The sequence below is a fragment of the Amycolatopsis sp. MJM2582 genome (assembly GCF_000754115.1).
Classification (GTDB): Bacteria; Actinomycetota; Actinomycetes; order Mycobacteriales; family Pseudonocardiaceae; genus Amycolatopsis; species Amycolatopsis japonica.
In genome coordinates this window covers 1-113,642 of record NZ_JPLW01000004.1, presented here as the reverse complement: position 1 = coordinate 113,642, position 113,642 = coordinate 1, and the positions used below count along the sequence as shown (strand labels likewise).

General features: G+C 69.4%; 111 protein-coding genes and 1 riboswitch (1 of these 112 running past the window's edge). Of the genes, 40 read left to right on the top strand and 71 right to left on the bottom strand.

What is annotated here, in order from left to right; all coding sequences use genetic code 11:
* The 4 genes from ED92_RS25855 to ED92_RS25840 form a co-directional block, all read right to left on the bottom strand.
* Positions 1-1,273 carry the 5' portion of a glycine--tRNA ligase gene (locus ED92_RS25855; protein WP_034316415.1) on the bottom strand. Its footprint begins 116 nt before the window's first position, so 1,273 of the gene's 1,389 nt are visible here — the first part of the coding sequence; its start codon is at positions 1,271-1,273; its stop codon lies off the left edge, out of view.
* 91 nt (positions 1,274-1,364) lie between these two features.
* The gene (locus ED92_RS25850; protein ID WP_037342861.1) at positions 1,365-2,027 is read right to left on the bottom strand and encodes a class F sortase; all 663 of its coding nucleotides are present in this window, start codon (positions 2,025-2,027) and stop codon (positions 1,365-1,367) included.
* Positions 2,028-2,184: 157 nt separating this feature from the next.
* Entirely contained in the window at positions 2,185-2,814 is a 630-nt protein-coding gene (locus tag ED92_RS25845) for a class F sortase (protein WP_037342859.1), read from the bottom strand.
* Positions 2,815-2,821: 7 nt separating this feature from the next.
* A complete protein-coding gene (locus ED92_RS25840) occupies positions 2,822-3,895 on the bottom strand; it encodes a hypothetical protein (RefSeq protein ID WP_037342856.1) in 1,074 nt (357 codons plus the stop codon).
* A 265-nt stretch (positions 3,896-4,160) separates the two neighbouring features.
* Between ED92_RS25840 and ED92_RS25835 the strand changes: the two genes are divergently transcribed.
* Positions 4,161-4,544: a helix-turn-helix transcriptional regulator gene (locus ED92_RS25835; protein ID WP_037343441.1), complete on the top strand. Its 384-nt coding sequence runs from the start codon at positions 4,161-4,163 to the stop codon at positions 4,542-4,544.
* 2 nt (positions 4,545-4,546) lie between these two features.
* Entirely contained in the window at positions 4,547-4,960 is a 414-nt protein-coding gene (locus ED92_RS25830) for a Fur family transcriptional regulator (RefSeq protein ID WP_020629376.1), read from the top strand.
* 64 nt (positions 4,961-5,024) lie between these two features.
* On the opposite strand, the gene ED92_RS43160 is transcribed toward ED92_RS25830, so the two are convergent.
* From ED92_RS43160 to ED92_RS25720, 22 genes are all read right to left on the bottom strand, one after another.
* A complete protein-coding gene (locus tag ED92_RS43160; protein WP_200882750.1) occupies positions 5,025-5,555 on the bottom strand; it encodes a hypothetical protein in 531 nt (176 codons plus the stop codon).
* A gap of 11 nt (positions 5,556-5,566) precedes the next feature.
* On the bottom strand, positions 5,567-6,292 hold the full coding sequence (locus tag ED92_RS25820; protein WP_037342851.1) for a TIGR03943 family protein: 726 nt from the start codon (positions 6,290-6,292) through the stop codon (positions 5,567-5,569).
* A complete protein-coding gene (locus ED92_RS25815; protein WP_016332474.1) occupies positions 6,289-7,305 on the bottom strand; it encodes a permease in 1,017 nt (338 codons plus the stop codon). Before ED92_RS25815 ends, ED92_RS25820 begins: the two co-directional genes overlap by 4 nt.
* 37 nt (positions 7,306-7,342) lie before the next feature.
* Complete coding sequence (locus tag ED92_RS25810; RefSeq protein ID WP_005158775.1) at positions 7,343-7,765, bottom strand: hypothetical protein; 423 nt, start codon at positions 7,763-7,765, stop codon at positions 7,343-7,345.
* Positions 7,762-8,583 carry an isoprenyl transferase gene (locus ED92_RS25805; RefSeq protein ID WP_037342848.1) on the bottom strand — a complete coding sequence of 274 codons (822 nt, stop codon included), beginning with the start codon at positions 8,581-8,583 and terminating at the stop codon, positions 7,762-7,764. The genes ED92_RS25810 and ED92_RS25805 overlap by 4 nt, the downstream gene beginning before the upstream one ends.
* Before the next feature lie 39 nt (positions 8,584-8,622).
* The gene (recO, locus tag ED92_RS25800) at positions 8,623-9,384 is read right to left on the bottom strand and encodes a DNA repair protein RecO (protein ID WP_037342846.1); all 762 of its coding nucleotides are present in this window, start codon (positions 9,382-9,384) and stop codon (positions 8,623-8,625) included.
* A gap of 49 nt (positions 9,385-9,433) precedes the next feature.
* Entirely contained in the window at positions 9,434-9,862 is a 429-nt protein-coding gene (locus ED92_RS25795) for a CD225/dispanin family protein (protein WP_037342843.1), read from the bottom strand.
* A 38-nt stretch (positions 9,863-9,900) separates the two neighbouring features.
* Positions 9,901-10,362, bottom strand: a complete 462-nt coding sequence (locus ED92_RS25790) for a CD225/dispanin family protein (RefSeq protein ID WP_037342840.1) — start codon at positions 10,360-10,362, stop codon at positions 9,901-9,903.
* Between the two features lie 55 nt (positions 10,363-10,417).
* Complete coding sequence (locus tag ED92_RS25785; RefSeq protein WP_037342837.1) at positions 10,418-11,494, bottom strand: RDD family protein; 1,077 nt, start codon at positions 11,492-11,494, stop codon at positions 10,418-10,420.
* Positions 11,495-11,640: 146 nt separating this feature from the next.
* Entirely contained in the window at positions 11,641-12,093 is a 453-nt protein-coding gene (locus ED92_RS25780; RefSeq protein WP_037342836.1) for a DUF2752 domain-containing protein, read from the bottom strand.
* Positions 12,090-12,440 (bottom strand): CD225/dispanin family protein, encoded by a 351-nt coding sequence (locus ED92_RS25775; RefSeq protein ID WP_016332466.1) that lies wholly within the window; start codon positions 12,438-12,440, stop codon positions 12,090-12,092. Before ED92_RS25775 ends, ED92_RS25780 begins: the two co-directional genes overlap by 4 nt.
* 25 nt (positions 12,441-12,465) lie before the next feature.
* A complete protein-coding gene (locus tag ED92_RS25770) occupies positions 12,466-12,807 on the bottom strand; it encodes a CD225/dispanin family protein (RefSeq protein WP_016332465.1) in 342 nt (113 codons plus the stop codon).
* A 156-nt stretch (positions 12,808-12,963) separates the two neighbouring features.
* Positions 12,964-13,863, bottom strand: a complete 900-nt coding sequence (gene era / locus ED92_RS25765; protein ID WP_016332464.1) for a GTPase Era — start codon at positions 13,861-13,863, stop codon at positions 12,964-12,966.
* Positions 13,863-14,189: a hypothetical protein gene (locus tag ED92_RS25760; protein WP_037342833.1), complete on the bottom strand. Its 327-nt coding sequence runs from the start codon at positions 14,187-14,189 to the stop codon at positions 13,863-13,865. The genes era and ED92_RS25760 overlap by 1 nt, the downstream gene beginning before the upstream one ends.
* On the bottom strand, positions 14,182-15,534 hold the full coding sequence (locus tag ED92_RS25755) for a hemolysin family protein (protein ID WP_037342830.1): 1,353 nt from the start codon (positions 15,532-15,534) through the stop codon (positions 14,182-14,184). Before ED92_RS25755 ends, ED92_RS25760 begins: the two co-directional genes overlap by 8 nt.
* 13 nt (positions 15,535-15,547) lie before the next feature.
* The gene (ybeY, locus tag ED92_RS25750) at positions 15,548-16,102 is read right to left on the bottom strand and encodes an rRNA maturation RNase YbeY (protein WP_016332461.1); all 555 of its coding nucleotides are present in this window, start codon (positions 16,100-16,102) and stop codon (positions 15,548-15,550) included.
* Positions 16,099-17,184, bottom strand: a complete 1,086-nt coding sequence (locus tag ED92_RS25745) for a PhoH family protein (protein ID WP_037342828.1) — start codon at positions 17,182-17,184, stop codon at positions 16,099-16,101. Before ED92_RS25745 ends, ybeY begins: the two co-directional genes overlap by 4 nt.
* Positions 17,185-17,298: 114 nt before the next feature.
* On the bottom strand, positions 17,299-17,649 hold the full coding sequence (locus tag ED92_RS25740) for a histidine triad nucleotide-binding protein (RefSeq protein ID WP_037342826.1): 351 nt from the start codon (positions 17,647-17,649) through the stop codon (positions 17,299-17,301).
* Between the two features lie 822 nt (positions 17,650-18,471).
* The gene (locus ED92_RS25735) at positions 18,472-19,224 is read right to left on the bottom strand and encodes a 16S rRNA (uracil(1498)-N(3))-methyltransferase (protein ID WP_037342824.1); all 753 of its coding nucleotides are present in this window, start codon (positions 19,222-19,224) and stop codon (positions 18,472-18,474) included.
* A 3-nt stretch (positions 19,225-19,227) separates the two neighbouring features.
* The gene (gene dnaJ, locus ED92_RS25730; protein WP_037342822.1) at positions 19,228-20,391 is read right to left on the bottom strand and encodes a molecular chaperone DnaJ; all 1,164 of its coding nucleotides are present in this window, start codon (positions 20,389-20,391) and stop codon (positions 19,228-19,230) included.
* A 42-nt stretch (positions 20,392-20,433) separates the two neighbouring features.
* Positions 20,434-21,459 carry a heat-inducible transcriptional repressor HrcA gene (gene hrcA, locus ED92_RS25725; protein ID WP_037343439.1) on the bottom strand — a complete coding sequence of 342 codons (1,026 nt, stop codon included), beginning with the start codon at positions 21,457-21,459 and terminating at the stop codon, positions 20,434-20,436.
* A gap of 80 nt (positions 21,460-21,539) precedes the next feature.
* On the bottom strand, positions 21,540-22,148 hold the full coding sequence (locus tag ED92_RS25720; protein ID WP_037342820.1) for a DUF1707 domain-containing protein: 609 nt from the start codon (positions 22,146-22,148) through the stop codon (positions 21,540-21,542).
* 189 nt (positions 22,149-22,337) lie between these two features.
* Here ED92_RS25720 and ED92_RS25715 point away from each other — a divergent pair, with 189 nt between their 5' ends.
* Positions 22,338-23,564, top strand: a complete 1,227-nt coding sequence (locus tag ED92_RS25715; protein ID WP_037342818.1) for a lipase family protein — start codon at positions 22,338-22,340, stop codon at positions 23,562-23,564.
* A gap of 354 nt (positions 23,565-23,918) precedes the next feature.
* On the opposite strand, the gene ED92_RS25710 is transcribed toward ED92_RS25715, so the two are convergent.
* Entirely contained in the window at positions 23,919-25,415 is a 1,497-nt protein-coding gene (locus ED92_RS25710; RefSeq protein ID WP_037342816.1) for a CoA-acylating methylmalonate-semialdehyde dehydrogenase, read from the bottom strand.
* Between the two features lie 143 nt (positions 25,416-25,558).
* Between ED92_RS25710 and ED92_RS25705 the strand changes: the two genes are divergently transcribed.
* Together ED92_RS25705 and ED92_RS25700 are read left to right on the top strand one after the other, a co-directional pair.
* Positions 25,559-27,181: a PucR family transcriptional regulator ligand-binding domain-containing protein gene (locus ED92_RS25705; protein WP_037342815.1), complete on the top strand. Its 1,623-nt coding sequence runs from the start codon at positions 25,559-25,561 to the stop codon at positions 27,179-27,181.
* Between the two features lie 59 nt (positions 27,182-27,240).
* Positions 27,241-27,606: an SSI family serine proteinase inhibitor gene (locus ED92_RS25700; RefSeq protein WP_037342814.1), complete on the top strand. Its 366-nt coding sequence runs from the start codon at positions 27,241-27,243 to the stop codon at positions 27,604-27,606.
* A 120-nt stretch (positions 27,607-27,726) separates the two neighbouring features.
* Here the strand turns inward: ED92_RS25700 and ED92_RS25695 are convergent, their stop codons facing one another.
* From ED92_RS25695 to ED92_RS25685, 3 genes are all read right to left on the bottom strand, one after another.
* Entirely contained in the window at positions 27,727-29,289 is a 1,563-nt protein-coding gene (locus ED92_RS25695) for a DUF4153 domain-containing protein (RefSeq protein ID WP_037343438.1), read from the bottom strand.
* A gap of 70 nt (positions 29,290-29,359) precedes the next feature.
* Positions 29,360-30,385, bottom strand: coding sequence for a HAMP domain-containing sensor histidine kinase (locus tag ED92_RS25690; RefSeq protein ID WP_037342812.1), 1,026 nt, complete (start codon positions 30,383-30,385; stop codon positions 29,360-29,362).
* On the bottom strand, positions 30,382-31,065 hold the full coding sequence (locus tag ED92_RS25685) for a response regulator transcription factor (protein ID WP_037343436.1): 684 nt from the start codon (positions 31,063-31,065) through the stop codon (positions 30,382-30,384). The genes ED92_RS25690 and ED92_RS25685 overlap by 4 nt, the downstream gene beginning before the upstream one ends.
* A 241-nt stretch (positions 31,066-31,306) precedes the next feature.
* Here ED92_RS25685 and ED92_RS25680 point away from each other — a divergent pair, with 241 nt between their 5' ends.
* Genes ED92_RS25680 through ED92_RS25665 form a run of 4 tightly spaced genes read left to right on the top strand, consistent with a single transcriptional unit; the run spans position 31,307 to position 36,056 of the window.
* Positions 31,307-32,878, top strand: coding sequence for an NCS1 family nucleobase:cation symporter-1 (locus ED92_RS25680; protein WP_037342810.1), 1,572 nt, complete (start codon positions 31,307-31,309; stop codon positions 32,876-32,878).
* Positions 32,829-33,671 (top strand): nitrilase-related carbon-nitrogen hydrolase, encoded by an 843-nt coding sequence (locus tag ED92_RS25675; RefSeq protein ID WP_037342809.1) that lies wholly within the window; start codon positions 32,829-32,831, stop codon positions 33,669-33,671. Before ED92_RS25680 ends, ED92_RS25675 begins: the two co-directional genes overlap by 50 nt.
* Positions 33,671-35,056 (top strand): dihydropyrimidinase, encoded by a 1,386-nt coding sequence (hydA, locus tag ED92_RS25670; protein WP_037342806.1) that lies wholly within the window; start codon positions 33,671-33,673, stop codon positions 35,054-35,056. Before ED92_RS25675 ends, hydA begins: the two co-directional genes overlap by 1 nt.
* A gap of 10 nt (positions 35,057-35,066) precedes the next feature.
* The gene (locus ED92_RS25665; protein WP_037342805.1) at positions 35,067-36,056 is read left to right on the top strand and encodes a TIGR03842 family LLM class F420-dependent oxidoreductase; all 990 of its coding nucleotides are present in this window, start codon (positions 35,067-35,069) and stop codon (positions 36,054-36,056) included.
* Positions 36,057-36,116: 60 nt separating this feature from the next.
* On the opposite strand, the gene ED92_RS25660 is transcribed toward ED92_RS25665, so the two are convergent.
* The gene (locus ED92_RS25660) at positions 36,117-37,607 is read right to left on the bottom strand and encodes an FAD-dependent monooxygenase (protein WP_037342802.1); all 1,491 of its coding nucleotides are present in this window, start codon (positions 37,605-37,607) and stop codon (positions 36,117-36,119) included.
* A gap of 174 nt (positions 37,608-37,781) precedes the next feature.
* Here ED92_RS25660 and ED92_RS25655 point away from each other — a divergent pair, with 174 nt between their 5' ends.
* Positions 37,782-39,245, top strand: coding sequence for an alpha/beta hydrolase (locus tag ED92_RS25655; RefSeq protein WP_037342801.1), 1,464 nt, complete (start codon positions 37,782-37,784; stop codon positions 39,243-39,245).
* 12 nt (positions 39,246-39,257) lie between these two features.
* Here ED92_RS25655 and ED92_RS25650 read toward each other — a convergent pair whose 3' ends face one another.
* Genes ED92_RS25650 through ED92_RS25640 form a run of 3 tightly spaced genes read right to left on the bottom strand, consistent with a single transcriptional unit; the run spans position 39,258 to position 41,775 of the window.
* Positions 39,258-40,493 (bottom strand): serine hydrolase, encoded by a 1,236-nt coding sequence (locus ED92_RS25650; protein WP_037342800.1) that lies wholly within the window; start codon positions 40,491-40,493, stop codon positions 39,258-39,260.
* 10 nt (positions 40,494-40,503) lie between these two features.
* A complete protein-coding gene (locus ED92_RS25645; protein WP_037342799.1) occupies positions 40,504-41,304 on the bottom strand; it encodes a siderophore-interacting protein in 801 nt (266 codons plus the stop codon).
* A gap of 30 nt (positions 41,305-41,334) precedes the next feature.
* Positions 41,335-41,775, bottom strand: a complete 441-nt coding sequence (locus ED92_RS25640) for an SgcJ/EcaC family oxidoreductase (RefSeq protein ID WP_037342797.1) — start codon at positions 41,773-41,775, stop codon at positions 41,335-41,337.
* A 112-nt stretch (positions 41,776-41,887) separates the two neighbouring features.
* On the opposite strand from ED92_RS25640, the gene ED92_RS25635 reads away from it, so the two are divergent.
* A complete protein-coding gene (locus ED92_RS25635) occupies positions 41,888-42,562 on the top strand; it encodes a TetR/AcrR family transcriptional regulator (protein ID WP_125737406.1) in 675 nt (224 codons plus the stop codon).
* A 3-nt stretch (positions 42,563-42,565) separates the two neighbouring features.
* Here ED92_RS25635 and ED92_RS25630 read toward each other — a convergent pair whose 3' ends face one another.
* Genes ED92_RS25630 through ED92_RS25610 form a run of 5 tightly spaced genes read right to left on the bottom strand, consistent with a single transcriptional unit; the run spans position 42,566 to position 47,478 of the window.
* Positions 42,566-43,588 (bottom strand): GNAT family N-acetyltransferase, encoded by a 1,023-nt coding sequence (locus ED92_RS25630; RefSeq protein WP_152611010.1) that lies wholly within the window; start codon positions 43,586-43,588, stop codon positions 42,566-42,568.
* Entirely contained in the window at positions 43,582-44,625 is a 1,044-nt protein-coding gene (locus ED92_RS25625) for a hypothetical protein (RefSeq protein WP_037342796.1), read from the bottom strand. The genes ED92_RS25630 and ED92_RS25625 overlap by 7 nt, the downstream gene beginning before the upstream one ends.
* Positions 44,622-45,725, bottom strand: coding sequence for a hypothetical protein (locus tag ED92_RS25620; RefSeq protein ID WP_037342795.1), 1,104 nt, complete (start codon positions 45,723-45,725; stop codon positions 44,622-44,624). The genes ED92_RS25625 and ED92_RS25620 overlap by 4 nt, the downstream gene beginning before the upstream one ends.
* Positions 45,719-46,756, bottom strand: a complete 1,038-nt coding sequence (locus tag ED92_RS25615) for a GNAT family N-acetyltransferase (RefSeq protein ID WP_037342794.1) — start codon at positions 46,754-46,756, stop codon at positions 45,719-45,721. Before ED92_RS25615 ends, ED92_RS25620 begins: the two co-directional genes overlap by 7 nt.
* Positions 46,753-47,478, bottom strand: coding sequence for a hypothetical protein (locus ED92_RS25610; protein WP_037342793.1), 726 nt, complete (start codon positions 47,476-47,478; stop codon positions 46,753-46,755). Before ED92_RS25610 ends, ED92_RS25615 begins: the two co-directional genes overlap by 4 nt.
* Positions 47,479-47,800: 322 nt before the next feature.
* On the opposite strand from ED92_RS25610, the gene ED92_RS43835 reads away from it, so the two are divergent.
* The 4 genes from ED92_RS43835 to ED92_RS25590 are packed head-to-tail and all read left to right on the top strand — an operon-like array spanning position 47,801 to position 53,822.
* Positions 47,801-50,035, top strand: coding sequence for a glycosyltransferase (locus tag ED92_RS43835; protein WP_037342792.1), 2,235 nt, complete (start codon positions 47,801-47,803; stop codon positions 50,033-50,035).
* Complete coding sequence (locus tag ED92_RS25600; protein WP_037342789.1) at positions 50,032-51,309, top strand: hypothetical protein; 1,278 nt, start codon at positions 50,032-50,034, stop codon at positions 51,307-51,309. The genes ED92_RS43835 and ED92_RS25600 overlap by 4 nt, the downstream gene beginning before the upstream one ends.
* A 21-nt stretch (positions 51,310-51,330) precedes the next feature.
* Positions 51,331-53,133, top strand: coding sequence for a carbamoyltransferase C-terminal domain-containing protein (locus tag ED92_RS25595; protein WP_037342786.1), 1,803 nt, complete (start codon positions 51,331-51,333; stop codon positions 53,131-53,133).
* Positions 53,130-53,822, top strand: a complete 693-nt coding sequence (locus tag ED92_RS25590; RefSeq protein ID WP_037342785.1) for a hypothetical protein — start codon at positions 53,130-53,132, stop codon at positions 53,820-53,822. Before ED92_RS25595 ends, ED92_RS25590 begins: the two co-directional genes overlap by 4 nt.
* Here ED92_RS25590 and hemW read toward each other — a convergent pair.
* From hemW to ED92_RS25575, 3 genes are all read right to left on the bottom strand, one after another.
* Positions 53,815-55,029: a radical SAM family heme chaperone HemW gene (gene hemW / locus ED92_RS25585; RefSeq protein WP_037342782.1), complete on the bottom strand. Its 1,215-nt coding sequence runs from the start codon at positions 55,027-55,029 to the stop codon at positions 53,815-53,817. The genes ED92_RS25590 and hemW overlap by 8 nt on opposite strands.
* A gap of 64 nt (positions 55,030-55,093) precedes the next feature.
* Complete coding sequence (locus ED92_RS25580; RefSeq protein ID WP_037342780.1) at positions 55,094-55,450, bottom strand: hypothetical protein; 357 nt, start codon at positions 55,448-55,450, stop codon at positions 55,094-55,096.
* 85 nt (positions 55,451-55,535) lie between these two features.
* The gene (locus ED92_RS25575) at positions 55,536-55,949 is read right to left on the bottom strand and encodes a VOC family protein (protein ID WP_037342777.1); all 414 of its coding nucleotides are present in this window, start codon (positions 55,947-55,949) and stop codon (positions 55,536-55,538) included.
* Between the two features lie 81 nt (positions 55,950-56,030).
* On the opposite strand from ED92_RS25575, the gene ED92_RS25570 reads away from it, so the two are divergent.
* The 10 genes from ED92_RS25570 to ED92_RS25530 all read left to right on the top strand — a co-directional run bounded on the left by ED92_RS25570 (position 56,031) and on the right by ED92_RS25530 (position 64,010).
* Positions 56,031-56,603, top strand: coding sequence for a TetR/AcrR family transcriptional regulator (locus tag ED92_RS25570; protein WP_037342775.1), 573 nt, complete (start codon positions 56,031-56,033; stop codon positions 56,601-56,603).
* 153 nt (positions 56,604-56,756) lie between these two features.
* Complete coding sequence (locus ED92_RS43830; RefSeq protein ID WP_350573702.1) at positions 56,757-56,843, top strand: putative leader peptide; 87 nt, start codon at positions 56,757-56,759, stop codon at positions 56,841-56,843.
* Between the two features lie 36 nt (positions 56,844-56,879).
* The gene (locus ED92_RS25565) at positions 56,880-58,574 is read left to right on the top strand and encodes a nitrite/sulfite reductase (protein WP_037342772.1); all 1,695 of its coding nucleotides are present in this window, start codon (positions 56,880-56,882) and stop codon (positions 58,572-58,574) included.
* Positions 58,571-58,723: a hypothetical protein gene (locus ED92_RS25560; RefSeq protein ID WP_016332424.1), complete on the top strand. Its 153-nt coding sequence runs from the start codon at positions 58,571-58,573 to the stop codon at positions 58,721-58,723. Before ED92_RS25565 ends, ED92_RS25560 begins: the two co-directional genes overlap by 4 nt.
* The gene (locus ED92_RS25555) at positions 58,720-59,415 is read left to right on the top strand and encodes a phosphoadenylyl-sulfate reductase (protein WP_016332423.1); all 696 of its coding nucleotides are present in this window, start codon (positions 58,720-58,722) and stop codon (positions 59,413-59,415) included. Before ED92_RS25560 ends, ED92_RS25555 begins: the two co-directional genes overlap by 4 nt.
* Before the next feature lie 11 nt (positions 59,416-59,426).
* Positions 59,427-60,347, top strand: coding sequence for a sulfate adenylyltransferase subunit CysD (gene cysD / locus ED92_RS25550; protein WP_037342770.1), 921 nt, complete (start codon positions 59,427-59,429; stop codon positions 60,345-60,347).
* Complete coding sequence (locus ED92_RS25545; protein WP_037342768.1) at positions 60,347-61,609, top strand: sulfate adenylyltransferase subunit 1; 1,263 nt, start codon at positions 60,347-60,349, stop codon at positions 61,607-61,609. The genes cysD and ED92_RS25545 overlap by 1 nt, the downstream gene beginning before the upstream one ends.
* Positions 61,606-62,355, top strand: a complete 750-nt coding sequence (locus tag ED92_RS25540) for a sirohydrochlorin chelatase (protein ID WP_037342766.1) — start codon at positions 61,606-61,608, stop codon at positions 62,353-62,355. Before ED92_RS25545 ends, ED92_RS25540 begins: the two co-directional genes overlap by 4 nt.
* 179 nt (positions 62,356-62,534) lie before the next feature.
* Positions 62,535-63,158: a hypothetical protein gene (locus ED92_RS25535; RefSeq protein ID WP_037342765.1), complete on the top strand. Its 624-nt coding sequence runs from the start codon at positions 62,535-62,537 to the stop codon at positions 63,156-63,158.
* Positions 63,159-63,236: 78 nt separating this feature from the next.
* Positions 63,237-64,010, top strand: coding sequence for an enoyl-CoA hydratase family protein (locus ED92_RS25530; RefSeq protein WP_016332418.1), 774 nt, complete (start codon positions 63,237-63,239; stop codon positions 64,008-64,010).
* A gap of 160 nt (positions 64,011-64,170) precedes the next feature.
* Here the strand turns inward: ED92_RS25530 and ED92_RS25525 are convergent, their stop codons facing one another.
* The 3 genes from ED92_RS25525 to ED92_RS25515 are packed head-to-tail and all read right to left on the bottom strand — an operon-like array spanning position 64,171 to position 65,218.
* Positions 64,171-64,527: a barstar family protein gene (locus ED92_RS25525; RefSeq protein ID WP_037342763.1), complete on the bottom strand. Its 357-nt coding sequence runs from the start codon at positions 64,525-64,527 to the stop codon at positions 64,171-64,173.
* Positions 64,524-65,003, bottom strand: a complete 480-nt coding sequence (locus ED92_RS25520; RefSeq protein ID WP_037342761.1) for a ribonuclease domain-containing protein — start codon at positions 65,001-65,003, stop codon at positions 64,524-64,526. The genes ED92_RS25525 and ED92_RS25520 overlap by 4 nt, the downstream gene beginning before the upstream one ends.
* A gap of 11 nt (positions 65,004-65,014) precedes the next feature.
* On the bottom strand, positions 65,015-65,218 hold the full coding sequence (locus ED92_RS25515) for a CDP-alcohol phosphatidyltransferase family protein (protein ID WP_037342760.1): 204 nt from the start codon (positions 65,216-65,218) through the stop codon (positions 65,015-65,017).
* 59 nt (positions 65,219-65,277) lie between these two features.
* Between ED92_RS25515 and ED92_RS25510 the strand changes: the two genes are divergently transcribed.
* The 3 genes from ED92_RS25510 (at position 65,278) to ED92_RS25500 (ending at position 69,025) form a co-directional block, all read left to right on the top strand.
* A complete protein-coding gene (locus ED92_RS25510; protein WP_037342758.1) occupies positions 65,278-66,243 on the top strand; it encodes a quinone oxidoreductase in 966 nt (321 codons plus the stop codon).
* Between the two features lie 183 nt (positions 66,244-66,426).
* Positions 66,427-67,470, top strand: a complete 1,044-nt coding sequence (locus ED92_RS25505; protein WP_037342756.1) for an alpha/beta hydrolase — start codon at positions 66,427-66,429, stop codon at positions 67,468-67,470.
* Positions 67,471-67,549: 79 nt separating this feature from the next.
* Entirely contained in the window at positions 67,550-69,025 is a 1,476-nt protein-coding gene (locus tag ED92_RS25500; RefSeq protein WP_037342754.1) for an amino acid permease, read from the top strand.
* Here ED92_RS25500 and ED92_RS25495 read toward each other — a convergent pair.
* The gene (locus tag ED92_RS25495; protein WP_037342753.1) at positions 69,000-70,052 is read right to left on the bottom strand and encodes a nitronate monooxygenase; all 1,053 of its coding nucleotides are present in this window, start codon (positions 70,050-70,052) and stop codon (positions 69,000-69,002) included. The genes ED92_RS25500 and ED92_RS25495 overlap by 26 nt on opposite strands.
* Before the next feature lie 152 nt (positions 70,053-70,204).
* On the opposite strand from ED92_RS25495, the gene ED92_RS25490 reads away from it, so the two are divergent.
* Both ED92_RS25490 and ED92_RS25485 read left to right on the top strand, forming a co-directional pair.
* Positions 70,205-71,968: a family 20 glycosylhydrolase gene (locus tag ED92_RS25490; protein WP_037342751.1), complete on the top strand. Its 1,764-nt coding sequence runs from the start codon at positions 70,205-70,207 to the stop codon at positions 71,966-71,968.
* Positions 71,969-72,026: 58 nt separating this feature from the next.
* Positions 72,027-72,473: a pyridoxamine 5'-phosphate oxidase gene (locus ED92_RS25485; RefSeq protein WP_037342749.1), complete on the top strand. Its 447-nt coding sequence runs from the start codon at positions 72,027-72,029 to the stop codon at positions 72,471-72,473.
* A gap of 50 nt (positions 72,474-72,523) precedes the next feature.
* Here the strand turns inward: ED92_RS25485 and lepA are convergent, their stop codons facing one another.
* Positions 72,524-74,365, bottom strand: coding sequence for a translation elongation factor 4 (gene lepA / locus ED92_RS25480; protein ID WP_037342747.1), 1,842 nt, complete (start codon positions 74,363-74,365; stop codon positions 72,524-72,526).
* A gap of 113 nt (positions 74,366-74,478) precedes the next feature.
* Between lepA and ED92_RS25475 the strand changes: the two genes are divergently transcribed.
* Positions 74,479-75,066 carry a class I SAM-dependent methyltransferase gene (locus ED92_RS25475; protein WP_052120860.1) on the top strand — a complete coding sequence of 196 codons (588 nt, stop codon included), beginning with the start codon at positions 74,479-74,481 and terminating at the stop codon, positions 75,064-75,066.
* Here ED92_RS25475 and ED92_RS25470 read toward each other — a convergent pair.
* Entirely contained in the window at positions 75,063-75,437 is a 375-nt protein-coding gene (locus ED92_RS25470; RefSeq protein WP_037342745.1) for a VOC family protein, read from the bottom strand. The genes ED92_RS25475 and ED92_RS25470 overlap by 4 nt on opposite strands.
* Positions 75,438-75,460: 23 nt before the next feature.
* Positions 75,461-76,366 (bottom strand): EamA family transporter, encoded by a 906-nt coding sequence (locus ED92_RS25465; RefSeq protein ID WP_037342744.1) that lies wholly within the window; start codon positions 76,364-76,366, stop codon positions 75,461-75,463.
* A gap of 332 nt (positions 76,367-76,698) precedes the next feature.
* Here ED92_RS25465 and rpsT point away from each other — a divergent pair, with 332 nt between their 5' ends.
* Entirely contained in the window at positions 76,699-76,959 is a 261-nt protein-coding gene (gene rpsT, locus ED92_RS25460; RefSeq protein WP_005158599.1) for a 30S ribosomal protein S20, read from the top strand.
* A gap of 52 nt (positions 76,960-77,011) precedes the next feature.
* On the opposite strand, the gene holA is transcribed toward rpsT, so the two are convergent.
* Positions 77,012-77,995 (bottom strand): DNA polymerase III subunit delta, encoded by a 984-nt coding sequence (holA, locus tag ED92_RS25455; RefSeq protein ID WP_016332404.1) that lies wholly within the window; start codon positions 77,993-77,995, stop codon positions 77,012-77,014.
* A 135-nt stretch (positions 77,996-78,130) separates the two neighbouring features.
* Positions 78,131-78,264: riboswitch (SAM riboswitch) on the top strand.
* Positions 78,265-78,277: 13 nt separating this feature from the next.
* Here holA and thrC point away from each other — a divergent pair.
* Positions 78,278-79,543: a threonine synthase gene (gene thrC, locus ED92_RS25450; RefSeq protein ID WP_005158594.1), complete on the top strand. Its 1,266-nt coding sequence runs from the start codon at positions 78,278-78,280 to the stop codon at positions 79,541-79,543.
* A 30-nt stretch (positions 79,544-79,573) separates the two neighbouring features.
* Here thrC and ED92_RS25445 read toward each other — a convergent pair whose 3' ends face one another.
* The 7 genes from ED92_RS25445 to nadD all read right to left on the bottom strand — a co-directional run bounded on the left by ED92_RS25445 (position 79,574) and on the right by nadD (position 86,102).
* On the bottom strand, positions 79,574-81,979 hold the full coding sequence (locus tag ED92_RS25445) for a ComEC/Rec2 family competence protein (RefSeq protein ID WP_037342739.1): 2,406 nt from the start codon (positions 81,977-81,979) through the stop codon (positions 79,574-79,576).
* Positions 81,976-82,698 (bottom strand): ComEA family DNA-binding protein, encoded by a 723-nt coding sequence (locus ED92_RS25440; protein ID WP_037342737.1) that lies wholly within the window; start codon positions 82,696-82,698, stop codon positions 81,976-81,978. The genes ED92_RS25445 and ED92_RS25440 overlap by 4 nt, the downstream gene beginning before the upstream one ends.
* Before the next feature lie 145 nt (positions 82,699-82,843).
* Positions 82,844-83,689: a DegV family protein gene (locus tag ED92_RS25435; protein WP_037342736.1), complete on the bottom strand. Its 846-nt coding sequence runs from the start codon at positions 83,687-83,689 to the stop codon at positions 82,844-82,846.
* 10 nt (positions 83,690-83,699) lie between these two features.
* Entirely contained in the window at positions 83,700-84,428 is a 729-nt protein-coding gene (gene octT / locus ED92_RS25430; protein WP_037342735.1) for a diglucosylglycerate octanoyltransferase, read from the bottom strand.
* 3 nt (positions 84,429-84,431) lie between these two features.
* Positions 84,432-85,046: a histidine phosphatase family protein gene (locus tag ED92_RS25425; RefSeq protein WP_037342734.1), complete on the bottom strand. Its 615-nt coding sequence runs from the start codon at positions 85,044-85,046 to the stop codon at positions 84,432-84,434.
* On the bottom strand, positions 85,043-85,447 hold the full coding sequence (gene rsfS / locus ED92_RS25420; RefSeq protein ID WP_037342733.1) for a ribosome silencing factor: 405 nt from the start codon (positions 85,445-85,447) through the stop codon (positions 85,043-85,045). Before rsfS ends, ED92_RS25425 begins: the two co-directional genes overlap by 4 nt.
* Positions 85,448-85,469: 22 nt before the next feature.
* Positions 85,470-86,102, bottom strand: a complete 633-nt coding sequence (gene nadD, locus ED92_RS25415) for a nicotinate-nucleotide adenylyltransferase (RefSeq protein WP_081975916.1) — start codon at positions 86,100-86,102, stop codon at positions 85,470-85,472.
* A gap of 161 nt (positions 86,103-86,263) precedes the next feature.
* Between nadD and ED92_RS25410 the strand changes: the two genes are divergently transcribed.
* The 3 genes from ED92_RS25410 to argS all read left to right on the top strand — a co-directional run bounded on the left by ED92_RS25410 (position 86,264) and on the right by argS (position 91,541).
* Positions 86,264-88,369: a RecQ family ATP-dependent DNA helicase gene (locus ED92_RS25410; protein ID WP_037342730.1), complete on the top strand. Its 2,106-nt coding sequence runs from the start codon at positions 86,264-86,266 to the stop codon at positions 88,367-88,369.
* A 90-nt stretch (positions 88,370-88,459) separates the two neighbouring features.
* Entirely contained in the window at positions 88,460-89,746 is a 1,287-nt protein-coding gene (locus ED92_RS25405; RefSeq protein WP_037342729.1) for an MFS transporter, read from the top strand.
* A gap of 70 nt (positions 89,747-89,816) precedes the next feature.
* Entirely contained in the window at positions 89,817-91,541 is a 1,725-nt protein-coding gene (argS, locus tag ED92_RS25400) for an arginine--tRNA ligase (RefSeq protein WP_037342728.1), read from the top strand.
* Here the strand turns inward: argS and ED92_RS25395 are convergent.
* The gene (locus ED92_RS25395) at positions 91,536-92,810 is read right to left on the bottom strand and encodes an NAD(P)/FAD-dependent oxidoreductase (RefSeq protein WP_037342727.1); all 1,275 of its coding nucleotides are present in this window, start codon (positions 92,808-92,810) and stop codon (positions 91,536-91,538) included. The two genes, argS and ED92_RS25395, sit on opposite strands and share 6 nt — an antisense overlap.
* Positions 92,811-92,901: 91 nt before the next feature.
* Between ED92_RS25395 and ED92_RS25390 the strand changes: the two genes are divergently transcribed.
* The gene (locus tag ED92_RS25390) at positions 92,902-93,531 is read left to right on the top strand and encodes a TetR/AcrR family transcriptional regulator (protein ID WP_037342726.1); all 630 of its coding nucleotides are present in this window, start codon (positions 92,902-92,904) and stop codon (positions 93,529-93,531) included.
* A gap of 15 nt (positions 93,532-93,546) precedes the next feature.
* Here the strand turns inward: ED92_RS25390 and proB are convergent, their stop codons facing one another.
* From proB to ED92_RS25365, 5 genes are all read right to left on the bottom strand, one after another.
* The gene (gene proB / locus ED92_RS25385; protein ID WP_037342725.1) at positions 93,547-94,656 is read right to left on the bottom strand and encodes a glutamate 5-kinase; all 1,110 of its coding nucleotides are present in this window, start codon (positions 94,654-94,656) and stop codon (positions 93,547-93,549) included.
* Complete coding sequence (obgE, locus tag ED92_RS25380; RefSeq protein ID WP_037342724.1) at positions 94,653-96,116, bottom strand: GTPase ObgE; 1,464 nt, start codon at positions 96,114-96,116, stop codon at positions 94,653-94,655. The genes proB and obgE overlap by 4 nt, the downstream gene beginning before the upstream one ends.
* Before the next feature lie 113 nt (positions 96,117-96,229).
* On the bottom strand, positions 96,230-96,487 hold the full coding sequence (gene rpmA / locus ED92_RS25375) for a 50S ribosomal protein L27 (RefSeq protein ID WP_007034782.1): 258 nt from the start codon (positions 96,485-96,487) through the stop codon (positions 96,230-96,232).
* Positions 96,488-96,525: 38 nt separating this feature from the next.
* Positions 96,526-96,840, bottom strand: coding sequence for a 50S ribosomal protein L21 (rplU, locus tag ED92_RS25370; protein WP_005158538.1), 315 nt, complete (start codon positions 96,838-96,840; stop codon positions 96,526-96,528).
* Positions 96,841-97,013: 173 nt separating this feature from the next.
* Positions 97,014-100,058 (bottom strand): translation initiation factor IF-2 N-terminal domain-containing protein, encoded by a 3,045-nt coding sequence (locus tag ED92_RS25365; protein ID WP_037342722.1) that lies wholly within the window; start codon positions 100,056-100,058, stop codon positions 97,014-97,016.
* A gap of 524 nt (positions 100,059-100,582) precedes the next feature.
* Between ED92_RS25365 and ED92_RS25360 the strand changes: the two genes are divergently transcribed.
* Entirely contained in the window at positions 100,583-102,013 is a 1,431-nt protein-coding gene (locus tag ED92_RS25360) for a S8 family serine peptidase (RefSeq protein ID WP_037342721.1), read from the top strand.
* Between the two features lie 6 nt (positions 102,014-102,019).
* Here ED92_RS25360 and ED92_RS25355 read toward each other — a convergent pair whose 3' ends face one another.
* From ED92_RS25355 to ED92_RS25345, 3 genes are read right to left on the bottom strand one after another with little or no spacing between them, the layout of a single operon-like run.
* Positions 102,020-102,847, bottom strand: coding sequence for an ABC transporter permease (locus tag ED92_RS25355; protein ID WP_037342719.1), 828 nt, complete (start codon positions 102,845-102,847; stop codon positions 102,020-102,022).
* A gap of 1 nt (position 102,848) precedes the next feature.
* A complete protein-coding gene (locus tag ED92_RS25350; protein ID WP_037342717.1) occupies positions 102,849-103,664 on the bottom strand; it encodes an ABC transporter permease in 816 nt (271 codons plus the stop codon).
* On the bottom strand, positions 103,664-104,578 hold the full coding sequence (locus tag ED92_RS25345) for an ABC transporter ATP-binding protein (RefSeq protein WP_051972852.1): 915 nt from the start codon (positions 104,576-104,578) through the stop codon (positions 103,664-103,666). The genes ED92_RS25350 and ED92_RS25345 overlap by 1 nt, the downstream gene beginning before the upstream one ends.
* A gap of 118 nt (positions 104,579-104,696) precedes the next feature.
* On the opposite strand from ED92_RS25345, the gene ED92_RS25340 reads away from it, so the two are divergent.
* Complete coding sequence (locus ED92_RS25340; RefSeq protein WP_037342711.1) at positions 104,697-105,707, top strand: M14 family zinc carboxypeptidase; 1,011 nt, start codon at positions 104,697-104,699, stop codon at positions 105,705-105,707.
* A gap of 59 nt (positions 105,708-105,766) precedes the next feature.
* On the opposite strand, the gene ED92_RS25335 is transcribed toward ED92_RS25340, so the two are convergent.
* The 4 genes from ED92_RS25335 to ED92_RS25320 form a co-directional block, all read right to left on the bottom strand.
* Positions 105,767-109,111, bottom strand: a complete 3,345-nt coding sequence (locus ED92_RS25335) for a phosphodiester glycosidase family protein (protein WP_037342708.1) — start codon at positions 109,109-109,111, stop codon at positions 105,767-105,769.
* 127 nt (positions 109,112-109,238) lie between these two features.
* Positions 109,239-109,982 carry a maleylpyruvate isomerase family mycothiol-dependent enzyme gene (locus tag ED92_RS25330; RefSeq protein ID WP_037342705.1) on the bottom strand — a complete coding sequence of 248 codons (744 nt, stop codon included), beginning with the start codon at positions 109,980-109,982 and terminating at the stop codon, positions 109,239-109,241.
* Positions 109,983-110,037: 55 nt separating this feature from the next.
* Positions 110,038-110,448: a nucleoside-diphosphate kinase gene (gene ndk / locus ED92_RS25325; RefSeq protein WP_005158515.1), complete on the bottom strand. Its 411-nt coding sequence runs from the start codon at positions 110,446-110,448 to the stop codon at positions 110,038-110,040.
* Positions 110,449-110,512: 64 nt separating this feature from the next.
* Entirely contained in the window at positions 110,513-110,860 is a 348-nt protein-coding gene (locus ED92_RS25320; RefSeq protein WP_037342702.1) for a helix-turn-helix domain-containing protein, read from the bottom strand.
* A gap of 112 nt (positions 110,861-110,972) precedes the next feature.
* Here ED92_RS25320 and ED92_RS25315 point away from each other — a divergent pair, with 112 nt between their 5' ends.
* The gene (locus ED92_RS25315) at positions 110,973-111,866 is read left to right on the top strand and encodes an NAD(P)-dependent oxidoreductase (RefSeq protein ID WP_037342699.1); all 894 of its coding nucleotides are present in this window, start codon (positions 110,973-110,975) and stop codon (positions 111,864-111,866) included.
* On the opposite strand, the gene ED92_RS25310 is transcribed toward ED92_RS25315, so the two are convergent.
* Complete coding sequence (locus ED92_RS25310) at positions 111,820-113,376, bottom strand: alkaline phosphatase (protein ID WP_037342697.1); 1,557 nt, start codon at positions 113,374-113,376, stop codon at positions 111,820-111,822. The two genes, ED92_RS25315 and ED92_RS25310, sit on opposite strands and share 47 nt — an antisense overlap.
* Between the last annotated feature and the right edge of the window lie 266 nt (positions 113,377-113,642).

Sequence of the window (113,642 nt, the reverse complement as noted above, 5' to 3'; positions counted from 1 at the left end):
AGTCGACGGTCACGCAGTACGGCGTCCCGATCTCGTCCTGGCGCCGGTAGCGGCGGCCGATCGCGCCGGCGTCGTCGAAGTCGACGTTCCAGTGCTTGCGCAGCGCAGCCGCGACGTCGCGCGCCTTCGGCGTGAGATCGGCGTTGCGGGACAACGGGAGGACGGCGACCTTGAACGGCGCGAGCCGGTAGTCCAGCTTGAGCACCGCGCGGGTGTCGGTGCTGCCCTTGGCGTTCGGCACCTCTTCCTCGTGGTACGCGTCCACGAGGAACGCCATCATCGACCGGCCGACACCGGCCGCGGGCTCGATGACGAACGGGCGGAACCGCTGCTTCGTGGCCTGGTCGAAGAACGACAGGTCCACACCGGAGTGGTTCGAGTGCGTCGTGAGGTCGAAGTCGGTGCGGTTCGCGATACCTTCGAGCTCGCCCCATTCCTGGCCCGCGTTGAACGCGAAGCGGTACTCGATGTCGACGGTGCGCTTCGAGTAGTGGGAGAGCTTTTCCTTCGGGTGCTCGTAAAGGCGGAGGTTGTCCGCCTTGATGCCGAGGTCCTTGTACCACTCGGTGCGCGCGTCGATCCAGTACTGGTGCCAGGTCTCGTCCTCGCCCGGCTCGACGAAGAACTCCATCTCCATCTGCTCGAACTCGCGCGTGCGGAAGATGAAGTTGCCCGGCGTGATCTCGTTGCGGAACGACTTGCCGATCTGGCCGATGCCGAACGGCGGCTTCTTGCGCGCCGCGGTCTGCACGTTGAGGAAGTTGATGAAGATGCCCTGCGCGGTCTCCGGGCGGAGGTAGTGCACGCCTTCCTCGGACTCGACCGGGCCGAGGTAGGTCTTGAGCATCATGTTGAAGTCACGCGGCGCGGTGTACTGCCCGCGGGTGCCGCAGTTCGGGCACGGCACCTCGGACAGGTCGTCCTCGGACACCTCCTTGCCCGAGCGGGCGGAGAAGTCCTCGGCCAGCTGGTCGGCGCGGAACCGCTTGTGGCAGGAGAGACATTCGATCAGCGGGTCGGTGAAGACGTCCAGGTGACCCGACGCGACCCACACCTGACGGGGCAGGATCACCGACGAGTCGAGGCCGACGACGTCGTCGCGGCTCTGCACAACGGTCTTCCACCACTGGCGCTTGATGTTGTCCTTGAGTTCGACACCGAGGGGCCCGTAGTCCCACGCCGACTTGGTACCGCCGTAGATCTCTCCACACGGGAAAACGAAGCCTCGACGCTTGCACAGGCTGACGACGGTCTCAATGGTGTTGGCGGGCACTCCACGCTCCGAAGCATGCGGGGACGGGTATGGGCTAGAAGGACAAGACTAACCGCCCGTCCCCGCGCGACCTCCGGCGAGGTCGGACCGCTCAGGGCCTGCTGACCAACGAGGCGGTGACGATGCGGTTGTCTTCGTAACCGTCGGTCCCGCCGACGTACTCGCCACCGCAGGTGACCAGCACCAGCCGATGCGGCCCGTCCGGCCCGAACAGCTTCTCCGACTGTTCGGCGAGCTTCGTCTTGTGCACGGTGACGATCTCGCCGATCTTGTACACCCACTTACCACCGTCGGTGTCGACGACGTTGACCTCCTGGCCGGTCTTGAGCCGCCACAATTCGTCGAACGGGCCCTTCTTCCCCTTCCAGTTCACATGGCCGGAAAGCAGGGAAGCGCCCTGGTCGGCGCCCAGTTTCGCGCCCCACCAGGTGGCTTCGTCGAGACCCTCGGGGATGGGCAGGGTCCCGTCCGCGGTCAGTTCCTTGCGGATCAGTTTCGCCGTGCCGCCGCCGGGGAGTTTGACCGTGCCGGGCGCCTGTCCCAGGTCGGCCGGGCTCTGGGGTGGCTGAGCCGCCGACGTGGTCGCCTGGCCCTGGGTGGCCGCGACGACAGGATCACTCGTTCCGGTGAACACGAACACCGCGACCACGGCCGCCACCACGAAGATCGCGGCACCGATGAGGATCAACCCCAGGCTGGAGCGCTTCTTCGGCTGCTCCTCGCTCGCCGTACCGTCGTCGAACTGTCCCACCATCGGGTATTACTCCTTGCTCGCGTGTGGCCGCCGGAGCGGCCGGTGTCGCTAGACACGCGACGCGAGCCGAGAGAGGTTGCACCGACTTCCCGCGTTTCGTCCTCTGAATGCGGTCCTTGCGCGTGCAACTACCGCATTCAGAGGACGAAACGCGGGGTCAGGCGGGCGGGCCGGAAACGGGGGTCGCGACGATCACCCGGTTGTCCCGGTAGCCGTCGGTCCCGCCCAGGTAGTCGCCGCCGCAGGTGACCAGGACCAGCCGATGTGGCCCGCTCTGTGCGAACAGCTTCGCCGCCTGCGCGGGCAGGTCGTTCTTGTGCACCGTGACGACCTCCCGCACGCGATAGACCCAGATGCCGCCCGCCGCGTCGCTGACGGCCACCTCCTGGCCCTCGTGCATCCGCCACAACTCGTCGAACGGCCCTTTGACGCCGCCCCAGTTGACGTGCCCGGAGATCAGCGACGTACCCGCTTCGGCACCGAGCCGCGAGCCCCACCAGGCCGCGTCGCCGAGCCCTCGCGGGATCGGGAGGACGCCAGTGGAGTTGACCTCGGAACGCACGAGCCTCGCCGATCCGCCTTCGGGCAGGCGGATGGTGCCGGGCCGCTGCCCGCGTTTCGAACTGTCGGCGGGCAACGCCAGCGGGGCGCCGTCCTCACCCGGCAAGACCGCGGGTTCCGCGAGCGACACCGGCTGTTCCGGCGGGATCCAGGTCAGCACGATCACGCCCGCGGAGATGGCGAGCGCCGAGACGACGGCGGACAGTGCCGCCAGCCAAGGCCGCACGAGGTCGCTACTTCTCCCGCACCGGAACGGGTTTGCGACGACGCAAGAGCAGCATGGCCGCGGCGCCGATCACGATGCCGCCGCCCAGCAGCCCGAGCCCGACCACGGTCCGCGTCGAGTCGGCGGCCTGCGGCGGGATACCGCCCGCGGGCACCGTCCCCGGTACCGCGGGCTGTTCGGGCGCCGCGCCCGGGCCGGTACCGCCGGCGGGCTTCGCGACGAAGTTCTTCGGGATCGAGCAGCTCACGCCGCCGAGCACGAGCGTCGTGCGGGCCTCGCGCAGATCCTTGCCCGCGCCGTCGCGCACGTGCGTGACGATGTCCACCTTCCAGCCTGCCACCGCGGTCACGTCGCCGTCGCGCCAGCCGTCCTGCCGGATCAGCTGGTCGAAGGCGGTCACGCGGGACACGGTCAGGTCGGAGGTGGTCTTGTCCTTGCTGGCCGTTTTGTCGATTTCGCCGGTCGAGGGCGGACCGAGCTTGAGCCCCTTGACATCGACGCCCGAAGCGCCGGACGGCTTGAGCGCGCCGGTTTCGTCCCGCACCCAGATCTTGCCCACGCTCGTCGACGACGTCGCCTTGCTCGGCGACGAGCAGTCGACGGCGCTCTTCGCGCCTTCGAGGACCAGCACGGTGTTGTCGGCGGGCTTCGCGCCACCGCGCCCGTTGTCGAGCAGGGCGTAGTTGCTCTCCGCGACCGCCGTCGGGACCGTGGTCTGCTGCAGCGCGGCGAGCACGTTGTGGTCGCGGCTGGCGATACCGGGAGGGAACGGGCTCTGGGCGCCGAAGCGGCCCAGGTTGACGGCCCATTTGTCGCCGAAGGTGTTCTTCTCGCCGTTGTCACGCGGGACGACGGTGCGGTCCGGGGAGAGTTTCGACTGGCCGGGCGTCAGCGGTGAGCGCTGGGTTTCGGTGATCAACGATCCCGGGTTCCCGATGCGCACCGACGCCACATTCGCGAACGACACGGGGCCGGTCTTCTCATCGACGGCCTGCGTCGTCTGCGCCGAGGCGAGCCCCGGGACCGACGCCAAAGCGACGGCCGCCGTCGCGGCGGCCAGCTTCGTCACGAAACGAGTCATGTCTCCCCACTGCCTCTCCGGGCCCTCAGAGCGCGGTCGTCGGCATACGAGAAGCGACGAAACGCTCCGCGACAACCTTGCACCGTTGGCGACCACATGCGAAGTGGAATGGTCATTTCTTTGCGAAGTCACCCGAATGGAGCAGTAACATCGCCGCCAAGTGGTCGCCCGGTCGGCGAACAGACCACCGGGGACGGGAACACTAAGATGGGCTGGACTGTTACTGGCAATGACTTCGGAAATCATGATGGACATGGAGGCGGCGATGGCTACGGTGACCCCGGACTCTGCCGCCCCGGGTCTCGCGGAAGACCCTGGACCGCATTCGTCGGCCCGTCCCCCCGCCGAACCGGCGACGTCGGCCTCACCCGCCGTCCTCGCGGACGCCGGTGACCTGCTCCGGGCGCTCGCCGCGCCCGTGCGCATCGCCATCGTCCTGCAGTTGCGTAACGCGGACAGGTGCGTGCACGAACTGGTGGACACACTCGATGTCGCGCAGCCGCTGATCAGCCAGCACCTGCGGGTGCTGAAGACCGCGGGTGTCGTACAGGGTGAGCGACGCGGCCGTGAGGTGGTGTACCGGCTGGTCGACGATCACCTTGCGCATATCGTGGTGGACGCCGTAGCCCACGTTCAGGAGGGGAAGTGAGCATGAGTCCGACGACGGCCAACAGTTCCGCGCCGGTGCCGGGACGCCGGTCGACGAAACAGCGGGCCGCCGTGGTCGAGCTGCTCAAGGAGATCGACGACTTCCGTTCCGCCCAGGAACTGCACGACGAGCTGCGCAAACGCGGCGACGGCATCGGGCTCACCACGGTGTACCGGACGCTGCAGTCGCTGTCGGAGGCCGGCGAGATCGACGTCCTGCGCACCGACACCGGCGAGGCCATCTACCGGCGTTGCTCGTCGCACCACCACCATCACCTGGTGTGCCGCCTCTGCGGCAGCACGGTCGAGGTCGAGGGCCCCGCGGTGGAGCGGTGGGCCGAGAAGATCGCTTCGGAGCACGGGTTCTCCGACATCAGCCACACCGTGGAGATCGTCGGGACCTGCTCGAACCACTGACGAGCGCTATGAACGGTCCGTTCCTTGCAAATTTTGCAAGGAACGGACCGTTCATGGCATCGGGTCAGCCCACGATGAACCCGCCGTGGCCGGAAGTCTCGCGGAGCCAGGCGAGCCAATCCCGCCACAGTTCGTCGGCCTCCAGTTCGGAGCGCAGCACCGCGGGCGCCGTTGCGTAGCGTTCGAGCGCTTGTCCGATCTCCTGGTCGCCGACGATCCACGGCCCGTTGCTCATCAGCTTGAACTCCGGGATCCCCACCATGCCCGCGACGGTCTGCGCCGAAGCGGCGCGCTCGGCGCTGTCATACTCGTCGCGACGGTCCTGCGCCGCGGACAGCCAGTCCTCGGTGTCGGCAAAAGGCCAGGCGGGAAACGGACGATATTCCGCTTCGTAGGTCATCGCCGTGCGCCGCATCCCCTCGCGGCACGCTGCCATCCCCATGACGTTCAGGTGGAACTGGAACGGCGCGGCCAGTTCGAAATACGAGCTCGCGCAGTGGGGGACGTGCACACAGCGGACAAGGCAGGCCTCGAAACGATCCCGGGCGGCCGCGGCCGGCTCCGGTAGGTCCACCCACTCCAGGTCGTAACCCATGACGTCCGGGCTCAGTACTCGTAGGGGTCCTTCGGCGCCGGCACCTGCCGCACCGAAGTGAGCGTCAGGTCCGGCATGTAGCTGTTCTCCCGCACCGCGGTCCCCGGCACGACCGTCCCGGTGACCTCCAGCCAGGTGTCGTTCCCGAAACCCGACACGCCCTCGCCCACCATCCGCACGGTGATCGGGAAGGCGTCGGCCGCGCAGCAGCCGATGACCATCCGCGCCAGCATCGTGTTGCCCTCGTTGTGCACGACGAAGCCGGACAGCCGCACCGTGCGCCCGTTCAGCGAGCCACTGGAATCCCACCCCGCCCGGCTGACGAACTCGTTGACCTCCAGCGGGACCACGTCCCCGGCGGGCAGGGGCGGGAAGGCGGCCGCGTTGCTCGCCGAGGCGCTCTGTGGCGCCCTGGCCTCGGTGCGGGTCACCGAATCGGCGCCCAGCGCGGGCGGCGCGACCAGGAACACGGCCAGCACCGGCACCATCAGCAGCCACGCCGACCGGGTGTTGTGGTCGTGCGCGTGGACGTCCCCGGACACGACGGCGGCGGCCCGCGCGGCCAGCAGGTCGCGGACGATCGCGACCGCGCCCAGCGCCACCATCACCGCGCCGCCCGCGATGATCCACGGTTGCTGCGCGGGTTTGACGTAGCGCAGGTAGTCGCCGTTGATCGCGATCTTCAGCAACGCGCCGCCGAGCAGGATCAACAGGATGTTCTGGGTCTCGCGTTTCACGCGCCACCTCCGAGGATCAGCACACCCGACACGACGGCGCACGAGAGCGCGACCACGAACGTCACCGGCGCGAACCGGAGCGCGAAGGACTTGCCGAAGGTGCCCGTCTGCAGGGCGAACAGCTTCACGTCGATCGCGGGCCCGACCACCAGGAACACCAGTTTCGGCAGCAGCGGCATCGCGGTCAGCGACGCGGCGACGAAGGCGTCGGCCTCACTGCACAGGGCCAGCACGACGGCGAGCACGGCCATCACCAGCACCCCGAGCACGATCTGCTCCCCCAGCACCCCGAACCACTTGGCGGGAACCAGCACGTTCATCGCGGCGGCGATCATCGCGCCGAGCACGAGGAAACCGCCCGCCTCGACCAGATCCGCCCGCGCGGTCTCGGCGAAGGTCTTCCACCGCGAACCGTGCTGAACCTCCGGAAGCCGCCGCAAAGCCCGCTCCGCGATCCAGTCGAGCTTGCCCCACTTCGCCCACAGCCAGCCCATCACCATCGCGGTGGCGAGCGAACCGGCGAACCGGGCGAACACCATTTCCGGGTTTCCGGGGAACGCCACCGCCGTGGCGACCAGCACCACCGGGTTCACCGCGGGCGCGGCGAGCAGGAAGGTCAGCGCGGCCGCGGGCGCGACGCCCTGGCCGATCAGCCGCCGCGCGACCGGCACCGACGCGCATTCACAACCCGGCAGGGCGACCCCGGCCAGCCCCGCGACACCGACCGCGGCACCGGCCCGGCGAGGGAGCACCTTCTCCAGCACCCGCGCGGGCACGAACGCCGCGATCGCGCCGCTGATCAGCACCCCGAGCACCAGGAACGGCAGCGCCTGCACGCAGACGGCGACGAACACCGTCGAGCCGGTCCGCAGCGCGGGCACGTCGAACACCTGCTGGAGCCAGCTCTGCCCGAGGATCGCGATCAGCAGGATCGCGCAGAGCACCTCGATCGAGGTGATCTTGAACCGCCGGGCCGGCTTCTTCTCCGGGGCGCTTCTGGAAATGGTTTCCATGCGCGCGATGATGCCAGGTGACCCTGCGTTCTGGCGGTCACTCCCCGGGAGCGGTGCCCAGCAGGTCCGAACGCAGCTGCGACGCGGTCGAGACGACCAGCATGAGCAGCGTCCCGAGCGGCGAGGGGTCCATGCCCTCGGCCGGGAACGCGTACCTCAGCGTGATGTCGATGCCCTTCTCCGAACGCACGACCCCGAGCGTGCCGAACAGGCCCTGTCCGGCGCGTTCCGCCGCCGAGGCCGCGATCGCCGGGTCGTCCGGCAGATCCCAGGCCACGACGCAGGTCAGGCTCAGCACGGTCAGCCCTTCGGCCAGCCGGGTCGCCTGGATGACGCACGGGACGTCCGCGTGCGAGAAGGTCAGCGCGCCGTCGTCGTCGACGTGGACTTCGAGATAGCGCTCGAGGGCTTCCCGCGCGGAGGTGAGCAGGGCCGCCGTGTCCGCCGCCTCGGTGGTCATGAGGTTCCTTCCGAAGCCTTGTCGACGGCCCCGCCGAAGCGGCGGTCCCGTTTCGCGAATTCGAGGCACGCCCGCCACAGGTGGGTGCGGTCGAAGTCGGGGAAGAGCGTGTCCTGGTAGACCATCTCGGCGTAGGCCGACTGCCAGAGCAGGAAGTTCGACGTCCGCTGCTCCCCCGACGGCCGCAGGAACAGGTCCACGTCCGGCATGTCGGGCTGGTAGAGGTACTTGCCGATGGTCTTCTCGGTGACCTTGTCCGGGTTCAGTTTCCCGTCGGCGACGTCCTGCGCGATCCGGCGCATGGCGTCGCCCAGTTCGGCACGGCCGCCGTAGTTGACGCACATGGTCATGTTCAGCGCCGTGTTGTGCTTGGTCTTCTCCTCGGCGACCTGGAGTTCCTTGATGACGCTCGCCCACAGCTTGGGGCGGCGGCCCGCCCAGCGGATGCGGACGCCGATCGAACCGAGGTAGTCGACCTGGCGGCGGATGGTGTCGCGGTTGAAGCCCATCAGGAAACGGACCTCCTCCGGGCTCCGCTTCCAGTTCTCGGTGGAGAACGCGTACACCGAAAGCCATTTGACGCCGAGCTCCACGGCGCCGCTGGCGACGTCGATCATCACCGCTTCACCGCGTTTGTGGCCCTCGATCCGCGGCAGTCCCCGCTGGTTGGCCCAGCGGCCGTTGCCGTCCATCACCAGCGCCACGTGCTTCGGGAGGAGTTCCTTGGGGATCTCCGGCGGCCGGGCACCGGACGGATGCGGCTCCGGCGCGCGAAGTTCGAATTGTGACGCCTTGTTCTCGCGTCCCCTGCGCAGCACCTTCGAGCCTCCTGATCGAGTGAACCTGTGCCTGCGACCCTACTGCGCCTGCGCGCCGGCCTCCCGCGCACGCCTCTCCACCAGCGGCAGCGACCGCAACTGACGCTCCAGATGCCACTGCAGATGCGCCGCGACCAGGCCGGACGCGTCCCGCCGCGGCACCGGCAGCGACGCCTCGGCCACCGGCCACTCGCCGTGCAGGAGCGCCGCGAGCAGCGTCAGCACCTCTTGGGAGGGGTGGACACAGCCGGGAACCCGGCAATCCGGGCACATCGAACCCCCGGCGGACACGCTGAACGCCTTGTGCGGACCGGGCAGGCCGCAGCGGGCGCATTCGGTGATCGCGGGCGCCCAGCCGGCGTAGGCCATGGCCCGCAGGAAGAAGGCGTCGAGGATGAGGGAACTGTCCCGTTCGCCGCCCGCCAGCGCCCGGAGCGCCCCGACGACGAGCATGTAGAGCTTGAGCACCGGCTCGCCTTCTTCGGCGGACAGCCGGTCCGCGGTCTCGGCGATGGCGCTCGCGGCGGTGTAGCGCTGGTAGTCGGCCACCAGCGGCAGCGCGAAGGCGTCGACCGTCTCGACCTGGGTGATCACGTCGAGCGAGCGGCCGGTGTAGAACTGGACGTCGACGTGCCCGAACGGCTCCAGACGCGCCCCGAAGCGCGATGACGTCCGACGCACGCCCTTCGCGACCGCACGGACCTTGCCGTGCCGTCGCGTGAGCAGGGTGACGATCCGGTCGGCCTCACCCAGCTTGTGCGTCCGCAACACCACTCCGGTGTCGCGATAGAGGTTCACCACCCCGACATCGTCCCACCTGGGACCGACATCGGGGTGGTGCGCCCCGGAATCAGCAGTAGCTGCTGCTGTAGCAGCTCGAGACCGACGCGGTCGCGACGATCGAGATGATGATCATCACGATGGCGAACACGCAGCCGAGGCCGCCGATGATCGACGCGATCATGCACATGGTCCTCGTGGACCTCGACGCGTCCGCGGCGGCGGCGTAGTTGCCCTGCATCTTGTAGGTGTTGACCTCGTTGGACTTCATGATCGCGAAGATCGCGATGATCCAGCAGAGGAAGATGCAGCCGATCGCCCAGCCCTTGTAGTCCTTGATGGCGTTGATGTCGCCCCCGGGCATACCGCCCGGCGCGCCGTAAGGGGAAGGCTGACCGTACGGAGCAGGCTGGCCGTAGGGGGCGGGCATGCCACCGGACGGCGGCCCATAGCCAGGCTGCTGTCCGTAAGGCTGCTGCTGGCCGTAGGGGTTGGTCATGAAAGTGGTCCTCGTCGTTCTTTCGGCTACGGGTCGGGCTAGATGCTCGCGGCGACCAGGACGATCCAGAGAATGGAGAACAGGCAGCCGACACCGCCGATGATCGAGGCGATCATGCACATGGTCTTCGTCGACTTCGACGCGTCCATGGCGGCGGCGTAGTTGCCCTGCATCTTGTACGTGTTGACCTCGTTGGACTTCATGATCGCGAAGATCGCGATGATCCAGCAGAGGAAGATGCAGCCGATCGCCCAGCCCTTGTAGTCCGGGATCGAGTTGATGTCACCACCACCGGGCATACCGCCCGGCGCGCCATAGGGCGCGGGCTGACCGTACGGCGCGGGCTGGCCGTACGGCGCCGGCTGGCCGTACGGCATCGGGTTCGGGCCGGAAGGCTGGCCGTACGGCGCGGGCGTGGCGCCGGACGGGGGTCCGTATCCGGGCTGAGGCTGCTGGCCATAGGGCTGCTGGCCGGGCTGCTGGCCGTACGGGTTCGTCATCGGGGTTCCCCACTTTTGTCGCATTTGCCGACGGGTGGATCCCGCCGGTTTTTCCTTACTGTTGCGGTGTTCCGGGCCCGTTCGGCCCATCCGCTCCGGGCAACTGCTGCCTCAGCTGCTCCGGGGTGATCTTCTGCGTCGGCTCGGCTTCGTCGAACCCTGACGGTGCCTGCTGAGGCTGCTGCCCCGGGCGGAGGACCTGCGTCGGCTCGGCCTCGCCCAGAGCCGGCTCAGGCTGGGACTCCGGTGACGGCGCCGCGGTTCCGTGCGGCGGCTGCCCGAAGGGCTGGGACGGCTGCTGCCCGAACGGCTGCGGCGGCTGGGGCTGCTGGCCGAACGGGGACTGCTGCTGCGGCTGTTGTTGCGGCTGGCCGAACGGCGCGGGCGGCGCGGGGAACGGCGAAGACGACGGAGGCGCCGGAAATCCCGACGTCTGGCCGAACGGCGCCGCCGCGGCCGCCGACGCTTCGCCCGGCACGACGATGGTGCTGAGGATCTTGTCGGCGAAGGTCTGGTTCTTCTCGTCCCACAGCGGCCAGAGGTAACCGAGACCGCAGACCCAGCCGTCCAGGTTGTGGCACAGGTCCCGGACGAAGGCCATCAGCGGGCCGATCGGCTGGCCGTCACTCTCGCGGACGAGCTTGATCTTCAGGATCTTCTTGCCGAGCGACTGACCGGTGGTGCCCATCTTGATCCACCGGTTGTAGACGGTCCAAGCGAACCCAGCGAGATAACCGAGACCGGCGACGAACAGGCCGATCGTGTCAGGCCCCACCGCCGAGATGATCGCGCCGATGATCGGCAGCACGACGATCGGGCCGAAGTCGATGAGCGTCGCGCCCGCACGCACTCCCCAGTGGGCGTAGTCGGTCCGCGGCCCGAACTGGGAGGCCTGGCCGAACGGCGAAGCCTGCCCCTGCTGCCCGAAGGGAGACTGCGGCTGCTGCTGGCCGAACGGAGACGACGGCTGCTGGCCGAAAGGCGACTGCGGCTGCTGCCCGAACGGCGAGGGCTGTTCTCCCGACGGCTGCTGCCCGAACGGCGACTGCGGCTGCGGTGACTGCGGCTGCCCATCCCCGGATCCGGGCGGCGGCTGCTGTCCCGGCGGCTGCTGGCCGTAGGGAGTGGTCATCGAAATCCCCTCGCTGGTTCCTCGCCCCTGGCGCACGGGGCCTCTGCGGCGACCCGGGCTGAATGTACGGCATGGGTACACACCGAGCAGACCGGTGCGCGGGAGCGTACTCGGTACCACCGACGATCCGGGCCTCGGCCCGGCACTCACACGTAAAGCGAGGTGAACGGGGCGAAGGGCAGGTTACGGATGACGAACCAGACGACGAACACGACACCGAACGCGAGCGGCGTCCAGCGCCAGTGCAGCCAGCTGTCCACCGCACGGCCGCGGAGCCTGCCGACCGCCCAGGCGACCGTGCTCCAGATGAGCAGCAGAACGACCACAAAGGACACCGCGTTGTAGTGCAGCGCGGCGGGGATGTCCCCGTGCAGCGCGCTGTAGACCATGCGCATGCCGCCGCAGCCCGGACACGCGATGCCCAGCAGGGTCTTGGTGGGACAGACCGGAAGCGGCCCGCCCGGGGTGGTGGGATCGCCCAGCCAGAGGGCGACACAGCCGAGGCCCGCCCCGGCGGCGATGGCCAGGGGCGGCCCCAGCGCGCGGGCCTTGGCTTTGAACCCGCGCGCCGGGAATCCCGTGTAGACGGACGACGTCACGGCGTGAAGCTTCCCGCCGACGCGCCGATGATGATCATCACCACGATGAAGATGATGTACAGCAGGAAAAGACCGCCGGTGGCGATCGCTCCCCACATGGACCACTTCTTCGCGTCGTCGGCGGCCTTCTGGGCTTCGGCGTGGAAGCCCTGCGACCACAACGTCTGCACCTGGCTCGACTTCACGATCGCGACGATACCCAGCGGCAAGCAGCACAACACCGTGCAGAGGATGGCCCACACCAGGTTGTTGTCCGGCGGGGGTCCGTAGTTCGGCATGCCGCCGTAATACGGCTGCTGCGGCGGTGGCCCGCCAGGAGGCGGGTAGTTCGGGTACTGGTCGGTCATGAGGTCTCCCCCTCGAGCGCCGGGATCAGCGGTAGTTGTTCACGTCCACCGAGGCCGCGAACACGCCGAGGAAGACGACGAGGACAACGTACAGAACGATGAGCACGCCACCGACGATCGCCGCGATGATCGACCACTTCTTGGCCGCGTCGGCCGCTTCCTGCGCGGCGGCGGGCTGGCCCTGCGCCCAGAGGGTGTTCACCTGGTTCGCCTTGACGATGGCGACGATACCGAAGGGCAGGCAGCACAGGATCGTGGTGAGGATCGCCCACACCAGGTTGTTGTTGGGCGGCGGGCCGGGGTTGTTGAAGCCTCCACCGCCCTGAGGGTCGCCGGAGTAGTTGGGCAGGCCCTGGTTGTCGGTCATTTACCGCTTTCCCTTCACGAATGAGATGTGGAACTGCGACCCGGGCGCGCCGCCCGATCAGCGATCACCGGAGTCAAGGGTTGAGACTCTAAGGTCACCCGTCCGGTTCCACACCATCAACCGGTCTCCGCGACCGAATCGAGACATTCCGTTCAGTCAGAAGCCCAGCCGTCGCAACTGACGGGGGTCGCGCTGCCACTCTTTGGCGACCTTGATGTGCAGATCGAGGTAGACCTTCGAACCGAGGAGCCCCTCGATCTGCTGCCGGGCGCGGGCGCCGACGTCCTTGAGCCGCTCACCCTTGTGCCCGAGGATGATGCCCTTCTGGCTCGGTCGTTCCACATAAAGGAACGCGTGCACGTCGATCATGTCGTCCCTGCCCTCGTGAGGCAGCATCTCCTCGACGGTGACGGCGATCGAGTGCGGGAGTTCGTCCCGGACGCCCTCCAGTGCCGCCTCGCGGATCAGCTCGGCGACCAGGGTCTGTTCCGGCTCGTCGGTGAGTTCGCCGCCCGGATACAGCTGCGGGCCCTCGGGAAGGTGGCGCACCAACAGATCCGACAGCGCACCGACCTGGAAACCGTCCACAGCGGACACCGGGATCAGCTCGGCGAACTCCATGACCTCCTGCAGGGCGAGCAACTGCTCGGCGACCTGCTCGGGTTTCACGAGATCCGTCTTGGTGACGACGCCGATCACGGGAGTGCGCTTGGCGATCTTCTTCAGTTCGGCGGCGATGAACCGGTCGCCGGGGCCGACTTTTTCGTTGGCGGGCACGCAAAGCCCGACAACGTCCACTTCGGACCATGTCGAGTGGACGATGTCGTTCAGCCGCTCGCCGAGCAGGGTCCTCGGCCGGTGCAGGCCCGGTGTGTCGATGATCACCAGCTGCGCGTCGTCGCGGTGGACGATGCCGCGGATGGCGTGCCGGGTGGTCTGCGGTTTGCTGGAGGTGATCGCGACCTTGCTGCCGACGAGCGCGTTGGTCAGCGTCGACTTGCCCGCGTTGGGGCGCCCGACGAAGCAGGCGAAACCGGAACGATGCGGCTCGGCCATCAGTTCAGCACCTTGCCACTGGGGTCGGCCAGGTAGATCGGGGCCTCGGCGGCGATGTCGCGCACCGCGTGCACGGAAGCCTCCTGGAGCAGCCCTTCGGCGCTGACCACGACGGCGGCCTCGATTCCTTCGGCTCCGCTCGAAACGGCGGCGGCGACGGCGGCCTGCAGCGCGGTGAGCTTGAACGACGGCTGGTCGACCGTACTCGCCGCGTACGTGCGGCCGTCGGTGTCGCGGAGCGCGGCGCCTTCGGCGGCCTGGGTGCGGGCTCGCGCGGACCTGGCCAGGGTCACCAGCTTCTCGTCCTCGGCGTCCAGCTCAGGCATGTTCGACACTCCTGTCACTTTCATCGGGCTGCGGGACCCGGGTCCGGCGCCTGCCCTGGGCTGCGTCGGTCACCGCGTCCGCGTCGGCGGGGTGGACGACCACCGTGGTGATCCGCATCCGCCCGCGCCGGTCCTTACCGCCTTCGGCGAACAGCCGAAGGCCGGCGACCTCGGCTTCGGCCCCCGGCAGCGGGACCCTACCCAGTCGCTCGGCGAGCAGCCCGCCCACGGTCTCCACGTCGTGGTCTTCGAGGTCGATCCCGAACAGTTCACCCAGGTCGTCGATCGAGAGCCGGGACGAGACGCGGACCGCGCCGTTTTCGAGTTCTTCGACCTCGGGGCGTTCGTCGGCGTCGGATTCGTCGGTGATCTCGCCGACGATCTCCTCGAGGATGTCCTCGATGGTGAGCAGGCCGGCGGTGCCGCCGTACTCGTCGACGGCGATCGCCATGTGGTTGTGCGAGACCTGCATCTCCTTGAGCAGATCGTCGAGCCGTTTGGAGTCCGGCACGAAACTCGCCGGGTTCATCAGCTCCTCGACCCGCCGCTGCGAGCCGCCTTCGGCCATGTACGCGGGCATGAGGTCCTTGATGTTGACCACGCCCACCACGTCGTCGACGGAGTCGCCGATCACCGGCAGCCGGGTGAACCCGGTGCGCAGGGCCAGCGCGAGCGCCTGGCGCACGGTCTTGTCGTGCTCGATCCAGACGATCTCCGTGCGCGGCACCATGACCTCGCGCGCGACGGTGTCGCCGAGTTCGAACACCGAGTGGATCATCTCGCGTTCGGATTCCTCGACGACGCCCCGTTCCTGGGCGAGGTCGACCAGCTCACGCAGTTCGACTTCGGAGGTGAACGGGCCTTCACGGAAGCCGCGGCCGGGGGTGATGGCGTTACCGAGGACGATCAGCAGCCTGCTGAGCGGGCCGAGGATCGATCCGAGGACGCGGACGGGTCCCGCGACGACGAGCCCGATCCGGTACGGGTGCTGGCGGCCGAGGGTGCGCGGGCCGACACCGATGAGCACGTAGCTCACCACGACCATCACCCCCGCTGCGACCACGATGGCGAGCCACAGCGGCCGGATCCAGCCGAGGATGTCGACGGTGACCAGCACGGTCGCGGTCAGCTCGCAGGTCATCCGCAGCAGCAGGATCAGGTTGATGTGGCGGCGGCGTTCGGCGATGACCAGCGACAGCTGACGCGCGCCGGGGCGGCCGAGCCGGACGAGACCGTCGGCGCGGGCCTTGGAGACCGTGCTGACGGCGGCGTCGGCGGCCGCGAACACCCCGGCGAGCAGGATCAGCGCGATGGCGATGACCAGCAGGGCCGTGGGACTACCCATGTCCGCGGACCGCCTAGGCGGGGGGCTCTTCGGCGGGCGCGGCGTCGAGGCCGGCGGTGCCGAGGAGCCTGTCGTCCGCGGAGCGCTGCGCGTCGCGCTTGTTGTGCGCGGCCACCGCGGCCTGGAACTCGCCGAGGATCCGCTTCTGCAGACCGAACATCTCGCGTTCCTCGGCGGGTTCGGCGTGGTCGTAGCCGAGCAGGTGCAGCACCCCGTGGGTGGTGAGCAGGTGCAGCTCGTCCATCAGCGCGTGCCCGGCCGTCTTGGCCTGGTCCTTCGCGAACGCCGGGCACAGCACGATGTCGCCGAGCAGGGCGGGCGAGGCGTCGGGCGCGTCGGGACGGCGCGACGAGTCGAGCTCGTCCATCGGGAAGGCCATCACGTCGGTGGGACCGGGCAGGTCCATCCACCGCTCGTGCAGATCCTCCATCACCTCGAGGGTGACGAGCAGGATGGACAGCTCGGCGAGCGGGCTGACCTCCATCTTGTCGAGCGCGAAACGGGCGGCCGACACGATCGAGGTCTCGTCGACGTTCACGCCCGATTCATTGGCGATTTCGATGCTCATGAACGGCGCTGACCCTTCCAACCGCTGCCCTGGTCCTTGCTGTCCTGCAGCGCCTGCCACTTCTCGTACGCGTCGACGATGTCGCCGACGAGCTTGTGCCGCACCACGTCCTGGCTGGTGAGCTGGGCGAAGTGCAGATCCTCGACACCTTCGAGGATGTCGCGGACCACCCGGAGGCCGCTCTTCTGGCCGTTGGGGAGGTCGACCTGCGTGACGTCGCCGGTGACGACGATCTTGGCGCCGAACCCAAGCCGGGTGAGGAACATCTTCATCTGTTCCGGCGTGGTGTTCTGCGCTTCGTCGAGGATGATGAAGGCGTCGTTGAGGGTGCGGCCGCGCATGTACGCCAGCGGCGCGATCTCGATGGTGCCCGCCTGCATCAGCCGCGGGATCGACTCGGGCTCGACCATGTCGTGCAGCGCGTCGTACAGCGGGCGCAGGTACGGGTCGATCTTCTCGTTGAGCGTGCCCGGCAGGTAGCCGAGGCGCTCACCGGCTTCGACCGCCGGGCGGGTCAGCACGATGCGGGTGACCTGCTTCGCCTGCAGCGCCTGGACGGCCTTGGCCATGGCGAGGTACGTCTTGCCGGTACCGGCGGGGCCGATGCCGAAGACGATCGTGTGCTTGTCGATGGCGTCGACGTAGCGCTTCTGGTTGAGCGTCTTGGGCCGGATCGTCTTGCCGCGCCGGGAGATGATGTTCATGCTCAGCACTTCGGCCGGTGACTCGTGGTCACCGGTGGAGAGCATGCCGACGGTGCGGCGGACGGTGGCCGGGTCGACCTGCTGGCCGCGGCCGGCGAGCGTCACGAGTTCGGCGAAGACGCGTTCGGCGAAGGCGACGTCGGCGGGAGCGCCGGTCAGGGTGACCTCGTTGCCCCGGACGTGGACGTCGGCGGCGAGGAGCTCCTCGGCGACGCGGAGGTTTTCGTCCCTCGAGCCGAGCAGGCTGAGCGCGGCGGCGTCGGGGATGGGGAATCGGGACTGGGCCGCTTCGGTGATGGCGGCTTCGTCAGCCTTCGTCGGGGTGACGTCCGCGGGAACGTCGGGTCGGGCGGCTTCACCCGGTACGGTTCCGGCCACGTGGCCTCGGGCCTACTTCCTGCGCTTACGCTGCGATTTTCAACGACAGTGACGAGTTCGATGTTACTGGTTGCGGGTGGCGGCACGCAGTCCGGTTTCCGCAGGCCGCGCGCTTCAGCGCCCGAAATGCCCCAGCTGCTCGCCGCCGAGCACGTGCGCGTGCACGTGGAAGACGGTCTGTCCGGCGTCACCGTCGGTGTTGAAGACCACCCGGTACCCGGACTCCGCGATCCCCTCGATCTCCGCGACCTTGCGAGCCGTCGACGCGACGTCCGCGAGCAGCTGCGGATCGGCGGCGGCCAGCTCGGCGACGTTCCGGTACCGCTTCTTCGGCACCACGAGCACATGCACGCGAGCCTGCGGTGCTATGTCCCGGAACGCATACGTCGTCGCGTCCTCGTACACCTTGTCGGACGGGATCTCCCCCGCGATGATCCGCTCGAACAACGTCTCCGCGTCACTCATCCCCCCACCCTATCGCCCACGGGAGCCCCACGCGGACGGGGCGAAGGGCGCTTTCGCCGCGTCGCATGCGAGGAAAGTCCCCTTCGCGTCCAGGCGTCTCGGTCGGGGTGGTCGTTCTGGCTGGGGCTGAACGCAAGCCCGGTCCGTGAAGGCCTCCTTGCCTACCCTGAAGGTAGTGAAGGAGGCCTTCACGGACCTCGTGATCACCACTTTCGCTCCAGACGCACCAGCAGCCACGACGGCTGCGCGTGAAGGCCCCCTTCCCCAGTACTTGAAGCAGACAGGCCGCCGGCGACCGTTCGGTCGGAGTACCGATCAGCCGCACTCACGTGATCGAAGCCGGAACTCGCGTGATTCGCGGCGGAACACCCTGAGTGCGGCCTCCAAGCACGCGAGTCACGTCCCTGATCACGCGAGTCACGCCTTCACTCACGCCGCCTGTGTTCCCAAGTCCGTGAGGCACCCTTCGCCCCAACCCGAAACGCCGCTCACAACCACCCCGGCCGTCGACCTCACCGTGGGCCCCACGGGGCAACACGCGGAATCGCGCCACGGCGCGAATTTCGAAGCGAGGCAAGGAGCGAAGTACTTGCGAAGGGGCTCGAAATGAAGATGCCGCGGCGCGGTGGGCCCTGGGGGTCGGCCCACCGCCGCCGCGGCTCCGCCGGACCGAGGGGGGAGGTGCCCGGCGGGGATTCACGCGCGCGACCGGGCTTCATCCCCAGTGGCGCGCCGAAACCGTGTGTTGCGCGTCAGTTAACGAGAGTAACGGCTGTTTGCGTGATCGCGCCATAACTCGCCGCAAATTAGTGGGGTGTTTTTTCACTTCCAGCGGTCGGTGAGAACCCCCAGCGCGCCGAGTGCCACGGCGGCGGCGGTGGAGGTGCGCAAAACGGTGGGGCCCAACCGGATGGCGGTGGCGCCGGCGTCGGTGAGGGTGTTCAGTTCTTCGTCGGTGATGCCGCCCTCGGGGCCGACGACGAGAAGGATGTCGCCTTGTGCCGGGAGTTCGATCTCGGTGAGGCGGGTGGTGATGCCGGATTCGAGGACGAGTGCGCGGGAAACGGTCTGCGCGAGTTCGGCGAGTTCGCGGGTGGTGGCGGGTTCGGCGACTTCGGGGACGTGGGCGCGGCGGGCTTGCTTGGCGGCGGCGCGCGCGGTGGTGCGCCAGCGGGTGAGGGCTTTGTCGCCGCGGGTGCCTTCTTCCCAGCGGGCGACGCTGCGGGCGGCGCGCCAGGGGACGATGGCGTCGGCGCCGGCTTCGGTGGCGAGTTCGACGGCGAGTTCGCCGCGGTCGCCTTTCGCGAGGGCCTGGGCGACGATGACGCGCAGCGCGGGCGGGTCCTCGATCCAGTGTTCCTCGATGGCGAGGGTGAGCGCCGCGTCCCTGCCCGCCTGGACGGCTTCGACGACGCAGCGCGCCATGCCGCCTTCGCCGTCGGAGAGCACGAGACGCTCGCCGACGCGCAGGCGGCGGACGGTGGCGGCGTGCCGGGCTTCCTCGCCGTCGAGGGTGGTGCGCCCGGAGCCGGGCAGCGCGGCGGTGAGGAAGACCGGCAGTGTCGTCTCGGGCACGGGTTACCGGTGGTTCTTGGTGCGCAGCTTGGAGAACAGCCCGCCGGGCTTGGAGCCGTTCGACGACAGCGAAGGCACGTCTTCGCCGCGCTGCTGGGCGAGTTCGACGAGGAGGTCGCGCTGGGCGTCGTCGAGTTTGGTCGGCACGACGACGTCGATGTGGACGTGCAGGTCGCCGCGGCCGTCGACGCGGCCGGAGGACCGCAGCCGGGGCATGCCCTTGGCGGTGAGCACGAGTTCCGTGGCGGGCTGGGTGCCCGGCTCGATGTCGAGTTCGTAGTCGCCGTCGACGAGGGTCTCGATGGGCACCGTGGCGCCGAGGGCGGCGGTGGTCATCGGGATGCGGAAGTTGCAGTGCAGATCGTTGCCCTGCCGGACGAACACCTCGTGCGGCGCCTCGTCGATCTCGACGTAGAGGTCGCCTGCTGGGCCGCCGCCGGGGCCGACCTCGCCCTGGCCGGAGAGGCGGATGCGCATACCGTCGCCGACGCCCGGCGGGATCTTGGCGGTGACGTTGCGGCGGGCGCGGACCCGGCCGTCGCCGCCGCACTGGCGGCAGGGGTCCGGGATGACCTCGCCGAAGCCTCGGCACACCGGGCAGGGGCGGGCGGTGACGACCTGGCCGAGGAACGACCGCTGCACGGACTGGACCTCGCCCGCGCCACCGCAGGTGTCGCAGGTCTTGGTGCCGGTGCCTTCGGCCGCGCCGGCGCCGCGGCACAGGTCGCAGACGATGGCGGTGTCGACGGTGATCTCGCGGTCGACGCCGGTGGCGCACTCCTCGAGGGTCAGGCCGAGGCGGATGAGCGCGTCTGAGCCGGGCTGCACGCGGCTGCGCGGCCCACGACCGCGGCCGCCGCCACCACCGGCGGCGCCGAAGAAGGCGTCCATGATGTCGCCGAGGCCGCCGAAGCCCGAGAACGGGTCTCCGCCGCCACCGCGGGCGCCGCCGTCCATCGGGTCGCCGCCGAGGTCGACGACCTTGCGCTTCTGCGGATCCGACAGCACCTCGTACGCGGTGGTCACCTCGCCGAAACGGTGCTGGGCGTCCTCCGACGGGTTGACGTCGGGGTGCAGTTCACGGGCCAGTTTGCGGTACGCGCGCTTGATCTCCTGATCCGTCGCGTTCTTCGCCACCCCGAGAATGCCGTAATAGTCCCTCGCCACCGTCTTCGCCTTCTCCTTCTGACTTCGACCTCACCGCCGCGTTCAGCGACCGGAGAGGATCTGCCCCACGTAGTTCGCCACCGCGCGCACCGCGGCGATGGTGTTCGGGTAGTCCATCCTGGTCGGCCCGACGACGCCCATCCCGCCCAGCAGCATGTCGTCCATGCCGTAGCCGATGGAGACCACCGAGGTGCTGCGCATCTGCTCGTCCTCATTTTCCTCACCGATGCGCACGCTGATCGCACCGGGGTTGCGGGCGGCCGCGAGCAGCTTGAGGACGATGACCTGCTCCTCGAGCGCCTCCAGCACCTGCCGCAGCGATCCGGGGAAGTCCGCGACGTTACGGGTGAGGTTCGCCGTGCCACCGAGCACCAGCCGCTCCTCGGGGTGCTCGACCAGCGATTCCACCAGCACGGTACAGACGCGGGTGAGGCTGTCGCGCAGTTCGCCCGGCGACTTCTCGGGCAGTTCGGCGACCGCCGCCGCGGCCTCGGAGAGACGGCGGCCGGCCAGTGCCCCGTTGAGCACCGTGCGCAGCCTGCCGACGTTCTCCTCGGTGATGACGTCCCCGAGGTCGACGGTGCGCTGGTCGACGCGGCCGGAATCGGTGATCAGCACGAGCATCAGCCGGGCCGGGGTGAGCGGCACCACTTCCAGGTGCCGGACGGCGGAGTTGGTCATCATCGGGTACTGGATGACCGCGACCTGCCTGGTCAGCTGCGCGAGCAGCCGGACGGAGCGGCGCAGGACGTCGTCGACGTCGGTTCCGCTGTCGAGGAACGCGGTGATGGCCCGGCGCTCGGCCGAGCTGAGCGGTTTGACCTCCGCGATCCGGTCGACGAACAGCCGGTACCCCTTGTCCGTGGGGATCCGGCCCGCACTGGTGTGGGGCTGTGTGATGTAGCCCTCTTCTTCCAGCGCCGCCATGTCGTTACGCACGGTGGCGCTGGACACACCGAGGTTGTGCCGGTCGACGATCGCCTTGGATCCGACGGGCTCCTGGTTGGACACGTAATCGGCGACGATCGCGCGCAGCACTTCGAAGCGGCGCTCTTCCGCGTTGGCCACCTGCACCTCCCTCGCTCGTCCTCACAACGAGTTTACGGAAGGCGGAGTGCCCGGCGAGCCACCGGACTTCTTTGGGCCCCTCAGCCGCGCCCCCGGAAGGAGCGCCGCCGCGGCTCCAACGGCCTCCGGATCACCTTCACCGAACCCCACCAGGCGAAACCCGTGACACGCAGCACCGGCGCGCCCGGCTCCGGACGCCGCCGCCCGGTCCCGCGGCCGGTGCCGAACCCGCCCATCAGGCCGAGTCCCCGGACGTCGAGGGCGAAGTCCTCGGGCACGACGATCTTGACGCCGCCCATCACCGCCACCGCCCTGATCGTGCAGGAACCGGCGGCGATCCGGGCCCGCCGCAGATCGAGGCGCACGCTGCCCCAGAACGCGCGGCTGACATGGCGCGACGGAAGCGGTCCGTCGAATCGTCGCGTGGTGCCGGACATGACGGCGAACGAGCGTCGCCCGCCTTGCTCCTCATCGCCGGTGTGGGACAGGGCGAGCGCCCCGCCGGGCGACAGATCCGCGACGACGGGTTCGAATTCCGCGAAGGTCTTGGCCGCGTAGACCGCGTCCAGTCTCGTTTCCAGTTCACCGGCGGTTATCCGCCCCGCGCCCATGGCTTCGTACAGCAGTCGCGCGACGTTCTCACGATCGGAATCGGCCACCCGCATCGCCGACCGCTTCGGTTCTGACATGACCGCGACGATAACCGTTATCGGCGAATTCCGGAAATGACCCGTCCGCCGCACGGAAAGGCATGAGTGAAATCAGTTTCGCCACCCTGACGGGAATGACAATTCGACGACCGGCCATTGACCGACCGGCACCGGAAGGTCTTCCATCTAGCTCACTTGCGGAAGTTCCGACTCAGTGTGGAGCGCACTATGACTTCTTCCTTCCGTCATGTCCTGATCGCCGCCATGACCGTGACTTTGGTCGCGGTGGGCGCGCCGGCCGCGAGCGCGGACTCCGATTCGGTATACGTTTCCTCTTCACCGCTTCCCGCCGGCGAGAACGGTGACGTGCTCAAATCGCAGCCCTCGACCTACAACGGGGCGAAATCGACCCGGATCCAATATCTTTCCCGGGACAACAAGGACAAGCAGGTGGCCGTGAGCGGTACCGTCCTGGTGCCGAACAATCCGTGGAACGGTCCCGGCGAACGGCCGATCGTGGCCTATGCGCCGTTCACCTTCGGCATGGGCCCGGACTGCGCTCCCTCGAAGACCCTCGCGGGTGAGGGCTCCTCGGATCTGGTCTCCGGTTTCCAAGGCGGTTTCGTCAACGCGTTGCTGGGCGCCGGATTCGCCGTGGCGCAGACCGACTACATCGGACCGTGGGTGGAAGGCAGCGGCGACCACCCGTACGTCGTCCGGCTGTCCGAGGCGCACACCGTGCTCGACGTCATCCGCGCCGCGCAGCGCCTGCCCGGAACGGGTCTTCCCGCCGACGGCCCGGTCGGTATCGCCGGCTACTCCGAGGGCGGCAGTGCCGCCGCGGCCGCCGCCGAACTGGCCGCCACCTACGCGCCCGAACTGAAGGTCAAGGGCGTCTACTCCGGCGCGGCGCCCGCGGACAAGGCCGCGCTGTCCAAGTCGCTCGACGGCGGGATGTACGCCGGGTTCCTCGGTTACGCGCTGATCGGCATCAACCAGGCCTATCCCGAGGCCAGGTTGATGGACCTGGCCAACCCGGCCGGGGCCGATCTGTTCCTGAAGGCCCGGCAGACCTGCACGCTGAACGCGGTCTTCCAGTTCATGTACAAGCAGACCAGCTCGCTGACAAAGGAGGGCAAACCGGTGTCCGCCTACCTGTCCCAGCCGCCGTTCGACGCGATCGTGGCGGAGAACCGGATCGGCACCGTCAAGCCCGCGATGCCGGTGCTGGTCGAACACAGCCCGATGGACGACGTCATCCCGGCGGCCGTCGGCAAGCAGATGGCGAAGGACTGGTGCGGCAAGGGCGCCAACGTCCAGTGGAGGGACCTGCCGACGTTCACGCCGTTCTTCTCCCACGCGCTGGGCATGACGACCGCGTCGGGCGACGCCGCCGAGTGGCTGAAGGGCGCGTTCAACGGTCAAGCGGGCAACGGCAACTGCGGCCGGTTCTGACCAGACCTCGTGAGTGACTAGGACGTCAGGGCCATCGCCGCTGGGGTTGCGGAAGCCACTTCCAAGACGCCTGATGTCCCGAAAGCGGCTTTCGCGACGCACCTACCAAGACACCGAAGGTTATTGAGGGAGTACGTCAAAGGTCGCGTGATGGAGTCGGCGGTGCTGGGGCTCGTCACCGAGCCCCAGCACCGTGCCCGCAGACTGTCCAAAAAGGACAAATGTTGTGATCAACGCGTCCGGTTTGGGTACTTTGCGCAGTATTGCCCGGGGGTCGTGAGTGGCAATGGTCGCTCTAACGCTCTTTACCACTCACGACTCCCAACCGTCCTCGCCACGAGCGAGGCGCTGTCGTCAGCTGTTGCGCGGGAACCCGAGGTTCACCCCGCCCTGCGAAGGATCGGGCCACCGCGAGGTGACGACCTTCGTCCGCGTGAAGAAGTGGAACCCTTCCGGACCGTAGGCGTGGCTGTCCCCGAACAGCGAGTCCTTCCACCCGCCGAACGAGTAGTAGCCGACCGGCACCGGGATCGGCACGTTCACGCCGACCATCCCGACCTCGACCTCGTTCTGGAACCGCCGCGCGGCCCGCCCGTCGTTGGTGAAGATCGCGGTGCCGTTGCCGTAGGGGTTGGCGTTGATCAGCTCCAGGGCCGCGTCGTAGCCCTCGGCCCGCGCGACCGCCAGCACCGGCCCGAAGATCTCGTCCGTGTACACGGACATGTCCGGGGTGACCTGGTCGAACAGCGTCGGGCCGAGCCAGAAGCCGCCGTCCTCGCCGTCCACCTCGATACCGCGGCCGTCGACGACGAGCCGGGCGCCCGCTTCGACCCCGGCCTCCACATAGGACTCGACGCGTTCGTGGTGGGCGGCGGTGACGAGCGGCCCCATCTCCGAGGTGGGCCGCATCCCGTCACCGACGCGCAGCCGCTTGATCCGCTCGGCGATCTTCGCGACCAGTTCGTCGCCGACCGGGTCGACCGCGACCACGACCGACACCGCCATGCACCGCTCCCCCGCCGAGCCGAAGCCCGCCGAGACGGCCGCGTCGGCGGCGAGGTCGAGGTCCGCGTCCGGGAGGACGACCATGTGGTTCTTCGCGCCGCCGAGCGCCTGCACGCGTTTCCCGTGCCTGGTCCCGGTTTCGTAGACGTACTTCGCGATCGGCGTCGACCCGACGAACGAGATCGCCTTGACGTCGCGGTGTTCCAGCAGCCCGTCTACGGCCACCTTGTCGCCGTGCAGGACATTGAGGACGCCGTCGGGCAGGCCCGCCTCGGCGAACAGTTCCGCGATGAACACGGCCGCGGACGGGTCCTTCTCGCTCGGCTTGAGCACGACGGTGTTGCCGCAGGCGAGCGCGTTCGGCACGAACCACAGCGGGACCATCGCCGGGAAGTTGAACGGCGAGATCACGCCGACCACGCCCAGCGGCTGCGAGATCGAGTACACGTCGACACCGGTCGAGGCGTTCTCGCTGAACCCGCCCTTGAGCAGCTGCGCCGCGCCACAGGCGTACTCGACGTTCTCGATCGCGCGCGCGACTTCGCCCGCGGCGTCGGATTCGACCTTGCCGTGTTCGCTGGTGACGATCTTCGCCAGTTCGTGACGCCGCGCCGAAAGCAGCTCACGGAAGGCGAACAGCACCCGGGTCCGCCCCGCCAGCGACGTCCCGCGCCAGCCCGGCAGCGCCCGGGACGCGGCCGCGACGGCGGCGTCGACGTCGTCCTGCGCCGCGAAGGCGACCTTCGCCCGCACCTGGCCGGTGGCCGGATCGAACACGTCACCCGATCGTTCGCTCACGCCTTCGCTCGGTTTGCCGTCGATCCAGTGGTTGATGCGGTCGGTCACGGGTTCCGCCTTCCTGGTCCTGATACCTGCTCCCGGTCGAGTCTGGGTGCGCGCGCCACACCGACGCCATCGTCAACGTGTACGGACTCCCGGTCCCGCCCGTACAGTCTGTCTCCAGCGTTGTCGAACCGGGTGGGAGGCCGATGTACCCGACCGTCGCCGAGGTGCTCGCGCTGCCGGTGCTGCGTCAGGGCAGGCCCCATGTGGTGGCGGGGGCGGCGAGGCTGGACGCGCCGGTCCGCTGGGCGCACGTCGCCGAGGTCGCGGACATCGCCCCGTTGCTGCGGGGCGGGGAACTCGTGCTCACCACCGGGGTCGCGCTGCCCGACGACGGCGCCGCGCTGGCCAGGTACGTCGGTGACCTGGCGGGGATCGGGGTCGCCGGGATCGTCGTCGAACTGGTCCGGCATTGGAGCGAGAAGCTGCCGCCCGCGCTGGTCGACGCCGCGGACCGCCACGGTGTCCCGCTGATCACCCTTTCGCGCGAGACGCGGTTCGTGTCGGTCACCGAGGCGGTGAACGGGCTGATCGTCGACGCCCAGGTCGACGAACTACGCGCGGCTGAGCGGGTCCACGAGACCTTCACCGCGCTCACGATCGCCGGGGCCGAACCGGGGGAAATCCTGCGCGAGGTCGCGAGGCTCACCGAACATCCCGTCGTACTGGAGACGCTCTCGCACGAGGTCCTCGCCTACGACACGGCGGGGACCGATCCCGGTGAACTGCTGCCCGGCTGGCCGTCCCGGTCGCGCCCGGTGCAGGTCGGCGAGCGGACCGGCTACCACCAGGGCGCGGGCTGGCTGATCACCGTGGTCGGCGCGCGCGGGCACGACTGGGGACGGCTGGTCGTCGTCTGCGGGGACCCGCCGCCGCACCGGCACGTCGTGGTCGCCGAACGGGCGGCGTCCGCGCTCGCGGTCCACCGGCTGGTCGCGAAGGACACCGACAGCCTCGAACGCCAGGCGCACCGCGCGATCCTGACCGAACTGCTGGCGAACCCGGTCCCGCCCGCCGAACTGACCGCGCGGGCCTCCGCGCTGGGTGTCCCGCTCACCGGGCGGCTGCTGGTGGGGGTCGCCGTGCGGCCCCGGATCACCGTGACCGCCAAGACCGCGCAGTCCACCCCGGTGCTGCTGCGCGAACTCGCCGAGGCGACCGTGCTCGCCGCGCGGCACGCCAAGGTGTCCGCGCTGGTGGCCACCGACGACACGCAGGTGCGTGCGCTGATCGCGCTCTCGCCGGAGGCGGGGGTCGACGCGGTCCTCCGACGGCTGGCCACCGACGTCCACGAGGCCCGCGCCGGCGCGCCCGCCGTGGTCGCGGTCGGGACCACGGGCAGCGGGCCCGCCGAGGCGCGGCGGACACTCGTCGAAGCCGCGCAGGTCGCCGCCGCGGCACTCGCCGAGAACGTCGAACGCGTGCTCCACCGGCTCGACGACGTCCGGTTGCGCGGACTGCTGCATCTGCTGGCCGGCGACGAACGGATCACCGCGTTCGCCGCGCGGGAGCTCGGCCCACTGCTGAGCCGGGACGCCGCGCAGGGCAGCAGACTCGTTCAGGCGTTGAGGCATTACTGCGAGCACGGCGGCAACAAGTCCGCGGCGGCCGCCGCCGCGCACACCTCCCGTACCGCGTACTACCAGCAGCTGGCCCGGATCGAGCAGGTACTGGGCGTGCGGCTCGAAGATCCGGAGTCGATGCTCTCGCTTTATGTCGCTTTGCTCGCCCACGACATTCGAAAAGCGGACGACCACACGTCCGGGTGAGCAAATCTCACCCGAGCGTGGAACACAGTGATCGGGCCACGTCAGCCGATAGGGTTGATATGGCTTTCTTCGAACCGATCGGCGCCTGCGTGCTCGCGCTGGCCTGTATGGCCCCGGCGCAACCCGCCGAATCCACGTTTCAGCTGACCAGCCACGACACCAGGGGCCGGATCGGCACCGTCTCGCTCACCTGCGGGCCCACCGGGGGTTCCCACCCCTCACGCGGGAACGCCTGCGGCAAACTGTCCGAAGTGGACGGAAAGTTCGAGAAGCTCCGTCCGGAACCGCGGGCCTGCACCCTCGAATACTCGCCGGTGGACGTCTCCGCGGTCGGCAAATGGCGCGGCGAACCGGTCACCTTCCGCACCTCGTACGCCAACCGGTGCGTCGCCGACGCCGAGTCGGCCGGCGTCTTCACCTTCTGACCACGGCACTTCCGACGAGGTGACCGCCGGACCTCCCCCTCGGTGGCCCGGCGGCGCCGTTCACCGCCGCCTTGATCGCCCTCACCCCCAAAGAGGGCGATCAAGGCCGTGGGTCACGGCTCAAGGACGGACCACGTACCGGCAGCCGGTCCCGTCCTTCGCGGTGACAGGGGTCTGACGCGCGAGGGACCGGCTCAGGTTCCATTCGCGCCAATCATCTTCCGGGATTTCCCGCACGACCGGTCCGAGCACACAGGACCGCAGCGGCTCGGGGAGCCGGTCGGCCGACGGCACCACGTCGGCGGAAAACCGTGACAGGTAAGTGGTGTCGAGTGTCTTGCCGTGCGCGAGCCGGTCGATGTTGCGGTCGGCGATGAACCGTTCCGGATCGAGCACGGCCAGCCCCAGCAGTGCCGCGACGGCCGCTCCGATGGCCGCGCGCGGCAGCCAGGCCGACCGCAGCGGGATCAGGGACGCGAGCACCAGCAGGAAGATCAGGCCGATCCAGAGCTCGCAGACCTCGACCAGCAGCCGCAGCACGGTGAACCCGTACGCCTGCTGATATGTCCACATGCGACTCAACGCCGACGCGACCAGCACCAGGCTGAGCACGCTCAACGCGCCGAGCAACCCGCGCTGCCAGGCACGATCGGCCACCGAGGTCTTCGGCGCCCAGCGGAGAGCGGCGGCGACCAGCAGCAGCGTCAGCACGGTGATGGCGGAGAGCTGCCAGAACCCGCTCCTGGCGTACTCGGCCGCCGTCAGGCCGCTCGTGGCCAGCAGGTATTCGGTGCCGCCGAACAACACGACCAGGCGGACCACGACGAAACTCGTGAACAGCAGCACCAGCACACCCAGCGGCAACGTCCATTCGAGCCGGTGCGCGAGCCGTTTGCGCGGCGCGTCTTCGGCGGCGGGCAGCGGGGGCGCCGCCAGCAGGTAACACGCCCCGGTGACGGCGAACACGGCCACCACGAACAGGAAACCCCAGCGCACGAAGGTTCCCGGGTTCAGTTCGGGGATCACCGCGTCGACGACGCTCGCGAACGCGGCGTCCGCGCCCCGCAACAGCGGGACGAACACCAGCAGCAGCAAGGCGCTCGCCAGCACCGGCACGAGGAACCTCGGCCGTGTCCGGCCTTCCTGTTTCTTGCCGAGTTTTGTGAGCCCGCGCCCGACCCACGGGATCGAAAGCAGCGCTTCGATGGGGACCGCGAAGACGTCGTAGAAGATCGTGTTCACGGTGCGTTTCCCGACCACCGCGAGGGATCCCGCGACGAAGGCCGCCAGCACGCACAACACGTTCAGCCACACCGACGCGCGGAACATCCCGACCGCGAGCAGGCCGAGGGCGGCCGCCGCCCACACCCCGTTGACCGGCCCGAAATGCGGCTCGGCGTCACCACGGGCGCGCTTGTCGGCGAAGTGGACGGCCACCGCGAAGGCGAGCCCGGCCACGAACCAGCCCGCCCCGGGGTCGTCCGGCATGACGACCGCGGTGACGAGCCCGGCCGCGACCGCCGCGGGCAGCACGGAGGCGGGCAGCGGGACGATCGCCGACTTCGGCGGCACCCGCGGCCGCATCAGTACCGGTACGGGCGGCACCGGCGGGGCGGGCGGCAGGGTGGTCGTCGCCGAGGGCGGCGACGCGTGCGCCTGCTTCTCCTCTTGCTCTTCGCTCATCGAATCCTCCAGTTTGCGAAAGCACATATCGTTGGCCGTGCGCGGCCGCCCGAAAGAAGCGACCGGGGAACTACGGAACGGGGATCACGACGCGGATGACACAGCCCGGCCGTCCTTCGGGGGTGACGACGGCGATGCTGCCGTCGTGCAGGTCCACCACCCACCGCGCGATCGCGAGCCCGAGGCCGGTGCCCCCGCCGCCGGCCCGCTCACCGCGGGTGAACCGCTCGAACACGCTGTCCCGCTCCCCAAGAGGGATCCCGGGGCCTTCGTCCTCGACCTCGATGACGACGTCGGCCTCGCGAGCCTCCGCCCGCACCCGGACCTCTCCCCCGGCGGGTCCGTGCCGGACGGCGTTGTCGAGCAGGTTGACCACGACCTGGTAGAGCCGGCCGCGGTCGGCCACAGCGGTCGCGCCGGGCGGCTGGACGTCGACGGAGAACCGCACGCCGCGACCGGTGACCCCGGCTTCGGTGGCGACCTCCTCCAGGAGCAGTTCGAGATCGAACTCCTCCAGCTGCAACGGGAAGGCGCCCGCGTCGATCCGAGAGAGATCCAGCAGTTCCGAGACCAGCCTGCCGAGCCGTTCGGTCTGCTGCAGCGCGGTCTTCAGCGTCGCCGGATCGGGTTCGGCGACCCCGTCGACCAGGTTCTCCAGCACCCCGTTCAGCGCGGTGATCGGGGTGCGGAGCTCGTGGGAGACGTTCGCGATCAGCTCGCGGCGACGCTGATCCGAGGCATCCAGGTCGGCGGCCATCTGGTTGAAGGCGTGCGACAGCTCGCCGACCTCGTCGCGGGCGGTCGCGCGGACCCGCCGGGTGTAGTCGCCCTTGGCCATCGCGCGGGCCGCGGCGGTCATCTCCCGCAGCGGCCTGGTCATCCCGTGCGCCAGGATCTGCGAGGTGACCACGGCCAGCACCATGGCCGCGATCGTGGTCCGCGGCGGCAGCCAGCCGATCTGCCAGTTGAAGAAGGCGAACGCGATCCCGCCCGACGACACCAGCAGGATCGCGAGCTTGAGCTTGATGGAGCGGACCGGGTCGAGCGGTCTCGGGAGCGCGTCGACCACGCGGCCGAGCAGCGGGCGGAGCTTCACGATCCCACCTCCAGGGCGTATCCCACGCCGTGCACGGTGCGGATGAGGTCGGCGCCCAGTTTGCGGCGCAGCGCCTTGATATGGCTGTCGACCGCGCGGGTGCCCGAACCGGTGCCCGCGACGTCCCAGTCCCACACCTCGCTGAGCAGCCGTTCCCTCGGCTGCACCGCCCTCGGGCGTTTCGCGAAGTGGACGAGGAGGTCGAACTCGATCGGCGTCAGCTGGGCCTGGGTGCCCGCCCGCGTGACCCGCCGCTGGTCGACGTCGATTTCGAGGTCGCCGAGCACGATCTTCGTGCCAGCGTCCTCGCCCTCGGCGCGCGCGGACCGTTCGACACGGCGCAGCAGCGCGTGCACCCGCGCCGAGAGCACCCGCATCGAGAACGGTTTGGTGAGGTAGTCGTCCGCGCCGACGCCGAGACCGATCAGCATGTCCGTCTCGTCCGAGCGGGCGGTCAGCATGAGCACCGGGACCGGGCGGCGGGCCTGGACCCGGCGGCAGACCTCCAGCCCGTCGAAGCCCGGCAGCATCACGTCGAGCACCACCAGGTCCGGCTCCCGCTCGGCGTCCGTCTCCACACCGGACGGGCCGTCGTGCGCCAGGTCGACCGAGAATCCTTCGGCCCGCAAACGCGCGGCGATGCTCTCCGCGATGGTCACGTCGTCCTCGACGACCAGCACCCGGCGTCCTCCCAGTTCCATGGGGATGACTGTAGGCATCGGCCGTGGAGACCATCCGGGTGAGCTGTGGAGATCCTGTGGAGATGTTTCGGCCGGTTTGCCGGATTGCTACGTCCGCGTGTGTGACGCAGGTCATGCACCAGTGGCCTTCGAACGCAATCGACAGTCTGCGTTCCGACACCCTCAACAGTGAACAGTCTGCCAGTCCCACCCGCGCGGCGCGGGCGAGCACGATTCCGCAATGGAGCCGACGGCACGCGGTACGCAGCACGTGCATCCTGATGGCCGGGTGGAACTCGGCGAGGTCGAGTCCTTGAAGGACAGCCGCTTCTACAACGAAGAACTCGCCCCGGTCCCGGTCGAAAAGCGGACCTGGACCACGTACACCTACTTCGCGCTGTGGATGGGCATGGCGCACAACATCCCGTCCTACGCGCTCGCGGCGTCGCTGATCGCGCTCGGCATGGACTGGGTGCAGGCGCTGCTCACCATCACCATCGGCAACCTGATCGTGTTGATCCCGATGCTGCTCAACAGCCACGCCGGGACGAAGTACGGCATCCCGTTCCCGGTGTTCGCCCGTGCCTTCTTCGGGATGCGCGGCGCGAATCTGGCGGCGTTGCTGCGGGCGTTCATCGCGTGCGGCTGGTTCGGCATCCAGACCTGGGTCGGCGGCGAGGCGATCTACATCATCGTCGGACGGCTGGCGGGGTCCGGCTGGAAGGATTCCGCCGTCGTCCTCGGCCAGCACTGGACACTGTGGCTTTCGTTCGGCCTCTTCTGGCTGTTCCAGATGCTCATCATCTGGCGCGGGATGGAGGCGGTCCGCCGGTTCGAGAACTGGACGGCTCCGCTGGTGTCGGTCGGCTTCCTGATCCTGCTGGGCTACGTGCTGGTCAAGGCGGGCGGGCTCGGCCCGATCCTGTCCGAACCCGGGAAACTCGGCTGGGGGCCGGACTTCTGGAAGGTGTTCGCCCCGTCGCTGATGGCGATGATCGCGTTCTGGTCGACGCTTTCGCTGAACATGCCGGACTTCACCCGGTTCGGCGGCAGCCAGGGCAAGCAGGTCCGCGGCCAGATCCTCGGCCTGCCGACCACGATGACGTTCATCGCGATCGTCGCCATCCTGACCACCTCGGGCGGCAGCGTCCTCTACGGCGAGCAGATCTGGGATCCGGCGAAACTGGCCGACCGGTTCGATTCCCCGGTCGTCGTGGTGGTCGCGCTGGTCGCGCTGGTACTGGCGACCGTGTCGGCGAACCTCGCGGCCAACGTGGTCAGCCCGTCCTACGACTTCTCCAACGCCTTCCCGAAGAAGATCACGTTCGCGGTCGGCGGGCTGATCACCGGCATCATCGGCATCGTCATCCAGCCGTGGCGGCTCTACTCAGACCCGAACATCTACATCTTCGCGTGGCTCGGCTTCTACGGCGGCCTGCTCGGCGCCGTCGCCGGGGTGATGGTCGCCGGCTACTGGGTCGTCTACCGCACCAAGCTGCGCCTGCGGGATCTGTACACCGAACGCGGGATCTACTGGTTCAACGGCGGCTGGAACTGGCGTGCGCTCGTCGCGACGCTGGTCGGCGCCGTGCTCGCGGTCGGCGGCGCGTACGGCGGGCCATTCCCCGCCGACGGGCTGATCCCGTTCCTGAAACCCCTCTACGACTACAACTGGGTCGTCGGCCTGGCGGGCGCCTTCGTCGTCTACCTGCTGCTGTCCCTGCCCGAACGCAAGCGCACCACCGAAATCGAGGAGGATGCAAGTGAGCGACGTGGTCCGAGCCGGATTGATCCAGCAGCGGTGGACGGGTGACAAGGAGTCCATGATCGCGAACGCGGTCGATGCCATCGGCAAGGCCGCTTCGCAGGGCGCGCAGGTCGTCTGCCTGCAGGAGTTGTTCTACGGCCCGTACTTCTGCCAGGTGCAGGACACCGACTACTACTCCTACACCGAAGGCATCCCCGACGGGCCGACGACGAAGCTCATGCAGGAGGTCGCCGAACGCCACGGTGTCGTGCTGGTCGTGCCGATGTACGAGGTCGAGCAGCCCGGCGTGTACTACAACACCGCCGCGGTGATCAACGCCGACGGCACCTACCTCGGCAAGCACCGCAAGAACCACATCCCGCAGGTGAAGGGCTTCTGGGAGAAGTTCTACTTCCGGCCCGGGAACATGGGTTACCCGGTGTTCGACACCGCCGTCGGCCGTATCGGCGTCTACATCTGTTACGAGCGGCACTTCCCGGAGGGCTGGCGGGCGCTGGGCCTGGCCGGGGCGAAGATCGTGTTCAACCCGTCGGCGACCAGCCGGGGTCTTTCGGAGTACCTGTGGCGACTGGAGCAGCCCGCGGCCGCCGTCGCGAACGAGTACTACGTCGGTACGATCAACCGTGTCGGGGTGGAACCCTTGGGCGACAACGACTTCTACGGCCAGTCGTATTTCGCGGACCCGCGCGGCCAGCTCGTCGGCGAAGCCGCGTCCGACACCGAGGAGGAGATCGTCGTCCGCGATCTCGACATGGGCAAGCTCGCCGAAGTGCGGGACCTGTGGGCCTTCTACCGGGACCGGCGTCCCGACAGCTACGGACCCCTCGCGGAGGCGTGATGACCACCCTCATCAGCGGCGGGCAGGTGCTGTCCACGATGGGCGCTTCGGCGGCGGACGTCCTCGTCGACGGCGAGACGATCTCGGCCGTCGGTGCCCCCGGCACGCTGGGGCCCGCCGACGAGACCATCGACGCCACCGGGAAGTACGTCCTGCCCGGCGGGATCGACGCGCACACCCATATGGAGATGCCGTTCGGCGGAACGCATTCCGTCGACACCTTCGGCACCGGCACGACGGCGGCGGCGTGGGGCGGGACGACCACGATCATCGACTTCGCCGTCCAGGCCAAGGGCACCTCACTGCTGTCCACTATGGACAAATGGCACGAGAAGGCCGACGGCAACTGCGCCATCGACTACGGCTTCCACATGATCGTCTCCGACGTCAACGATTCGTCGTTGAAGGAGATGCAGGCCTGTGTCGACGGCGGGGTCGGCAGCTTCAAGATGTTCATGGCCTATCCGGGGGTCTTCTACTCCACGGACGGCGAGATCCTGCTGGCCATGCAGAAGGCGCGCGAGATCGGCGCGACGATCATGATGCACGCGGAGAACGGCATCGCGATCGACCAGCTGGCCGCGCAGGCGTTCGCGGCCGGGAAGATCGACCCGGTGCAGCACGGGCTCACCCGCCCGCCGGAGCTGGAGGGCGAGGCGACCTCGCGCGCGATCCAGCTGGCCAAGGTGACCGGGGCGCCGCTGTACATCGTGCACCTCTCGGCGTCGCAGGCGCTGGCGGCGGTCGCGGAAGCGCGGAACGACGGGCAGAACGTCTTCGCGGAGACGTGTCCTCAGTATCTGTATCTGTCCATCGAGGACTTGGCGAAGCCGGATTTCGAGGGCTCGAAGTACGTCGCCTCTCCCCCGCTGCGCGAGAAGTCGCATCAGGCGGATCTGTGGCGAGGGCTGCGGACCAACGATCTCTCGGTGGTGTCGACGGATCACTGCCCCTTCTGTTTCAAGGACCAGAAAGAACTCGGCCGCGGCGACTTCCGCGCGATCCCCAACGGGATCCCCGGCGTCGAGCACCGGATGGACCTGCTGCACCAAGGGGTCGTGGCGGGCGAGCTCACGCTCGGACGCTGGGTCGAGACCTGCTCGACCACCCCGGCGCGCATGTTCGGGCTGTACCCGCGCAAGGGGGTGATCGCGGCGGGTTCCGACGCGGACATCGTCGTCTACGACCCGGCGGCGAAGCAGACCCTGTCGGTCGAAACGCATCACATGAACGTGGACTACTCGGCCTACGAGGGCATGGAGATCACCGGCAAGGTCGACACCGTGCTCTCGCGCGGGCGCGTGGTGGTGTCGCCGTCCGGTTTCTCGGGCAGTACGACGCACGGGAAATTCCTCTCGCGCGACCTGAACCAGTACCTGAACTGAGGCGGTGGCCATGGACTTCGGGATAGTTCTCCAGACCGATCCGCCCGCGCGCGACCTCGTGCGGCTGATGAAGGCGGCAGAGGACCAGGGGTTCCGCTACGGCTGGACCTTCGACTCGTGTGTGCTGTGGCAGGAACCGTTCGTCATCTACTCGCAGATCCTCGCGGCGACGTCGTCGATGATCGTGGGCCCGATGGTGACCAGCCCGGCCACGCGGGACTGGTCGGTGATGGCGTCGACCTTCGCCACGCTCAACGACATGTACGGCAACCGGACGGTGTGCGGGATCGGCCGCGGCGACTCGGCGCACCGGGTGGTCGGCATGCCACCGTCCACTTTGGCCACCGTGCGCGACTGCATGCACGTGGTCAAGGAGCTGGCCGAAGGACGCGAGGTCCTGTTGCGGGACAAGCCGGTGCGGATCCCGTGGATCCGCAACGGCAGGCTTGAGATGTGGATGGCGGGTTACGGGCCGAAGGCGCTGAAGACGGTCGGCGAACACGCTGACGGCTTCATCCTGCAGTGCGCCGATCCCGCGATCGCCCGGTGGACCATCGGTTCCGTGCGCGAGGCCGCTCGCGCGGCGGGACGGGATCCGGCCGGGATCACGATCTGCCTCGCGGCCCCGGCGTACGTCGGCGACGATCTGGCGCATCAGCGGGAGCAGTTGCGCTGGTTCGGCGGGATGGTCGGCAACCATGTCGCGGATCTCGTGGCGCGGTACGGCGATTCCGGTCCGGTGCCGCACGAGCTGACCGACTACATCCGTGAGCGGCAGGGCTACGACTACTCGCACCACGGGCGGGCGGGGAATCCGTCGACCGACTTCGTCCCGGACGAGATCGTGGACCGGTTCTGCCTGCTCGGCCCGTCGTCGGCGCACGTCGAACGGCTGGAGGAGCTGGCTTCGCTCGGTGTCGACCAGTTCTCGCTGTACCTCATGCACGACCAGCGCGAGGAAACCCTGAAGCGCTACGGCTCGGAGGTCATCAACCGCTGACACCCGCATTTCGTCCTCTGAATGCGTTCTTCCGCATTCAGAGGACGAAATGCGTGGGGGTCAGGCGCCGAACCAGGCGGCGAGGGCCTCACGCAGGCCGTCCGCGTCGTCGCCCGCCCAGGCGACGTAGCCGTCCGGGCGGATCAGGAGGACGTCGGCGGGCCTGTCCTCGGCCTTCGCGGTGTGGACGTCGGCGCGGCCTTGCGCGAGCTCACGCAGATCGGGCCGTCCCGCGAGATCGAGCAGCACCGGCCGCGCCCCGCGCAGCAACTCGGCGACGCTGGTCGCCCCGTCGTCGGTCTGCAGCGCGAGATCCGGGACGAACATGCCGGCGAGCGCGTGCGCGGAACCCGGCATCGGGTAGCGCGTGTCGGTCCCGGCGACATGGGAGGCCAGCCGTCGCGCGGCCTGCTCGTCGTCCAGCAGTTCCTGGAAGACCGCGCGGAGCGCTTCGGCGGCTTCGTCATGCCCACGCCGCAACGCGACCTGAGCCCGGGACTGCAGCAGCGCCCGCGCACCGGCGGCGTGCCGTTCCGCGTGATAGGTGTCCAGCAGTCCTTCCGGTGCCCGGCCCTGGATCTCGGCGGCCAGCTTCCAGGCGAGGTTGACCGAGTCGGACATGCCGACGTTGATCGCCGTGCCGGTGGAGGGCAGCAGGTGGGCGGCGTCGCCCGCCAGCAGGATCCGGCCTTCGCGGTAGCGCTCGGCCTGGCGGGCGGAGAACTGGTAGCGCGAGAGCCGGACCGGCTCGCCCAGCGGGACGTCCCCGCCGAGCACCCGGCGGATGCTGTCCCCGAATTCGGCCAGGGTCATCGGCACGTCGTCGTCGATCTCGCCGGGATCGTCCTCCGTGGTCTGGATGAACACGATCCCCGGCGTCAGCGAACCGAGCGCGAACACGCCGGTGTCGGTGCGGGTGAAGCCCGCCTTGATCCGGCCCAGCTCCGGCGTCTCGATGTCGCCGTTGTCGTGCACGGTCAGCCCCTCGGGGATCTTGACCTGCCCGATCCGGTTCACCTCCGGATAGGTGGTGCCGGGGAAGCCGATCCCCGCCATCGCCCGGACGGGGCTGCGCCCGCCGTCGCACCCGACCAGATACGGGGCGGTGACCTCGTACGTCCCGTCCGGGCCGCGCACCTCGGCGATCACCGACACGTCGTCCTGGCGCAGCCCGACGACCTCGTGCCCGCGACGCACTTCCGCGCCGAGCTCCGTGGCGTGCTCCTCCAGCAGCCGCTCCAGCGACTGCTGCCGTACCGAAAGCGCCTTCAGCGGCGGCTCGTCGAACCGGGTGAGGTCGACGTGGACCCCACCGAAGGGAAAGCGGTGCGGCGGCACGGGATCGGTGACGAGCCCCCGCACCTTCTCCAGCAGGCCGCGATGGTGCAGCAGGTCCAGGATCTGCCCGCTGAGGCCGTGGGCCTTCGGAGTCTTCCCCTGTTCCGGCCGCCGTTCCAGGACCAGCGGGCGCGCACCGGCCAGCCGCAGTTCGGCGGCCAGCATCAGACCGGTCGGGCCGGCACCCACGATGATCACGTCGACGTCCGTCAAATCTTCACTCCTGTTCGGCCTGTTCTGGCTACGGCCGAGGATTCTGCGGTATCACCGGGGTCTTGCCGCAAGCCCCTGGGTGCGCTATATGTTGAACATGGAGGGGCGTACCCCACCATCGTTCCGGGTACAGGCACCAGGGATCGCGCGCCCGCGAGGCGAGACGCTGGCCCGGTGACCAGAATCCGCGTCGCCGCCGCGCTCACACTTTCCGCACTCGCCGCCCTCACGATCACGCCCGCGGTTTCGGCCGCGCCGAGAGGTCTCGCGTGGGGCGCCTGTCCGTCCGGCTCGCCACCGGGCTACGACTGCGCCGAGATCGAGGTCCCGTTGTCCTATCAGGACCCTGACGGCCCGCGGATCACCATCGCGCTCGGCCGTCTCCCGGCGACGGACCGGAAGCACAAACGCGGCACCCTCTTCACCAACCCCGGCGGCCCCGGGAACCAGGGCCGCTTCAGCAGGTTCCAGACCCCGTCCCTGCATCGGCAGTTCGACATCGTCGGCTTCGACCCGCGCGGCGTCGGCGCCAGCACACCGGTCCGGTGCTTCACCAGCGACGCGGAAACCGCTCCCCTCAAACGCATCCTGGGTACCTTCCCGATCACCGCCGAGCAGGAGACCCGGCATTTCGCCGACGCCCGCGAGGTCACCGCCTCCTGCGGCCGCAACGCCGGGCCGCTGCTGAACCACCTGTCGACCGCGAACGTCGCCAGGGATCTCGACAGGATGCGCCAAGCCGTCGGCGAGCCCCGGCTGCGTTACTACGGGCTTTCCTACGGCACCTACGTCGGTGAGGTGTACGCCAACCTGTTCCCGCATCGGGTCGGCGCCTTGGCACTGGACGCCGTCGACGATCCGATCGCCTGGTCCACCGGGTACCGCCCGGAGGACGCGAACGTCCCGTTCAGCACCAGGCTCGGCGGTTTCCGGGACGCGGACCGCGCGCTGCAGGCCTTCCTCGACACGTGCGCGGCCGACGTCCGGTGCGCGTTCCGCGAGCCGGGGGTTGATCTGCGGGCCAAGTACGACGCGCTCCTCGACCGGCTCGAAACCACGCCGGGACCGATCACCTACCAGGAGGTCGTCCGGCGTACCCACAACGCGCTGACCGACGAGGCCAATTCCCCAGCGTTGGCGGAATTCCTCCAGTCCGCGACGAAACCGGTCGCGGCGAAGGCCATCGCGACGCCGTTCGATTCCGCGATGGGTGGCGGCGGGACGATCTGCGCGAACACCGCGAATCCGCGGGACCCGGCCGCCTGGCCCCGCGCCGCCCGCGCGGCCGACCGGGAAGGCCGCGGTTTCGGTTCGTACGACACGTATCTCTCCCTGCCGTGCGCCTTCTGGCCCGCCACCGACGACGCGCGGTACACGGGACCGTGGAACCGGCCGACCGCGCCGATCCTGTTGCTGGCCAACGGCAAGGGCGATCCGGAAACCCCGTACGCCGGGGCGGAGCGCACCGAACGCATCCTTGGCAACGCCCGGCTCCTGACGCTGGACGCGTGGGGGCACGGCGCGTTGAACCGCAGCGCCTGTGTCGACGCGGCCGTCGACGCCTACCTGACCCACGGACGCCTTCCGGCACGCGGCACCGTCTGCGCCCCGGATCACGCGCCTTTCGACGCCAGGTAGGCGGGCTTCCCCTCAGTCGACCAAGGCTTGATACACCAGGTTCCTCAATTCGACGCGGATCGGGTACGTCGACGACGGCAGCAATTGAGTGAAGAACAGGACCGTGATGTCCTCGTCCGGATCGACCCAGAACGCCGTGCTCGCCGCGCCACCCCAGGCGAACTCGCCCGCACTGGCGAGGGTCTTGGCCTTCACCGGGTCGTCGAGGACGGAGAAACCGAGCCCGAAGCCGAAACCGTCGTACGGCGCCTCGGAGAATCCGGTCCGGCCGCAGGTCTCCAGATCCACGCCGCCGGGCAGGTGGTTGGTCGCCATGAGCCGGAGCGTGCGCGGGCCGAGCAGGCGGACACCGTCGAGTTCGCCGCCGCGCACCAGCATCTGGGCGAACCGGTGGAAGTCACCCGCCGTGGAGACCAGCCCTCCGCCTCCCGAGAAACACGTGGGCGCGACTCGGCCGAGTGCGCCCATCTCGTCGTGACGGAACGGCTCCTTGGTGACCGGATGCGGCACGTAGAGCGCGGCCAGCCGGTCGAGATCGCCGGCGGCGGCCTGGAACCCCGTCTCGTGCATGCCGAGCGGGGTGAAGATCCGCTCGGCGAAGAAGACGTCGAGCGGCTGACCGGAGACGACCTCGATCAGCCTGCCGAGGATGTCCGTCGCGACCGAATAGTTCCATTCCGAACCCGGCTCGAACAGCAGCGGCAGCCGCGCGATCGCCTCGGAGACACCGGCCAGGTCGAGCCCTGGCGCGGTGCCGAAGTCGAAGCCGGCGTCGCGGTAGGCCGCGTCGACCGGATGCGTGCGGTGGAACCCGTAGGTGAGCCCCGCGGTGTGGGTGAGCAGATGCCAGAGGCGGATCGGTTCGGTCGCGGGCACGGTCGCCTGCTTCACCGACGAGCCTCCGGCGAAGACGCGCGGCTCCGAGAACTCCGGCAGCCAGCGGGAGATCGGATCCTTGAGATCGATGAGTCCCGCTTCGACGAGCATCATCGCGGCGACCGACGTGACCGGCTTGGTCATCGAGTAGATGCGCCAGATCGTGTCGGTCTCGACCGGCAGCCCGGCCTCGATGTCGCGCTGCCCGTTCGCCGCGAGATGCGCGACCTTCCCGTTCCTGGTCACCACGGCCAGATACCCGGGAAGCCGGTTCCGCTCCAGGTATCCGTCGAAGTGCTTGTCGATCCGGCGCAGCCGCTCCGCGTCGAAACCCACCTCGGCCGGGTCGACGTCCACCTTCAGCTCGATCATGCGACCGAGGCTACGCGTTCCGCTCGGCTTGTTTCTCCAGTCGCCACGCCTCGTCGGTCTTCCCGATCCGCCAGTATCCGGAGATCGACAGCAGGTCGCGCCGCATCCCCCGGTCGTCCAGCAGATGACGCCGCAGCTCACGGACGAACCCGGCCTCGCCGTGGACGAACGCCTGCACGACACCTTCACGCCACTCGAGCGCGCGGACGGCGGCCGCGAGGTCGTCGCCCCGGCTCCGGTGCAGCCAGGTGATCCGCGCGTCGCCCTTGGTGGTCAGCGACTGCTCTTCGCCTGCGTCCTCCACGAGGATGAACGCGTGCACGGGAACGCCCGCCGGCATCGCCTCGAGCGAAGCGGCGATCGCCGGAAGGGCGCTCTCGTCACCGGCGAGCAGATGCCAGTCCGCCTCCTCGCCCGGCGCGTACGCCCCGCCGGGTCCGGAGATCAGCAGTTCGTCGCCGGGCTTCGCGGCGGCGGCCCACGGTCCGGCGACCCCCTCGTCACCGTGGTGGACGAAGTCGAGCACCAGTTCGCCGAGATTCGGGTCGAAGGCCCGGACGGTGTAGGAGCGCATCCGCGGCCACTGCTCACGCGGCAGCTCTTCGCGGATCCGCGCCAGATCGAACGGCTCGGGGTAGGTGACGCCGGGCACCCGGAAGTGCACCTTGACGTAGGCGTCGGTGAAGTCGTTGGGCCGGAACGAAGCGATCCCTTCGCCCCCGGCGACGATCCGGACCATGTGCGGGGTGATCCGCTCGGTGCGCAGCACCCGCAACCGGGTCGTCGACACCGCTCTCCTCGCCTCGGCCATCCACACTCCCTTTTTGTGACTTAGGTGAACCTAACCGAGCGTACGCCTCTCCCCGCCCGCCGGGGCGCCCGCGGCCGGATCGCTCACCCGGGTGTTCTGGAAGGACGCGACCCGCCAGCCGCCGGGCTCCTCGACGAGGACGTACGTCAGCGTCGATTCCCGGCCCGGCTCGGGTGCCCCGCCCGAGAGCGACGATCCGCCGCCGGACACGACGATCGCGACGTCCGGCCGGACGAACCGGACCTTCGGCTCACCGCCGCCCGAGACCAGTTTCGATCCCCGGAGCGGTCCCTCGAACAGGGCACGGTGCGCGCTTTCGATGATCGCGCGGCCCGGCATGTTCATCCCGAAGAAGGTCACGTAGTCGGCGTCTTCGGTGAAGTGCGAGGCGTACGCGGCCGCGTCGCCCTCGTTCCACGCGTCGGCGAGCTCGCCCAGCACGGCCAGCACTTCGTTCCTTCGTTCGGTCATGACTTCCTCCAGTTAGACGAACACCGTTCGTTTGACGAACACTGTTCTACAGACGAACGGCGTTCGCGTCAAGTAGAGTTCCCGGCGAACCCCGGATCAGGAGGCGAACGAAGTGAGCAGGCCCCGGCGTCGCGCCGAGAAACCCGTGCTGTCCCAGGAGCTCGTGGTGAAGACGGCACTGGACCTCCTCGCCCGCGAAGGGCTGGAGGCGGTGAGCATGCGGTGTGTGGCCAAAGCGCTGGAGACCGGCCCGGCGTCGCTCTACGCCCATGTGGCGAACAAGGAAGAGCTCCACGAGCTGATGGTCGACCACGTCCTCGCCTTCGGCCCGTTCCCCGAACCCGACCCGGATCGCTGGGTCGAACAGGCGAAGGATCTGCTGCGCGACAACGTGCGCGCGCTGACATCGGTCCCCGGGATCGCCAAGATCGCGTGGGCCATCCCCGTCCCGGTCGGCGCGAACGCCCTTCAGCAGGCCGAAGCGATGCTCGCGGTCCTGCGCGCGGGCGGTCTCGATCTCAAGCGGGCGCTGTTCGCCGCGGACGCTTTATGGCTCTACGCCAAGGCTTTCGCCTACGAAGGCGCAGGCTGGCAACACGGCGACATCGACCTCGCCGAGCAGGAACAGCGCGGCAGGCGGATGGTCGAGTACATGACGTCCTTCCCGCCCGGCGCCTTCCCGAACCTGCTGGGCGCGGGCGAGTACTTCACCGCGGAGACCGCGCAGGAGCGGTTCGAGTTCGCCATCGACCTCTTCCTGCGGGGCTTGGCCTCCGCCGCCTCGTGAGGCTCAGAGCAGCGCGACCGCGGCCGCGTACTGCGGCACCAGACGCGCCCCCAGCGAGGCCTTCATCTCGGACATCTTCTTGCCGAACACCACCTGCGGCCGCCCGGCTTCGAGCGCCCAGCGCACGGCTTCGCCGTAGAAGTGGAAGTAAAGATCGGGCCGTCCGCCGAGTTCCCGCGGCAGCGCCGCCCAGTGCCGGGCGATCGGCAGCGTCGGATGGTCGAGCAGGGTCGCGACGGCGACCGCCCGGCCGGTGGCGGTCTCGCGGTACTCGATGACGTGCACGTCCGGTTGCCGCAGCAGTCTGCCGAGATGGCCCACGAACGCCGGCAGCGGCACGATCGGCACATCGTGGTGTTTGGTTTCGTTGTGCCGCAGCAGTTCCGCGATCTCGACGGGATCGGCCTCGGCGCCCGGGCGCACGCGCACCGTGAGCGACGGATCGGCGTCGAAGGTGCGGAAGATCTTACGCAGGTTCTGTTTGCGTTTCCTGGCCAGCGAGTGCATCCAGTCGTCCCGGCTCGAGAACGGCGTGACGTCGAGGACGGCGACGTCCTCCGTGCGGCGCACCATCTTCGGCCCGCCGCGGACACTGTCCACTCCGGACTCGCCGACCTGGCGCACCAGCAGCGCGCGCAGGCCGAACCCGAGTTCCTCGCGCATGGCCGGGACGAAGGTGTCCAGCAGCCTGCCGACGCCGCCGTCTTCGTCCTCGCCGTCGAACCACCAGCCCGGCATCGCTCCCGCGCCCGGGGAACGGACGTCGAGCCCGCCGAGCCGCCCCCGTCCCGCCGTGCGGGCGAACCGGTGCCGCCGGGTGAGCCCGGTGACCCACGCCGAGCTGACCACGCCCCGCGGTTCGCCGTCTTCGAGCAGGACCGTGACCGGCTGTTCGGTGCGCGCCGCCCACGCCTGGGCGGTGAGCACCTCCCAGCTCCAGTCCGCGCGCAGCCCCGCCTTGCCCCGCAACGACTTCCAGTACGCGGGCTCCGGGTCGCGGCGGGGGTCCAGCACCTCGATCACCATCGCGTCACCGGTCTCGGCACGATGACCCCGAGCAGCGGGACCGGCTGGAAACCGAGCGTCGCCTTGAGGTCGGTCAGGCCCCGGCCCATCGACAGGGATTTCCGGTTGCCCTCGATCATGTAGCGCACGTTCCGGACGACCGCCTCGAAGTAGAGGTGCTTCGGGCGTCCCTCCTCCGGGGCGAGCGCGGCCCAATGCTGGTGCAGCGGCGCGACGGGATGGTCGAGCACGTTGGTGAACGCGAGCAGCCTGCCTTCGCCGTCGTGGTAGGTCGAGGTGATGACATCCGGCCTGCGCACGAGTTCACCGAGGTATTCGGCGGTGACCGGACCGCGCCGGTCGAATTTCACCGGCCCCATCCGCTCGCGGTGCTCCCGCAGCATGGTGGCCAGTTCCAGCGCGTCGAGGTCGGTGCGGGCGGCTTCGGTGCGGACCACGACGTCCGGGTCGGCGGCGATCTTCTTCGACTGTCCGCGCAGGCTGAGCCGCCGGCTGCGGCGCAGGGACGCCAGCCAGCCGTCGACGTCGACGAACCGGTTCTCCAGCACCGACGTCGGCATCGTGTCGCGAACGGGCCTGCCCCGTCCGGTCAGCATGTCGAGCGACTCCGGCGGGACGGTGCGGTAGACGACACCGAGGCAGCCCGGCCCGGTGAAGCGGCCGACGGCCCGCTCGAACCGGCGCATGATCTCCCGCCGGTCGGCCGCGTCGAGGCCGTCGGCGAACAACCACGGCGGGTATCCGGAAAGCCACGCGTGCTGCACCTCGACCCAGCGCGGACCCAGCCGCGCGATACCGCGCACGGCACCGGGACCCGCCGGGGAGATCGGGGCGCACAGCATCGCCAGCACCGCGGCGACGATCTCGCCGCCGTCGCTGATCACGGTGAGCGCGGTGGGGCTGGGCGAAAAGCGGGACTCCACCCGCAGCAACCCGTAGTCCCACGGGACCGGGGCCTGCTGCGCGTCGAGGAAACCGGCCCAGCCCTCGGGTTCCGGATCGGTCCGCGGGTCGAGCACCCGCACGTCCCAGGTCATCGGCCCAGCACCGGTCTCGGTACGGCGACCGACACCAGGGACCTGGTGCCGAAGCCGAGCGGGGTCTTGTTGTCCAGCATCGCCCGGCCTGCGGTCAGTTCGGGGCGCCGCTGCGTGATCATGTGCTCCACTCCCCTGGCGTAGAAGTCGACATAGAGCCCTTTCCGTCCGCCTGCCGCGCTCGGCGGCGCGGCCCACTGGTGCAGCGCGCATCCGTCGTCGGCGTCGAACAGCGTGCCGAAACCCAGCAGCCGTCCCGATCCGTCACGGTAGGTACGGGTGACGACGTCCGGGCGGCGGATCAACGCGTCCAGATAGGACGGTGCGATCGGGCTCCGGGTGTCCATGTGCAGCCCGCCGAACCGCGACCGCTGCCCGCCTGCCCAGGCCCGGTCGTCCTGCCTGCGCCGGTGGGCGTTGAGCAGGACGGCGAGCTCGTGGCAGTCCAGGTCCCGGCGGGCGGTGGCGGCCTCGGTGCGCAGGTCCCCGTCTTCCCGCAGTTCGCGCAGTGTCGTCCGGGTCTCGTCGTCGAGCGTCCGTTCCCAATCGTCCACAGTGGAGTAGTCGTTGGTAAGGACGGCGGCCGGGTCGATCTCCCGGGACATCCGGCCCGGGCCGTCGAGCGCCGGAAGGAGCTCCGGATTCATCGCCCGGTAGATCAGGCCCAGCAGTCCCGGGCCGAGGTGGGCGCACAGTGCCCGTTCGAACCGGCGCACCACTTCCCGACGCTCGGCCTCGTCGAGCCGCTCGTCGAGCACCCCGGCGGGATAACCGCTGAGCTGCCAGAGATAGGCCTCGGCCCAGCGCGGGCGGAGCCGGCCACCGAGGACGGACAACGGCGCGAAATCGCCCGCCCGCCAGCTCCGGCACACCATCACGGTGAACGCGCCGACGATCGTCCCGTTCCGGCGCAGCACCGCGAGCACCGCGGGGTTCTTCGCCATCCAGGCTTCCCGGCGCAGGACGTCGTATTCCCAAACCGGCCACAGCTTCGCCCGCCGCTGGAAACCACTCCAGCCCTCGGGTTCGGCCGCGGTCCTCGGATCGAGCACCTCGGCCTCGAACACGGTGCTTCTCGCCGCCACCTTCATCGTCACCATCCCAGTACCGGTCTCGGCACGGCCGCGGCGTACACCGGGCGCGCCCGGAAACCCAGCGTGGCCTTGAGTTCGGGTAGTCCGCGCCCGGCGGTGAGCTCCTTGACCCCGCGCCGCGTGGCGTATCGCATGGCGTGGATGTAGGAGTCGAACAGCAGCCCCCGCCGCCCGCCTTCGTCCACCGGCAAGGTGCCCCAATGCTGTTTCGCCGGGCTGTCCGGATGATCGAGCAACGTGTTCACCGCGAGCAGCCTGCCGTCCGCGCCGGTGTAGGTCAGCGTGTGCACGTCCGGCCGCCGCAGGAACCGGTGCAGGAACGCGGCGGAAGGCGGCGTCCTGGTGTCGAGCGGGAGCTTGCCGTGCCGGTCACGATGCCCCTGGATGAGGGTCGCGACCTCGGCGCTGTCGAGGTCTTCCCGGCCGGCACCACCGACGACCAGCACATCCGGATCGTCGGCGATCCGGCGCCGCTGCCGTCGCAGCCCGCCCCGCCGCGACTTGGGCAGCGAGGCGATCCATTCGTCTTCCGAGGCGAAGCGGTTTTCCAGCACGGCCACGGAATCGACGGCCTTCACCAGCCGCCCGCGGCCCTGGAGGTCGTGCGCGAGGTCCCGACCCAGCGCCCGGTACAGCACTCCGAGCAGGCCGGGGCCGAGCCTCCGGCGCAGGGATCGTTCGAAGTCCCGGATCAGCGGACGACGGTCGGCGGCGGTGACCTCCGGTGCGAACGCGAGCCCCGGGTAGCCGCTCAGCCAGGGCTGGCACACCTCGGCCCAGAACGGGCGCAGCAACCGGTGTCCTGGTGTCGGCGCGAAGCGGTATCGCAGCCGGGGACGGCACACCAGCACCGAAAACGCCGCGACGATCCTGGCACCGTCCGAGACGGTGGCGAGCACCGGCGGGTTCCGCGCGGTCCAGGCGTCGAGCCCCATCACGTCGTAGTCCCACACCGGATGCAGGCGGGCGGCGCGGGAGAACTCCGGCCAGCCGACGGGAACGGGATCGGTGCGGGGATCGTGGAAACCCGTCTTCACGTGAGCACGACCGGCGTCCCGTGTCGCGGGCACGGCGCGATCTCACCACGGACGCCGCCGGCCGGGAGCACGTCCACGAACCGCGGGGAATCCTGGCGCAGCAGCGTGAACGCGAGCCCGCCCGTCGTCGGGCGCGCGTAGACACGCTGCCAGTCGAGATGCCAGCGGCCGCATTCCTCGATCGCGCCCAGATACCCCAGCGCCGGATCGTGTAGCACGCCGTACGGCCCGGAGTCCATTGTGTCCAGTTCCCGTCGCGGTACGGATTCGACCCGGTACGCACGGTCTTCGGGTAGGGCGGCGGCGAAGACGGCCAGCTGCTTGTCGTCGCCGACCGCGAGCACGCGACGGCCGCGGCGAAGCGCGGAGGACACTTCCGCCAGCACGCCCGGCGCCGGGACGTCGGGATCCACCACACAGCAACGAACCCCGCGCGGCAGGTCCGACGGCGGCCGCACGCCGTCCCCGCCGAGCACCACGACCAGTGCGTCACCGCTCACCGAGCGTGCCTTACGCAGCACGGGACCCAGGCCCCGGCTCGGTTCGATCCGTTGCGTGCCACCGGCGAGCGGAACCAGATCGACGATCTTGTGCACCGCTTCGGCCAGTGGCGCGGCGCCCGAATCCGTCCCGGTGCGACCGGGTACCAGCACGGGATCCGTTCTGCCGTCCAGAGCCCAGCGTTCCCGGTAGAACGGCACCGTCGCGAAGGCCGACCGCACCGACCGCCGGTAGGCGGCCCGCCAGGCAGCATTCACCCCCACAGTCCACATGGCGCGCAAGCCTGCGTCATCACCGGCGGTTTGGGAATACCCCGCGTCGGATTCATCCGGTTTTCGCCCGACTTCCCACCTTTTCGACTGAGCTGAAAGGACGAACTTGCGGATTCCCCTAGCGGCAGCAAAGCGAGTCTGCCTATAACACGGGAACTTTCGATCCGGCACGACCTGCCGGACGCCTGGGGCCAAGGGGACTCATGAACCGTGAAAACACAACGCGTGACGCTACGAACACAATAGCGCACTCATCGCAGGGATTCGACAGATGAGCTGGTCGACCCCCGGCCCGGCGGAAAGTGGACTCACCGTAGTCGTCCCGTGCTTCAACGAAGTCGACAACGTCGAGCCCTCCTACCGGGAGATCGTCGCCGAGTTGGGAAATCTCCCCCTCGAACTGCTCTATGTGGACGATGGGAGCACGGACGGGACCCTGGACGTCATCCGGGCGCTCGCGCATACCGACCCCCGGGTGCGCTATCTGTCCTTCACCAGGAACTTCGGGTTCGAAGCGGCCTTTTCCGCCGGTTACCGGTACGCCGGGAAACCGTGGCTCCTGCACATGGACGCCGATCAACAGTTCCCGGCCTCCGAGGTGGGGAAATTGATCATGGCCGCCGAGGCGGGCAACGACGCCGTTTTCGGTGTTCGCACCAATAGGCAAGATCCCTTACTAAGACGCTGGGGAACCGCCGCGTTCCATTTCGTCGGCCGCCGCGTCCTGCGCATCGAAATCCCGCCCGGCGCGACGGCGTTCCGCCTGGTGCGCACGGAGCTCGCGCGCAAGATCGTCGATCTCCGGCTGGGCACCCCGTACTTCCTCGCCACCGTGCCGAGGCTGACCAGCCGCTACACCACCGTCCAGGTGGCACACCGGGCCCGCGAACGCGGTGAGTCCAAAGTGGGCTTCGGTTTCCTTTCCTCGCACGCCATCGAGTTGTTCGTCGGCTTCACCCGGCGGCTGACGACGATGGCCTCGACCGCGGCGGTGCTGGCCGCCGGGATCTCGGTGCTCGCCGGGATCGCGGCCGCCACCGGGCTGCTCGGGCTGACCGCCGCTTCGGCGCTGACGTTCGTCATGTTCTCCGTGCTGCTGACCGTGCTCGCGTTGTCCGTCCGCTACCTGGTCGTGGTCGGCGCGGGGCAGGCGCGGCCACGGCAGTTCTACATCAGGGAAGCCAGCTTCCCGGTCGACGAGGACGACCGGCTCTACTCCTCGGCCACGGCCGAGATCCATCCTGGGGAAAGGCAAGCGGGAGTGAAGAACACCGAAGACACGGCGGCGGTACGGAGCCTGGTGATCCTGGGCGGCGCCGACGGTTCGGTCAGCACGTACCACCGGGCGCGGGAGCTCGGTTTCCGCACCATCTGCGTCGACGTCCGCGCGAGCGCGCCCGCGGTGGCGCTGGCCGACGAGTTCGTCCAGGTCAGCGTCCGCGCGCCGGAACAGATCGCGGCGGCACTCGAGGGACGGGACGACATCGCCGGGGTGCTCTGCCCGGCCAGCGACGTCGGGCTGCCCGCGCTCGCCTGGCTCACCCGGCACTGGAACCTGCCCGACCCGTTGCCCGAAGCCGCCGTCGCCGCGTCCGTCGACAAGTCCGTCTTCCGCGAACTCTGTGACCGGCTGCGTCTGCCGACCTATCGCAGCGTCGGCGGGAAGCCCGGCCCGGACCTCGCGCTCGCCGCGCAGCAACTGCGGTTCCCGACGCTGGTGAAACCGGTCGACTCCTCCGGCAGCCGCGGTGTCGTCTCCTGCGCGAGCCCCGGCGGCCTCACCACCGCGTTCTCCGACTCCCTCGCGTTCTCGCCGTCGGGCAAGCTGGTCGTCGAGGAACACCTCGACGGCTCGCACTACACGATCGAAGCACTCGCGGTCGACGGCCGGATCGTGTTCCACGCGGTCACCCGGCGCACGCTCACACCGCCGCCGTTCTTCGTGACGGCGTCGCATCTGCTGCCCGCCGGACTGCCGCCGGTGGTCGACCGCGCGCTCCCGGTGATGCTGGCCGCGTTGTGCGCCGAACTCGGCTACCGCACCGGGCCGCTCACCCTCGACGCCGTCCTGGGCCGTGACGGGAAGTTCTATCTCATCGAGATGGGCGCCCGGATGGGCGGGAACGGCCTGGCCGAGGCGATCGAGCACAGCACCGGCGTCGACCTGATCGCCGCGGGGATCGCCGCCGCGACCGGCGGCGAGGTCGTGCTCTCCCCGCGCGACCCGCGCCCGACGCTCATCCACATCCTCGCCTCCGACCGCGGCGGCCGGATCGTGCGCATCGAGGGCGTAGACGAGGTCCGCGCCATGCCCGCGGTGCACAACCTCGAACTGTTCGCGGAAGAGGACACCTACGTCAAACCGTACGAGCAGGCCGGTTACAAGATGGGGTACGCCGTGCTTTCCGCGCCGACCGTGCCCGACGTGCTCGCGGCGGAGGACGAACTGCGCGGCACGCTGAAGTTCCTGCTCGACGAGCAGGGTGCGGCGGTACCGCTCCCTTGACCGGCACTTCGCTCACCGGCGCCGGCACCGCGTCCATCGCGGCGCCGAAGCCGTCCATGGTGCTCCGGCTGCTCGCCGGTCGTGGCGTGTTCCGGCTGGCGATCCAGGCGATGGGCCTGGTGCTCGTCACCGCCTGGGGCGCGCACGACTACGGCCGGTTCGCCACCGCGCTCGGGCTGATGACATGGCTCAACTTCGTACCGTCGGCGGCGGAGAAATCGGCGTTGAAGTGCTTGCCGCGCCTGAGGATGACACGGGACGCGGTCGCCGCGCTGGCCGTCCGCGTCGCCGTCGTCCCGGTGCTGGTGGTGCTGGCGGCGATGGCGGTCGCGCTGATCGTCGCACCGGATTCGGACGCCGCGCTGTACCTGACGGCCGCGGGCTGGTCGATCTCCGGTGGCCTGCTGATGACCGTCTCGGGCCTGCACCGCTTCACCGGAAAGTCCACTTTGGACGCTCTGGCGTTCACCGCGGGCGCACTGGTGGTCGGCGCCGTGACAGTGGGCACGTGGTTCGTCCGCTGGTCGCCGTTGACACATCTCGGCCTGTTGCTCGGCGGGATCCTGCTCATCCTCGGCTTCTCCGCGGGACTGCTGCCGAAGAAATGGCTGCGGGTGGAAAGGATCGAGGGGCACCGGCTCCTGCCCGCCTTCGGCCGGACCACCGTGCTGCTCGGGCTGACCGAGGTGCTGGACGTCCTCGCGACGTCGACGGTGTTCGGCGTACTGGCGCTGGCGGGGCGGACCGTCGACAGTGGACCGTTCTACGTCGCCCTGCTGGCCAGCAGCGCGTTCTGTTCGCTGCTGTTCTATCAGCTTCGCGTGCACCAGCCGGCGATTTCGGCGCGGCTGCGCGGCAGTGGGGCGGCGGCGGGCCGATCCCGCGCGGTCGACCTGCTGAAACTGGTCGAACGGGGTGCGCTCGCGTTCCTCGTCCTGGCGGGGATCGCCCTCGCGATCCCGGCGGCCCGCGCGGTGCTGACCGCCGAAGACACCGTCGGCGCATACGTGGTCCTCGGCGTCTTCGTCCTGGTCGAAACGGTGCTGTTCGCCGTCCGGCTCTACGCGGGCTTCCTGATCGAAAACACCAACAGCAAGGTCCTCACGCTCACGGCGTCGGCCTCGATCGCCGGGCTGATCGCCACCCCGCTGGCCGCCGCCGCGCTCGTCCCGGCGATGGGACCGGTCGGCGGATTCGCCGCCCTCGTCTTCGCCATCGGTGTCCGGGCGACCGTCCTCCGTCGGCTGCTGCGCCGCCACCACCCCGAACTCTGAACGTCGCACTGGAGAAGGAACATGTACGTACTGGGAATCAGCAGGGTCCACGACTCGGCGGCCGCGCTCGTGCGCGACGGCGAGATCATCGCTTTCGCCGAAGAGGAACGCTTCACCCGCAAGAAGCACGACGGGGACTTCCCCGCCGAGGCGATCAAGTTCTGCCTGGAGCGCGGCGGGATCACCCTCGCCGACGTCGACCACGTCGCCTACTACTGGCAGCGCTGGCGTGAAGGCATCCACGCGGCGAAGGTGTTCGCGAAGTACTTCCCGGCCACGCTGGAGGTGTTCCGCAACCAGAACGGCGACGAGGGCGGCTCGTCGGCTGGCATGGTGGAGACGTTCAAAACCGGTGGCGGCAAAGGGGTCGACGACTACCACGTCGGCGGCGCGGTGCTCGCGCACATCAAGCGGTCCTTCACCCTCGAACGCGATGTGAAGGAGGCCGTGGGCTGGACCGGCCCGACGAAGTTCAAGACGCATCTGGTCGACCACCACAAGGCGCACGCCGCCAGCGGGTACTTCATCTCGCCGTGGGAAGAGTCGGCCGTGCTCACCTTCGACGGCATCGGCAGCGACGGCACCGCGACCTATCTGGGGCACGGCAAGGGAAACCGGATCATCGACATCCGGCGGATCAAGTTCCCGCATTCGCTCGGTGCGATGTACGCGGGCGTCACCGGCTATCTGGGCTTCTACCCCACCCGTGACGAAGGCAAGATCATGGGGCTGGCCCCGCTCGGGAACGACACCTACGTCGATGCGTTCAAGCAGCTGATCCACCTCGACGACGACGGCGGGTACGAGCTCGACCTGAGCTTCTTCGGGCACCACCGCACCGGCAAGCACGTGATGGCGAAGAAGTTCACCGACCTGTTCGGCCCGGCAAGGCCCAAGACCCGGGTCACCGCGGAGAACCCGGTGCCGCAGCACTACTGCGACATCGCCTACGCGCTGCAGGTCACCCTGGAGGAGGCCGGGCTGCACATCGCGCGCTGGCTGCAGCGGGAGACCGGGTCGCGGCGGCTGTCCGTCGCGGGCGGCGTCGCGCTGAACAGCGTGATGAACGGACGGATCCTGCTGGAAACGCCGTTCGAGGACTTCTTCGCCCAGCCCGCGGCGGCCGACGACGGCTGCGCGCTCGGTTCGGCGCTGGAGGTGTCGGTCGGCAAGTACGGCAAGCCCCGTCCTCGCGAGGGCTTCACCTACACCGGCCCGGACTACACCGAGGCGGAGATGGAACTCGCGCTGCAGGACGCCGGGGTCCGCTACACCAAGGTCGACGACATCGCCGCGCACACGGCGAAGAAGATCTCCGAGGGCAAGATCGCCGGCTGGGTGCAGGGCCGGATGGAATGCGGGCCGCGCGCGCTCGGCAACCGCTCGCTGGTGGCCGACCCGCGCGACCCCGACTCGAAGACGCGGATGAACGAGAAGGTCAAGCACCGCGAGGCTTTCCGGCCGTTCGCGCCGTCGTGCCTGGCGGAACGCGCGGGCGACTGGTTCGTCAGCGACTACCCCTCGCCGGTCATGCTGCTGGTGTTCGACGTCCTGCCGGACAAACGCGACGAGGTCCCGGCCATCACCCACGTCGACGGCACGGCCCGCGTGCAGACGGTGACCGAAACGGACAACCCGTTGTACTACCGGATGATCAGCGAGTTCGAGAAGCTCACCGGCGTGCCGATGGTGGTCAACACCTCGTTCAACGACAACAACGAACCGATCGTCGCCAGCCCGGCCGACGCGGTGGCCTGCTACCTGAAGACCGACGTCGACGCCCTCGCCCTCGGGCCGTTCTGGGCAGAGAAGGACGACCTGTGACCGCCACCCTGCCCGAAACCGACGGCTGGATCCCCGCGCTCTACCGGCGGCGCAAATGGCTGTGGCTGGTGGCCGCCGTCCCGGCCGTGGTGACCGCACTGCTGATCATGGTGATCCTGCCGCCGGACCAGACACTGGACAACGTCGCGGACTGGGCGTTCAAACTGTGCCCGTTCGTCTTCGCGGTCGTCACGGTGGCGCTCTTCCCCCGCACCAAATGGGGCCCGGCGCTGATCGTGCTCGCGGTGTTCGTCTACATGTCCTATTTGGACACCGAGCTGATCATGCGGATCCAGGCGTTCGCCAGGAACGCGGCCACCGACGAGGACGCCTTCCAGCCGGTGTACCAGTTCGAGCTGTTCATCGTGACGTTCATCGTCCTGTTCGGGCTGATGGCGTACCGGCTGGGCGGCGGCCGGACGGCGAACGTGCTCAAGGCCGGTGTCGCGTCGATCCTCGTGGTGATCTCGGGCGCGAACGACCTGACCTTCTGGGCGCTCAACGACGTCTGGTCCGCCGGGACGAAACCGACCGAGCTCAAATGGGCCTCGCATATGATCGTGTTCCTCGGCGGACCGCCGAGTGTCCCGGTCGCGGTGCTGTTCATGCTGGTGCACCTGGCGCTGGCGGCGATCGTGGTGGCGCTGCCGGTGGGCCGATGGGTCGACCGGGCCCTGGGGCTCAGGTGAGCCGGCGCACCAGCCCGTCGGCCAGCAACCGGCCGCGGTCGGTCAGCACCGCACGGCCCTGACCGTCCAAAGCGGACTGTTCCAGCAATCCCTCGGCGGCGGCGGCGCGGGCTTCGGCCCGGCCGTCGTCGTCGAGCGCGTCGAGCGGGAGCCCTTCGGACAGCCGGAGTTCCAGCATCACGCGTTCCAGGTGCCGATCTTCATCGGTCAGCAGTTCACGGCCCGCGGCAGGTGATTCCCCGGCCGCGAGGGACGCGGCGTAGCGGGCCGGATGCTTGACGTTCCACCAGCGGACGCCGCCGACGTGGCTGTGCGCGCCCGGCCCGGCGCCCCACCAGTCGCCGCCGCGCCAGTACCCGATGTTGTGCCGGCAGCGGGCTTCCTCCGAGGTCGCCCAGTTGGACACCTCGTACCAGCGCAACCCCGCCGAGGCGAGGACGCGGTCGATCATCTCGTAGTCGGCGGCCAGCACGTCGTCGTCCGGCGCGGGCAGTTCGCCGCGGCGGATGCGGCGGGCGAGCGCGGTGCCCTCCTCGACGATCAGCGCGTACGCCGAGACGTGGTCGACACCGGCGGCCAGCACCGCGTCGAGCGAAGCCTGGAGATCCTCGATCCGCTCCCCCGGCGTGCCGTAGATGACGTCGAGGTTGACGTGGTCGAATCCGGCGGCACGCGCTTCCTCCGCGGCCGCGACCGGACGGCCGGCGGTGTGCACGCGGTCGAGGATCTTCAGCACGTGCTGCGCGGCCGATTGCATCCCGAGGGAGATCCGGTTGTATCCGGCGTCACGGATGCCCGCGAAGAACTCGGGCGACGTGGACTCCGGATTGGACTCGGTCGTCACCTCCGCGTCCGGCGCGAGTCCGAAGGCGTCGCGAACGGCGTCGAGAACGCTTCGCAGCCCGTCGGCGCCGAGAAGGGACGGAGTGCCGCCGCCGACGAAGACGGTGTCGACCGCGGGCGGCGCCTTCAGCACCCGCGCGGCCAGGTCGAACTCGCGCTTGAGGCCTTCGAGCCACGACTGCGGCGACGAATCGCTGTCCAGCTCTCCGGCGGTGTAGGTGTTGAAGTCGCAGTAGCCGCACCGGGTCGCGCAGAACGGGACGTGCACGTAGACGCCGAACGGTCGTGTGCCGAGCCCTTCCAGCGCGCTCTCGGGGAGCGCGGATTCGACGGGCGTGGTGGTTTCGGGCAGCAACGCGGGCACACCCCAGTGTCCCCCACGCCGTGAAGGCCTCCTTCCCGGGGGAAAGAGGCCTTCACGGAACGCGTCATCGGTCGGCGATGCGCACCTTGACCGAGGTCGATCGGGAGCCGTCGTCGAACCGCACCCAGACGAGGGTCTCCATGTTCAGCGAGTAGTCGTTGACCACGTGGTCGACCGACCAGTCGCCGTGCTCGTCCGTGACGGCGTCGCGGGTCATGGCGACCTCGACCAGCACCGTATGGGAGACGTGTCCCCGGACGCCCGGCGAACAGCCGACCGCCTCGAACCGGTACGAGTCGCCCTTGTGCAGCACCGCCCCTTCCTCGGGCGAGACCAGTCTGCAGCCCTGCTGAGCCCCGGAAGCGGTACCCGGGATCAGCAGGGACGCCAGCACCATCGCGGCGACCACCCATCGGCGCATGCGCAACTCCTCCGTCCTCTGTGGATCGGAGACCGAAGCTAGCGCCGACGGCGTCCCCGCGCGGCCCCACTCACCCGAAGCGGTACTAAGCCAGCCCGTTAGCGGCCAGCCACTCCGCGGACGGCGGGATGGCCTCGATGATGTCGATCAGGAAGCCGTTCAGGTCCTCGATGTAGAAGTGCCGCTGGCCGAACTCCTCGTCGACGAGTTCCGTCACGATCTTGACCCCCTCCCCGCGCAGGCGCTCGTACTCGCCCGCGGCGTCTTCGACCATGAGCCCCACCATCGATCCGGCCGCTTCCTGCGCCCGCCAGGGCTCCGGCGTGGACTTGTGCCCCCGCTTGACGAAGCTCATCTCATAACCCGGCGCGCCGACGTTGAGGCTGGAGAACCAGTCCAACTCGATCGTCACCGTCAACCCCAGGTGCCGCTTCCACCAGGCGGTGGTCTCGGCGATGTCCTCGACGACCACGCAGGCGCCGAAACCGTTGAGTTGCATCCGGTGTTCCTCCCAGTCCTAACCACTTGATGCGTAGTACTATAGACATAGTGGTTTGACTGAGGCAAGGAGAATGTCCCGATGCGACAGAACCCGGAGCGCCGGACCGCGCTCACCGACGCCGCCATCGCCGTCCTCGCCCGCGAGGGCGCACGCGGCCTCACCTACCGCGCCGTGGACGTCGAGGCGGACGTGCCGCCGGGGACGACGTCCAACTACTTCCGCAATCGGGACCAGCTGCTCGGCGAGGTCGGCGTCCGGGTGCAGGAGCGGCTGTCGGCACCGGCCGAGGTGATGGCGAACCCGCAGGCCGAGTCGCCGTCCCATGACCGGGTCGGCGTCCTGCTCGGCGAGCTCATGGGACGGCTGACCGGTCACCGGGAGCCTTATCTCGCCTTGCTCGAACTCCGGCTCGAAGCCACCCGGCGCCCGGATCTTTCGGCCGAGCTGACCAAGACCGTCCGCGAAGGCATCGACATGAGCGTCGACTGGCACGTCGCGGCGGGCATGCCGGGCGGGCGCGCCGAAGTACTACTGATGTACCTCGCGCTGACCGGACTCACCGTCGAGCGGCTCACCCTGCCGGAGGTGCTCGCGGACGTCACCGACGAGGAGGTCATCCGGATCATCGTGGACCGCGTCCTGCCCTCTTGAGTCGTGCGCGTTCTGCGTCACAATGCCGGGCCGCGAAGCCGGGCTTGACCGGCGAAGCACGCCCTTGACCAGGCAAAACAGTAGCCTTCGGACACTGTTCCCAGTATTCGGACCGGCCTAGACCACATAGTGGGCGCGTGGCACGCTGAATGAATGACCCGCGCCGGAATCAGCCTCGTGGCACGCCGCCACGTGGACCTCCGTCGTGTGGCGAGCGCGCTCTGTGCGACGAACCGCTGACTCCCCGCCACCACCACGATCAGCCGGAGGATTCCCATGTCGTCGCCCACGCGCGAGACCCCTGCCCGCACGCCCCGGGTCAAACAGAAACGGGGCGAGGGACAGTGGGCACTGGGGTATCGCGAGCCGTTGAACCCCAACGAGCGGTCCAAGAAGGACGACAACCCGCTCAACGTCCGGGCGCGGATCGAGAACATCTACGCCCGCGGCGGTTTCGATTCGATCGACCCGGGTGACCTCCGCGGCCGGTTCCGCTGGTTCGGTCTCTACACCCAGCGCAAGCCGGGGATCGACGGCGGCCGTACCGCGACGCTGGAGCCCGAAGAGCTCGACGACCGCTACTTCATGCTGCGGGTGCGGCTCGACGGCGGCGCGCTGACCACCGAGCAGCTGGCCGTGCTCGCGGAGATCTCGCAGACCCACGCTCGCGACACCGCGGACATCACCGACCGGCAGAACATCCAGTACCACTGGATCCAGATCGAGGACGTCCCCACGATCTGGTCGAAGCTCGAGAACGCCGGGATGACCACGATGGAGGCGTGCGGCGACAGCCCGCGCGTCATCCTGGGCTCCCCCGTCGCCGGTATCGCGGCCGACGAGATCATCGACGGCACGCCCGCGATCGACGAGATCAAACGCCGCTACATCGGCGATCCGCGCTACTCGAACCTGCCGCGCAAGTTCAAGACCGCGGTCTCCGGGCAGCAGGACGTCGCGCACGAGATCAACGACGTCGCCTTCGTCGGTGTGAACCACCCCGAACACGGCCCCGGCTTCGACGTCTGGGTCGGCGGCGGCCTGTCCACCAACCCGATGATCGGGCAGCGTCTCGGCGCCTGGGTCCCGCTCGACGAGGTCCCGGACGTCTGGGAAGGCGTGATCAGTGTCTTCCGCGACTACGGCTACCGGCGGCTGCGCGCCCGTGCGCGGATCAAGTTCCTGGTGAAGGACTGGGGCGTCGCGAAGTTCCGCCAGGTGCTGGAAGACGAGTACCTCAAGCGCAAGCTGACCGACGGCCCGGCGCCCGAGGTGCCCGCCACCCAGATCGACCACGTCGGCGTGCACCCGCAGATCGACGGCCGGTTCTACGTCGGCGCCGCGCCGGTCGCGGGCCGTGTCTCCGGCTCCACCCTGCTGGCGGTCGCCAAGGCCGCCGAGCGGGCCGGGTCGAACCGCGTCCGCCTCACCCCGCACCAGAAGCTCGTGGTCCTCGACGTCCCCGAGGCCGAGGTGAACGGGCTGAAGTCCGAACTGGCCGATCTCGGCCTGCAGACCGAGCCCTCGCCGTGGCGGCGCGGGATCATGGCCTGCACGGGCCTGGAATTCTGCAAACTCGCGATCGTCGAGACGAAGGCCCGCGCGATCGAACTGGTCACCGACCTGGAGAAGCGTCTCGCCGACATCCAGGCCGAGATCGAGAACCCGGTGACCGTGCACCTCAACGGCTGCCCCAACTCCTGCGCCCGGGTCCAGACCGCCGACATCGGGCTCAAGGGCCAGATCGTCACCGACGAGGACGGCAAGCAGGTCGAAGGCTTCCAGGTGCACCTCGGCGGCGGGCTCGGCCTGGACGCCGGATTCGGCCGGAAACTGCGCGGGCACAAGGTGACCGCGTCGGAGCTGACCGCGTACGTCGAGCGGGTCGTGCGGGCGTACCTCGCCGGCCGCGAACCCGGCGAGCGGTTCGCCCAGTGGGTCCTGCGGGCCGACGAAGGCGTCTTGCAATGACCGAACGCGCGACCCCGTACTACTGCCCTTTCTGTGGCGATGAAGACCTCCGGCCGGAGGAAGGCGGCTCGTGGCTGTGCGCGGGCTGCCGCCGGGTCTTCACCGTGAAGTTCCTCGGACTGTCCTTTCCGGAGGTGTCGCAAGGATGACCGCCACTGCCGACTACAAGACACTCGCCGAACGCGCCTCGAAGGAGCTCGCGGAGGCGACCGCGACCGAGGCCCTGCGCTGGACCGCGGAGACCTTCGGCGACGACTTCATCGTGGCGTCGAACATGCAGGACGCCGTCCTGATCGATCTGGCCACCCAGGTCAAACCCGACGTCGACGTGCTGTTCCTGCAGACCGGCTACCACTTCCCGGAGACCATCGGCACCCGTGACGCGGTGCAGGCGGTGTACCCGGGCGTGCGGATCGTCAACGCCGAAGCCGAACAGAGCGTCGCCGAACAGGACGCGGAGTACGGCCCGAAACTGCACGAACGCGACCCGAACCAGTGCTGCCACCTGCGCAAGGTGGTACCGCTGCGGAAGACGCTCGCGAAGTACTCGGCGTGGGTGACCGGCGTCCGCCGCGTCGACGCGCCGACCCGCGCGAACACCCCCATCGTCACCTGGGACGACCGCAACGGGCTGGTGAAGATCAACCCGATCGCGCCGTGGTCCGACGACGAGTTCAACGGCTACATCAGCGAACACGGGATCCTCGAGAACCCGTTGGTGTCCATCGGTTATCTGTCGATCGGCTGCGCGCCGTGCACCGCGAAGGTCGCTCCGGGCCAGGACCCGCGCAGCGGCCGCTGGGCCGGGCAGGGCAAGACCGAATGCGGCCTGCACGGGTGAGAAGGGACGAAATGACCACGCTCGAACCGGCCGCCGACGCCGCCCAGGACAACCTGGCGGCGCTGGAATCCGAGGCCATCCACATCTTCCGCGAGGTGGCGGGTGAGTTCGACCGGCCGGTGATCCTCTTCTCCGGCGGCAAGGACTCGACGCTCCTGCTGCACCTGGCGATCAAGGCGTTCTGGCCGGCGCCGGTGCCGTTCCCGTTGCTGCACGTGGACACCGGGCACAACTTCGACGAGGTCATCGACTTCCGCGACCGCGTGGTCGAGCAGCACGGGCTCCGGCTGGTCGTGGCGAAGGTCCAGGACTGGATCGACGACGGCAGACTCGAAGAGCGCGCCGACGGGATGCGCAACCCGCTGCAGACCACGCCGCTGCTCGACACGATCGCCGAGAACAAGTTCGACGCGGTCTTCGGCGGCGGGCGCCGCGACGAGGAACGCGCGCGCGCCAAGGAGCGGATCTTCAGTCTGCGCAACGCTTTCGGCCAATGGGAGCCGCGACGGCAGCGTCCGGAACTGTGGAACCTCTACAACGGCCGTCACCGCCCCGGCGAACAGGTCCGCGTCTTCCCGCTGTCCAACTGGACCGAGGCGGACGTCTGGAACTACATCGCGCGGGAGAAGGTCGAACTGCCGTCGATCTACTACGCGCACCGGCGTGAGGTCTACCAGCGCGACGGCATGTGGCTGGCCGAAGGCCCGTGGGGCGGGCCGCGGCCGGACGAGGTCGTCCGGGAACTGACCGTGCGCTACCGGACCGTCGGCGACGGTTCGTGCACGGGCGCCATCGAATCGACCGCCGCCACGGTGGACGAGGTCATCGCCGAGGTCTCGGCCTCCCGGCTCACCGAACGCGGCGCCACCCGTGCCGACGACCGGATGTCGGAGGCGGCGATGGAAGACCGCAAGCGGGAAGGGTACTTCTGATGTCCAGCCTCCTCAGGCTCGCGACCGCGGGCAGTGTGGACGACGGGAAGTCGACCCTGGTCGGGCGGCTCCTGTACGACACCAAATCCGTCCTCGCCGACCAGCTGGACGCGGTCACCCGCGCCAGTGTCGACAAAGGACTGTCCACTCCGGACCTCTCGCTGCTCGTGGACGGCCTGCGCTCGGAACGCGAGCAGGGCATCACGATCGACGTGGCGTACCGGTACTTCGCGACGCCGAAGCGCAGTTTCGTGCTCGCGGACACGCCGGGTCACGTGCAGTACACGCGGAACACGGTGACCGGGGCGTCCACCGCACAGCTCGCTGTGCTGCTGGTCGACGCACGGAAGGGCGTCATCGAGCAGACCCGCCGCCACGCCGCGGTGCTCGCGCTGCTGGGTGTGCCGAACCTGGTGCTGGCGGTGAACAAGATCGACCTCGTCGGCTACGACGAAGCGACGTTCACCGTGATCGCCGAGGAGTTCGCCGAGCACGCCGCTTCCCTGGGCTACGAACGGGGTTCCGTGCTCGCGGTGCCGGTTTCGGCACTGGTGGGCGACAACGTGGCGGAGAAGTCGGACAAGACCCCGTGGTACTCGGGCCCGACCCTGCTGGAGCATCTGGAAACCGTTCCGGTGGCGCCGGATCCGCACGATTCGGCGTTCCGCTTCCCGGTGCAGTACGTGATCCGGCCGCGCACGGCCGACCACCCCGACTACCGTGGGTACGCCGGGCAGATCGCGGCGGGCACCGTGCGGCCGGGTGACGAGATCGTCGTTCTCCCGCAAGGGATCCGCAGCCGGGTCGAGGCCATCGACACCGCCGACGGGCCGCTCGCCGAAGCCGGCGCGGGCACCTCGGTGACGCTGTTGCTCGCCGACGACGTCGACATCTCGCGCGGTGACCTGATCGCCGCCGCCGACCGGCAGCCGACGGTGACCGACGAGATCACCGCGACCCTGTGCTGGCTCTCGGTCAAGGCGCTCAAACCGGGCGCTCGGGTGCTGGTGAAGCACGGAACGCGGACGGTGCAGGCCCTAGTCGGCGAACTCCACGCCCGCTTCGACGAGCAGACTCTGTCCAGTGTGGACGATCCGGCCACCTTGGAGCTCAACGACATCGGCCGGGTGACCCTGCGGCTGGCCGAAGAGATCGGCGTGGACGACTACGGCGTCAGCCCCCGGACGGGCGCGTTCCTGGTCATCGACCCGAAGGACGGCGACACCCTCGCCGCCGGACTCGTCGGCGAAAGGTTCGCATGACCCCACCCCGCACTCCGCCCCTGGTCGCCGTCGCCCACGGCAGCCGCGATCCGCGGTCCGCCGCGACCATCCGCGCCTTGCTCGACGTCTCCCGCGGGCTGGCACCGGGTCTCGACATCCGCGAGTCCTTTTTGGATCTTTCGGAGCCGCTGCTCACCGATGCCCTTCGTGGCCTGTACGCCGAGGGGCACCACGAAGTCGTCGTGGTGCCCCTGCTGCTCGGCGTGGCCTACCACGCCCGGGTCGACCTGCCCGCGCTCGTCGCCGAGGTGACCGCGGACTGCCCGGGCCTCGACGTGCGAGTCTCCGGAGTGCTGGGCATCGACCCGCTCATCGAGACGGTCGCGCTGGACAGGCTCACCGAAGCGGGCGCCGATCTGGACGACCCGGGCCTCGGTGTCCTGCTGGCCGGTGTCGGCTCGTCGAACGTGGCGGCGAACGACGCCGTCGCCGGGATCACCACTCGCTGGCATCTGCGGCGCGGACTGCTCGCGACCCCCGCCTTCGCCAGTGCCGCGCAGCCGGACGTGCCTGCCGCCATCGCGCGGTTGCGGCTCAACGGAGCGCGACGGCTCGCGGTCGCGGGCTGGTTCCTCGCACCGGGACTGCTGCCGGACCGGATCGCGCGCCTGGCCCGCGAAGCCGACCCGTCCGTGATCGTCGCCGGGCCGTTGGGGCCGGATCCGCGGATCGCCGGGCTCGTCCTGGACCGCTACGACGTCGCCGCCGCCCGGCTCGCCGCCTGAGTAGCACGACCCGTCCCGTACGGGCGCTTGATACCGATTTTCGGTGGGTTCCGTTCCCAGTTCCGTGACACCCCGCGTATGGGAACGGAGATTTCTTGACGAGTTACTTAACTTGCCGGTAACTCTCTAATCGCTGCGCAGCTCCCTCTCTCCCCATCGAACCCCCAGGTAGGTGGAACATGAAGGCTGCCATCCGTGCCCTCGTCTGCGCTTCGGCCGTACTCGTCCCGATCGCCGGTCTGGCCGCGCCGGCTTCCGCGGCGACCACCGTCGTCTTCGACTGCGAGGCGAAGCCGCCGCTCGTCGGCAACAAGTACCTCAAGCTGAACCAGGACGCGGACGTCACCGCCCCGGCCACGGTCGCCCCCGGTGCCGCGCTCGACATCGTCATCGACCCGGCGCCGAACACCGTCCCGGCCGAGGTCAGCGGCTACCAGGTCAAGAACATCAAGGACTTCTCCCTGAAGATCCCGATCCCGGCGAACTCGACCTGGGTGGGCGCCGACCTCGCCGGCGGCTCCGGTATCGGCTCGACCCCGCCGAAGATCACCGTCTCCGGCAGCGTCGCGACGCTGAGCTTCCCCGGCCCGATCGCGGGCGGCTCGACGTTCGAACTGCCGACCGTGACCGCGCATCTCACCGCGGGCTCGTCCGGCACCATCGAGACGAAACTGGGCGGTTCCAGCTACAGCGACCCGGGTCTGACGTTCACCGCCGTGGTCAGCGCCGGTTTCGACGTCTCCGCCCCGACGGCGTGTTTCCCGAATCCGAGCCCGACGTTCACCACGACGACGATCGGCTGACCCGTGCCTGCGCCACCGTCGTGACGATGGTGGCGCAGGCCACTGCCCGGCCCGACTTCGCCCGTGCGAAGGTGGGGCATGGCTGACGAACTGGTGCACTACGACGTGGTGGGCGGCACCGCCACGATCACCTTGGACTCCCCGCACAACCGCAACGCGCTCTCCGCCCAGCTGCGGCGTGAACTGAGCGAATCGCTGGACAAGGCACAGGCGGATGACGCGGTGCGGGTCATCGTGCTCACCCACACCGGTCCGGTGTTCTGCGCGGGTATGGATCTCAAGGAGGCCCGCGGCGCCGGTGCGGGCGCCCAGGGCGTGAACGAGTTCCCCAAGATCCTCGAGCAGCTGTGGACCAGCCCCAAGCCCGTCGTGGCGAGGCTCGCGGGCCCCGCCCGAGCTGGCGGGATCGGCATGGTGGCCGCGACCGACATCGCCGTCGCCGTCCCCGAAGCGACCTTCGCCTTCTCCGAGGTGCGGATCGGCGTCGTGCCCGCCGTCATCTCGCTCACCGTGCTGCCGCGGCTCAACGCCCGCGCCGCGCACGAGCTGTTCCTGACCGGTGACACCTTCGACGCGAAGCGCGCCGTAGAGATCGGCCTGCTGAACTCGGCCGTCCCCGCCGACGAACTCGACGACGAGGTCGCCCGCTACGTCAAGGCGCTCGCGCTCGGCGGACCGAAGGCGCTCGCGGCGACGAAGGAACTGCTCAGCAAGCCGCGCCCGGCGACACCCGCCGAAGGCTTCGAAGCCATGAACAAGCTGTCCGCCGGGTTCTTCGCGAGCGAAGAAGGCCAGGAGGGCATCACGGCCTTCGCGCAGAAGCGCAAGCCGAACTGGGTGCCGGAGGCATAGACCGTGTCCTGCAAGTCTTGTTCGCGGTCTTCGCGCCCAAGCGGTCCCTGACGGCACGGGCGGGCTCGGCCGAGTACGACCCGGTACGAGGCCGACCCGCCCGCACCGTCAGGAACCACCTGGATCACGAAGCCCATCGAACAGACTCACAGGACACGGCCTAGTCCGGCAGGACGACGGTGAGGCGCCGGGAGTCCGTCCGATCGCCGGACGGCCCCAGCGCCCGCTGCGCGTCGGAAAGCACGCTGCGGACGGCCAGGTACGCCTTGGGATCACGCTCCCGCAGCCCCGAGGAACCTGCCCAGATCAGGACGTGCTCGCCGGGCGGGAGCCAGGACAGGTCGGTGAGGCAGTCGTAGAGCGCGTCGAGGTTCTTCCCGAAGTAGTCCGGGAACGACAGCGCCTCCGCGATCGCGTCGAGGGTCGAGTCCTTGTCGACCGTGCGTGTGCCGTCGATCAGGTGCGGATACGCGCCGCGGGCGAACGCCTTGTCCGCCGCGTCCTTGCCCGCGCTCATCGGGTCGGATCCACTACGACGAAGGACTTGTAGTGGTCCTCGGTGTAGTACAGCTCCTTGCCACTGCCGGTCACGAGCCGCCTCGCCCCGCGATCCGGGCTGCCCGGCGTCTTCACCGTGTACTCCCGGTAGTAGCCGGACCCCTTGGCGGGCAAGACCTTCTCCCGGTTCTGGAAGGTGACGTCGTCGTTGCGCGGATACGGGTACGGCCCGCCCGCTTGGATGAGCTTCCAGGTGTCGGACGCCTGCGAAGGAAGCTTCGTCAGCGGCTTGACCGGGAGACCGGAATCCTCGCCCGCGACCTTGCCCTTCGCCCCGCTCGCCGCGGCGTCGCCCGACGGCGCGGCCGAAGCGGACGAACTCGCCGGAGCGCTCTTCGTGTCGTCACCGCTGATGCCGTCCTTGACGAACCAGCCTGCGAGCACCAGCACGATCAGGCCGATCAGGGCGGCGGTGATCCGCCTACGGTTGAACATGGTGTGCCAGCTTAGGACGGCCGGTCGGAGTCGTTCGCATCGCGGGCGGTGCCGAAGCGCCGGGCGACCTTTCCGAAGATCGTGTCGAGCACCCAGGCCGCGACCAGGCACAGCGGCACCACGACCGCCATGACCAGCACGAACTGCACGGGGAACGGGGCCTGCGCGAGCCACAGTTCGACGCCGTCCCACCAGTCCGCAAGCCCGTTGAACACAGTGTGAGCCTACGCTCGCATCCAGTGCCGTCACCCGTCAGGCCATGTAAGTTGCTGCCATGTTCGCCGTTTACGCTTCCGAACCCAACGCCGAAAAGCCGCTGGACTCGCTGGTGATCGGCGAGCGGCCCGAACCCGAGGTCCCCGAAGGCTGGGTGCGGGTCAACGTCAAGGCCGCCAGCCTCAACATGCACGACCTGTGGACGTTGCGCGGCGTCGGCATCAAACCCGAGCAGTTCCCGATGATCCTGGGCTGCGACGGCGCGGGCACCCTCGACGACGGCACCGAGGTCGTCGTCCATTCGGTGATCAACGCCCCGGGCTGGCAGGGCGACGACACCCTCGACCCGAAGCGCACCCTGCTCACCGAGAAGCACCAGGGCACCTTCGCCGAGCAGGTCGTGGTGCCGGCGCGCAATGTCGTTCCGAAGCCGTCGGGCCTGAGCTTCGCGGAGGCCGCGACCATGGGCACGGCGTGGCTGACCGCGTACCGGATGCTCTTCGTGAAGTCCGGGCTGCGGCCTGGGCAGACGATGCTCGTCCAGGGCGCCTCCGGCGGCGTCTCGACCGCGCTGATCCAGCTCGGGCGTGCGGCCGGTTTCCGGGTCTGGGTCACCGGGCGTAGCGAAGAGAAGCGTGCGCTGGCCGAGAATCTGGGCGCACATCAGACCTTTGAGTCCGGCGCGCGGTTGCCGGAGCGGGTCGACGCGGTCTTCGAAACCGTCGGCAAGGCGACCTGGTCCCATTCGGTGAAGTCGCTGAAGCCGGGCGGCATCATTGTCGTCTCGGGCTCGACCAGCGGTCCGGACGCTCACGCGGAGTTGCAGCGCGTGTTCTTTCTGCAACTGCGCATCGCGGGTTCGACCATGGGGACCAGGGACGAGCTGAACGATCTCCTCGCCTACCTGGAGCTCACCGGGGTCCGCCCGCAGATCGGTGCCGAACTGCCGTTCGCGGAAGCCGAAACCGGGTTTAAGAACATGCTCGACGGGGAAACTTCAGGAAAGGTCGTCTTCACGCATTGATCGGAGGGGTGAGTCCGCCCCCTCGCCGTGATCAAGCGCGCACACAAGCGCACGTTCGCGCGTTCCACGCAGGTCAAACAGCTATTTCGCGGTCTTGTCAAGTGTCAAGAACGTTATGACTTGGCGAGCTTCTTACAACCAAAGTTCGACCAAAATCCGACCTCTCGCGGTTAGCCTGGAACCATGACCGCATCGCAGCGGCCCGAACCGGCGGACCCCGGGGGCCGGACCACCACCGACACCGACCCGATCCGCGTCTCGTTCCGGCGCTACGCCGGTGTCCGCACCAGAGTGCTCGAAGTCGGGCCGCAGCCGGTGGAATCCACCGACCGCGCCCCTCGGCGGATGCTCGGCAAACGGGCCACGGCGCGCGGGCAGGTCAAGCCGACCGCGCCGAGGCTGGTGCTGCTGCACGGCTACTGCGACAGCGCCGACACCTGGCGCCCCGTTCTGGAGCTGCTCGCGGCCGCCGGTGTTCCGGCGGTCGCGGTCGATCTGCCCGGATTCGGTGACGCTCAGCCACTGCGGCCGGGCCCGATGCTGCCGCAGCTGGACGCGTTCACCGCGGCCGTGGTCAAGGAGCAGGCCGTACTCGGCACGGTGGTGCTCGCCGGCAACTCGCTCGGCGGCACGATGAGCCTGCGGGCCGCGGAGAACCACCGGCTGCCGGTCGCCGGCGTGGTGTCGATCGCCGCGCCCGGTTTCGTGGACAGCTGGCTCATCCGCACCGTGGCCCGGTACCCGCTGCCGCTGCGGATGTACTCGGCCCTGCCGCTGCCGATCCCCGGCTTCCTCGTGCGCGCCGTCGCTGAGCAGGTCGTCCCCCGGCTCCTGTACGCCGACTCGGCCGCAGCCGACGCCGCCCAGGTGCGCCGGTTCACCTCATTGTTCCCGGACTACCGCTCCACCACCACCAGGCTCGAACAGGCGAGGCAGCTCGTCGAGGAGCTGGCGAACGCGTACCGGCTCGAAGAGGTCCGTGTCCCGCTCCTGGTGGTCGTCTGCGGCAAGGACAAGCTGGTCAGCGCCGCCTCCGGACGGCAGCTGCACGCGCTGGTCCCGCACAGCAGGCTGATGGTGCGTGAGGACTGGGGCCACTGCCCGCAGCTGGACGACCCCGTCGAGATCTCGGAGCTGCTCACCTACTTCTCCGCCGGCGCCTCCAGGCCGTCGAAGATCGCCGCTCGCGTGGCGGCCGAAGTGAGCGAGGACACCGTCGCCGGATAGGTGCGATCGGCCGTCTGCCAGTACGGTGCCCTTCGGACTGTGACCCAGTCCGAAGGGCACAACCTGTTGGGAGACGACGATGTCCGCACCGCGCAGCCTGGGCTCGGGATCCGGGATTTTCCGCCGTAAACCGATCGATCAGATCCAAGAACTCAGTGGGGGCGGAGGGCTTCAACGCACGCTGGGCCTGCGGCAGCTGACCGCGATCGGCGTCGGCGGCATCATCGGCGCGGGGATCTTCTCCCTGGCCGGCGCGGTCGCGAACAAGACGGCCGGACCCGCCGTGCTCATCTCGTTCCTCATCGCGGGTATCGCCAGCGCCGCCGCCGCGTTCTCCTACGCCGAGTTCGCCGGGCTGATCCCCCGTGCCGGGTCGGCCTACACCTACGGCTACACCGTGCTGGGCGAGATCGTCGGCTGGTTCATCGGCTGGGACCTGCTGCTGGAGTACACCGCGATCGTGGCGGTGGTCGCGATCGGCATCTCCGGCTACTTCAATGAGCTGCTGGGCTACCTGAACATCGAGCTCCCGACCTGGATGCTGGGCGCTCCGGGCACCGAAAAGGCCGGTGTCGAACCGGGCTCCTACAAGATCAACCTGTTCGCCGTGCTGCTGTGCCTGCTGATCGCCTTCATCCTCAACCAGGGCATGAAGAACGCGGCCCGGTTCGAAACGCTGCTGGTCTACCTGAAGGTCGGCCTGGTCCTGCTGGTGATCGTCGTCGGTGTCTTCCACATCAACAGCGACAACTACTCGAACTTCTTCCCGTTCGGCCTCAGCGGCGCGTTCACCGGAGCGGCGACGGTGTTCTTCGCGGTCTTCGGATACGACGCCATGTCCACCGCGGCCGAGGAATCGACCGACTCCCAGAAGCACATGCCGAAGGCGATCATCTACTCGCTCGCCATCTCGATGGTGCTCTACGTGCTGGCCTGCCTGGTCCTGACCGGCATGGTCAACTACAAGGACATCGACAGCGAGGCCGCTTTCTCCAGCGCCTTCGCGGGCCTCGGGATGAAGTGGCTCGGCCTGATCATCGCCGTGGGCGCGATCATCGGTATCACCACGGTGCTGTTCACCTTCCTCATGGGCGCGAGCCGCGTCGGCTACTCGATGAGCCGCGACGGCCTGCTGCCCAAGTGGTTCGGCAAGACCCACCCGGTGCGCAAGGTGCCGAGCCGGATGACCTGGGTGCTCGGTATCGCGTCGGCGGTCATCGCCGGTCTGCTGCCCATCGGTGAGGCCGCGGAACTGACGAACATCGGCATCCTGCTCGCGTTCGTCGTCGTCTGCGTCGCGGTGATCGTGCTGCGCTACAAGCAGCCGGACCTGCCGCGCTCGTTCAAGACGCCGGGCATGCCGATCGTGCCGATCATCGGGATCGTCTTCTCGATCTGGCTGATCACCTTCCTGAACCCGGAGACCTGGCTGCGGTTCGCGGCCTGGTTCGGCATCGGCCTGATCATCTACTTCGCCTACAGCCGCCGTCACTCGGTGATGAACACGAACAACGGCGACGCGAAGCAGGTCAGCGGAGACGACTCAAACGCGTAGCGGCTTCGCGGGCTTCGGCCTGGAGGCGTTCGACGATCGACGCCGCCGGACCGGAGCCCGCGAGTTCGTAGGTCTGCCCCGCGTAGAGGGACATGATCTCGGGGTCGCCCGCCTTGCCCGCCGCCGCGCGGATCGGCTTGGTCAGGTTGTTGACCTCCGGATACGCCGACGGTGCGGTGGCCGAGAAATCCGCGACCGCGCGGTTGACCAGTGACCGGGCGGGACGTCCGCTGAACGCCCGGGTGAACGCCGTCGGCCTTCCCCCGTCCGCCAATGCCTGCCGATGCGCGGGCTGGGTCCCGGCCTCGTCCGCCCGCAGGAACGCGGTACCCAGCTGCGCCGCGACGGCTCCCGCCGCCAGTACCGCCGCGATGTCGGCGCCGTGAACGAGCCCACCGGTCGCGACGAGCGGCAGATCCGTCCGCGCCGCGACCAGCCGGAGCAGGCTCAGGACGCCATACTGCGCACCCCCGCCTTCGGCTCCGGGCTCGTCGGCGAAAAGCCCTCGATGCGCTCCGGCCTCGAACCCCTGGACCACGAGCGCGTCCGCACCGACGGCTACGGCCCGATCGGCCTCCGCCGGGCTGGTGACCGTGACGGCCACCTTGCTCCCGTTGGCGTGCAAGCGTTCGACGTCCTCGGTCGACGGCGTGCCGAACGTGAAGGAAACGACCGGCACCTTCCGCGCCAAGACGACCTCGAGCTTCGCGGCATAGGCGTCGTCGTCCCAGCGTGGCTCGCCGGGTTCGACGCCGAGGCGCTCGGCCTCCGCACGCCAGCGCTCGATGTGCGCACCGAGATCCGCGTCGGCGGCGGAGCCACCCGATACGAAGAGGTTCACGCCGAACGGTTCAGCGGTCAGCTCGGCCGTCTTGGCGATCCGGTCCGAGAGGGCGTCGGCGCTCAGATAGCCCCCGGCCAGGAAGCCGAATCCACCCGCCGCGGTCACCGCGGCCACGAGCTCGGGAGTGGTCGGCCCGCCCGCCATCGGGGCCGCGATCACGGGGAAACGCAAGTCTTCGAACACGTTTCCGACGATAGTCCCGTCGCGGCGACACGCATTGTGACGTTCGAGTCACTCCAAGGTTCGCTCGTGGTGGTCTAGACCTTTAACGGCGAAAATGCGACGATCGGACGGTCGTGACGCACGTCACGCCCTCGTCCCCCTTGGAGGCCCCGGTGAAGACCTTGAGAGCGCGGCTGGGTCGCGCCTTCGTCGGGGTGGCGCTGCTCGCCGGCGCCACCACCGCTGCCGCCCCGGTCGCCGACGCGGCCACCCCGCCGCTGCAGGCGATCGTCCCGGTCCCGGTCTCGGCCCAAGCGGTCACCGGCTCCGACCACACCTTGACCGCGAACACCAAGATCTACACCCAGGCCGGGTCGGCACAGGCCAAAGCCGTCGGTGAGTACCTCGCCGGGATCTTCCGCACGTCCACCGGCTTCCCCCTGCCCGTCGCCGACGCGCCGTCCGGCACACCGGCCGACGGCATCTCGCTCCTCCTGTCCGGCGCGGACACCCGCGTCGGCGACCAGGGCTACCAGCTGAACTCCACGTCCGCGTCGGTCATCCTGCGCGCGACGACGGCACAAGGTCTCTTCGGCGGCGTCCAGACGCTGCGCCAGCTGCTGCCCGGCAAGATCGAAAGCCCCACGGTGCAGCAAGGTCCTTGGACGATCCCCGGCGCGAACATCCTGGACTACCCGCGCTTCGGCTACCGAGGCGCGATGCTCGACGTCGCCCGGCACTTCCACCCGGTCGCCACGGTCAAGCGGTACATCGACCAGCTGGCCCAGTACAAGATCAACAACCTGCACCTGCACCTCGCCGACGACCAGGGCTGGCGCATCCAGATCGACAGCTGGCCGCGGCTGACCACCTACGGCGGCAGCACCCAGGTCGGTGGCGGCGCCGGCGGCTACTACACCAAGGCGCAGTACACGGAGATCGTGAACTACGCGGCCTCGCGGTTCATCACGGTCATCCCGGAGATCGACATGCCGGGCCACACCAACGCCGCCTTGGCTTCGTACGCCGAGCTGAACTGCAACAACACCGCCCCGCCTCTGCGCACCGACACCGCCGTCGGCTACAGCTCGCTCTGCATCTCGAAGGACATCACCTACACCTTCGTCAACGACGTCATCCGTGAGGTCGCCGCGCTGACGCCCGGACCGTACTTCCATCTCGGCGGCGACGAGGCCCAGGCCACCAGCGACACGGACTACCGCACGTTCATGAACCGGGTGCTGCCGATGGTGGCCGCCGCGGGCAAGCAGGTCGTCGGCTGGCACGAGATCGGCAAAGCCACCCTGCCCGCCACCGCGACCCCGCAGTTCTGGGGCACGACGACGTCCAGCACGGAGGTCTCCAACGCCGTCGCCCGCGGCAGCAAGGTGATCCTGTCGCCGGCGAACAAGGCGTACCTGGACATGAAGTACAACTCCAGCACGCCGATCGGGCTCTCGTGGGCCGGCTACATCGAGGTCCAGGACGCCTACAACTGGAACCCGGGCGCCTACCTCTCCGGTGTACCCGAATCCGCCGTCCGCGGCGTCGAATCCCCGCTGTGGACCGAAACCGTGGCGACCCCGGCGAACATCGACTACCTCGCCTTCCCCCGGCTCCCGGCGCACGCCGAACTCGGCTGGTCGCCGTGGTCGACGCACGACTGGAACACCTTCCGGGTGCGCCTCGGCGCGCAGGCGCCGCGCTGGCAGGCGCAGGGCCTCGACTACTACAAGTCGAGCCAGGTGCCCTGGGAAACCGGATCAGGTAACCCGGGCACCTGCACGCTGCCCGCGTGGGACCGTGCGTCGGTCTATACCGGCGGAGCGACCGTGTCCCACAACGGGCACAAGTGGACGGCCCAGTGGTGGACACAGGGCGAAGAACCCGGAACGACCGGCCAATGGGGCGTCTGGCGCGACAACGGCACCTGCTGACCCGCCTCGTGGTCCCGCTCGGCCCCTGCACCGGGCCGAGCGGGACTACGGTGGTCCCATGGCCGCAGACCTCGAACTCGTCCGCACTCTTTCCTTGCGTGAAAACGGACTCGCGACCGTCTCGACGGTTCGCTCGGACGGCACCGTCCATTCCTCGGTGGTGAACGCAGGGGTCTTCGAAGACCCGGTCACCAAGGCACCCGGAGTCGCCTTCGTGGCAATGGGCGGAGTGAAGAAACTCGACCTGTTCCGCCGGGCCGGCCACGCCACGATCACCTTCCGGCGCGGCTGGGAGTGGGCGGCGGTCCAGGGAAGCACCCACCTCATCGGCCCGGACGACCCGGATCCGGCCTTCGACCCCGCCGGTCTCCCCAAGCTGCTGCGCGAGGTCTTCATCGCGGCGACGGGGACCCACGACGATTGGGACGAGTACGACCGTGTGATGGCCGCCGAACGCCGTGTCGCCGTCTTCGTCACCGCGAACCGGATCTCCGGGAACCGCTGATACGAAAAGGCCGCCCGGACGGTGATCCGGGCGGCCTTCGCGAGTATCGGCTACTTCTTCTTGCTGCCGGCGTCCTCAGTGGACAGAGCGGCGACGAACGCCTCCTGCGGGACCTCGACCCGGCCGACGGTCTTCATCCGCTTCTTGCCTTCCTTCTGCTTCTCCAGCAGCTTGCGCTTACGCGAGATGTCACCGCCGTAACACTTCGCGAGCACGTCCTTGCGAATCGCGCGGATGGTCTCGCGGGCGATGATCCGCGACCCGACGGCCGCCTGGATCGGCACCTCGAACTGCTGCCGCGGGATCAGCTCGCGCAGCCGCGTCGCCATCCGGTTGCCGTAGCCGTACGCGGCGTCCTTGTGCACGATCGCCGAGAAGGCGTCGACGGTCTCCCCCTGCAGCAGGATGTCGACCTTGACCAGATCCGCGATCTGGTCGCCGCCCTCTTCGTAATCGAGCGACGCGTAGCCGCGCGTACGCGACTTTAGCGTGTCGAAGAAGTCGAAGATGATCTCCGCGAGCGGGATGTTGTACCGCAGCTCGACGCGGTCCTCGGAGAGGTAGTCCATCCCCAGCAGCGTCCCGCGCTTGGCCTGGCACAGCTCCATGATCGTGCCGACGAACTCCGACGGCGCCAGGATGCTCACCTTGGAAACCGGCTCGTGGACCTCGGAGATCTTCATCCCGGACGGCCAGTCCGAGGGGTTCGTCACCACGACCTCGCTCTTGTCCTCGAGCACGACGTTGTAGATGACGTTCGGAGCGGTCGAGATCAGGTCGAGGCCGAATTCGCGTTCGAGCCGGTCCCGCGTGATCTCCAGGTGGAGCAGGCCGAGGAAGCCGCAGCGGAACCCGAACCCGAGCGCCACGGAGGTCTCCGGCTCGTAAGCGAGCGCGGCGTCGTTGAGCTGGAGCTTGTCCAGTGCCTCACGCAGTTCGGGGTAGTCCGAACCGTCGACCGGGTAGAGGCCGGAGTAGACCATGGGCTTCGGCTCGCGGTAGCCCGCGAGCGGCTGCTCGGCGCCCTTGCGCTCGGAGGTGACGGTGTCGCCGACCTTCGACTGACGGACGTCCTTCACCCCGGTGATGAGGTACCCCACCTCGCCGACCCCGAGCCCCTTGCTCGCCTTGGGCTCCGGCGAGATGATCCCGACCTCGAGGAGTTCGTGGGTGGCGCCGGTGGACATCATCTTGATCCGCTCGCGCGGCGTGATCTTGCCGTCGACGACCCTGATGTAGGTCACGACGCCCCGGTAGGTGTCGTAGACCGAGTCGAAGATCATCGCGCGGGCGGGCGCGTCCGCGTCGCCGACCGGCGCCGGCACCTGCCGCACGCATTCGTCCAGCAGTTCGGTCACGCCCATGCCGGTCTTGGCCGACACGCGGAGCACGTCCGAAGGTTCGCAGCCGATGATGTGCGCCAGCTCGGCCGCGTACTTGTCCGGGTCGGCCGACGGCAGGTCGATCTTGTTCAGCACCGGGATGATGTGCAGGTTCTTCTCGAGCGCCAGGTAGAGGTTCGCCAGCGTCTGCGCCTCGATCCCCTGAGCGGCGTCGACCAGGAGAATCGCCCCTTCACAGGCCTCCAAGGCCCGGGAGACCTCGTAGGTGAAGTCCACGTGGCCCGGGGTGTCGATCAGGTGCAGGACGTGGTCCTGGCCGTCGACCTTCCAGGGCAGGCGCACGTTCTGCGCCTTGATGGTGATCCCGCGTTCCCGTTCGATGTCCATGCGGTCGAGGTACTGAGCGCGCATGGCCCGCTCCTCGACCACGCCGGTGAGCTGCAGCATGCGGTCGGCCAGGGTCGACTTGCCGTGGTCGATGTGCGCGATGATGCAGAAGTTCCGGATGAGCTCCGGGGGCGTGAAGGTCGTGTCGGCGAACGTCGTCAACGGGTTTCCTCGCGAAGGTCGGGGTGTGCCACCTCTATGGTCCCATGCCGCTCCGGGTGCGAGTGGGGGTCATCCCCGATGCGGCCCGTGATGAGCTGTGGTGCCCTCGAAGTATGAGTACTTCACTGTCCCAAATGCTCGACCGGACGTTCGGTCGTCCCCGGGGACTGCTCGGCCGGTTCGGCGGGCGGGCGATGGCGCACGGCAACGCGGCCACCGAGCTTCGCGTCGTCGAGCTGGCGTCGATCGAGTCCACCGAGACCGCCCTGGTCGTCGGCCCCGGCCCCGGAATCGGCCTGCAGGCCACGGCCGAACGCGCGGCCCGGACGATCGGTGTCGACCCCTCGCAGGAGATGCTCGCGCGATCCCGTCGCCGCTGCGGCGACGAAGTGGAGCTGCGGCAGGGCACCGCGGACGCCACAGGTGAGCCCGACGACAGCGTCGACGTGGTCCTGAGCGTCAACAACGTGCAGCTGTGGGACGACCGGGCGGCCGGGTTCGCCGAACTGTTCCGGGTGCTGCGCCCCGGCGGCAGGCTGCTACTTTCGTCGCACGAGAAATGGTTGCCGGTGTCCCGGCACGAGCTGGCCGACGAGGCGGCCGCCGCCGGCTTCGTCGATCTGCAGACCTGGACCTGGGACCCGCCGGGCTTCGGCGCCTCCCTCGCCGCTCAGCTGCGCGCGATCAAGCCACTCGCCTAGCGAGGGTCAGTGCGCAGCGGATGCTCACGCGGCACCTCGACCAGCACGATCCTGGTGCCGTCCGGGTCGGCGATCCACGCCTCGTCCAGCCCCCAGGGCTCGCGCCGCGCGCCGCGAACCGGTTCCAAGCCCTTCTCCGCGAGTTCTCCGAGCGCCGCGGGCAGGTCCCGGACCTGAAGCCACAAGGCGACGTCAGGGGTCGGGCCGGTCTCTCCGGTGCCGACGATCTCGATCGACCCGTTCCCGGCGAAGAACACCGTCCCGCCGGGGAACTCCTTGTCGATGGCCAGGCCCAGGGTGTCCCGATAGAACGCCGTCGACACGTCGAGGTCCTTCGGGTGGATCAGCACCCTGCTGCTCAGCACGTCCATGGCTCAATCCCTACCGGATGGGTTCAGGCCATCGCAATCGCGGCGATACCCGCCAGCACCACCACCGACCCGGCCAGCCGTCGGACGGCGTTCGCCTCCCCCAGGACCAGCCAGGCGGCGATACCGCCCAAGACGATGCTCAGTTCCCTCGCGGGCGCGACGAGGCTCACCGGGGCGACCTGGAGGGCGTAGAGCACCAGCAGGTAGGCGACGGGCGAGAACACGCCGACGATGACGACCTCGCGCTTGTGCTCGCGCCAGAGCCACGAGATCTCCTCGCGGTCCTTCAGCGCGTACGGCGCCATAAGCAGGCTCTGCACGATCGCGCCGGTTCCGAAGTACACGATCGGCGGGACCCCGAGACCGGTGACCGAATGCGCGTCCCACAGCGTGTAGGCGGCGATCGTGAGACCGGTCAGCAGGCCGTAGACCAGGCCCTTGCGGCGAGCGACACGGTCGGCGGCGTCGGCGTGGGCCGGTGCCCGCCCGGTCCCGATCACCAGCACCCCGGCGACCACGAGGAACGCGCCCACCAGGCCGAGGATCCCCGGCCGCTCGCCGAGCAGCACGACGGCGGCGAGCACCGAGATCAGCGGCCCGGTCCCGCGGGCGACGGGATAGACGACGGACAGATCGCCGACGGCGTATCCCCGTTGGAGGACGATGCCGTACGTGACATGGAACACGGCGGTGACCACGGCGGCGAACAGCCAGGTCCACTGTGGACGTTGTGGTTCCACGGCCAGCGAGACCGCCATGACGGGGACGAGCAGGATCGCGGAAAGGCTGTAGTACGCCCAGACGAACCTGGCTCCGCCGCGGCGGATCCGCTTGGCGGCGAGGTTCCAGCCCGCGTGGATGACGGCGGCGATGACGACGAAGGACAGAGCGGTGGCGTTCACAGCGGACCTTTCATGTTTTCCGCGCATGCGGAAAACCCGGTCCTCCAGGCTTTTGTCCCGTCAGATGAACGGCGGCGCTTCCGGCTCCGCCGATGGTGCCGCTCGGACCGGTCCCGTCTGCCCTGATTGTGTGTTTCGCTGAACGGGCAGGCGGCGGAACCCTAGGCACTACGATCTTCACCGTACCGCAAGCAGCCCTTCCGAGGCTGGCGCGAGCCGTGCCGGGACGGCTGTTAAGCTTGCCTTTCACCGTCGTGTGGCATTCCGTCATGGAGGAAACCCGCGCCGCTCCCACGAGCACGCAGGGCCGGTCACAGCGCGGCGGTGAAACCACCGAGAGATTCAAGAGGAGCGCCCCCGTGGCCAACATCAAGTCGCAGATCAAGCGCATCACCACCAACGAGAAGGCGCGTCAGCGCAACCAGGCGATCCGGTCCTCGGTGAAGACCGCGATCCGCAAGTTCCGCGAGGCCGCCGACGCCGGCGACAAGGCCAAGGCCCTGGAGCTGCAGAAGGACGCGGCCAAGAAGCTGGACAAGGCCGTGACCAAGGGCGTCATCCACGCCAACCAGGCCGCCAACAAGAAGTCCGCGCTCGCGAAGCGCGCGAACTCTCTCTGATCGGCTTTCGAAGGGCCCCGGCGACTCGCGTCGCCGGGGCCCTTCGCCGTTCTCAGCGGCTTGTGCCGTGGGCGTCGACGACCTCCAGGACAGCGCGCTCCAAGGCGTACTCCGGGTTGGCCGCCACGCCCTTGACCTCGGCGTTGAGCCGGGCGACCACGCGCATCGCGGTGGCCAGACCGTCCTGCCCCCAGCCGCGGGCCTGCCCCTGCGCCTTGCGGACCTTCCAGGGCGGCATCCCCAGCTCGCCCGCCATCTGATTCGGGTTGCCGCGACCGGCGCCGGACACTCGCGCGATCGTGCGGACGGCGTCGGCGAGCGCGTCCGCGACCAGCACGTGCGGTACGCCCAGCTGCATCGCCCAGCGCAGCGACTCCAGCGCCGCCGCCTTGTCACCGGCGACGGCCTTCTCGGCGACGGCGAAACCGTTCACGTCCGCGCGGCCACGGTGGTAGCGCCGGACGGCCTGCTCGTCGACCGCCCCGCCGGCGTCCGCGACGAGCTGGGTCGCCGCCGACGACAGCTCGCGCAGATCCGAGCCGACGGCGTCGATCAACGCGAGCACGGCCGCACCGTCGATCTTCCCGCCGACCCGGCGGACCTCGTTGCGGACAAAGGATTCCCGCTCGGCGGCCTTGGTCAGCTTCGGGCACTCGACGACCTCCGCGCCCGCCTTCTTCAAGGCGGCTGGAAGCCCTTTCGCGGCCTTGCTCCGGCCGCCTCCGCTGTGCACGACGACGAGCACGATGCCGTCGGCGGGCGCCTTGACGTAGGCCATCACCCCGTCGGCGAGCTCCTGCGAGATGTCGTGCGCGGATTCGAGGACGATCACCCTGCCCTCGGCGAACAGCGAAGGGCTGACCATTTCCGCAAGCGCCGGGACTGTGAGGTCCGACACCCGGATCCGGGTGAGATCCGCCGTCGGATCGGCCGCTTTGGCCGCGTCCGAAGCACTGCGGACCGCACGTTCGATCAGCAGCTCTTCCTCACCGAGAACCAGGACCAGCGGCGATGGGGCGGAAGCTTGCGTCGTCACGGTGACGATCCTGCCACTCGTCCTCTCGTGTGCTTTGTCCGGTGATGTGTTCCGGGCACGGTGGCCCCACCTGAGGCTCATGTCGTACGGTGTTGGCGAGGCGACGCGCTGACGCGCGTGCCGACAATCGAATACCGCTCATCCAGAGGGGCAGAGGGAACGGCCCGATGAAGCCCCGGCAACCGGCGTCAGCCTGTCATCCCGCGATCGCGGGGTAGCTGACGAACACGGTGCCAATTCCGGCCCGCCACCGGCGGGGCAGATGAGGAAAGGAACCTCGCGATGACCGCAACCCTCGGCACGACCTCCACCACCAAGACCCCGGATCTCGGACCGGCCGTCGAACTGGTGTCGAAGGAAGAGGGACATCGGCAGCCGCTCGCCCCCGAATTCGTTTCCGCCGAGGACTTCTCGCCGCTCGAGGTCGCCTACGACTTCGGCCGCGTGCGCCGCGAGGACATCGAAGCCGGACCGAAGAACATCTGGCGCTACAAGAAGCTCCTTCCCGTTCCGTCGAATGTCGAAGAAATCCCCAACACCGAACCCGGCGCCACCCGGCTCATCCAGGCCGACAGGCTCGCGAAAGCCTTGGGTGTCAAGAAGGTCTGGGTCAAGGACGACACCGGGAACCCCACCCACTCGTTCAAGGACCGCGTGGTCGCCGTCGCACTGGCCGCCGCCCGCGAATTCGGATTCGACGTGCTGGCCTGTCCGTCGACCGGCAACCTGGCCAACGCCGTCGCCGCCGCGGCGGCCCGCGCGGGCTGGCGGTCGGTCGTCCTGATCCCGAAGACCCTCGAACGCGCCAAGATCCTCACCACCGCCGTGTACGACGGCGACCTGATCGCGGTCGACGGCAACTACGACGACGTGAACCGGCTCGCCACCCAGCTCGCCGCCGAGCAGGAGAGCTGGGCGTTCGTCAACGTGAACGTCCGGCCCTACTACTCGGAAGGCTCCAAGACGCTGGCCTTCGAGGTCGCCGAACAGCTCGGCTGGCGGCTTCCCTCCCAGATCGTGGTGCCGATCGCTTCCGGTTCCCAGCTCACCAAGGTGGACAAGGGTTTCCGCGAGTTCGGTCAGCTCGGCCTCGTCGACGAGACGCCGTACAAGGTGTTCGGCGCGCAGGCCACCGGCTGCTCCCCCGTCTCGGCGGCCTTCCGGGCCGGCCACGACGTCGTCCAGCCGGTCAAGCCGGACACGATCGCCCGGTCGCTGGCGATCGGGAACCCGGCCGACGGCCCCTACGTCCTCGACGTGGTCAACCGCACCGGTGGCGCGATCGAAGACGTCACCGACGAAGAGGTCGTCGAGGGCATCCGGCTGCTCGCCCGCACCGAGGGCATCTTCACCGAGACCGCGGGCGGCGTGACCGTCGCGACGGCCAAGAAGCTCATCGAGACCGGCAAGCTCAACCCGGACGAGGAGATCGTCCTGCTGATCACCGGCGACGGCCTCAAGACCCTCGACGCCGTCGAGGACAAGATCGGCCCGAAGGCCACCGTCAGCGCCTCGGCCGACGCGGTCCGCGAAGCTCTGGGTATCTAAGCTCGGGCATCTCAGTTCCCGCGGCCCGCCTCAGGAACGAGGCGGGCCGCGGGGCTCACCCCGGCGTACCAGGGCGAGGCCTCGCCCGTCCGCGACCACCGCGGTGTCGCCGTCCGTGTCCGTTCTGGCGACCGACGCGCCGACGGCCACCAGGCTGTCCAAAGTGGACTTGTTCGGATGGCCGTAGGTGTTTCCGGCACCGACGCTCACCAACGCGGCCCGCGGTGCGACGGCGTTGAGGAAATCCGGTGCCGTGTAACGACTTCCGTGGTGCGGGACCTTCAGGATCTCGGCACGCAGATCGGCGCCCTCGGCCATCAGGTCGGACTGCGCGGCGAGCTCGATGTCGCCTGTCAGCAGCAACCGGCCCGCCGGGGTCCCGGCGCGCAGGACGACCGAACCGTTGTTGATCACCGTGCCGTCCTGTTCACGGACCGACCGCCGGGTGACATAACGCGGCCCCAGTACGTCGAGTGACAACGCCTGCCATTCCAGCCGTTGTCCGATCTCCAGCTCCAGCAAGGGAATCCCGCGCCGCGCCGTCTCGTCCGCGACCTGCTGCCACGCCCAGGCCGGAGCCCGTCCCGGGCCGACGGCGACCGCACCGACCGACCGGCCCTCGAAGACGGATCCGAGACCGCCGATGTGGTCGGCGTGCAGATGACTCAGCACGATCAGCGGCACGCGGTCCACGCCGAGCCTGCTCAGGCATTCGTCCACCGGTCCCGGTTCCGGCCCGGTGTCGACCAGGACCGCCCTCCCCTGCTCACCTGTGGCGAGGACGACGGCATCGCCCTGTCCGACGTCACAGGCGACGGCGTTCCACGCCGGCGGTGGCCACGCCGGTGCCAGCACACGCACCGGTACGAAGACGACCAACCCGGTGGCCAAAGCGATCGCCAGCAGGATCCGCCCGTGCCGCAACCGGATGACGACGAGCAGCACGGCGAGCAGTCCGGCCGCCAAAAGCCCGCCCCACCAGCCATCCGGCCAGTCCACGACGGCTCCCGGCGCCCGGGCGCCGTGGCGGGCCACGGTGACGAGCCAGCTCGCCTCGGGTTCGGTCAACCGGACCAGCAGCCGGCCCGCCGACGGCCACCACGGTCCGACGGCGGTGGCGAGCACGCCGAACACGGTGGCCGGGGCGACCACCGGCGCGGCGAGCACGTTGGTCAGCACCGAGACGAGCCTGACCGATCCCGCCATGCCCGCGATGACCGGCGCTGTCATCACGAACGCGGCCAGCGGGATGGCCAGCCCCTCGGCGTAACCGGCCGGAACACCGCGTCCGACCAGCCACTCCGCCCATTTCGGTGCCAGCAGTACGAGCCCGGCCGTGGCGAGCACCGAAAGCGCGAACCCGAAGTCGGCGGCCATCGCCGGATCGGCCACCACGAGCCCGGCCACCGCGAACGCCAGCGCGGGCAGCGCCGAACCCCGGCGCCCCAGTGCCAGCGCCAGCAGGCCGACCGCCCCCATCACCCCGGCGCGGAGCACGCTGGGCGCGGGCCCGGCGAGGACCACGAACCCGGCAAGCCCCACGGCGGCCGCGGTGGCGGAAGTCCGCGGCCCGACCCGGAGCACTCTCAGCAGGAGCAGGATCGCGCCGCAGACGATCGCCACGTTCCCACCGCTCACGGCCATCAGGTGGGACATGCCGGAGTCGGTGAACTCGTGTTCCACCCTCGGGGAGAGCGTGCTCGTGTCCCCCACGACCAGTCCGGGCACGAGACCGGCCTCTTCCTCCGGGAGGACGGCGCACAGGTCCCGGAGCCCGGTGCGCAGCGATTCCGCGGCTCGCTGCCACCAGGGCGCCGGTCCTGCGTCCGACGGCGGGCCTCGCACCGAGAGGACCGCGACCGTCAGTTCGGCCCCCTTCGCCGGCGCGAGCCGCCCGGAGGCGGTGACCTGCTGCCCGGGCAGCAGGTCCTTCCACCCCTCGGCGGGAGCGAGCAGGAGGATCCGGCCGGCCGAATCCACCGCCCGCTCGCCCGTCACCGCGGCGTCCACCGTCGCGGCGATGACCACCAGGCGGGTGCCCGCCCGGCGATCAGCGTATCCGGCACCGCGGACCGGACGTGGCCGCTCGGTGACCACCACCCTCGTGGTGGCGTCGCTCCCCCGTGCGGCGGCGGCACGGAGGTCGTCGTGCTCGGCGGCCCGGATCCGCAGCGCCACCGGGCCGGCGGTGAGCACGCCGAGGACCGCCAGGGCACCCAGGCCCGCCACCCACCGGGACGCCGTCCGGCGGGCACGGACACCGGCGATGATCGCGAGCACCACGGCGGCCGTACCGAAGAGCATCGTGATCCACCAGCCGGCGAGAAGTCCGGAAAGAGTGCCGAGCCAGGCCGTCGCCGCGGCCGGTAACAGCCGCAGGTCCTGACCTCGCCACGACGCGGTGTCCACTTCGGACGGATCGGCGGACGGGTTCATCCGACGGACACCAATTCCCGGAATTTTCGATACTTGCTTTCGCCGATCCCTTCTACGTCACGGAGTTGCTCGACGGTGGTGAACCCGCCGTGCCCGGACCGCCAGTCGATGATGCGTTTCGCCATCACCTCGCCGACCCCGGGCAGCGTGTCGAGTTGCTCGGCCGTGGCCGTGTTCAGGTCGAGCTTCCCCGTCGGTGCCGCCGTTCCGGCCGCGGCCGGAACGGGGACACCGACGGCCACCTGCTCACCGTCGGTGAGCCGCCGGGCCAGATTCACTCCGGTCAGATCCGTTCCGGGCTGTGCCCCACCGGCCGCCGTGAGGGCATCGGCGACCCGTGCGCCCGGAGGGATCGTGACCAGGCCGGGTCTGAGTACCCGGCCGACGACGCTGACCACCAGAGGCGCCTTGCCCGCCGCGGCGGGGACGTCTCCGGCGGCCTTCGCCGACGGCAGGGGCGGCACGGTCTCCGCCCCTGGCCGGTGTCCGAACAAGGCGATCGCTCCGGCCACGATCACGGCCACCGCGATCAGCACGGCCACCACGGCGAACCACCGCCGGTTCACCGGAATCCCGTCCGCCGTGAACCGGGCGGGCACCCAGCGGCGTGCGAGCCTGCCCGCGGGCGGGCCCTGGGTGGGCGACGACAGCTGCGCGGCCAGCCACGCCAGCCTGGCGTTGACGGAGGGACCCGGTGACCGGGCGGTTTGGTCGAACACGTGAACGACGCTACGGAGCGGGGACGGCGGGCGGCAGTGGAGAATCCCGAGGCTGTGGACAAGTGGGGTGTTGTGGACAACCCGGCCGCGGCCGAGGCCGGATCGCCGTTTTCCGTCGGGACCGTATGGGACGCTGGCGGGTTCCCTAACCCGCGCGCTGGATCACCACACCGAGCACACCGGGTCCGGTGTGGGCCCCGATGACGGCGCCGATTTCCGAGACCACGCACCCTTCCGGGCAGTCGATGGACTCCTCGAGCCGGTTGGCCAGTTCGACGGCACGCTCGGGCGAAGCCAGATGGTGGACGGCGATGTCGGCGAGCCCGCCTTCGGCCGCCTTCACGGCGAGCTCGACCAGCCGCGCCACCGCGCGATTCATCGTCCTCACCTTTTCCAGGGGCTGGATCCGGCCCTCGGACATGTGGAGCACCGGTTTCACCGCGAGCGCCGTGCCGAGCAGGGCGGCCGCGGGACCGATCCGCCCGCCGCGGCGCAGGTATTCGAGGGTCTCGACGGCGAACAGGGTCTCCGAGCGGCTCACCGCGTCGACCGCGGCCGCCTCCACCTCGGCCGGATCCGCTCCGTCCGCGGCGGCGCCCGCCGCGCGCAAGGCGGCGAACCCGAGTCCCATCGCGGTGCTGCGCGAATCGACCACGCGCACCTTGTCCGGTCCGACCTCCTGGGCCGCGAGCACCGCCGCCTCCCAGGTCCCCGACAGCTCCCGGGACAGGTGGACCGACACGACGGCGTCCGCTCCTTCGGCCAATGCCGCCCGGAACTCCTTGACGAACTCGGCGGGGGTCGGCCGGGAGGTCGTCACCAGGCTGCGTTTGCCGAGCGCCTCGGCCAGGGCCGCGGGCCCCATCTCGACGCCGTCGAGGAAGACGACGCCGTCCACGAGGACATGCAGCGGGACCACCCGGATCCCGTTCCGTTCGGCGAAGCCTTCCGGCAGGTGGGCGGTGGAATCCGTGACTACGGCGACCGACACGGCAGCCAGCCTACGTTGCCGAGGGGCGGAGCACCGGGGCCATCAGGCGGGCCATTTCCGCGCCGACGGCGGCATGTCCTTCCCACCCCCAGTGCATCCCGTCCGGATTGCCCCGTCCGCTCAGCACGTGGTCGCCGACGACGGCTCCGAGATCCAGCAGCGGGACGTCCGCGCGACGACCCCATGCGGCGATCGCGGCCGCGGCACCGGCGCGGGCGGTGTGCACGCGACCGTAGGCGTCGGACCGGTGGACCGACGGCAGGATGCCGAAGACCGGCAGGTCCGGTCGCAGCGCCCGTAAGGCCCCGACGGCGGTGTCGAGGTACTGGACGGTGAGCTTCGACGGCAGGACCGCCGGACGTCCTCGGAATGCGATCGCGAGCCGCGGCTGGGCGGCGAGATACGCCTTGCGCGCCACTCGCCGCAATGGGTCGGGCCGCAGGTACCGCAGTCCGGTGCGCAGGTAGGTGGGCAGCGGCGAGGGCAGCGTGTCCATGCTCCCGACGGCCAGGACGACGGCGTCGACGTGATGGAGATCCGCCCAGACCCGCGGGTCGCCGATCAGCGACCACCAGGCGTCACGGGCGGTCCAGCCGAACCCGGCGACGAGATCCACGCCACCACCACCGAGTGCTTCGGCGGCGACGTTGGGCCACAGGCGCGCGTCGTCGGCGGCGTGCGGGCCGTCCGGGCCGTGGAAACTGAGGGAATCGCCGAACACGAGCAGGCGCGGGGCCATGGATCAGCCGGTGATTCCCGCGTTGTAGGCGGCCAGGCGCCAGTTGCCGTCGCGCCTGGTCAGCTCGACCCAGTGGCAGTTCGCGATCCCGCCCAGCGACGGCCACGACTCGACCGGCAGGCCGAGCAGTTTCGCGGTCAGCGCGATGATCAGGCCGCCGTGCGTGGCCAGCAGTACCGCGTCGCCCGCGTCGGAATTGGCCTGATCCAGGTCCGCGACGACCTCGAGCGCGCGTTCGGCGACGTCGACCCGTGACTCGCCGCCGGGCGGCGCCCAGGTCGCGTCGACGCGCCAGCGGGCACGTTCGCCGGGGTACGCCTCGTCGACCTGCTGGCCGGTGAAGCCCTGCCATTCACCCAGATGGGTTTCGCGCAGGCGCTTGTCGATGCGCAGCGGGACGCCGATGGCCTCGGTGAGCACCGTGGCCGTGTCGGTGGCGCGGCGCAGATCCGAGGCGATCACCAGATCCGGCGAGAACCGGGCGAGCGCGGGAACGGCGAACCTGGCCTGGTTCCAGCCGACCTGGGTCAGCGCGGAGTCCAGATGCCCCTGCATCCGGCCCGCCGCGTTGTAATCGGTCTCGCCGTGGCGCCAGAGCACCAGCCGCCGCGGGCTCACGAGGCGCCTTGCGCGTCGGCGGGGTCCTCCTCGGCGGGTGTCTCCAAACCTTCGACCTCGATCCGCGGGCAGTCCTTCCAGAGCCGCTCGAGACCGTAGAAGGAGCGCTCCTCCTGGTGCTGGACGTGGATGACGACGTCGACGTAGTCCAGCAGGACCCAGCGGCCTTCGCGGGCGCCTTCGCGGCGGACGGGCTTGTGCCCGTTGAGCCGCAGCTGTTCCTCGACGTTGTCGACGATGGCGCCGACCTGGCGCTCGTTGGGCGCGGACGCGATGACGAAGGCGTCGGTGATGACAAGCTGGTCGGACACGTCCAGCACGACCACGTCGCTCGCCTTCTTGTCCGCCGCCGCATGGGCGGCCGCTACGGCCAGCTCTCGTGCCTCGGACGTGGCTGTCACAGTTCTCCTCAAACAGATGGCTTTACTCGCGGGTGCGCCCGACGAGGGTACCCGGTGGGGAACCCCGGTCTTTGCGATAGAGGTCCTTTTTGGCGATGTAGCGCACCACGCCGTCGGGGACGAGGTACCAGACGGGCTCCCCGCCTTCGACCCGTTCACGGCACGCGGTGGACGAGATCGCCATCGCGGTCACCTCGACCAGGCTCACCTTCCCGCTCGGCAGATGCTGCGAGTTGAGGCGGTAACCCGGCCTGGTGACGCCGATGAAATGCGCGAGGTCGAACAGCTCGTCGGCGTTGCGCCAGGTGAGGATCTGTTCGAGCGCGTCCGCGCCGGTGATGAAGAACAGCTGGTCTTCCGGGTACTCCGCGCGCAGGTCGCGCAGGGTGTCGACGGTGTAGGTCTGTCCGACGCGGTCGATGTCGACGCGGCTGACCGAGAAGACGGGGTTGGACGCCGTCGCGATCACCGTCATCAGATAGCGGTCCTCGGCACGGGTGACCACCCTGTCGGACTTCTGCCACGGCTGACCGGTGGGCACGAAGATGACCTCGTCGAGCGCGAACCGCGACTGGACCTCACTGGCCGCGACGAGGTGCCCGTGGTGAATGGGGTCGAACGTGCCGCCCATGACCCCGATCCTGCGTGGTGACATGAGTCGTGAGCCTATACAGCGCGCGAGGCTTCACGCTCGGGTCGCCGGACCCACCGACCAGGCGTGATCTGGATCACATTACAGTCGGTTCCATGGATGAACGGCCCGTTCACGACTTCCCGGTCGCGACTTCGTCGGTGGCATGGGGTAGAGGTGGGGACGTGGACACATCGACTCTCCGGGATCGCGCCGAGACCCTCCTCCAGTCGTTGGCGGGCGAGGGCGCCCGGCTGCGTGACGACCAGTGGACGGCCATCGAGGCGCTGGTCGCGCACCGCCGTCGCGCGCTCGTCGTGCAGCGCACCGGCTGGGGCAAGTCCGCGGTGTACTTCCTGGCCACCGCGTTGCTGCGGGAGCGGGGCAACGGCCCGACCGTGATCATCTCGCCGCTGCTCGCGCTGATGCGCAACCAGATCTCCGCGGCGGCGAGGGCGGGCATCCACGCGGCGACGATGAACTCCGCGAACCCGCAGGAGTGGGATCAGGTCCAGGCCGCGATCGCGGCGGGCGAGGTCGACGTCCTGCTGGTCAGCCCGGAACGGCTCAACAACCCGGACTTCCGGGACACCGTCCTGCCGAAGCTGACCGCGAGCGCCGGCCTGCTCGTGGTCGACGAGGCGCACTGCATCTCGGACTGGGGGCACGACTTCCGGCCGGACTACCGGCGGTTGCGGACGCTGCTGAAGGATCTGCCCGACGGCGTCCCGGTACTCGCCACCACCGCGACCGCGAACGACCGCGTGGCGACCGACGTCGCCGAACAGCTCGGCATCGGCAATGGGGGCGACACCCTCGTCCTGCGCGGCAGTCTGGACCGCGAAAGCCTGCACCTCTCGGTGGCCAAGCTGCCCACGTCGCAGGCCCGGCTCGCCTGGCTGGCCGAGCATCTGGAGGAGCTGCCGGGCTCCGGCATCATCTACACGCTCACCGTCGCCGCCGCCCACGACGTGGCGGGCCTGCTGACCGAACGCGGCTATCCGGTCGCCGCCTACACCGGGAAGACCGACCCCGCGGACCGTCAGGCGGCCGAAGACGATCTGTTGAACAACAACGTCAAGGCGCTGGTGGCCACTTCGGCGCTGGGCATGGGGTTCGACAAGCCGGATCTGGGCTTCGTCGTCCACCTCGGGGCTCCGTCCTCCCCCATCGCGTACTACCAGCAGGTCGGCCGTGCCGGACGTGGCGTCGATCGCGCCGAAGTGATCCTGTTGCCGGGCCACGAGGACAAGGACATCTGGGCGTACTTCGGCTCGCTCGCGTTCCCGGACGAACTGCGGGTGACCCAGGTGCTCAACGCGCTGGCGTACGCGGACCGTCCACTCTCGACACCCGCGCTCGAACCGTTCGTCGAGCTGTCCCGGTCCCGGCTGGAGATGGTCCTCAAGGTGCTGGACGTCGACGGCGCCGTCCGCCGGGTGAAAGGCGGCTGGGAAGGCACCGGTGAGGAGTGGCGGTACGACAAGGAACGCTATGCGCGGGTGAGCGCGGCGCGGACCAACGAGCAGAACGCCATGCTGGCCTACCTCGAAACCGACGGCTGCCGGATGGAGTACCTGCGGAAGCAGCTGGACGATCCGGAGGCGACGCCCTGCGGACGGTGCGACAACTGCACCGGTAAGCATTGGGACACCACGATTTCCGACGACGTCGTCGACGCCACCCGGCAGCGGTTGCGCCGGCCGGGGGTCGAGGTGGCGCCGCGGAAGATGTGGCCGACCGGGATGGCGGGGCTGGAGGTCCCGCTCTCCGGACGGCTGCCGGCGGGCGAGCAGGCCGAAACCGGCCAGGTCGTCGGGCGGGTGACCGACGTCGGCTGGGGCACACGGCTGCGCGAGCTCGTCGGACCGTCCGCAGTGGACACCGAACTCCCCGACCCGGTCTTCCAAGCCTGCATCGAGGTACTCAAGGGCTGGCAGTGGTCCGAGCGTCCGGTCGCGGTCGTGGAGGTGCCGTCCGCCACCCGGCCTCAGCTGGTCCACAGTCTGGCGACGAAGCTGGCGTCCATCGGGCGGCTCAACTACCTGGGCGCCATGACTTCGACGGGGCCGCCCCCGAGTCAGGCGAACAGCGCGCAGCGGCTGGCCGACCTGTGGAATCGCCTCGGCCTTTCCGAAGGGCTCGCCGCCGAGGTCGCCTCGGCCGAGGGGCCGATCCTGCTGGTCGACGACCTGATCGACACCGGATGGACGATGACCCTGTCCGCCCGCTTACTTCGCCAGGCCGGGGCTCGCGCCGTTCTGCCGTTCGCGCTCGCGAGTACTTCGTAACGAGGATCCCGATCCCGACATTCGACAGGTTCTTTCCCGCGCGGGGACTTTCTGGCAAGGTTCCGTCCACGCGCGAGTACGGAGGTGCCGATGGCGGACGCAACGACGGAGCGGCTGAGGCATCGGCTCCCGGTGAAGAAGTTGTTCGCCGCCAGTGTCGGGAACGCGCTGGAATGGTTCGACTGGACCATCTACGCGACCTTCAGCATCTACTTCGCCAGCGAGTTCTTCCCGAAGGGCAATGAAGCGCTGGCGTTGATCAACACCTTCGCCACGTACGCGCTGGCGTTCTTCTTCCGGCCGCTCGGCGGGATGTTGCTCGGCCGCTTCGCCGACATCAAGGGCCGGAAGCCCGCGATGATCCTGACGATCGTGCTGATGGCGGGCGGTTCGGTGGCCATCGGTCTCCTGCCGACGTTCGACCAGGTCGGCTGGCTGGCCCCGATCCTGTTGCTGCTCGCGAGGGTGGCGCAGGGCCTGTCGCTCGGCGGCGAGGTCTCCAACGCGTCGGCGTACCTCGGCGAGATCGCGCCACCCGCCCGCCGCGGGCGGTACTCCGCGTTCTTCTACATCTCGACCGGCTCCGCCGTCCTGATCGCCTCGATCCTCGGCTTCGTGCTCGCCAGGACGATGACCAAGGCGGATCTGACGGCGTACGGCTGGCGGATCCCGTTCCTGCTCGGCGGCGTTCTCGGCATCATCGGCCTGTGGCTGCGCCGCAGTCTCGCCGAGACCGAGATCTTCGAGGAGAAGAAGTCGACGGCGCGCCGGGTCGAGCGACCGCTGCGCACCACCCTCCGCGAGCACCCGCGGGCCGTCGTGCAGCTCGTGGGTTTCTCGATGCTGTCGACCCTTTGCTACTACACGTTCTTCAGCGCGCTGACCTCGTTCGCGGTCAAGACCCGCAAGGCCGACGACGTCGACGTGTTCCTCGCGTTGTCGATCGCGACGGCGTTGTTCGTCGCACTCCAGTACCCGATGGGCGCCCTGTCGGATCGCTTCGGCCGCAAGCCACAGCTGCTCGTCTGGGCGGCGGCGACCGCGATCCTCATCGTCCCGCTGTCCACTTTGGTCCGGCCGGGCCTGCCGGGTCTGCTGGTCGTGTTCTGCGTGGGGCTCTGCCTGTACACGGCGATGACGTCGATCGCGCCCGCGATCATGAGCGAGCTGTTCCCCACCGAACTGCGCGGCCTCGGCATCGGCGCCTGGTACAACCTGACCGTCGCGTTGTTCGGCGGGACCGCTCCCCTTGTGCTCACGGCACTGTCCGACGCCGGGCTGTCGACACTGTTCTTCTGGTACGTGGCCGCCGGAGCGGTGATCGCGTTCTTCGTCATCCGGACCCTGCCGGAGACCAAGGGCAGCGACCTTCGCTGAAACTCCGTCGCCGACGACGCGGGTAGTGGCTACCCTCGCGCTCCTACGACGAGCGCGAAGGAGGGACACCGTGTTGTTCGGCGATGTAAGCGAGGAATTGGCGCGACGCGTGGTGAAAGCTCTTCGCCACGTCACCGACTTCGAACCGCCGTCCGCCCTGGTGCGGGTCTCCGCGCAGAGCGGCGTCGACTATCAATGCGATCTCGCGATGAGCCTGGGCAAACGGCTCGGCAAACCGCCGAGGAAGATCGCCGCCGACATCGCGGCGCGGCTCGACGTCGCCGATCTCGCCGAACCACCGGAGGTCGCGGGGCCGGGCTTCCTCAACTTCACCCTGCGCTCGTCGTGGCTGGCCGAACGGACGACCGCGCTCAACGGCGACCCACGGCTGGGTGTCCCGGCGACGCCGCGGCCCCGCCGGATCGCCGTCGACTACAGCAGCCCGAACGTGGCGAAGGAGATGCACGTCGGGCACCTCCGGTCGACCGTCATCGGCGACGCGATCGTCCGGCTGTCACGGTTCGCCGGACATGAGGTCGTCCCGCACAACCATCTCGGCGATTGGGGCACTCCGTTCGGCATGCTGATCGAGCATCTGCTCGACGAACGCCCGTCCGGCCCGTACGCGATCGGAGACCTCAACGGCTTCTATCGAGCCGCCCGGGCGAAGTTCGACACCGACGGCGGCTTCGCGACCCGCTCGCGTGAGCGGGTGGTGCTCCTGCAAAGCGGTGACGAAGAGACGCTGTCGCTGTGGCAACGTCTGGTCGACGAATCGACACGGCATTTCACCCAGGTCTACGACCTTCTCGGGATCGGGTTGGCGAGTGAGGACGTCTACGGCGAGAGCTTCTACAACCCGTTGCTCGCCGCGGTCGTGGACGATCTGGACGCCGCCGGGCTGACCGAGATCAGCGACGGCGCGGTCTGCGTCTTTCCCGACGGTTTCCGCAACCGGGAAGGCGCTCCGCTGCCGCTCATCGTGCGGAAGCGGGACGGCGGTTACGGCTACGCGGCCACCGATCTCGCGACCCTGCGGTACTGGACGGAACAACGCGAGGTCACCGATCTGCTCTACGTCGTCGGCGCGCCGCAAGCACAGCATTTCGCGATGGTGTTCGCCGTATGCCGGGCCGCCGGCTGGCTCCGCGAGGAGCACCGAGCCGAGCACGTCGGGTTCGGCTCGGTACTCGGTGAGGACGGCCGCGCCATGAAGACCCGGGCGGGCGAGTCGGTCCGGCTTTCCGACCTGCTCACCGAAGCGATCTCCCACGCCGCCGAGGTCATCGACGACCGGGCCGACCTCTCCCCCGAAATCAGGGAAGAGGTCGCCGAGGCGATCGGGATCGGCGCGATCAAGTACGCCGACCTTTCCGGCGATCGCGAACGTGACTACGTCTTCTCCTGGGACCGGATGCTCGCCAAGAGCGGGAACACGTCGGTCTATCTGCAGTACGCCAACGCGCGGATCCGTTCCGTGCTGGCGAAAGCGGATCAGGACCTCGTCGGCGCGCGGGTCCTGATCGGCCATCCCGCGGAGCGTGCCTTGGCACTCGCGCTGACCCGCTTCCCCGAAGCGGTCGGCGCGGCGACCGCCGGACATCTCCCCCACAAACTGTGCACGTACCTGTACGAGACCGCGGTCGTCTTCTCGCGGTTCTACGAACAGTGCCCGGTGCTGGACGCCGAAGGCGCCGGCGTCCGTGACTCACGACTGCTGCTGGCCGAACTCACGTCGAAGACGCTGACGTTGGGCCTGTCCCTGCTGGGCATCTCCACCCCCGCCCGGCTATGAGTCGCCGTGGTCGCTGAAGACCTTGCGCTTCAGCGGAGGGACCGTCTGGAAGAAGCGGAACATCCCTCGCGCCATCGTGCGGCCCGCCCGGTTCTCCGACACGAATTGGCGGGCACTGCGTTCCGAGTCGCGCACCGCCGCGAAACCGTAGTCACGCATCCTCTGCTCGTAATCGGCGACCGCGGAGCGCACCGCGCCGGTCTTGCGGGCTTCGACGAGGTTGCGGCACAACAGTTGCGCGTCCCGGAGCGCGGTGTTCGCGCCGATCCCGCGGAACGGGGTCATGCTGTGGATCGCGTCGCCGAGCAACGTGACGTTGCTCGTCGGCCATGGCTCGACGGGCTTCGAGGTGAAGATCGGCAGCCGGGAGACCGCCTCCTCGGGCGAACCGGCGACCAGTTCCTTGAACGCGGGATCCCAGCCGTCGATCAGGTCCAGCACCAGGGCCCGCAGCGCGGCACCGTCCAATGAGGACAGGTCGCTCGGGTAGCGCCGGTCGTCCGCCGCGTACGCCCACATGATGTAACTCGAGGTGTTGTCGAACAGAACTGGGTCGTAGTCCGCCGTTTCGTCGTTCACCGACGAGGCGCCGGACAGCTCGTGCGGCGCGGTGAACAAGCCCGCCCCGGTACGCGGCATCACCATGCTCGGACCGTCGGTGAGCCGGGCGGGCAAACGCTTGCGCGTCTCTTCGGTCAGCGGATGTTTGCCCGCGATCGCGATGATTCCCGTGTCCACTCGCTCGGCGTCGGGAAGGAACTGTTTGCGCACGCGGGAATTGGCCCCGTCTGCGCCGATGACCAAGTCGGCTTCGACGGTACTGCCGTCGGCGAACTCGCAGACGACCACCTCGCCTTCACGGCGGTAGCCGACGAACTCCTTGCCGTGGCGCAGAACTCCTTCGAGCCCGTCGGACAGCACCTGATGCAGGCTGATCCGGCTGACCGAATGATGGTTCGACGCGGGATCGGGGCCCGACGTGAGCTCGGCGTCGATCACCATCAGGTCGCGCAGCCGCTCCGTCACGAAGGAGAACGGGCCGCTCGTGGTGCCGGTGGTGTCCAGGAACCGCTGCCAGAGCTCGGGCGGCAGGCATTCGTGCAGGGCCGCGGCGCCGTGCGGGTTGATGTGCACGCGATAGCCCTGCAGACGTTCGGTCCGGGTGCGGCTGCGTTCGTGAACGGACACGTCGATTCCCGCCTTGCGCAGCCCTTGCGCCAAGCAGAGACCGCCCGTTCCGCCGCCGACGATCGCGATTCTCGTGGTCATGGGTTTCTCCTCTCTCCGCCGCTAACTATCAACCATATGGATGATAGTGTCAACCGTACGTTTGAAAGAGTCAGCGGCTAAGCTGAACCGCATGTCCGAAGCCGCCGCGCGCAGCCCTCGCCGCGCCCCCGTCGAACGCCAGCGCGATCCCGAGCGCACGAAGGCCCAGCTCCTGGAAGCGGCGAAGGCCGAGTTCGGCGCGAAGGGCTACGCCGCGGCACGGGTCAGCGAGATCGCCGCGAAAGCGGGCGTGAACAAGCAGCTCATCTCGTACTACTTCGGCGGCAAGGAAGGGCTGTACAACGCGCTGACCGCGACGATGTACGGCGACTACGCCGCGGTCGCCGACCACGAGAAACCGTTCGCGGAGGTCGTCCGGTTCTTCGCCAGGTCGGGAGTCCGGGACCACGACCTCGCCAAGCTGTTCCTCTGGGAGAACCTGACCGACGGCGCCCCCGACGCGATCGGCGTCGAGGGGCAGCGCGAATTCCTCCAGCGGCAGGTGGAGTACGTGCGAGCGCGTCAGGCCGCGGGAGATTTCCCCGCCGATCTCGACCCGGCGTTCCTGCTGGTGATCTTCATGGCCGCGTCCAGTGCCGCACTGGCGCTGCCTCGCGTCGTCCGGGCCGTTTCGGGCCAGGACCCCCAGTCGGCCGAGTTCGCCGAAGCCTACGGCGAACAACTGGCGCGCCTGGTCGGCCACCTCGCCGATTCGCCCTGACGCCGGGCCTGGGCCCTAGCGCCGGAGGGGAACGAGATCGTCCGCGTGGACGACCTCGCGACGCTGCTCCGCGGGCAGGTCGTGACTGGAGCGGCCGATGAGGTCGGGCAGTTCGCCCGCGTCGAAGGCCACGACGCCACGCGCCACGGTCCGCTGCCGGAGATCGACCAGATCGACGACGTCGCCCGCCTGGAAGTCGCCGTCGACGCCGGTGATCCCGGCGGCCAGCAGCGAGCGACGGCGGCGGACGACGGCCGCGACCGCGCCGTCGTCGAGATGCAGTTTCCCGGACGCGCCCGCGGCGTAACCCAGCCAGAACCGGCGGGCCGACAGCCGGGAGTCCGCGGCGGCGAACGCCGTGCCGACCTCGGCGGTGGTCAGGGCGCGGGCGGCCTCGGAAGCGGCGGCGAGCAGGACCGGGATCCCGGCGCCGGCGGCGGTGCGGGCGGCGGCGAGCTTCGACACCATGCCGCCGGTGCCGAGCCCGGAACTCGACATGCCGACGGTGATGCCGTCCACATCGGACTCCCCGGCGACTTCGGCGATCTTGCGGGTCGCGCCGTCACGGGGGTCTCCGTCGTACAGACCGTCCACATCGGACAAAAGAACGAGAGCGTCGGCGCCGATCAGGTGCGCCACCAGCGCGGCAAGCCGGTCGTTGTCGCCGAAGCGGATCTCTTCGGTGGCCACGGTGTCGTTCTCGTTGACCACGGGAACGGCGCCGAGGGCCAGCAGCCGGGTGAACGTGTTCTGCGCGTTGCGGTAGTGCGCACGGCGCACGACGTCGTCCGAAGTCAGCAGAACCTGGCCCACCGTCAACGAAAACCGGCCGAACGACTCGGCGTAGGCGTGGGCCAGCGCGAGCTGCCCGACGCTGGCCGCGGCCTGCTGGGTGGCGAGGTCACGCGGTCGTTTGCCGAGCGAGAGCGGCGCGAGTCCCGCGCCGATCGCGCCCGAGGACACCAGCACGATCTGCGTGCCACGGGAGACCCGGTCGGCGATCGCGTCCACCAAGGCGTCCAGCCTGGCCACGTCGAGACCGTCGCCGGCGGTGGTCAGTGCGGAGGAACCGACCTTGACGACCACACGCTTCGCGTCGGCGATCGCCACCCGGGTTGAGCTCACTCGTCGTCCATCTCGTCTTCGTCTTCGACGCCGTCCGGACCGTCACGACGGATCCGGCGGGCTTCCTTGCGCTCGGCGGCACCGACGCGGCTGGTGTTCTCCAGCCGCACGTCCGTGCCCCGGCCCGAGAGGTGCACCGCGACCCCGGCCGGGGTCGACGGCTCCCATTCGAACTGGACGTCGCCGATGGTGACGGGGCTGCCCGGTACGGCGCCCTTGCGTGCCAGTACTTCCTCGACACCCAGCCGGTTGAGCCGGTCCGCGAGGTAACCCACGGCTTCGTCGTTGCCGAAGTTGGTCTGCCGGATCCACCGCTCCGGACGGGAACCGCGGATGATGAACGCGCCTTCTTCCTCCGGGTCGAGTTCGACGGTGAAGCCCGCGTCGTCGACGGCCATCGGCCGGAGCACGACCTTCGCCGGCTCGGGGGCGGGCTGGTCGGCGCGGTACTTCTCGACGACGGCGGCCAGCGCGTAGGTCAGTTCCTTCAGCCCCTGCCGCGACGCGGTCGAGATCTCGAACACGCTGAGGCCGCGGGCTTCCAGTTCGGGGCGCACGAACTCGGCGAGTTCGGCGGCGTCCGGGATGTCGATCTTGTTCAGCACCACCACCCGCGGCCGGTCGGCGAGGTCGCCGCCGAGGCTCGGGGTGTAGCGGGCCAGTTCTTCTTCGAGGGCGTCGATGTCGGACAGCGGGTCGCGACCGGGCTCGAAGGTGGCGCAGTCGACGACGTGCACCAGCACGGCGCAGCGTTCGATGTGACGCAGGAAGTCGAGGCCGAGCCCCTTGCCCTCGCTCGCGCCCGGGATCAGCCCCGGCACGTCGGCCATGGTGAACACGGTCGATCCGGCGGTGATCACGCCCAGGTTCGGTACCAGGGTGGTGAACGGGTAGTCGGCGATCTTCGGCTTGGCCGCGGACAGCACCGAGATCAGCGACGACTTGCCCGCGGACGGGAAGCCCAGCAGCCCGACGTCGGCGACCGAACGCAGCTCCAGGACGAGGTCGCGGGTCTCCCCCGGCTCGCCCAGCAGCGCGAACCCGGGCGCCCGGCGGGCCTTGGAGGCCAGCGCCGCGTTGCCGAGGCCGCCACGGCCACCCTGGGCGGCGACGAAGGTGGTTCCCGGTCCGACCAGGTCGGCCAGGATCTCGCCGTCCTCGGTCATCACGACGGTGCCGGACGGGACGCGCATCTCCAGCGTCTCCCCCGCCGCACCGGCGCGGTTGCCGCCCTGGCCCAGCTTGCCGTTGCCGGCGCGGGCGTGCGGGCGGAAGTGGAAGTCGAGCAGCGTGTGGACGTTCGGATCGACGACCAGCAGCACGTCGCCGCCGTTGCCGCCGTTGCCGCCGTCCGGGCCGCCGAGGGGCTTGAACTTCTCGCGGTGCACCGAGGCGCAGCCGTTCCCACCGTCGCCGGCGGCCAGATGGATCACCGCTCGGTCCACGAACCGGGACGCCATGACTTGCCTCTATTCACTCGCGAAAAGAAAGGGGGATACACAAAACAAACGAGGGGTGGGCCCGGATATTCCGGCCCCACCCCTCGTCAGAGGTTCTAACTCGAAGCCGGAACTCAGGCTTCGGTCGGCACGATGTTGACCGTCTTGCGGCCACGCTTCTCGCCGAACTGGACCGCACCGGCGGCCAGCGCGAACAGCGTGTCGTCGCCGCCACGGCCGACGTTCACGCCGGGGTGGAACTTGGTGCCACGCTGGCGGATCAGGATCTCGCCCGCGTTGACTTCCTGGCCGCCGTAGCGCTTGACGCCCAGCCGCTGCGCGTTCGAATCGCGACCGTTGCGGGAGCTGGACGCACCCTTCTTGTGAGCCATGGCTCAATCCTCTTTCTGACGAAGATCCGGAGAAAGTCCTACTTGGAGATGCCGGTGACCTCGACGCGGGTCAGCTTCTGCCGGTGACCCTGGCGCTTGTGGTAGCCGGTCTTGTTCTTGAACTTGTGGATCCGGATCTTCGGACCCTTGGTCTGCTCGACGACCTTGCCGGTGACCGAGACCTTCGCCAGCGCGTCGGCGTCCGTGGTGACGTCGCCACCGTCCACGAAAAGGACTGCGGGGAAGGTGTGCTCTGTACCCGGCTCGCCTTCGAGCTTCTCGACCTCGACGACGTCGCCGACGGCCACCTTGTACTGCTTGCCGCCAGTCTTGACGATCGCGTACGCCGACACGGAAGTCTCCTGCTTACTCGACAACGGGTGGGGGCTTGCGTGATCGGCCCACCCAGAAGTTCTCTGTGGGTGGTCCAGATGCTGCGCAAGGTGCCCGCTCTAGGTGGCGGGCCGTTCTACAGGTTACGTGGGGCTCCCCGGTGCGATCACACCGGGGTGCCCCTAGGTGTTCACTAGCTCTTTTCCGACGCCTTGACCGGCGGACCGGCCGGCCGTGAGGCCGCCCGTCGCGGACGACGGCGGGTGGTGGAGCGCACGGCCGGGGCCGGAACGTCCACCTCGGGCTCGGTCTCCTCCTGAGCGGGAGGAGTCTCGGGCTCGGAAACCTCTTCTGTCACAACAGCCTCAGGAGTCACCGGCACCTCGGGCGCTTCGGGCCCCGGGCCCGATTCCGCGACGACGGCGATCTCTTCCTCGCGCACGGCCGGAGCCTCGTCGTCCGGAGTCGTCACCGGCTCACCGGCGAGTTCCGTCGCGGGCGCCTCGGCGACCGGCTCGGAGACCGGCTCAGCGGCCGCCTCGGCCGCCTGCTCGACGGTCGCTTCGGCCACGGGCTCCGAAGCCTGCGGGGCGTGCCCGTTCAGCGCGGCGCCCTCGACGTTCTCGGTGACCTCGTGCGCGTGCTCGCCCTTGGCCGCCTTCGTGGCGTTGGCCACGGCCTGGACCGCCGAAACCACCGACTCGCGCTGGGCGGGCGGAGGCGTTTCGACCTTGGCCGCGGCGGGCTCGTTCTGGCCCTGCCCCTGGTCCTCACCCTTGCCCCGGCCGCGGGACCGGCGGGAGCCCTGCTCCTTGCCGCCACCGCCGCCGTTGCCGTGGTTGTGACCGTTGCCGCCGCCACCGGTGCGCTGCGGCTCGGTCGAGACCACCACGCCACGGCCCTTGCAGTGCTCGCACGGCGTCGAGAACGCCTCGAGCAGCCCGGTGCCGATCTTCTTGCGGGTCATCTGCACCAGGCCGAGCGAGGTGACCTCGGCGACCTGGTGACGCGTGCGGTCGCGGCCGAGGCATTCGGTCAGCCGCCGCAGCACGAGCTCGCGGTTGGATTCGAGCACCATGTCGATGAAGTCGATGACGATGATGCCGCCGATGTCCCGGAGCCGGAGCTGGCGGACGATCTCCTCCGCCGACTCCAGGTTGTTCCTGGTCACCGTCTCCTCGAGGTTGCCACCCGATCCGGTGAACTTGCCGGTGTTGACGTCGATGACCGTCATCGCTTCGGTGCGGTCGATGACCAGGTAACCACCCGAGGGCAGCCAGACCTTGCGGTCCAGCGCCTTGGTGATCTGCTCGTCGATGCGGTGGTCGGCGAAGGCCGAACCGGTGCCCGTGTACCGCTTGACGCGATCCGCCAGGTCCGGCGCCACGTGCTGCACGTAGTTGTAGATGGTGTCCCAGGCCTTGTCACCCTGGATCTCCAGCTTGGCGAAGTCCTCGGTGAACAGATCGCGGACGACCTTGACCAGCAGGTCCGGCTCTTCGTAGAGCATGACCGGGGCGCTGTTCTTCTTGCCGCCGTTGCCGGCTTCGGCCTTCTCCTTGATGACGTCCCACTGCGCCTTGAGGCGGCGGACGTCCCGGTCCAGCTCCTCCTCGCTGATGCCCTCGGAAGCGGTGCGGATGATCACACCGGCGTCCTCGGGGACGATGCGCTTGAGGATGTCCTTCAGGCGGCGGCGCTCGTTCTCCGGGAGCTTCCGGGAGATACCGGTGGCGCCGCCCGCGGGCACGTAGACCAGGAAGCGGCCCGGCAGCGAGATCTGCGTGGTCAGCCGGGCGCCTTTGTGCCCGACCGGGTCCTTGGTGACCTGGACCAGCACGGAATCGCCGGTGGAGAGCGCCTGCTCGATCTTGCGGGCCTTGCCCTCGAGACCGGCGGCGTCCCAGTCGACCTCGCCGGCGTAGAGCACGGCGTTGCGGCCGCGGCCGATGTCGATGAAGGCGGCCTCCATCGACGGCAGCACGTTCTGCACGCGGCCGAGGTACACGTTGCCGACGATCGAGCCGGTGCCCGACGACGTCACGAAGTGCTCGCACAGGACACCGTCCTCGAGCACGCCGATCTGCGTGGACTCGCCCTTCTCGGCGACGACCATGGTGCGCTCGACCGACTCGCGGCGGGCGAGGAACTCGGCCTCGGACAGGATCGGCGCACGACGGCGGCCGGCCTCGCGGCCGTCCCGGCGGCGCTGGCGCTTGGCTTCGAGCCGGGTCGAGCCGCGCACGCTGCGGACCTCGTCCCGCGCGGGGCGCTCGGTCTCGGCGGCCTTGGCCTGGCGCACGTGGACGACCGTGTTGGGCGGGTCGTCGCTGGTGGCCTCGGCGGTGTCGTCGTCCCCGCCCTTGCGACGGCGGCGACGACGGCGGCGCTTGCTACCGCTGTCCGATTCGCCGTCATTGTCCGAATCGGACTCGGTGGACGCTTCTTCGGCGCTCTCCGCGCCGACCTCTTCGGTCTCGGCGTCCTTGTCCTTCGCGCGCTGCTGACGGCCGCGCGGGGCACGCGCCTCTTCGGACTGCTCGTCCTCGTTCTCGGACTCGGCCGAGCCCTCGTCGCCGCCCTTGCCCCGGCCACGGCCACGGCGTCCGCGACGACGGCGGCGACGGCCGTTGGCGTCGTCACCGTCCTCGTCGGTGCCCTGGCCTTCGGCCTGCTCCGCCTGCGTCTCGTCCTCGTCGGAAGCGGTTTCCTCGGTCAGTGCGAAGGCGGGCTCCGGTTTGCGGGCGGGCTTCGCCGCGACGGGCTCCGGCGGCAGGAACACCGGCGACGGCGCGGCGAACACCGGGAGGTGTGCGGCCACCTTCGACGGCCTGGTCGTCCGCTCCGGCGGCTCCGGGGTCACGGGGGCGGCCAGCGCGGGCGGAACACGCCGCGAGGGGGCCTCCACCTGCGGAGCGGGCTCCGGCTCGGGCTCCGCCTCGGCCTTGACCTCGGGCTCGGGAGCCGCCGGGGTCTCCGCGACGGGAGTCGTTTCGGGCTCGTCTCCGCCCGCGAGGGCTTCGGCGAGCTTGAAGGCGACCTCGCGGGTGACGCTGGACTGCGCGCTGCGTACGGTCTCGCCGAGCTCACCGAGCTTGGCCATCAGTTCACGGCTGTTGGATCCCAGCAGCTTCGCCAGCGCGTGCACCCGGATCCGGGGCGGCAGTTCGCCCAGCTGGCCTGCGCTGGGTGTGGCGGTATTCCCGCCGGTGACGGCGGGTGTGTCCGCGTTCGACATATATCTCCTCCGCCCCCGGGCGCGTCGGCTGGCTCTCACCGGCTCGACGCGGCCGCGCAGGGGCCCCTTTCTGTTCGTTCCGCCGTGGTGGTCACCAGCAGCGGGAATCCTTGCCCGGACCGCGACGGCGCCGGGGTTGTCCGGGCGCCGCGTACGGCTGAAGGTCTGCTCGGCGGAGCGCTGGCCACGTTCGCGACATCGGGCCGCCCGCCACGTCGTCGAGCCGCATACAGCGGCGACGCGTGTGGAGGATGTGCAGCACACCACCGGGCCACGAGACCGCGAGCGCCACCTCTCACGTGTGCCCGTCGGCCAGCGGCCACCGCGAGTATCCCACACCCCGGCCCCACTCCGGTGTACTCGGTGCCACACACCTGGCTCCCGGGCGCGCCGCGGCCACCGGCCGAGCGAACTTCGCGGGAGAGCTTGTCGACCCGGCCGAGGGTGGCTAGCGTGCCGCTCGGGGGTACTGACGCGTAGGCAGCGGTGCCCCCGTCGTCCGATGTTCTCCGGTGGGAGGTCCGGTGTCCCTGCTGGGGCGGTCCCTGCGAGCGGCCGTGTGCGCCTTCGTGGTGCTCTGCGGTTCGGTCGCCGCTGTCGCGACGGCCGAGGCCGAGTCCTCGTGTCATCCCCAGGGACGGGCCCTGCGTTACGTCGTCGCCTTCGACAAGGGCACTCCCGAAGCCGAGGCCAGGGCGGCCGTCGCCGAGGGCTGTGGCAGCACGACCGTCTACTACCCGCAGATCGCCGTGGCCGTGGCGACCTCGGCCGACCGGGACTTCGCCGAGCTGGTCCGGCCGGCCGCCGCGTTCAGCGCGCAGGCCGAACGGCTGGCCGTGCAACGGGCCAACGGCACGTCACCGGCCAGATCCGCGCCCGCCCGCGCCGAACTCGAACCGACGGATCCGGTGAAGGTGCCCTCCGCCGACCGCACCGGCGAGCAGTGGGACATGCGCGCGATCGGCGCCGACAAGGCCCACGCGATCGAACCGGGCAGCCCGGACGTCGTCGTCGGCGTCCTCGACTCCGGCGTCGACCCCACCCACCCCGACCTGGCGAACGCCCTCGACCCCGGCAAGTCCGCGGGCTGCCTGACCGGCGCGCCCGACCGGAACTGGGCCGCGACCACGTCGGTGCACGGCACCCACGTCGCGGGGATCATCGCCGCCGCCGACGACGGCAAAGGGGTCACCGGGGTGGCGCCCGGCGTGCGGATCGCCTCGGTGAAGGTGATCGACGATCGCGGGTACGCCGACCCCGAAGCCGCCGTCTGCGGGCTGATGTGGGCCGTTTCACAGGGCATGGCGGTGACGAACAGCAGCTACTTCGTCGATCCGTGGTCGCTCTCGTGCGCCCACGACGACAAACGGGGCGTCGTGAACGAGGTCATGGCCCGCGCCGTCGAGTACGCGACCTCGGCCGGCACCCTCAACGTCGCGGCGGCGACCAACGAAGCCGCCGAGCTGGTGCCGTCCCCGCGTTCAGGTGCCCGGCGCCAGGCCGAAGGCTGTCAGGCGCTGCCCGCCGGTCTGCGGGACGTCGTCGCGGTGTCGTCCGTGAGCGAAGAGCGGGTGAAGGCCGGGTACAGCTCGTACGGGCTCGGCGTGATCGACGTGACCGCTCCGGGCGGCGAGGCCGGGCGGTGCGTGCTTTCGACCGTTCCCGGCGGGTACGCGCCGCTGTGCGGGACGTCGATGGCGGCGCCGCACGTCGCCGGTGTCGCGGCGTTGCTCGCTTCGAAGCATCCCGGCTACAGCGCCCGCCAGCTGCGGCGGACGCTGGACGCCCACGCCACCCCGATCGCGTGTCCCGCCGACTACGACCTGACCGGTGACGGCTCGCAGGACGCGTACTGCACCGGGTACGCGGGGTTCAACGGCTTCTACGGGCACGGCATGGTCGACGCGCTGGCCGCGGTGGCGCCCCGGCGGACGGGCTCGAACCCGGCCCGCTGACCCGGATCAGCGGAGCAGGAGTTTGCCGAACCGCTTCGAGGACGCGTAGATCCCGACCGCCGCCAGCGCCACCAGATACGCCACGTTCCCGACCATGCCCCACGACAGGACGCCTGCCGAAAGCCCGCGCATCAGCTCGATGCCGTGGTACAGCGGGAAGATCTGCACGATCCACTGGATCCCCGCCGGGTACACCGAAAGCGGGTAGAACGTCGTGGAGAACAGGAACAGCGGCATCAGCACGAGGTTGATGTAGTCGAACTGCGACACCGACCGCAGGAAGGTCACCAGCACGATGCCGATGGCCGAGAACGCCATCGCGATCAGCAGCGCCGCCGGGATCATCAGCAGGGCCCACCACGACCCGGGCAGCCCCATCACGGTCATCACGCCGAGGAACGTCGCCGAGTAGATTCCGCCGCGCAGCACCGACCAGCCGACCTCGCCGAGCGCGATGTCCAGCGGCCCGATCGGGGTGGCGAGCATGGCGTCGTACAGCTTGGCGTACTTCAGCTTGAAGAACAGGTTGTACGTCGAGTCGAGGATCGCGCCGTTCATCGCGGACGCCGCGAGCAGGCCGGGCGCGACGAACGCGACGTAACTCATCGCCTGGCCGCCGGGCCCGACGACCTCGCCGACGAGCTTGCCGAAGCCGAGCTGGAAGGCCATCAGGTAGAACAGCGGCTCGAAAACGCCGGACACGAACAGCATCCAGGCGTGCGAGTACGTCAGGAAGGTCCGCTCCAGCACCGCCGTCGACCGGCCGCTGTACAGCGCGGACGGCAGGATCCGCAGCAGCACCCCGCGCCGCGGGGCTTCGGTGAGCACCGCCATTTCAGACCACCAGCCGTCGGTAGAAGTACTTGTGCGCCAGCGCCCAGCCCACCCCGGCCAGGACGACCAGGAAGGCGAGGTGGCCCAGCGTGGCGAGCGGGCCGACGGTGCCGAGGCTGACCGCCCTGGCGGCCTCGTTGCCGTGCCACAGCGGGGAGATCCACGCGATCCACATCAGCGGGGCCGGCAGTTCGGAGATGGGGAAGAACGTGCCGGAGAACAACGTCATCGGGATCAGGATGAACCGGAACACCAGGCCGAACCGGGTGCCCTCGTCGTAGGTGGTCGCGGCCAGCGCCATCACCGGGGTGCCGCACGCGATACCGGTGAGCGTGCCGATCAGGATGACGGCGAGCACGCCGAAACCCGTCCACGAACCGAAGAGCGCCGCGATGACGGCGTAGATCGTGCCCGCCAGGGTCAGCCGCAGGCTCACCCACATGATCTGACTGCCGAGCACCTGCCCCGGCGTGATCGGGGTGGCGGTGACGGCGATGTAGTCCTGCTGCCATTTGAACCCCGACAGCACCGGGTAGCTCGACTCCCCCACCGCCAGCTGCGCGGCGCCAGCCACGAGCAGCGCCGGGGCGACATACTCCAGGTACGAGAAGCCGCCCGTCGCCGCGCCCGCCTGCACCTGCGAGCCGAAACCGAGCCCCATCGCGGCCAGGAACAGCACCGGCTGCAGGCCCGTCGAGTACAAAGTGGACACCCAGTACCGGCGGTACCACATCCAATGGCCCTCGACCCGCAGCCAGGCTCCCGCCCAGCGCGAGACCACGCGGCCCGTCGACGCCTTCGTCTGCGCTGTGGTCATCAGTCCACCAGCGTCCGGCCGGTGAGGCGGAGGAAGACGTCTTCCAGCGAACTGCGGCGGACCAGGCTCGACAGCGGACGCAACCCGCGCGCGTGCGCCTGTTCGAGGGTGGCCTCACCGGTCATCGTGTAGAGCAGGACGCGGTCCGGCAGCACCTCGACGCGTTCGGCGAGGCCCTCGATCCGCTTCGCGGCCGCCTCCTGTTCGCCGTTCGGGAAGCGCAGCTCCACGACCTCGCGGGTGGAATACCGGCTGATCAGATCCGCGGGCGAGCCTTCGGCGGCGATCCGGCCGTTGTCCATCACGACCAGCCTGTCGCAGAGCTGTTCCGCTTCGTCCATGTAGTGCGTGGTGATGATCAGCGTGGTCCCGCCGGCCTTGAGCCGGAACAGCCTGTCCCACAACAGGTGCCGGGCCTGCGGGTCGAGACCCGTGGTCGGCTCGTCGAGCAGGAGCAGCTCCGGGTCGTTGACCAGGGACCGCGCGATGGTCAGCCGCCGCTTCATCCCACCGGAGAGCGAATCGACCTCCGCGTTCGCCCGGTCGGTGAGCTGGGCGAACTCCATCAGCTCCTCGGCCTTGCTCCGCACGTGCGCGCGGGAAAGCCCGAAGTAGCGGCCGTAGATCTGCAGGTTCTGCCGGACGGTGAGCTCGGTGTCGAGGTTGTCCTGCTGCGGCACCACGCCGAGCCGGGCACGGATCTTCGGCCCCTCGACGTCCGGATCCATCCCGAGGACCCGCAGGTCGCCGTCGGTGCGCGGGGAGACGCTCGCGATCATGCGCATGGTGGAGGACTTGCCCGCGCCGTTGGGCCCGAGGAAGCCGAAGGCCTCCCCCGGGCGGACCTCGACGTCGATCCCGCGTACGGCCTCGAAATCGCCAAAACGCTTGACCAACGCCTTCGCCTGCACCATCGCCGGTTCGTGCTCCGAGTCACCCACGGTAGGCACCCTAGGACCTGCCACCGACAAAATTCGACCGGTTTATCCGGGCCCTTGTCGGCCGTTGCCCACTCATCGATACTCACCGACCATGAGTCTCAAGCCCAAAATCGCCCTGTTGTCCGTTTTTGTCAGTGCCGGGCTCCTGGTGGCGCCCGCAGCGCAGGCGGCCGAGACCCGTGCGGCCACTGTGGACCCGCGGCCGTCCACCGCGAAGCTGGCGTTCGAACTGCACAAGCTGGCGGCGCTCAGCCACGGCAAGATCCGCGTCGACAAGATCGGCCGCAGCAACGAGGGCCGTCCCGTGTGGGCGGCCAGGGTCGGCCACGGCAAGACCCGGATCCAGTACGTCACCCAGCAGCACGGCGACGAGCCGCTCGGCACGCCCGCCGCGCTCGAGTTCCTGCGCGAGGTCGGCGTGGGGAACAGCGCGTGGGCGCGGAAACTGCTCGCGAAGGTGACCGTCGACATCGTCGTGCGCGCCAACCCCGACGGGCACGAGCGCGACTGGCGCTACAACTACGACCCGGACGCCACTCCCGAATACGGCGAGAAGGGCAAGGGGTACGACATCAACCGCTATCACGACCCGGCCGTCGCGCCGAAGGACAACCCGGCCACCGAAGCGGGCCTGATCCAGCGGCGGAACGCGGAGTTCAAGCCGGACATCATGGTCGACTACCACATGCAAGGCCGGTATCAGGACGCCAACGGCAAGGAGATCACGGCTTCCACGCTGTGGCCGACGAATCCGGGCGTGAAACCGTCCGATGTGGACTTCGCGAAGCAGATCGCGGTGGTGGTGCAGCGGTCGATCGACGGTAACGGCGGCTACGTCTCGCAGTATCCCGGCGGTGACTACCAGGGCATCGCGCGCAACGGCTACGGGCTGCTCGGCAACGGCAGCGTGCTGATCGAGCTGAGCCTCATCCCGGAGCGGGAACAGCAGCAGATCCAGGACGCGCGGGCCTCGATGCTCGCGATCGCGCGGGCCGCGGCCGACGGTTCGGTGCGGACGGTGGACCCGGCCGGCGCCGACGCGATCCCGCCGAGGGGTCCGGCGCTGCCGGGCACGGTCGAAGAGGCGCACGAAGCCGCCTGACGCGTGCAATGAAAGGTCCTTTCCTTGCAAAATTTGCAAGGAAAGGACCTTTCATTGCGCTAGCGGACGGTGACCGAGAGGCTCTTCGTGACCCCGTTGACGGTCACCGAGAGGTTCGCCGTCCCCGGCCGCAGCGCGGTCAGCACCCCGCTCGCCGGATCGAACGACGCGACGTCCCACGGCATCGCGGGCAGGAATCCGCCGGCCACATGTGTGCCCCAGCCGCCCTTCCAGTCCGCGCTCACCGGGTACGAGACCGGAACCTGACGCGCTCCCTGCGTCACCACGGCCCGGACGTCCGCCTTCTCCCCGCGCACCAGCGACGAGGGCCCGGACAGCGTCAGCGCGTCGACGTTCGGCCGCGTCTCGAACCGCACGGGCTGCGCCTTGTCCCCCGGCTCGAACCGGACCATCGTCCAGCCGACGAACCCGCCGTCACCCGGCGCCGCCGCGGGCGACTTCCCGGAGTTGCCGTTCACCAGGTACGGCACGCCGTCGACCCTCGACAGGTTGAAAACGCCCGCGTGCGAGGCGATCGCGGCCGCCTGCTTGCCCGACTCGCGTTCGAACGCGGTCAGCCAGCCGGTCAGCATGGCGGCTTCCTTGCGGTCGGCCAGCTGCGAATTCCCGCTCGCGCTGGGGTCCTTCACCGGATGGTGCATCGCGACGACCACGCCGCGGATCCGCCGGTCCGCCTTCGCCCCGTCCAGTGCCTCGCGCAGCATCCGGATCTGGTCGAATCCGCCCGCGCGCAGCGACCCGCGCGAGGAATCCATCAGCACCAGCCGGATCCCGGCGACATCGGCGACGCGATGGGTCTCCCCGAACGCCGCCTGGAACTCCGCGAGCCCGTGCCCGCCGTCGGCCTCGTGGTTGCCCGGAACGTAGTACCAGGGCGCCTTGCCGACCAGTTCCTCATCGATGATCGAGCGGGCCAGCACGAAATCGGCGGCCGTGCCCCGGTCGACGAAGTCGCCGTTGATCAGCACGAGATCGGGTTTCGCCGCCACCGCCTCGCGCAGCGCGCGGCGCGCCTGGGCCACCAGCGGGCCGTTCGGCTGGTCGGCGGTGAACTGCGCGTCACTGACCACGGCGATCCGCAGACCGCCGGTCGCGACGCCGTCGGTGATCAGCGCCGGGTCACGCGGTGCCGGGTCGGCGGGGACGGCGGCCGCGGGTGCGACCTCGAACGTGAGGTCGTCGAAGACCAGCCGTCCTTCGTACTGCTGGTCCGGGACGTTCTCGACGGCGTAGAACTTCGTCAGCCGCTGCCCGTCGGGGAGCCCGGCCGGGATCGCCGCGCGGACGTAGCGCCAGCCCGTCCAGTCGACGCTCAGCGACAGGTCCACGACGGACGGGACGTTGGCGGCGTCACGGAGTTCCGCGCGCAGCCAAGCACCCTTCGCGTCGCCGTTGACCCACAGGCCGACACGCTGGGTGCCGGGCGGCACCGCGAGCGGCGACGCCGAGTTGACGTAGGCCGCGCGCGTGGCGTTGGTCCCGTTCAGCCGGTAGTCCAGCGCGAGACCGCGTCCGCCGTCACGGCCGGGCGCCTCGGAAAGCGCGGCGCCGACGACGGCCGGGAAGACGCTGGCGGTCCAGCCCGCGGGGCCGTCCAACGGCGCCGCGACCCGGGATTCCGTGCCGACCGAAGCCGCCAGATGCGTCACCTTCCCGCCGGCGGTGGCGGTGATCGCCGAAGCGCCGGACGCCTTCAGCGCCGTCACCGAGAACCCGTCACCGGACGGTTCGATCTTCACCACGGCGGGGTCGTAGTCGAGTTTGACGTCGTCGGGCTCGATCCACGTGCCATAACCGTCGGCGTCGTAGCCGAAGACCTTGAACGTGCTCTTCGCGCCTTCGCCGGACAGCGCGACCTGCTCGGTGCTCGTGCCCAGCCGGACCGGCGAGCCGAGGACGTTCAGCGTGGTCTTGCCCAGGACGCCGCCGCGTTTCGCGTAGACATCGACGTTGGCGGGGGCGTCGGGCCGGAGCCGGTCGGCGTGCGCGGTGAACACTCCACCGGTCACGGTGCCGCGGAAGGGATCGGTGCTGAGCCACTGGACCTTGCCATCGACGGCGGCACCGGTCTCGTCGTGGCCCCCGGCGACGAGCTTCCGCGTCAGCCCGGAAAGCACACGCGTCGCGTCCGTGGTGTCCTGCGCGGGAGCGGGCGCGAATCCGGTCAGCCGCCCGCTTCCCGGCACGGTGGCGACGCCGATCCCGTTGGGCACCAGGCGTTCCCCGCCATCCGACGGCGCATTGCGCACCAGCGGCGACTTCTCGCCCTCCTCACGGGCGAGCATCGTCGAGGATCCGCCGCCGTCGAGGTTGAGGGCGTCGTCCGCGCCGAGCGACTTCATGTGCCGGGCGAGTTCGAGTTCGGTCATGCCGCGGCTGTCCGCCTGGCGGCCGTCGACCGTGGCCAGCCACATCTTCGTACCGTCGGCGGAGAACCCGACCGCGGTCCGGGGGTGCATGGCGACGTTGTCGACCGGCTGGACCGCGCCGTCACGCAGCAGGACCTTGTTCCCGCCGACCGAGACGGACAGCTTGCCCGCGTCACTCTTCGGCGCGTACGCGACGCCCACCTTGTCGCCGGGCTTCAAGCCGGACAACGCGTCGACGCCGCCGTCACGGGCGAGCAGGATCGTCGCCCCCGCGGCGATCGGACCGTCGGCGGGCTGCGGCCGCACCTGGGTGACCACGCCGCCGGACACCTCGATCTCGACGACGCTCCGGGCGCCCGCGACCGAGGTCCGCCGCGAGGACGCGCCCCACAACGGCGTGTAGACGCCGATCGCGTCGCCGCTCAGCACCGGGCTGTTGAAGTTCGAGGCGGGCACGACCTTGCCGTCGGGCAGGGTCACCGACGCTTCGAGGAACACCTCCGCGAGCCGCGCCTTGCCTTCTTCGGTGATCGACGCGGTCAGGTTGTGGCCGCGCGCGGGCGCCGTCTGGAGTTTCCCGGCGTCGACACCGACGCCGATCGGCGCCCCGCTGGCGTTGATGTCGAAGAAGTCCCCGTTGACCCCGGCGACCGCACCGGCCCTGGCGACCTGCTGCGAAAGCGGCGTCCGCGCGGAAACCGTGCCGGGGCTGAGGTACGTCGGCTTGAGGGTCTTGCTGGTGAGATCGACGGCGAGGGTGTCGCCGCGGATCCAGCCCGCCGGGTCGTACCGGTCGAACTCGGTGAGACTCAGGCCCGGCGCCACGCGCGAAGTCGCGCTGGTGGTGACGAGACCGTCGTCGGGCGCGGCCACGGCGTACGCGGACGGGCCCTCCTTCGCCGAAGAGGCCGCCGGGGCGGCTTCGACGGGCACCGGACCGAGTGGAGCGGCCAAGGGATCGGCGTGCGCCGGTGTGGCGACGAACGATCCGGGCAGCAGGGCAGCGAGCAACAACAGGCGTGAATTTCTCACGGATTACCCCACGATCGAGTGACAGGCAGCATCGCTCAGCACAGCGGACGCGGACCGCCAGGAGAAGACCCCGAGGTGAACGTGAACCGAACGGCGTAGGGCGCGAAGGTCAGGGCGTGAAAGGCCCGGCGAGGAAGGTCTTCGCCGCCGCGGCGTCACCGGTGATTTCGATACCCGACCCGTCGAGCTCGATCCGTTGCCACAGCAGCAGGTCCAGCGCTTCCGCGGTGCTTTCGACGACGGCGCCGGCCGCTTCGGCGGGATCCGCCTGCCGCGAGCCGGGGACGTCGGTTTCGCCCGGCGGTGTGATCAACCAGGCGTGTCCGGTGTCGGATGTCTTCAGCAGCAACGGAACGGTGACCACGGGCGGGGTGTGCCAGCGCTTCACCTTCGGCAGCATGCCGAGGAGGACCTCGTCCGCGCCGTCGGCGGCGATGTCCGGGTCGAGGGTGTATTCGGTCCCTGCCGCGCGGTGGGCGTCGAGCAGGTGCACCACGGTCTCGTGGACCTGGCGGCGGAACCAGAAAGCCTTGGTCTTGGCGGCGGCGGTGAAGTTCCAGGCGCCGTCTTCGGGAGATGCCTCGCGCAGTGCCTCGATGAGCTCTTCGGCGCTTTCGCGGTACCAGGCGGCGAGGTCCGTGCCGGGTTCGTCCTCGAAGCTCTGCGGGGCGAGTTCGCCGGTGCGCACGATCCCGGCCGCCCAGCGGTGGACGTTGCCGAGGTGGACGACCAGGTCACGCAGGCGCCAGTCGCCGCAGCACGGTACGGGCGCGGCGTGGTCCCCGGTGCGCGCCACTTGCGCGAAACCGGTGGTGAGTTCCCGCAGTCGTGCCAGGTACTCGTCCGGTGTCATCGACAACCCCCAGGTCCGCGGGTGACGCGGTCTTCCCGCGCCACCCACGAGTGTGTCAGACCTCGGGGAACCAGAGCTTGAGCTCGCGCTCGGCCGACTCCGGGGAGTCCGAACCGTGCACCAGGTTGTACTGGGTCTCCAGCGCGAAGTCGCCGCGCAGGGTGCCGGGGGTGGCCTTCTCGACCGGGTCGGTGCCGCCGGCGAGCTGACGGAAGGCGGCGATGGCGCGCGGGCCCTCGACGGCGATCGCGACCAGCGGGCCCGAGGTGATGAACTCGAGGAGGTCGCCGAAGAACGGGCGCTCCTTGTGCTCGGCGTAGTGCTCCTCGGCGACCGAGCGCTCGACGGTGCGCAGTTCGAGGGCGGCGAGCTTCAGGCCCTTGCGCTCGATGCGAGCGATGACCTCGCCGACGAGGCCGCGCGCGACGCCATCGGGCTTGACGAGGACCAGCGTGCGTTCAGTCACGGCGGTATTTCTCCTTGGGTGGGATTCGTGCTATTCGCCCGGAGCCTACTGGGTGCTTCTCCGCTCACTTCACGTCGGACCAGGGAATGGCCTCGATGCGCTCGAGGTGCTCCTCGCCCCACTCCCCGAGCGCGGCCATCGCGGTGTTGAGGGAATCCCCGAACTCCGTCAGCGAATACTCCACCTTCGGCGGAACCTGGTGGTACACCTCGCGATGCAGCAGCCCGGTGGTCTCCATCTCGCGCAACTGCAGGATCAGCACCCGTTCACTGATGCCGGGCACCGCGCGCCGCAGCTCCCCGAAGCGCAGCGGGCCGTCCTGGAGCGCGAACAGGATGAGCCCTTTCCATTTGCCGCCCATGACGGCGATCGCGGCGTCGAGGCCGCAGGTGAACGTGCGGTTCTTGGTCATCGTGTCACTTACCTTTTTGTCGGTACCCGGCAAAATAGTAGGTACTTGATCGAATGTACGCGACCGCCCAGCATGGAGTCATCCCGAAGATTTCCTTTGACTGGAGCGAAAAATGCCGAAGACACCGGTGACCGTCGTGGGCCTCGGCTCGATGGGCTCGGCCCTCGCGGGCGCCTTCCTCGCGGCCGGCCATCCGACCACCGTGTGGAACAGGACGGCCTCGAAGGCCGATCCTCTCGTCGCGCGGGGAGCGATCCTGGCCGCGACGGCCGACGACGCGGTCCGGGCGAGCCCGTTGACCATCGCCTGCTTGACGACTTACGAAGACACGCGCGCGGCTTTGGAAGCGGCCTTGTTGACCGGACGTGCTTTGGTCACCCTGAACAGCGGCTCGCCGGTGGAAGCGCGCCGGATGGCCGAATGGGCGACGGGTCGCGGCGCGCGCTACCTCGACGGCGCGATCAAGAACGTGCCGTCGGCCGTGGGAGCGCCGGACACCCTGCTGTACTACGGCGGCGACAAGACCGTCTTCGACGAGCACCGGGAAACGTTGCGGGTGCTGGGCGGCGACACCGTCCATCTCGGCGGGGAGACCGATCTGGCGGCGCTGTACGAAACGGCCGTCGGCGGCACCCTGTTGCCCGCGCTGGTCGGGTTCTTCCAGGGTGCCGCCGCGTTGCGGTCGCGTGGCCTCGAAGCGGAGACTCTCCTGCCGTACGCCACCAAGTGGTTCGAGATGATCATCTCGGTGCTTCCGATGTACACCAAGGAAATCGACAGCGGCGACTACTCGGATCCGGCGGCCTCGGTGAACATCTTCCACACCGGCGCCGCCGCCGACCTCGGACTGGCCGAGGAAGGCGTCGACGTCGGCTGGCAGCGGCCGATGCACGACCTCGTCCGGCGGGCCGCCGAGGCCGGGCACGGCGATCTCAGCATCGCGGTGCTGACGGAACTGCTCAGCGTTGGGGCTGCAGGGTCTTCGACCACAGAGAAGAGCCCGTAGCGTCCCTCAGGTCGACCGTGAGCGCGCCGCTCCGGCCGTCGATGTTCACCTCGCCGAAGTGCTGGAAACCGTCGGCGGGCGAGGTGTTCGCGGCGGGCGGGGCGTGCACGAACACCGCTTCCGGCCCGAAGGTCGGGTCGAGCTTGTTCGGGCCGAACGCGCCGGCGTTGAGCGGGCCGGAGACGAACTCCCAGAACGGCTCGAACTCGGTGAAGGAAGCGCGATCCGGCGAGTAGTGGTGCGCCGCGGTGTAGTGCACGTCGGCGGTCAGCCAGACGACGTTGCGCACCCGGCGCCGCGAGATCTCCCGCAGCACCCAGGCGAGCTCGGTCTCGCGGCCGCCGGGCGCGCCGGGAAGGCCGTTGGCGACGCCCTCGATGGCGTTGCCGTCCGGAACGGTGAGCCCGATCGGGAGGTCGGCCTGGATGATCTTCCAGGTCGCGGTGCTGCGGTCGAGCGCGTCGACGAGCCAGCGGGCCTGACGGCCGCCGAGGATGCGGCCCGGCTTGGTTTGATCCGAAGTGTTGGCGTCCTTGTAGGTCCGCATGTCCAGCACGAAGACCTCGGCGCGCGAGCCGTGCCGGAAGTTGCGGTACACACGGCCGTCGACGGCCTGGCGGCGGTCGATCGGGTGCCATTCGTGGAACGCCTGGAACGCCCGCGCGGCGAGCACGTCGACGCGCTTCTCGGTGTATTCGGGACGGTCGTTGAGGATTTCCCCCGGGTACCAGTTGTTCACGACTTCGTGGTCGTCCCACTGGACATAGGCGGGCACGCTCGCCGTGAAGCGCTTGAGGTTCTCGTCGAGCATGTTGTAGGCGAACTGGCCGCGATACTCGTCGAGCGTCTCGGCGACCTTCGACTTCTCCGGGGTGACGATGTTGCGCCACACCCGCCCACCGGGCAGCGCGACGGTCTCGGTGAGCGGCGCGTCGGCGTAGACCGTGTCTCCACAATGGAGGAACAGGTCCGGACGGCGCTCGGCCATCGCGCGGTAGATCGTCATACCGCCGAGTTCCGGGTTGATGCCCCAGTTCTGCCCGGCGACGTCACCGGACCACAGCAGCCGGACGTCGGAGCGGCCGACGGGGGCGGTGGTGAAGCGACCGGTGAGGGCCTCGCTGCGAGTGCGGCCGTCGAGGTCTTCCGCGGTCACGCGGTAGTGGATTTCGGTCCCCGGCATGAGCCCCGCGACACGGACCTTGCCCGTGCCGCCGGTCTCCGGGCTCATGACCGGACCGCGCACGCGGCGCGCGTGCCGGAACGACGGATCCCGGGAGACCTCCACGATCAGCCGCGACGGCCGGTCGGCGCGCGACCAGACGATGCCGGAACCGGTGGTGACGTCGCCGGACTGGACACCGTGCGTGAGCACCGGGCGGTCACGGCGGAGCAGCGGAACCGGGTTCGCCGTCGCGGTTCCCGGGACGAGCAGGCCGCCCGCGACCGCTCCGGCGCCGGTGAGACCGGCTTTGAGCAGCGTGCGGCGGTTGTGGTGGGTTGCGGTCATGGCGCGGTTCTATCCCGCGGCCACGGCCGGTGGGCCAACGGCGGTTTGCGCGGTGATGAACGAACGGACGGTAGCCATTCCGGCGTTCTCCGCGACTCTATTCGACTTGACGTACTTCGTGCGTTATAGCCAGCGAAGCGCGCTTCGGTTCCCCAGGGAATGTGAACCAATTTCCACACGATTTCTAACTTTTGATTCGAATACTTGTTCGATTCCTTGGTATTCTCGTGGGGTGTCCGGACAACGTATCCTCGAACCGCCGCGGG

Excerpts from the sequence above, each read along its gene's own strand:
- ED92_RS25520 (WP_037342761.1), bottom strand. The coding sequence starts at position 65,003 with ATGTTCAACCGTAGGCGGATCACCGCCGCCCTGATCGGCCTGATCGTG.
- ED92_RS25705 (WP_037342815.1), top strand. The coding sequence starts at position 25,559 with ATGTACCCGACCGTCGCCGAGGTGCTCGCGCTGCCGGTGCTGCGTCAG.
- ED92_RS25355 (WP_037342719.1), bottom strand. The coding sequence starts at position 102,847 with ATGGCGGTGCTCACCGAAGCCCCGCGGCGCGGGGTGCTGCTGCGGATC.
- ED92_RS25680 (WP_037342810.1), top strand. The coding sequence starts at position 31,307 with ATGGAGCCGACGGCACGCGGTACGCAGCACGTGCATCCTGATGGCCGG.
- ED92_RS25390 (WP_037342726.1), top strand. The coding sequence starts at position 92,902 with ATGTCCGAAGCCGCCGCGCGCAGCCCTCGCCGCGCCCCCGTCGAACGC.
- ED92_RS25810 (WP_005158775.1), bottom strand. The coding sequence starts at position 7,765 with ATGACCACCGAGGCGGCGGACACGGCGGCCCTGCTCACCTCCGCGCGG.
- ED92_RS25570 (WP_037342775.1), top strand. The coding sequence starts at position 56,031 with ATGCGACAGAACCCGGAGCGCCGGACCGCGCTCACCGACGCCGCCATC.
- ED92_RS25815 (WP_016332474.1), bottom strand. The coding sequence starts at position 7,305 with ATGGAAACCATTTCCAGAAGCGCCCCGGAGAAGAAGCCGGCCCGGCGG.
- ED92_RS25640 (WP_037342797.1), bottom strand. The coding sequence starts at position 41,775 with ATGACCGAACGAAGGAACGAAGTGCTGGCCGTGCTGGGCGAGCTCGCC.
- ED92_RS25535 (WP_037342765.1), top strand. The coding sequence starts at position 62,535 with ATGAAGGCTGCCATCCGTGCCCTCGTCTGCGCTTCGGCCGTACTCGTC.
- ED92_RS25555 (WP_016332423.1), top strand. The coding sequence starts at position 58,720 with ATGACCGCCACTGCCGACTACAAGACACTCGCCGAACGCGCCTCGAAG.
- ED92_RS25405 (WP_037342729.1), top strand. The coding sequence starts at position 88,460 with ATGGCGGACGCAACGACGGAGCGGCTGAGGCATCGGCTCCCGGTGAAG.
- ED92_RS25330 (WP_037342705.1), bottom strand. The coding sequence starts at position 109,982 with ATGACACCGGACGAGTACCTGGCACGACTGCGGGAACTCACCACCGGT.
- ED92_RS25770 (WP_016332465.1), bottom strand. The coding sequence starts at position 12,807 with ATGACCGACAACCAGGGCCTGCCCAACTACTCCGGCGACCCTCAGGGC.
- ED92_RS25340 (WP_037342711.1), top strand. The coding sequence starts at position 104,697 with ATGAGTCTCAAGCCCAAAATCGCCCTGTTGTCCGTTTTTGTCAGTGCC.
- obgE (WP_037342724.1), bottom strand. The coding sequence starts at position 96,116 with ATGGCGTCCCGGTTCGTGGACCGAGCGGTGATCCATCTGGCCGCCGGC.
- ED92_RS25485 (WP_037342749.1), top strand. The coding sequence starts at position 72,027 with ATGGCCGCAGACCTCGAACTCGTCCGCACTCTTTCCTTGCGTGAAAAC.
- ED92_RS25525 (WP_037342763.1), bottom strand. The coding sequence starts at position 64,527 with ATGAGCGCGGGCAAGGACGCGGCGGACAAGGCGTTCGCCCGCGGCGCG.
- ED92_RS25630 (WP_152611010.1), bottom strand. The coding sequence starts at position 43,588 with ATGGTGATCGAGGTGCTGGACCCCCGCCGCGACCCGGAGCCCGCGTAC.
- octT (WP_037342735.1), bottom strand. The coding sequence starts at position 84,428 with ATGGCCCCGCGCCTGCTCGTGTTCGGCGATTCCCTCAGTTTCCACGGC.
- ED92_RS25345 (WP_051972852.1), bottom strand. The coding sequence starts at position 104,578 with ATGGTGCAGGCGAAGGCGTTGGTCAAGCGTTTTGGCGATTTCGAGGCC.
- ED92_RS25505 (WP_037342756.1), top strand. The coding sequence starts at position 66,427 with ATGACCGCATCGCAGCGGCCCGAACCGGCGGACCCCGGGGGCCGGACC.
- ED92_RS25835 (WP_037343441.1), top strand. The coding sequence starts at position 4,161 with ATGGCTACGGTGACCCCGGACTCTGCCGCCCCGGGTCTCGCGGAAGAC.
- thrC (WP_005158594.1), top strand. The coding sequence starts at position 78,278 with ATGACCGCAACCCTCGGCACGACCTCCACCACCAAGACCCCGGATCTC.
- ED92_RS25470 (WP_037342745.1), bottom strand. The coding sequence starts at position 75,437 with ATGGACGTGCTGAGCAGCAGGGTGCTGATCCACCCGAAGGACCTCGAC.
- ED92_RS25315 (WP_037342699.1), top strand. The coding sequence starts at position 110,973 with ATGCCGAAGACACCGGTGACCGTCGTGGGCCTCGGCTCGATGGGCTCG.
- ED92_RS25740 (WP_037342826.1), bottom strand. The coding sequence starts at position 17,649 with ATGAGTGACGCGGAGACGTTGTTCGAGCGGATCATCGCGGGGGAGATC.
- ED92_RS25645 (WP_037342799.1), bottom strand. The coding sequence starts at position 41,304 with ATGGCCGAGGCGAGGAGAGCGGTGTCGACGACCCGGTTGCGGGTGCTG.
- cysD (WP_037342770.1), top strand. The coding sequence starts at position 59,427 with ATGACCACGCTCGAACCGGCCGCCGACGCCGCCCAGGACAACCTGGCG.
- ED92_RS25840 (WP_037342856.1), bottom strand. The coding sequence starts at position 3,895 with ATGACTCGTTTCGTGACGAAGCTGGCCGCCGCGACGGCGGCCGTCGCT.
- ED92_RS25595 (WP_037342786.1), top strand. The coding sequence starts at position 51,331 with ATGTACGTACTGGGAATCAGCAGGGTCCACGACTCGGCGGCCGCGCTC.
- ED92_RS25580 (WP_037342780.1), bottom strand. The coding sequence starts at position 55,450 with ATGCGCCGATGGGTGGTCGCCGCGATGGTGCTGGCGTCCCTGCTGATC.
- ED92_RS25625 (WP_037342796.1), bottom strand. The coding sequence starts at position 44,625 with ATGACCTGGGACGTGCGGGTGCTCGACCCGCGGACCGATCCGGAACCC.
- ED92_RS25465 (WP_037342744.1), bottom strand. The coding sequence starts at position 76,366 with ATGCGCGGAAAACATGAAAGGTCCGCTGTGAACGCCACCGCTCTGTCC.
- ED92_RS25700 (WP_037342814.1), top strand. The coding sequence starts at position 27,241 with ATGGCTTTCTTCGAACCGATCGGCGCCTGCGTGCTCGCGCTGGCCTGT.
- nadD (WP_081975916.1), bottom strand. The coding sequence starts at position 86,102 with ATGTCACCACGCAGGATCGGGGTCATGGGCGGCACGTTCGACCCCATT.
- ED92_RS25310 (WP_037342697.1), bottom strand. The coding sequence starts at position 113,376 with ATGACCGCAACCCACCACAACCGCCGCACGCTGCTCAAAGCCGGTCTC.
- ED92_RS25540 (WP_037342766.1), top strand. The coding sequence starts at position 61,606 with ATGACCCCACCCCGCACTCCGCCCCTGGTCGCCGTCGCCCACGGCAGC.
- ED92_RS25715 (WP_037342818.1), top strand. The coding sequence starts at position 22,338 with ATGACTTCTTCCTTCCGTCATGTCCTGATCGCCGCCATGACCGTGACT.
- ED92_RS25500 (WP_037342754.1), top strand. The coding sequence starts at position 67,550 with ATGTCCGCACCGCGCAGCCTGGGCTCGGGATCCGGGATTTTCCGCCGT.
- hydA (WP_037342806.1), top strand. The coding sequence starts at position 33,671 with ATGACCACCCTCATCAGCGGCGGGCAGGTGCTGTCCACGATGGGCGCT.
- ED92_RS25850 (WP_037342861.1), bottom strand. The coding sequence starts at position 2,027 with ATGGTGGGACAGTTCGACGACGGTACGGCGAGCGAGGAGCAGCCGAAG.
- ED92_RS25545 (WP_037342768.1), top strand. The coding sequence starts at position 60,347 with ATGTCCAGCCTCCTCAGGCTCGCGACCGCGGGCAGTGTGGACGACGGG.
- ED92_RS43830 (WP_350573702.1), top strand. The coding sequence starts at position 56,757 with ATGACCCGCGCCGGAATCAGCCTCGTGGCACGCCGCCACGTGGACCTC.
- ED92_RS25565 (WP_037342772.1), top strand. The coding sequence starts at position 56,880 with ATGTCGTCGCCCACGCGCGAGACCCCTGCCCGCACGCCCCGGGTCAAA.
- ED92_RS25830 (WP_020629376.1), top strand. The coding sequence starts at position 4,547 with ATGAGTCCGACGACGGCCAACAGTTCCGCGCCGGTGCCGGGACGCCGG.
- ED92_RS25445 (WP_037342739.1), bottom strand. The coding sequence starts at position 81,979 with ATGAACCCGTCCGCCGATCCGTCCGAAGTGGACACCGCGTCGTGGCGA.
- ED92_RS25785 (WP_037342837.1), bottom strand. The coding sequence starts at position 11,494 with ATGACCACTCCCTACGGCCAGCAGCCGCCGGGACAGCAGCCGCCGCCC.
- ED92_RS25365 (WP_037342722.1), bottom strand. The coding sequence starts at position 100,058 with ATGTCGAACGCGGACACACCCGCCGTCACCGGCGGGAATACCGCCACA.
- ED92_RS25475 (WP_052120860.1), top strand. The coding sequence starts at position 74,479 with ATGAGTACTTCACTGTCCCAAATGCTCGACCGGACGTTCGGTCGTCCC.
- ED92_RS25320 (WP_037342702.1), bottom strand. The coding sequence starts at position 110,860 with ATGACCAAGAACCGCACGTTCACCTGCGGCCTCGACGCCGCGATCGCC.
- ED92_RS25395 (WP_037342727.1), bottom strand. The coding sequence starts at position 92,810 with ATGACCACGAGAATCGCGATCGTCGGCGGCGGAACGGGCGGTCTCTGC.
- ED92_RS25760 (WP_037342833.1), bottom strand. The coding sequence starts at position 14,189 with ATGCCTGAGCTGGACGCCGAGGACGAGAAGCTGGTGACCCTGGCCAGG.
- rpmA (WP_007034782.1), bottom strand. The coding sequence starts at position 96,487 with ATGGCTCACAAGAAGGGTGCGTCCAGCTCCCGCAACGGTCGCGATTCG.
- ED92_RS25350 (WP_037342717.1), bottom strand. The coding sequence starts at position 103,664 with ATGACCACAGCGCAGACGAAGGCGTCGACGGGCCGCGTGGTCTCGCGC.
- ED92_RS25665 (WP_037342805.1), top strand. The coding sequence starts at position 35,067 with ATGGACTTCGGGATAGTTCTCCAGACCGATCCGCCCGCGCGCGACCTC.
- ED92_RS25560 (WP_016332424.1), top strand. The coding sequence starts at position 58,571 with ATGACCGAACGCGCGACCCCGTACTACTGCCCTTTCTGTGGCGATGAA.
- ED92_RS25720 (WP_037342820.1), bottom strand. The coding sequence starts at position 22,148 with ATGTCAGAACCGAAGCGGTCGGCGATGCGGGTGGCCGATTCCGATCGT.
- ED92_RS25510 (WP_037342758.1), top strand. The coding sequence starts at position 65,278 with ATGTTCGCCGTTTACGCTTCCGAACCCAACGCCGAAAAGCCGCTGGAC.
- ED92_RS25755 (WP_037342830.1), bottom strand. The coding sequence starts at position 15,534 with ATGGGTAGTCCCACGGCCCTGCTGGTCATCGCCATCGCGCTGATCCTG.
- ED92_RS25530 (WP_016332418.1), top strand. The coding sequence starts at position 63,237 with ATGGCTGACGAACTGGTGCACTACGACGTGGTGGGCGGCACCGCCACG.
- ED92_RS25695 (WP_037343438.1), bottom strand. The coding sequence starts at position 29,289 with ATGAGCGAAGAGCAAGAGGAGAAGCAGGCGCACGCGTCGCCGCCCTCG.
- ED92_RS25795 (WP_037342843.1), bottom strand. The coding sequence starts at position 9,862 with ATGACCAACCCCTACGGCCAGCAGCAGCCTTACGGACAGCAGCCTGGC.
- ED92_RS43160 (WP_200882750.1), bottom strand. The coding sequence starts at position 5,555 with ATGGGTTACGACCTGGAGTGGGTGGACCTACCGGAGCCGGCCGCGGCC.
- ED92_RS25575 (WP_037342777.1), bottom strand. The coding sequence starts at position 55,949 with ATGCAACTCAACGGTTTCGGCGCCTGCGTGGTCGTCGAGGACATCGCC.
- ybeY (WP_016332461.1), bottom strand. The coding sequence starts at position 16,102 with ATGAGCATCGAAATCGCCAATGAATCGGGCGTGAACGTCGACGAGACC.
- ED92_RS25775 (WP_016332466.1), bottom strand. The coding sequence starts at position 12,440 with ATGACCGACCAGTACCCGAACTACCCGCCTCCTGGCGGGCCACCGCCG.
- ED92_RS43835 (WP_037342792.1), top strand. The coding sequence starts at position 47,801 with ATGAGCTGGTCGACCCCCGGCCCGGCGGAAAGTGGACTCACCGTAGTC.
- era (WP_016332464.1), bottom strand. The coding sequence starts at position 13,863 with ATGGCCGAGCCGCATCGTTCCGGTTTCGCCTGCTTCGTCGGGCGCCCC.
- ED92_RS25620 (WP_037342795.1), bottom strand. The coding sequence starts at position 45,725 with ATGGTGACGATGAAGGTGGCGGCGAGAAGCACCGTGTTCGAGGCCGAG.
- ED92_RS25790 (WP_037342840.1), bottom strand. The coding sequence starts at position 10,362 with ATGACGAACCCGTACGGCCAGCAGCCCGGCCAGCAGCCCTATGGCCAG.
- ED92_RS25650 (WP_037342800.1), bottom strand. The coding sequence starts at position 40,493 with ATGATCGAGCTGAAGGTGGACGTCGACCCGGCCGAGGTGGGTTTCGAC.